Raw genomic sequence first — 98,558 nt, 5'->3', positions numbered from 1 at the left:
AGATTAATCTCCCCCTTGCGGGGGAGATTAATCTCGTCACCGCTTTCGCCAACCATCAGCGTCGCAAGGTGAAGCGCCGTCGCTGAACCTGCTAATCTCCCCCTTGCGGGGGAGATGTCCGGCAGGACAGAGGGGGTAAGGATCGCGGCGCTTGAGAATATTCTCTTTCTCGTCACCCCCGTCGCCCCTCGCAACTGTCACCATCTGTCACCAATTATGCGTGTACGTCGATTTCGCGTTGACTCCTCGCTTCTTTCGTTTTACGACTGACGAAAATTGAAATTCGTCAATTATCAAACGAAAGCGCCATGTCCGAAGCCAACATCGTGGCAGACCCCGCCAGACAGGAGAATGTGACCCGCATTCTCGACTGCGCCGAGCGGCTGTTCCGTCACTACGGCTACGGCAAGACCAATGTCGCCGACATCGCCCGCGAGCTCGGCATGTCGCCGGCCAACATCTACCGCTTCTTTGCCTCCAAGGTCGAGATACATCAGGCCGTGTGCGGCCGCATGCTCGGCGCCAGCTACAAGATGGCCTACGAGATCATGCACCTGCCCGTCAGCGCCGAGGAGCGGCTGCGCAGATACATCCATGCCCAGTACAAGATGACGCTCGAGGTCATGCTCGACCAGGAGAAGGTGCATGAGATGGTCATCGTCGCGCTGGAGCGCGACTGGTCCGTCATCGACAAGCATGTCAACAGCATCCACGACCTCTACGCCGAGGTGATCCGCGAGGGCATCGAGGCCGGCGAGTTCAGGCAGCAGGATCCCGAAACGGCCTCGCGCTGCTTCGGCGCTTCGACCGTTATTCTGTGCCACCCGCAGATGGTGGCGCAGTGCCTCGCCAAGACCAACCGGGCGATGCCCGACGAACTTATCAACTACGCCATCAGAGCCTTGAAATAGCCGCCGCCCGCCGGGTGCGGTTTCGACAGATCATCTCCAGTTCGGGAGTGCTAAGGTGTCTTTGTCCAGTTCCATCCTCCGCAGGCTGCCGGCCGCCGGCCTCCCAACCGCCGCCGTCATCGCAGCAGTGCTCGGCCTTGCCGGCTGCAGCCAGGAGAAGGTCGAGGTCGTCCAGGAAGTCGCCCGGCCGGTCAAGGTGGTCGAGATCGGCGAGGCGCAGACCACCCGTCAGCTCGACTATTCCGGTTCGGTGCGCGCCCGCACCGAGATGAATCTCGGCTTCCGCATCGCCGGTAAGGTCACCGAGCGCCTGGTCGATATCGGCCAGCACGTGAATGAGGGCGACGTGCTCGCCCGCGTCGATCCTTCCGATTACGAATTGTCGGTGAAGAGCGCTGCGGCCAGCCTCGATGCCGCCGAGCGCCAGGTCGAGACCGTCGACCTCGCCAGGAAGCGCGCCGAGCAGCTCTATGCCAAGAACTTCGCGCCGAAGTCTCAGCTCGACCAGGCGCGGCTGACCTACGACCAGGCGGTGGCGACGCGCGATGCCGCCCGTTCGACGCTGGCCCAGGCGCAGAATCAGGTTCAATACGCCGATCTGAAAGCCAGCAAGAACGGTATCGTCACCGCCATCTCCGCCGATGTCGGCCAGGTGGTCGCCGCCGGCACGCCGGTCATGACCGTCGCGGTCGATGGCGAGAAGGAAGTGTCGATCGCGGTGCCGGAGATGGACATCGCCGGCTTCAAGCCCGGCAAGGAGGTCAAGGCCAGCTTCTGGTCGGACGAAGGGCTCGCCCTCGACGGCAAGGTCCGCGAGGTCGCCGGCAGCGCCGATCCGCAGTCGCGCACCTTCGCTGTCCGGGTCTCGCTGCCCAACGATCCGCGCGTGCTGCTCGGCATGACCGCCAATGTCCAGGCGATCGTCGGCAGCAAGGCGCAACTCGTGTCGATCCCGCTGACCGCGATGACTGAGAAGGACGGCAAGCAGATCGTCTGGACGGTCGATCGCGCCTCCGACACGGTGCATCCGCGCCAGATCAAGGTCGCCAACTTTACTGCTGACGGCGTCGCCGTGGCAGACGGCCTGAAGCAGGGCGATGTCGTGGTCGCGGCCGGCACGCAGTTCATGACCGAAAACCTGAAGGTCAAGCTTTCAGGCGACGCCCAGCAATCCGCCTCGGCGGATGACGTCGCGACCAGCAGCCTGCACTAACCAGGCGAGATAGACGCCGTTCCCGCTCTCGCTGCGTTGAGCCGCGAGCCGGGGAGGGCATGGGTTCCGGGCGGCGGACGCCCGATCGTGAGATGCCGGCATGTTGGCTTCCCCCGCAGCAGTGCCGCGTCCAGCGCGATTTGCGAGTCTCTCTCCGCTTGAGGGGGCGCGCCGCCCGGAAACCCGATCGAGAAAATTCGTGGGCAGCACGCCTGGCGTGCCTGCCGATCAATTGGACTGGACTTGCGCCATGACCACCACGACCGACAGCAGCGCTGAAAAGCGGCCCTTCAACCTCTCGCGCTGGGCGATCGGACATCCGAGCATCGCCCGCTTCCTGTTCGGGCTGATCATCCTGGCCGGCGCGCTCGGCCTGATGCGCATGGGCCAGAAGGAAGATCCCGACTTCACCTTCCGCGTCATGGTGGTGCAGGCGATCTGGCCGGGCGCCTCGATCCAGGACATGGAAGACCAGGTCGTCAACAAGATCGAGCGCAAGCTGCAGGAAACGCCGCATCTCGATTTCGTGCGCTCCTACACCCGCGCCGGCAGCGCCATCATCACGCTCCAGGTCAAAGGCGACACCAATGCCGAGGAGGTGAAGGACGCCTTCTATCAGGTGCGCAAGAAGGTCGGCGACATTTCAAGCGACTTGCCGCAGGGCCTGCTCGGTCCATATTTCAATGACGAGTTCGGCGACACTTTCATCACGCTGCATTCGATCAGCGGCGACGGCTTCACCTATCCGGAGCTGAAGAAATTCGCCATCCAGGCGCGCGACATGCTGTTGACGACGCCCGGCGTCGAAAAGGCCGTCATCATCGGCGACCAGCCGGAGAAGATCTATATCGACGTCTCGTCCAAGGCGCTGGCCGAGCGCGGCCTGACCATCGTCGACCTGCAGAACGCCGTGAAAGGGCAGAACGCTGTCGACCCGGCGGGCTCGGTCGACACCGGCCTGCGCTCAGTGCGCATCTCGGTCGAGGGCGACGTCACCAAGGCCGCGGATATCCGCGAGCTGAGGCTGCGCTCCGGCAACCAGGTGACGCGCCTCGGCGACATAGCCACCGTCACCTCCGGCCTTCAGGATCCTTATGACAACAAATACCTTTTCAACGGCCATGAGAGCGTCCAGCTCGGCGTCGTCATGGCCAAGGGCTTCAACGTCAGGGACGTCGGCAAGGATGTCGAGGCGACCTACCAGCGCTTCGAGGCGGGGCTGCCCTACGGCGTTTCGGTCGACCAGATCTCCGACCAGCCCCAGGTCGTCAAGGATGCCGTGAACGAGTTCATGGAGGCGCTCGGCGAAGCGCTGCTCATCGTGCTTATCGTGTCGTTCCTGTCGATCGGCTGGCGCTCGGGCCTGGTGATAGCCATCGCCATCCCGCTGGTCTTGGCCGCGACCTTCGCCATCATGTACGAGATCGGCATCGACCTGCAGCGCATCTCGCTCGGCGCGTTGATTATCGCGCTCGGCCTGCTGGTCGATGACGCCATGATCGTCGTCGAGATGATGGAGCGAAAGCTGGAGGAGGGGTTGGTCAAGATCGAGGCGGCGAGCTTTGCCTATACCTCGACAGCTTTCCCGATGCTCACCGGCACGCTGATCACCACGGCGGGCTTCATCCCGGTCGGCTTTGCCGCCTCCACCGCCGGCGAATATGTGCGCACGCTGTTCTACGTCGTCGGCATCGCGCTGATCGTGTCGTGGTTCGTCGCGGTCTATTTCACGCCGTGGCTGGGCTACATGATCCTCAAGCAGCGCAAGCATGCCGGCACCCACCACGATGTCTTCGACACCGGCTTCTACCGCCGCCTGCGCGCCACCGTCACCTGGGCCGTGCGCCACCGCATCATCGTGCTGGTGATGACGCTGGTCACCTTCGCCACCAGCCTGTGGGCCTTCCAGTTCATCCCGCAGAATTTCTTCCCGCAATCCTCGCGTCCGGAAATCCTGGTCGATCTCTGGCTGCCGGAAGGCACCTCGATCAAGGAGGTCGAGAAGCAGGCCAAGGCGTTCGAAGTCAGGATGGCGGACGATCCCGACAAGCACTTCATCGCCACCTATATCGGCGAGGGCGCGCCGCGCTTCTTCCTGCCGCTCGACCAGCAGCTCCGCAATCCCAACTTCGCCCAACTCCTGGTGATGGCCAAGGACGAGCCGGCGCGCGAGCGGCTGATCGTCAAGATGCGCAAGATCCTGGCGCAGGACTTCCCCTCGATCCGCGGCAAGGTCGACCGGCTCTTCCTCGGTCCGCCGACCGGCTGGCCGGTGCAGATGCGCATCATGGGTCCGGACCGCAAGGAGGTGCGCCGCATCGCCGACGAGGTGAAGGCGAAGTTCCAGGCCAACCCGCTGCTCGGCGCCATCCATGACGACTGGCTGGAGCCGGTGCCGGCGATGAAGCTGGTGATCGACCAGGATCGCGCTCGTGCCCTTGGCGTCACCTCGCAGCGCATCCGCCAGATGCTGCAGGCCACCATGTCCGGCGCGCCGCTCGACGACTTCCGCGACGGCGAGGAGACGGTCTCCATCGTCGCCCGCGAACCGGACGCGACCCGCCATCTCTTGTCCTCGGTCGACTCGGTCTACATCCCGACCGACTTCGGCGGCTCGGTGCCGCTGTCGCAGGTGGCCAAGGTCGTACCTGTCATGGAGCAGGGCATCGAATGGCGGCGCGACCGCCTGCCGACGATCAGCGTGCGCGCCACGCTGCCGGATGGCGTGCAGTCGAACGACGTCGTCACCAAGATGTACAACGACATGAAGGACCTGCGCGCCGGCCTTGCGCCCGGCTACAAGGTCGAGATCCAGGGCGGCGCCGAGGATTCGGCCGAAAGCCAGGCCTCGATCGCCGCCAAGGCGCCGATCATGCTCGCCATCATCGTCGTGCTCCTGATGGTCCAGCTGCAGCATTTCGGCAAATCGATGCTGGTCCTGGCCACCGGTCCGCTGGGCATCATCGGCGCCGCCGCGGCACTTCTGATCAGCGGTGCGCCGTTCGGCTTCGTCGCCATCCTCGGTGTCATCGCGCTGCTCGGCATCATCATGCGCAACTCGATCATCCTGGTCGACCAGATCGACCAGGATATTGCGGCCGGCATGGAGCGATCGGAAGCGATCGTGGGTGCAGCCGTGCGCCGCTTCAGGCCGATCATGCTGACAGCGCTGACCGCGGTCCTGGCGCTGATCCCGATCTCGCGCGCCGTGTTCTGGGGTCCGCTCGCCTACGCCATGATGGGCGGCATTCTCGTCGCCACCGTGCTCACCATCCTGGTGCTGCCTGCCGGCTACGCCCTGTTCTTCGGCCGCGCGCCCAAGAAGGCCAGGACCGACGAGCAATCGCCCGAGCCGGAGAAGGTCGAAGGCATCGAAAGACCGCAGCTGGCCTTGGCTGCGGAATAGAAATAGACGTGGCAACCTGGATCATCCGCCGTCGGTGAAAGCCGGTGGCGGATGATCCGCATCCAGGGGTCTCGCCGGGCGAAAAATGCTCCGCGGCGAGGCTTTCGCAAAACAGAATTCCTTTTCTCTGGCTCGACGCGGGCCGATCCTGCGCGGAATATCGGAGCGACAACGCTCGTCATCGCTGGATCATCCCCATGTCAGAAAAACGGCAATTGCGACTCGGCGCCTTCATGCGTCCCGTCAGTCTTCACACCGGCGCCTGGCGCTATCCGGGCGCTTATCCCGACGCCAATTTCAACTTCGCGCATCTGAAGCGTTTTGCCCAAACGCTCGAGGCCGCGAAATTCGACGCCTTCTTCATGGCTGACCACCTGGCCGTGCTCAACATGCCGATCGAGGCGCTGCGGCGCAGCCACACGGTCACCTCCTTCGAGCCGTTCACGCTGCTGTCGGCGCTCGCCGCCGTCACCGATCATATCGGCCTTGTCGCAACCGCATCGACCACCTTCGACGCGCCCTATCATATTGCGCGGCGCTTCGCGTCGCTCGACCATATCAGCGGCGGCCGCGCCGGCTGGAACATCGTCACCACCTCCAATCCCGACGCCGCGCTCAACTTCGGCCTCGACGAGCATGTCGAGCACGACGAGCGCTACCACCGGGCGCGCGAGTTCTACGATGTCGTGACCGGGCTGTGGGACAGCTTTGCCGACGACGCCTTCATCCGTGACGCGGAGAGCGGGCTCTATTTCGATACATCGAAACTGCATGTGCTCGACCACAAGGGCGAGCATCTGTCGGTGCGCGGCCCGCTCAACATCGCGCGGCCGGTGCAGGGCTGGCCGGTCATCGTCCAGGCCGGCGCGTCCGACGCCGGACGCCAACTGGCCGCTGAAACCGCCGAGGTGATCTTCGCGGCACCGTCCGACCTCTTGGCCGGGCAGCGTTTCTTTGCCGACGTCAAAGGCCGCACGGAAAAGCTCGGCCGTTCGCGCGACGATATCAAGATCCTGCCTGGAGCCTTCGTCGTCGTCGGCGATAGCGTCGAGGAGGCGCGAGCCAAACGCGCCAAGCTCGACAGCCTCGTCTACTACGAGAGCGGCATCGCCTCGCTGTCGATCGCTCTCGGCCACGATGCCTCCAGCTTCGATCCCGACGGTCCGCTGCCGGACGTGCCGGACACCAATGCCTCGAAAAGCAGCCGCGAGCGCGTCATCGAGTTGGCGAGAAAAGAGAGCCTCACTGTTCGCCAGCTCGCCCAGCGACTCGGCGGCTATTCGGGCCTGGCCTTCGTCGGCACACCCATGACCATCGCCGACGAGATGGAGGAATGGCTGCTCACCGGTGGTTCCGATGGCTTCAATGTCATGTTTCCCTACCTGCCCGCCGGCCTGGATGATTTCGCCGAAAAGGTCGTGCCCGAGCTGCAGCGGCGCGGGATATTCAGGCGTGAGTATGAAGGATCGACGCTGCGCGAGAATCTCGGCCTGACGCGGCCGCCGAACCGGTTTTTCGAAGAGCCGGCGGTCCGCAAGGTGGGCTGATCCAAATGAAACGGGCGCGCCGGAGCGCGCCCGTTTCCTTTCAGGTTGCCGTGTCAGATGACGAACACCCAGTTGGCGATCAGCATCACCACCACGCCGGCGATCAGTGTCAGGTAAGGCAGCATGCCGGCCTTCTTGACCGAGAGGTCGGCTCCCGCCATGCCGAGGTCGGCCAGCATGTGCTCGGGGAACTTGCCCTTGTCCTGGAAGTAGTGGCGGAAGCAGAACACCGGGATGATCAAGGCCGCCGTGATCAGGCCGGCCCACAGCGCCATCGGGTTCCACACCTTGGCGCCGGCGCCCATGAAGATCGCGTTGACATAGGCGAAGATGGCGCCGATGCCGAGCAGCCAGGTCGGCGCCTTCCAGGGACGGTTGATGTGGCCGTTGTCGATGCGGTGGATCCAGCCGGCATTGAGGTTGAGGAAGTTGAAGATGATGTAGCCGCAGTTCGACACGGCGAGGATGAAGAAGAAGCTCGTCGCGTCGGCCGAGGCGATGGCCAGCACGACCAGGTTGAAGCAGAGGTCGGTCCACATGGCCCGCGTCGGCGCGCCATGCTCGTTGACGTGGCTGAGATAGCGCGGCAGCCAGCCGTCGACCGAGCCCTGGTAGAGCGTGCGCGAGGAGCCGGCCATCGCCGTCATGATGCAGAGCACCAGCGCCAGGATCATCAGCATGACCAGCAGGCTGTGGATCAGCCTGCCGCCGCCGACCATGCCGGCCAGCGCGTCTGCGACGCCCGAGCCGTCGACGATCGGCGTCGCCAGCATGCCGTTCAGGCCCAGCACGCCCTGGAAGGTGAAGGGCACCAGGATGAACAAGAGCATGCAAAGCAGGCCGGAGTAGAAGATCGCCTTGAAGGTGTCGGTGCCGGGGTTCTTGAATTCCGACGTGTAGCAGACCGCGGTTTCGAAGCCGTAGGTCGACCATGCGGCGATGAACATGCCGCCGAGCGCCAGCGTCCAGCCGGCAATGTTCCACGAGCCGGGATCGGGCGCATAAGCGGCGGCCAGCGGCACCAGCGGCGAGAAATTCGCCCAGTCGATCTGGCCGGTGAAGATCGGCACGACACCGACGATCAGCATCGGGATGATGACGAGCAGGCCGATATATTTCTGCACACTGGCCGTGCCGAGGATGCCGCGATGCTGGATCGAGAAGATGATCAGCATCAGCACCGCGCCGATGAAGAAGGTGGCGTTGAAGGTGAACGACACCGGGCCAAGCGTGTGGCCCCACAGCGACCATGTGCGGATCGCCGGCGTCGCTGCGGTCGTGACGGCGGCGATCGCATCGGCGGGAGCGGTTCCGGCATGCGCGGCGATGTAGGCGGCCACCTCCGGCGAGGTGTCGGTGAAGATTGGCACCGGCGCCAGCGCGTTGAGGATATAGGCGGCGGCGATGGAGCAGCCGAGCGACAGCACCGGCGTCCAAGCGAACCAGTTGCACCACACCGACAGCGGCGCGATGAATTTCGAGTAGCGCAGCCATGCCGTGGCGCCGTAGATCGAGGCACCACCCGACTTGTTCGGGAACAGGCCGGCGATCTCGGCATAGGTGAAGGACTGCAGGAAACCCATGATCATGGACACCGTCCAGATCAGGAAGGCGAGCTTTCCTGTCGTGCCGGCAATGCCGCCGATCGAGAACAGGACCAGTGCCGGAACACCGCTTGCCACCCAGAAGGCGCCACGCCAGTCGATGTGCCTGAGCAGCTTGCTCTCGGCAGGCTGCTCCAGGGCCGTGCTTATCGTGCTCATATCTTGTGTCTACCCCTTTTTCTGTTCCCCGCCGGCGACGCTTCGGCCTTCGCGAAGCTTGCTCCCCGGCAATCACCGTCGACCCGTCGTGTTTCCACTCAGTCGTATTTTTTTCTTAAGAGTGAAGATTGATCCGACGCGCTTTCGCGTCAAGCGTTTTGTGAATGTCATGCACATCACGCTTGCGAAACATCGATCCGATCGCCGCCGGTGGCGGCCGGCGACGGTCGGACATCGCCTTGGGAGGCGTATCGGGGACGGGACTTTTCAGGAGCGCGGCTTGGTCTTTTGCGGATCGTAATGGGCGAAGGCCACGACGCGCGCGGGCAGTCGCTTGGCCTGACCGTCGAGTTTGCCGATCTCGACCTCCGTGCCAATCTCGGCATGGGTGACGTCGAGTCTTGCCAGCGCGATGGTCTTGCAGAGCACCGGCGAGCGCATGCCTGAGGTGACGACGCCGATCTGGGCGCGGCCGACATGCACGCAGTCGCCGTGGCCGACGGCCACGTTGGCATCGATGTCGAGCCCGACGAGCTTGTACTGCGGGTGCTCCTTGCGCCGGATCAGCGCGTCGCGGCCGACAAAATCGTCGGCCTTGGTCTTCAGCGGCACGGTGAAGCCGATGCCGGCCTCGAACGGATCGGTCTGGTCGGAGAATTCGTAGCCGGCGAAGATCAGTCCGGCCTCGATACGCACCATGTCGAGCGCCTGCAGGCCCATCGGCTTCAGCCCGTGCGGCTGTCCGGCTTCCCAAATCGCGTCGAACACCTTTTCGGCGTCGCGCGGATGGCACCAGATCTCGTAGCCGAGCTCGCCCGTATAGCCGGTGCGCGAGACCACGACCGGAACCCCGTTGCCGCCGCCGATACGCGCCACCGCGAAGCGGAACCATTCGAGCTCGCCGATCGAGGGCTGCACCGGCGAGGTCCAGACGACTTCATTCAAAATGTCGCGGCTCTTGGGGCCTTGCACGGCGATGTTGTGCATCTGGTCGGTGGAGGAGCGCACCAGCACGTTGAGGCCGAGTTTCTTGGCGGTCTCGCGCAGCCACTCGCCGGAAAGATCGTCGCCGCCGACCCAGCGGAAATTGTCCTTGCCGAGCCTGAGCAGCGTGCCGTCGTCGATCATGCCGCCATGCTCGTAGCACATCGCCGTATAGACGACCTGGCCGACGCCGAGCTTCTTGACGTCGCGGGTCAGCGTGTATTGCAGCAGCGCTTCGGCATCCGGCCCGGTGACCTCGAACTTGCGCAGCGGCGACAGGTCCATGATCACGGCGTCCTGCCGGCAGGCCCAGTATTCGGCGATAGGCCCTTCCTTGGCGAAGGAATTGGCGAGCCAATAGCCCCTGTATTCGACGAAGTCGCGCGTGTGCTTGGCAAAGCTCGAATGAAAGGCTGTCTCGCGGGTCATTTTCGGTTCCGAGTCGGGCTTCATGCGTCTGGCGATCGCTCGCGAAAATTTGTGCTGGCCGGAATAGCTGCGCACATGGATGTCGGTGAGGTCCCAGCCATTGGCGGGCGTGGTGTCGTCGGGGCAGGCCGAGGACACGCAGACGATGTCGGTCAGCGCGCGCAAGAGCACATAATCGCCCGGCCGCGACCACGGCTCGTCCGACACCATCACGCCATGCGCGTCGATCGCTGTGTTGAAGAAGAAGTTGATCGCCATCCAGCCGGCGCGGGGCGTCACGCCCTTGTCCGAGAGCGCCTTGTTGAAATTCTCCGAGCAGTTGGTGTGACCGGGATAGCCGATGTCGTCGTAATATTTGGCGGCGCAGGCGAGCGCGAAAGCGTCGTGCCGGCCGCATGTGTCCTGCACCACCTCGACCAGCGGCTCCATGTCCTGGTCATAATATTTCGAATGCAGCCCGGGCATCGGATAGGCCGAGCCCATCAGCGTGCGCGTCGTCGTCACGTCGAGCGGCAGGTCGCGGCCCTTGTCCAGCTTGCGCGCCGAAAAGCACTGGAAGTCGGTGCATTGCCGGCCGTCGACGTCGATGATCTGCAGGTAGTCGCCGGCCTTGACGAAATAGGATTCGGCGGTCGCGGACCTCACGCGAAGATCGAGCACGGGATCGGCGAGCGGATCGGCGAGTTGCCCTCTCGTCTTCAGCCGGATCGTGACGCGGCGCACCATAACGGTCAGGGGCGTCGCGGTGTTGTGACCGTCGACCAGCATCGGCCCGCCGGGCGCCGCGATCAGCAATGCGCCCTCGCGCTGGGCCGCAAAACTCTGCTCGGTGCCGGCGGGCGTCGCGCCGCCGAACACGCGCACGGCCTTCGGCTGGTCGAGCTGTACCTTGCGGCGCTCAAGGCTGAGCCGCAGCGCTGCGAGGCTGTCGTCGCCTTCGGCAAGCAGCGCCTTTATGCCGGCGGCATTGCTGTTCGAGCGCTCGCCGAAAATGCCGGGATCGCTGACCCCGGACTTGTCCCAGGCCAGCAATTCACAAGGCTGGCCGCCCTCGACATTCGTCACGCTGACGCTGTCGCCGGCCTCGACGTCGATCAGCACGGCGCCATTGCCTTGCACGGTATAGCGCTCCATGCCCGGCGGCAGGCTGATCTCGCCCGGCCTCAGGATCAGGCTCGGACGCGGCGGTCCAGACAGGACGGCAGGGTAGGGCGACTGGCTCATCTCAAACCCTCCTCCGAGCGAGAAACAAGTTTGCCTAAGGGTAAAATTATTTTCGCTGAGAGAATAGCAGGGCAATAGCATTTGGCAAGGCGGGAGGCGCTGACTTCCCCTTCTCCCCTTGTGGGAGAAGGTGGATCGGCGCGTTAGCGCCGAGACGAATGAGGGGTGTTCCAGCGGAGTGAGAGGTTGGCGTTTCCTGGAGCACCCCTCATCCGTCGCCTACGGCGACACCTTCTCCCGCAAGGGGAGAAGGGAAAGGCGCACTGCTACGCCAACTCCTCGGAATGGCCGATCGTCGCGCCATACTCCGCGGCCGAGTCCAGAATCGTGTGCCACAGGCTCTCGGCGAAAGTCGCGAACACCAGCAGGTTGAACACTGACTGTCTATCCGCCCGATCCTTGCCGCGCCACAGCGTGACGCTGGTGTGATCCATCGAGGTCGCCGCCGCCGCGCCGACTGCGAACACATCAGGATGCAGGTCGATTGACGACAGCTTGGCGAGCATCGCGCACGCCTTCTCGCCGGAGACGCTGATCAGCGCCCGCGCATGCGATTGGTCGGACAGCGAAGCCGAACCGGCAAAGGCGGGAGCCAGGCTTTCCATCGTGTGCTTGCCGCCCTTGGACAGCACCAGGAACTGGTCCGGCCCCGACCAGATCAGCGTCGCGTCGGCCGTGTCGACCGCCTTGGGCGTTTCCGGCGCGGCGACGCCGAACTGTGCCTTCGCTGCCTTGGCCATCTCCCCGGCCTTGCCACGCCGCGCCATCACCTGCACGAGGCCGAAATCGCGGATTTCGGTGAGCGACACGCCGGCTTCGCCTTGCGCGCCATAAGGTCCACTGGTCAGCGCGCGGTCGAGCGGGCTGCGGATATCCCAGGAAAAATCAGCCACGCTGACGCCCTCCATCCGGATCGTAGAAGACGGAATTGCAGAGCTCGACATCATAGTCCTCGCCGCGCAGCGGATCATGCGCGCGCACGACCTCGCCGATGCGCTCGCGGCCGCGCTCGACAAGGCCGAGCCCGATCCACTGGTCGAGCACCGGCGAGAAGCATACCGAGGTGACATAGCCCTGGTCGTTGCCGGGGCCGGGTGTTTCCTCCTTCGGGATGATATGCGCGCCGGAGCGCAAGCGGCGTGCCTTGTCGGTCGGCTTGATGCCGACGACCACCTGCCGGTTCGGCGCGACCAGCGCCTCGCGGCCGGCCATGACGCGGCCGATGAAATCCTTCTTGGTCGACATCATCTTGCCGAGGCCGAGATCGCCCGCCGTGGTCGTGCCGTTGAGTTCCGGTCCGGCGACATGGCCCTTTTCGATGCGCATCACGCCGAGCGCCTCGGTGCCGTAGGGCGTCACGCCGAACGGCTTGCCGGCAATCATCAGGTTGCGCGCCATGGCTTCGCCGTAGCGCGCCGGCACCGAAATCTCGAACGCCATCTCGCCGGAGAAGGAGATGCGGAACAGCCTGGCCTTCAGGCCGCCGCGCAGTTTGACCTCGCGCGCGCCCATGAACGGGAAGCCTTCGTTCGACAGGTCCTCGGCCGGGTCGACGATCTCCTTGAGCAGATCGCGGGTCTTCGGCCCGGCGATCGAGAACTGCGCCCACTGGTCTGAGACCGAGGTGAGCTGCACGTCGAGTTCGGGGAACAGCACCTGGCGGCAGAATTCCAGATGCTGCATCACCAGCCCGGCCTTGGCCGTCGTGGTGGTCAGGAAATAATGGTCCTCGGCCAGTCGCGAGGTCGTGCCGTCGTCATAAACGATGCCGTCCTCGCGCAGCATCAGCCCGTAGCGCGCCTTGCCGACGGCGAGGCTGGAGAAGGCGTTGATGTAGACGCGATCGAGGAAGGCACCGGCATCGGGCCCGTGCACGTCGATCTTGCCGAGCGTCGAGACATCGCAGAAGCCGACGCCTGAGCGCACCGTTTTGACCTCGCGGGTGACCGATTCCAGCCAGTCCTTCTCGCCGGCGCGCGGATACCACTGCGCGCGCTTCCAGAGACCCGTGTCGACGAAGATGGCGCCCTGTTCGGCCGCCCAGTGATGCGATGGCGTCAGCCGCGTCGCGTGGAAATTCTCGTCGCGGTGATGGCCGGCGAAGGCGCCGATGGCGACCGGCACATAGGGCGGCCGATAGATCGTCGTGCCCGTCTCCGGGATCGATTTGCCGCTGACGGCGGCCATGATGGCGAGACCGGCGACATTCGATGTCTTGCCTTGGTCGGTCGCCATGCCGAGCGTCGTGTAACGCTTCAGATGCTCGACCGATTGAAAACCTTCGCGCTGCGCCAGCTCGACGTCGGAAGCGGTGACGTCGTGCTGCTGGTCGACGAAGGCCTTGCCCTTGCCGGCGACATGCCAGAGGGGGGTGATCGAAAAGGCTTCGTCGTCGGCGACAGGCATCGATCCGATATTGCCGCTGCGTCCGGCATCGCGTGCCGCGGCGGCGCCGGCTTCGAACCCTTCGCGCAGGCCCGCGCCAAGCCCGAAGGCGCCGTTGGCCGCACCCGCGGCGACCATGCCGGGCGGTGCGCCGTCCGGCACGAAGGCTGCGATGTCGTCGCGCCATTTCGGCCGGCCGCGATGGTAGGAGGTGAGGCCGACCGCCGGGTTCCAGCCGCCTGAGACGGCAAGCCCGTCGGCCTCGACCTCGGCGCGCGCGCCGCCGGTCAGCGACACGGAAATCTTGCGCACCCCGCCCTTGCCGCCATCGACGCCGGCAACCGCGCCATGCAGCACCGGGAAGCCGCCCTTGCTGGCAAGCGAGCGATGCGCCGGCGAAACATCCGGCCGCGCGTCGATCACCGCCGCCACCTGCAGTCCGGCGGCAATCGCCGTCTCGGCCGTGCGCCAGCCATCCTCGTTGTTGGTGAAGAGCGCGATGCGCCTGGACGGTGTGGCGGCGTAGCGGTTGATATAGCTGCGCATGGCCGACGCCATCATCACGCCGGGCGTGTCGTTGCCGGCAAAGACGATGGGACGTTCGATCGAGCCGGCGGCGACCACGCAGCGCCTGGCCACAATGCGCCATAGACGCTGGCGCACCTGATGCTCGGGCGGTGTTGGCAGATGGTCGTTGACGCGCTCGATCGCGCCATAGGTGCCGCCATCATAGACGCCGAACAAAGTCGTGCGCGTCATGATGCGCACATCCGGCATCGCCGTCAGCTCGGCAACCGCGCGCGCAACCCATTCGGCGGCCGGCAATCCGTCGATCGTGTCGCCATCGGCCAGCAGCCGCCCGCCAAGAACGAAATCCTCCTCGCACAGGATGACGCGCGCGCCGCTGCGTGCGGCGGCAAGGGCAGCCGCCAGGCCCGCCGGGCCGGAGCCCGCGATCACCACGTCGCAATGCGCCCACGCCTTTTCGTAGTGGTCGGGGTCGGGGACCTGCGCGGCGCGGCCGAGGCCGGCGGCGCGGCGGATCGCCGGCTCGTAGATCGCTTCCCAGAACTTCGCCGGCCACATGAAGGTCTTGTAGTAGAACCCGGCGACGAAGATCGGCGCGAACAGCTGGTTGACAGACATCACGTCGAAATTGAGCGACGGCCAGCGGTTCTGGCTGGCGGCTTCCAGGCCCTCATAAAGCTCGGCCGTCGTCGCCTTTGTGTTCGCCTCGCGCCTTGCGCCGCTGCGCAATTCGACCAGCGCGTTCGGCTCTTCCGACCCGGCGGTCAGGATGCCACGCGGCCGATGATATTTGAAAGAGCGGCCGACGAGCTTGACTCCGTTGGCAACCAGCGCGGAGGCCAGCGTGTCGCCCTTGAAGCCCGAAAAAGTCTTGCCGTCGAAACGGAAATTGAGCGCGGTCGAGCGGTCGATGAGACCGCCATTATTCAGTCGGTTTGTCTGATCGCCGGCCATCACGCGCCAACCTTGGCGGCGCCGGCGCCCGCCGCCGGCTCGACGGCCGAAATCTCATGCGTCAGCGTGTTGCGGGTGACCTTCAGCCAGGCTCGGCAGCCGCCGCCATGGTACCAATGCTCGCTCATTACGCCGGCGACGTTGTCGCGCAGATAGACGTAGTCGTAGACAGCCTCCTCGCCGGCATCGGCCGCTGGGCGTTGCGGCTTGGCGTCGCCGAGATAGGTGAACTCGCCGAGTTCGCGTTCGCCGCAGAAGGGACAGACTATGCGCATGACAGGGCCTTCAGTGCAGGTTCGGTTGGGCGCCCTGGCCCTTCTCGTCGATCATGGCGCCGCGCTGGAAGCGGTCGAGGCGGAACAGCGCGGCTTCCTTGTGCGATTGATCGCGGGCGATGAGATGGGCAAAGACCAAGCCTGAGCCCGGCGTCGCCTTGAAGCCGCCATAGCACCAGCCGGCATTGATGTAGAGGCCGTCGATCGGGCTCTTGTCGATGATCGGCGTGCCGTCCATCGACATGTCCATGATGCCGCCCCACTGGCGCAGCAGCCGTACACGGCCGATCATCGGGATCAGCGCCATGCCGCCCTCGCAGACATCTTCCATGACCGGCAGATTGCCGCGCTGGGCATAGGAATTGTAGCCGTCTATGTCGCCGCCGAAGACAAGGCCGCCCTTGTCCGACTGACTGACATAGAAATGCCCGGCGCCGAAGGTCATCACGCCGGGGATCAGCGGCTTGATCGCTTCGGAGACGAAGGCCTGAAGCACATGGCTTTCGATTGGCAGTCGAAGACCCGCCATCGCCGCGACGCGCGAGGAAGAACCCGCCACCGCCATGCCGACCTTGCCGGCGCCGATCTTGCCGCGCGAGGTCTCGACGCCGGTGACCTTGCCGCTGGCGTCGCGCGTGAAGCCGGTGACCTCGCAATTCTGGATGATATCGACGCCGAGTTCGCTCGCCGCATGCGCGTAGCCCCAGACCACGGCATCATGCCGCGCTGTGCCGCCCCGTCGCTGCAGCAGCCCGCCCTGCACGGGGAAGCGCGCATTGTCGAAATTCAGGAACGGCAGCATCTTTCGCAGCGCTGCCTGATCGAGCAGCTCGGCGTCGATGCCGTTGATGCGCATCGTGTTGCCGCGCCGCGCGAAAGCGTCGCGCTGCGCGTCGGAGTGGTAGAGGTTGAGCACGCCGCGCTGGCTGACCATCGCGTTGTAGTTGAGGTCCTGCTCCATCTTCTCCCACAGCTTCATCGACAATTCGTAGAAGCCGGTGTTGCCGGGCAGGCCGTAATTGGAGCGGATGATGGTGGTGTTGCGGCCGGCATTGCCGGAACCGATCCAGCCCTTTTCCAGCACCGCGACGTTGCGGATACCGAACTCGCTGGCGAGGAACCAGGCGGTGGCGAGACCATGGCCGCCGCCGCCGATGATCACCACATCGTAGCGATCCTTGGGCGCCGCGTCGCGCCAGGTCGGCTGCCAGTTCTTGTGGCCGGAAAGGGCGGCGCGGGCGAGCGAGAAGATCGAATATTTCATGAAATCATTCCAAGGCCGCTCGCCCCGCTAGAGCATGATGCCGAAAAGTGTGACGCGGTTTTCGGACGACATCATGCTCCACTACAGGACCGTCAGATATCCAGCGTGTGGTCGCGCTCCCACTGCGTGAAGTGCGAAGCATAGGAATTCCATTCCTGGTGCTTCAGCTTTAGATATGCCGACGAGAATTCCTCACCCAGCGCCGCCTTGAGCGATTTGTCCTTGTCGAACTCGCGCAGCGCATCGAGCAGGTTGAGCGGCAGTTTCGGCGCGCCCTTCACGGTATGGCCGTACTGGTACATGTCGATATCGTAGCGCTTGCCGGGATCCGCCTTGGAGCGGATGCCGTCGAGGCCGGCGGCGATGATCACGGCTTGCAACAGATAAGGGTTGGCGGCGCCGTCCGGCAGGCGCAGCTCGAAGCGGCCGGGGCCGGGCACGCGCACCATGTGGGTGCGGTTGTTGCCGGTCCAGGTCACCGTGTTCGGCGCCCAGGTCGCGCCCGAGATGGTGCGCGGCGCGTTGATGCGCTTGTAGGAATTGACCGTCGGGTTGGTGATCGCGGCCAAGGCCGAGGCGTGCTTCATGATGCCGCCGAGGAAGTTCTTGCCCTTGGCGGAGAGGCCGAGCTCCATCGAATTGTCGGCGAAGACGTTGGTCTTGCCGGCCTTGTCCCAAACCGAGATATGGGCATGGCAGCCATTGCCGGTCAGGCCCTGGAAGGGCTTCGGCATGAAGGTCGCGCGCAGGCCATGCTTTTCTGCGATCGACTTGACCATGAATTTGAAGAAGGAGTGCTTGTCGGCGGTCGGCAGCGCGTCGTCGAACCTCCAGTTCATCTCGAACTGGCCGTTGGCATCCTCATGGTCGTTCTGATACGGGCCCCAGCCAAGCGCCAGCATATGGTCGCAGATCTCGGCGATCACGTCATAGCGGCGCATCACCGCCTGCTGGTCGTAGCAGGGTTTCGAGGCCGTGTCGTACTGGTCGGAGATCACGCTGCCGTCGGGCGAGATCAGGAAGAACTCGGCCTCGACGCCGGTCTTGACGTGCATGCCCTCGGCCGCAGCCTCCGCGATCACCCGCTTCAGCGTGTTGCGCGGCGCCTGGTCGACCTCCTTGTCGTCCATGATGCAGTTGGCCGCCACCCAGGCGACGTCCTTCTTCCACGGCAACTGGATCACCGAATCCGGATCCGGCACCGCCAGCATGTCCGGATGCGCCGGCGTCAGGTCGAGCCATGTCGCGAAACCGGCAAAGCCGGCACCTTCCTTCTGCATGTCGGCGATCGCCTGCGCCGGCACCAGCTTGGCGCGCTGGCCGCTGAACAGGTCGGTGTAGGAGATCATGAAATATTTGACGCCGTTCTCCTTGGCGAATGCGGCGAGATCGTTCCCCATTTATGTAGTTCCCTCGCTTATGTATTTCGGATGCTGCCTGGAGCGGAGGACCCGCTCCAGCTATTTGCCTTGACGCAACTCCGGGCAGAGTTGTCCTAGAAGCCGTTCCTCCCCGGTATCCAGTTGGTGCCGGCCAAAGGCACGCCGGCCATGGCGGCCGCCTCGATCGAGAGCGCGACGAGATCCTCGGGCTCGAGATTGTGCAGGCTGTTCTTGCCGCAGGCGCGGGCAATCGTCTGCGCTTCGAGCGTCATCACCTTGAGGTAGTTCGCCAGCCGCCGTCCGGCCGCGATCGGGTCGACCCGCTTCATCAGCTCGGGGTCCTGCGTGGTGATGCCGGCCGGGTCGCGGCCCTCATGCCAGTCGTCATAGGCGCCGGCGGTGCTGCCGAGCGCGTTGTACTCCGCCTCCCACCGGGGGTCGTTGTCGCCCAGCGCGACGAGTGCCGCCGTGCCGATCGAGACCGCGTCGACGCCGAGCGCCAGCGCCTTGGCGACATCGGCGCCGTTGCGGATGCCGCCGGAGACGATCAACTGCACCTTGCGGTGCATGCCGAGGTCCTGCAGCGCCTGCACCGCCGGCCTGATGCAGGCAAGCGTCGGCTGGCCGACATTCTCGATGAACACTTCCTGGGTCGCGGCGGTGCCGCCCTGCATGCCGTCGACCACCACGACGTCGGCGCCGGCCTTCACCGCCAGTGCCGTATCATAGTAGGGGCGGGCGCCGCCGACCTTGACGTAGATCGGCTTCTCCCAGTCGGTGATCTCGCGCAGTTCGAGGATCTTGATCTCGAGATCGTCCGGCCCGGTCCAGTCGGGATGGCGCGAGGCCGAGCGCTGGTCGATGCCCTTGGGCAGCGTGCGCATCTCGGCGACGCGGTCGGATATCTTCTGGCCGAGCAGCATGCCGCCGCCGCCCGGCTTGGCGCCCTGGCCGACGACCACTTCGATGGCATCGGCGCGGCGCAGGTCGCGCGGGTTCATGCCGTAGCGCGATGGCAGATACTGATAGACCAGCTGCTTGGAATGGCCGCGCTCTTCCTCGGTCATGCCGCCGTCGCCGGTGGTGGTCGAGGTGCCGGACAGCGTGGCGCCACGCCCCAGGGCCTCCTTGGCCGGGCCGGAGAGAGAACCGAAACTCATGCCGGCGATGGTGATCGGGATCTTCAGCTCGATCGGCTTCCTGGCATGGCGCGAGCCGAGCACCACCGAGGTGTCGCAGCGCTCGCGATAGCCTTCGAGCGGATAGCGCGAGATCGACGCGCCGAGGAACAGAAGGTCGTCGAAATGCGGCAGCTTGCGCTTGGCGCCGGCGCCGCGGATGTCATAGATGCCGGTCGCGGCCGCGCGGCGGATTTCGGAAAGCGTGTAGTCGTCGAAGGTCGCGGATTTGCGCGGCGTCGTCGGCGGGTTGCGGTAGGTCATCTTGCCTCAATACGCGTCGGCGTTATCGATGTTGAAATTGTAGAGCTTGCGGGCCGAGCCGTAGCGCTTGAACTCCGACGCCTTGACGCCGGTGACGCCGGCCTTGTCGAGCAGGCCCTGCACCAATTCGATATGCTCCGGCCGCATCTCCTTGGCGATGCAGTCGGCGCCCAGGCTTTCCACCTTGCCGCGCACGAAGAGCCGCGCCTCGTAGACGGAATCGCCCAGCGCATCGCCGGCATCGCCCAGCACCACCAGGTTGCCGGATTGCGCCATGAAGGCCGACATGTGACCGATATTGCCATGCACGACGATGTCGATGCCCTTCATCGAGATGCCGCAGCGCGACGAAGCGTTGCCCTCGATGACCAGCAGGCCGCCGCGGCCGGTGGCACCGGCATACTGGCTGGCGTCGCCCTTGATGACGATCGAGCCCGACATCATGTTCTCGCCGACGCCGGGGCCGGCCGAGCCGTGCACGGTGATCGCGGCGCCGTCATTCATGCCGGCGCAGTAATAGCCGACGCTGCCGCGCACATCGATCGAGACCGGTTGGTCGACGCCGACGGCGACCGAGTGGCTGCCCTTCGGGTTGAGCACTTCCCAAGCGGTCTCGTTCGAGCCAGGCGCGAGCTTGTGCAGCGCCTGGTTCAATTCGCGCAGCGAATGTTCGGACAGGTCGAAGACCCTCGCATGCCCTTGCTCGCGCTGGGTCTTCGACATCGTGGTTGCCGGCATGAGCTCAATGCTCCCAGAAATAAACGGTTGCGGGTTCGGGCTCCCAGACCCTTGCATTGTCGATGCCGGGCAGCTTGGTCAGCGCGCGATATTCGGAGCCGAAGGCGACATACTGGTCGGTCTCGGCCATCACGGCCGGCTTGCAGGCGATCGGATCGCGCACCACGCCAAAACCGTTCTTGGTGCCGACGACGAAGGTGAAGAAGCCGTCGAGGTCGGAGAGCGTGCCTTCCAGCGCCTCGCCGAGGTTCTTGCCATGCGCCATCCGGTTGGAGAGGTAGGCGGCCGCCACTTCGGTATCGTTCTCGGTCTCGAAGGTCATGCCGTCACGGATCAGCTCGCGGCGCACATTGTTGTGGTTGGAGAGCGAGCCATTGTGCACCAGGCACTGGTCGGCGCCGGTCGAGAACGGATGCGCGCCCATCGTGGTCACCGCCGATTCCGTCGCCATGCGGGTGTGGCCGATGCCATGCGTGCCGGTCATGGAGCGCACGTCGAAGCGGTCGACGACGGCTTCCGGCAGGCCGACTTCCTTGTAGATCTCCACCGCCTCGCCGGCGCCCATAATGCGGATGTCGGGCCGCAGCGTCTGCAGCGCCTCGCGCGCCGCGTCGACCTTGTCGGGCGCGGTTCGGATGACGGCGTGGGTGGATTTCGTGGCAAGACTGACGGGAGCGCCGATCGCCTTGGCGAGTTCCGCATCGAGGCCGCGGAAATCGCGCTCCGGCTTGGCCGACTGGATGGTGATCTTGGCTTCATTCTTGGAAGGGGCGCCGTAGATCGCGATGCCGGCGCTGTCGGGGCCGCGGTCGCTGAGCGACACCAGCATCTCCGACAGCATCGCGCCGAGCTTCGGCTCGAGCGCCTTGTCCTTCAAGAAGAGTCCCACGATTCCGCACATGCCAGCCTCCAGCGTTTTTTGGCTCTCAGATGATGTACCCAATGAGTTTGCCAAATTCAATTGGTATGAAAGAAATTTTCCTGTGATTACATATTCGACGGTGCATTGCCCCGGGCACTATCGCCGTCCGGGCGCGCCTTGTGAACCCAGATCGCATGGCGGATGCGCGCAATCCGGTAGGCGTCGAGGATCGAGAAGGCATAGATAAGGAAGCCGCCGGCATGGCGGCCGATGAAGCCGGCGTCGGCCGGCGCCAGCTTCATCGTTATCCAGCCAAGGATCACCATGAAGAACAGGAACTGCAGCCCGCGCGCCGGAACGCCGAGCAGGACGTGGCCGCTTGCCGGCAAAACGATCGCCGCGCCGAGCACGAGATAGGGGTTCGCGGGAGCAGGGGTGGCGGTTCCGTCGCTCATGCGGCCTGCCTTTCGCGCCGGTTGATGGCTTGGCGAAGACCTGACATTACCTCGAGCAAGCGTTCGATCAGCGCGGGATCGATCCCGGCATCGCCGAAGGCGGCCTGCCGGAACACGCCGTAGCGTGCGCGCTCGGCCTCGGCCAGCAGCCAGACGATACGCACGCCGTTCGGCGTGATCAGCAGTTCCTTGGCGCGCCCTTCGGCAAAGATGCCGGTGTGCGCGGCAATCAGATCCTGGGGGAAGGCGACGCCCTTGCGGTCCGTCTTGAGCACCGCGTCGGCGGGAAGGCCGAGCACCTTCGGCAGCGTGTGCGCAAGATGGTCGAAATTGGAGAATGTCGTTGCCGAATTCGGCCGCATCATCATGTCGAAGGTACCCGGCACTGCGACCGGCTCGGTGACCGAAACGGCGAGCCAGCGCGTCGGCAACTTTCGTGTCGCCAGCGTGTCGACGATGGTGCGCACCTGAACGCGCTGACCGTTCCAGGAGCCGGCCCAGGTGACGACGCCGGCCGTGCCGTCGGAAATGTCGGCGGCATCCGCAACGACGCTCCGAACGCTGGCCATATCGGCGGCCAAGGCTGCCTTCGCCCTGTTGCGGCCGGCACGCGCGAGCCAGACGATATGGGCGACGACGCCCAATGCGGCTGCCCCGGCAAGCAATACTGACGTCAGATCGGACGTTTCGACACGCCACGGCCCGCCGTCGACAGGCGGGCCTTCACTCCACTCAATAACCCTGCGGTTTCGGCCACGGCATGGAGAACTGGTCGCCGCGCCGCACGAATTTGTAGCGATAGAAGTGGAACCATAGCGAAATCAGGAAATAGAACACCGTCATCGCGATCAGCTGCGAGCCGAAGCCGAGGAAGATGGCGAAGAACGTCACCATGCACAGGCAGAACAGGACGATCGCCGGCAGCGGATGGAAGGGGTGCGTGTAGCCGCGGCGGATCGTGCCGAGCGGCCACTTCTTGCGGAACATCATGATGTTGATGCTCATGAAGGTGTATTGGAGCACGCCCGACAGGATCGAGAAGGTGATCGCCTGGTTGAGGTCGGCGATGAAAGCGAAGGCCAGCGCGATCGGCAGCAGGAACAGGATCGAGCGATAAGGTGTGCGGTATTTCGGATGCACCGCCGAGAACCAGCTCGGCAGATAGCGGTCGCGGCCGAGCGAGAACCAGGCGCGCGCGGCGTCGTTGATGCAGCCATTGGCCGAGGCAAGCGCTGCCAGCAGCGTCGCGATGAACAAGAGGTTTTCCAGCAGCGGGCTGCCGGTCAATTTACCCGCGTCCCACAGCGGATAGTAGGTGATGCCGAGATATTCCCATGGCATCAGCGAGGCGCAGACATACCAGGTCATCGCGGCGGCGATCAAAAGCGTGATCATGCCGGCCATGGTGCCGTAGGGCAGGGAGCGCGCCGGCGAGCGCACTTCCTCGGCGGCCTGGGTCGTGCCCTCGATGCCGAGATAATACCAGATGCCGAACTGGAAGGCGGCGATGACGCCGATCCAGCCATAGGGCAGCGCGTTGCCGGGCGTGACCAACTCATTGAGCTTCAGCACCGCGCCTTGCGTCCACGGGCTGACGGAAAAGAACAGGATGACGATCGAGACATAGGCGATGGCGGTGATGACGAAGTTGACGTTGAGCGTCATCAGCACGCCACGATAGTTGAGCCAGGCGAGCACCACGATCGTGGCCGCGATGAAGGAATTGTGCGTCAGCCCTTCCACGCCTGCCTTGGCGACGATGGTGTCGCCGAGCAGGATCGCGTCCGACACTTCGAGCATGGTGTAGGCGAACACCAGGAACAGCGCGACGTTGAAGGCCATCAGCGGCCCGACGATATGTTTGGCCTGCGCGTACTGGCCGCCGGCGGCGGCGACGGTCGACGTCACCTCCGAGTCGATCATGGCGACCGAGGTGTAGAGCAGCCCGACGATCCAGCAGACAATCAGCGCCGCGAGCGCGCCGCCCTTGTCGGCGGAGAAATTCCAGCCGGTGAACTCGCCGACCAGCACGATGCCGACGCCCAGCGCCCACACATGCGCCGGGCCGAGCACCCGAAGCAGCGAGACTCTGTCGCCATGAATTACCGTTTGTCCCGTCTCAACCGCGGCCGTCATGTCAGTCTCCACTCAGATCCGGTGTTTTTCGGAAACGGCCTCAAGCTCGCCTTCGCGCGAGGAGGTCAGCACGGCTTCGGAATAGGTCGTGTCGACCTTGAACCAGTCGTAGAGCATCCACGCCGCAAGCACGACGGAGATGCCCCAGCAAACATAAGACAGTCCCATCCACATGATGTTTTCCCCGGACTCGTTGTCCTCGAAGTCTCTTTGTCGTCGAAGTCTATTTGTCGTCGAACTTCTCGTTGATGACCTCCCGATATTCCTTATCGGAGGCGCGGAACAGGAAGACGAAATAGGCGATCAGCACGATCGCCATGATGATCAGCGTCGGCCAGTCGATGATGTAGTGGAAGCGGTTCTGGATGATGTCGTGCGCCGTCTCCGGCGTGTAGCCGAGCTTCTCCCAGATCGAGGCCATGGTGGCGTTCTGGCCGAGCGCGTCCCAGGTCTTGGCGTCGAGCGCGTCGATCGACTTTGCCGCACCGGCGAAGCCGAGCTTCAGCGGCAGCCAAAGCGCCACGAAGATCGCGACCACCACGACCGCGATGTCGAGGACCTGTCCGGCCTTGTTCTGCTCCGGCGGGATATAGCGGGCCATGGTTTTTCCCCTCAGGATTGACGGTTGCGGGCCGCGTCGGCGTTCTTGATGTCGAGCCCGTAGATGAAGTCCTTGTCTTCCTTGTAGTGGTTGACCATGGCGAGGATGGCGGCGGTGTTGAAGATCAGCACCGCGGCGGCTGCGATCGCCACCACGACCTTGATCCCGCCGTCGGGGATGTATGGCCATGTCATCAGGAGGACGAAGAGGATCGTCGCCCACAGGCACACGATCAGGAGCACGGATCCACGCACGTCGGAACGGTACAGCGCTTCGATGCGCTGTTGCAGGTCGGACATCGGTTTTCCCCTTCTGGCGACGTCCGGTCCCGAAATCGACCGGGCGTCCACTCTTTCAACAGAGTGAAATTTTTTTCATAAATTCCGCTCGATTCCCGAAATTGTCAAGCCGGATTTACGCACCGTAAACCGTTTGTTCCCGGTCAAGAAATTTGCCTGACAATGAAATTATTTGCTTCAAGGGGATTGCAGGGCTCCGCCGTTTGCGGTCAATATTCGACCAAGCTCCGCCGCCAAGCAGGAGCAGGGAACAGCAACGACTTAATCGCACGGAGGACGATCGGATGACGGCATCCTGGAGATTCTCGACCCTGGCGGACCGCCATCGCGCGCTCGGCTCGAAACTCGAGGACTGGAGCGGCATGGGCACCGCCTGGACCTACGACAAGGACGCCGACGCGGAATATGTGGCGATCCGCACCAAGGCCGGGCTGATGGACGTCTCCGGCCTGAAGAAGGTCCACATCACTGGGCCGCATGCCTCGCATCTCATCGACCTCGCCACGACGCGCGACGTGGAGAAGATCTATCCCGGCAAGTCGGCCTATGCCTGCATGCTGAACGAGGCCGGAAAATTCACCGACGATTGCATTCTCTACCGCATCAGCCCGAATTCATGGATGGTCGTGCACGGCTCCGGCACAGGCCACGAGGAACTGCAGCGGGCCGCGATGGGCCGTGATGTGTCGCTGCGCTTCGACGACAATCTGCACGATCTTTCGCTCCAAGGCCCGACCGCGGTCGACTATCTCGCCAAGCACGTGCCCGGCATCCGCGATCTCAACTATTTTCATCACATGCACACGCAGCTCTTCGGCTTCCCGGTGATGATCTCGCGCACCGGCTACACCGGCGAGCGCGGCTACGAGATCTTCTGCCGCGGGCAGGATGCCGGCGCGATCTGGGACAGGATCCTCGAGGAGGGCAAGAGCGCCGGCATCATCCCGTGCCGCTTCACCACGCTCGACATGCTGCGCGTCGAGAGCTACCTGCTCTTCTACCCCTACGACAATTCGCAAAAGTATCCGTTCGAGAACGAAGGCCCCGGCGACACGCTGTGGGAGCTCGGCCTCGACTTCACCGTCAGCCCCGGCAAGACCGGCTTCCGCGGCGCCGAGGAGCACTATCGGCTGAAGGGCAAGGAACGCTTCAAGATCTATGGCGTGCTGCTCGACGGCAAGGAGCCGGCCGACGAGGGCGCGCCCGTCTACCGCGACGGCAAGAAAGTCGGCGTGGTGACCTGCGCGATGTATTCGCCGCTGGTCAAGAAATCGATGGGCATCGCCCGCCTCGACGTCGATTGCGCGGTCAAGGACACCAAACTCGAGATCCGCAACAAGAGCGGCTCCATCAAGGCGACGGCGCAGCCGCTGCCGTTCGATGACCCGAAGAAGGCCAAGCGCACCGCCAAAGGTTGAGGCATCATCAACGGGGAGGGGTTTTTTAAGGTACGACGGACGAATGGCAGCCAAGACGATCATCAGCCGGCCCATTTACGGAACGCTCTCTCCGCAGCCCGGCAAGCATCACCTCTTCATCGCCGACGCCGAAGGCGCGCTCGCGATCACCGACATGGCCGGCAAGGCGCCGGCCGGCTTCTTCGATGGGGCCGAGATCGTCTTGATCCCGGGGCCCGAAGGCAACCACATCGCCGCCCTTGAGAAGCTGAATCCGGCTCAGCTCCATATAGCGCCGTCCTTTGCCAGCCTCTTACCGCGGCTGCGGCAAACGCTGACCAACGCCCATATGGGCCTGCGCCTCTATCTTGCCGGCACGGAAGGCCTGATCGGCCAGGCCATGCAGACCGCGCTCGAGGCCGGCATCGACCACACCTCCATGCAGACCGAGCATCGCGGCTCGCTGGCGCGGCGTATGCAATGCGTGCACTGCAAGGGCATCACCGAGAATGTCACGACGCAGCCCGCCACCTGTTCGCATTGCGGCCTGCTGCTTCTGGTGCGCGATCACTATTCGCGCCGGCTGGCCGCCTTCCAGGGGGTGTGCATCAACGCCGAGGATCGCTCCGATATCCCTCCGATGGAGGAGGCCTTCCCATGAGCACCGGCACCACCAAGCTCGATGTCGTCGTCAGCGACGTCGTTCCGGTCAACGATCTCGTCACCCGCTTCCATTTCCGCCGCCGCGACGGCGAGCTGCTGCCGACCTTTTCCGGCGGCGCTCATGTCGTGGTCGAGATGCGCGACGGCGACCGCACCAGGCTCAATCCCTATTCGCTGATGGGCTCGCCGCTCGACACGCGCGAATACACGATTTCCATACGCCGAGACGATGTCGGTCGTGGCGGCTCGCTCTTCATGCACCGCCAGGTCAAGCCCGGCCTGGAGATGGTGATCAGCTATCCGGTCAACCTGTTCTCGCTCGATCTGAGAGCCAAAAAACACCTGATGCTGGCCGGCGGCATCGGCATCACGCCCTTCATGGCGCAGACCTCGCAGCTCGCGGGGGCCGGCGGCAATTTCGAACTGCACTACACCTGCCGCACGGCCTCGCTCGGGACCTATGCCGATGTGCTGCGAGAGCGCTACGCCAACCGGGTCCGGCTCTATCACGACGACCGCGAGGAGCGCATCGACATCGAGCGGCTGTTGTCCTCGCAGCCGCTCGGCACGCATCTCTATGTCTGCGGTCCGGCCGGCATGATCAACTGGGTGCGTGACCGCGCAGCCAGCCTCGGCTGGCCATCCGAAACCGTGCATTTCGAGCATTTCGCGGCGCCCCAGCCCGGCGCGCCTTTCGATGTAACCTTGGCCGTCAGTGGCAAGACGATCCATGTCGGCGAGCAGCAGAGCCTGCTCGAGGCGATCGAGGCCGCCGGCGTCGACCCGCCTTATCTGTGCCGCGGCGGCGTCTGCGGCCAGTGCGAGACCAATGTGATCTCCTCCGACGGCAAGTTCATCCACAACGATCACTGGCTGAGCGAGGAAGACCACCGTTCCGGCTGCAAGATCATGCCTTGCGTCTCGCGCTTCGAGGGCAAGTCCCTGGTCCTGGAAAGATAGGAGGCGTCAATGGGCATCACCTTTCGCAAGGAAACGTTTCGCGACGATTTCACCTTCAAGAACAGCCCGGAGCACATCCGGCGCTTTCCGTTCCCGTTCAACGAAGATACCTACATGTATGCGGTCAATATCGAGCCGCATGTCGTCGGGCCGAAGGGCAGTGTGCTGGAAAACCTAATCGACGTCGACGAGCACTATGTCGCCGAGATGCAGGACCGCGCGCTGGTTCTGGCCGAGGATCCGCTGCGCTGCCAGTCGCTGCCGCATATGACTTTGGCCGGCTGGGATCTGCTGGAGCTTCTCATGGAGCAGCAGGCGCTCGGCTATCCCGAGCATTTCACGCTGGAGCGAAACGGCGACCGTTGGCGCTGGATCAACCGGCCGCTCGGCATCGACGATACCTTCACCTTCGGCGACACCTCGACGCTGCCCTATGGCCCGATGGAATACATCACCCGCCAGAGCCAGGGCGACTTCTGCATCCTCGATCAGCGCGACGGCAATCTGTGGATGGATGCCGGCATGGTCACCACTCAGGCCGACTGGTCGCTCGACTTCGACATCGGCATGAACTTCTTCGAATGGCACGCACCGGTGCCGCTGGCGCATGAGAAGGGCATCTTCACGCGGGCGTTGAAGTTCCTGACGAACATCCAGCAGGGCAAGCCGGCACGGCGCCTCAACTGGACTATGACCATCAATCCGCGCCTCGACACCAGCCCCGAGAATTATCACAAATGGGGTCCGGACCGCGCCACCGTCACGCCCGAGAATGTCGGCGACAAGGTGCATCTGCGCGTCGAGCTGCAAAGCTTCTGGCGGCTGCCGCGCTCCAACGGCATCGTCTTCCCGATCCGCTGCTACCTGATCAAGATGGACGAGCTGGTCACGCAGCCGAAATGGGCGCGCCGCCTGCACCGCGTCATCCGCGACCTGCCGGAAGAACTCGCCACCTACAAGGGCCTGACCCGGTATCGGCCGACGCTGGTGGAATGGCTGTCGAAGCTGGACGACGGCAGCCCGACGAGTGCGGGATTCGGGCCGGATTGACCTCTAAAGGCTTGGGTTCCTCGCCCCCGCTGGAGGCGGGGGAGAGGTGTCGCGAAGCGGACGGAGAGGGGGCCTTCGTAGGGCGCTCCCCTCTCCGTCTCGGCTTCGCCGAGCCACCTCTCCCCACTAATCGTGGGGCGAGGAACCAGAGCGTCTCACCCGGCGCTGTTCTGCGGATAGCAGATGATCGACAGATACCGCATCGGCAGCTGGGTCAGCTCTTCCGGTCCGTGCGGCGCGTCGGCGTCGAAGAACAGGCTGTCGCCCGGCTTCATCGGATAGAGGTTGTTGCCGTGCCGGTAAACGACCTCGCCCTCGAGCATGTAGAGGAACTCCATGCCCGCGTGCTGGAAGGTCGGGAACACGTCCGAATTCTCGGTCAGCGTGATGAGATAGGGTTCGACGACCACGCCGCTGGTGTTGGCGCCGATATGGCCCAGCAGATTGTACTGGTGGCCGGCGCGCGTGCCGCGCCGCTCGACATCGACGCCCTGGCCGGCCTTGACGAAGACAGCGCTGTGCTCTTCCTCGAAACGGCGGAAGAAGGCGGTCACCGGAACGCCCAACGCCCGCGACAGCGCCTGCAATGTCGTGAGCGACGGCGAGGTGATGCCGTTCTCGATCTTCGACAGCATGCCGAGCGAAATGTCGGTTGCCGCGGCGAGATCGGCGACGGTAATGCCGAGCTTCTTGCGGAAGGCGCGAACCTCATGGCCGATCGCCACTTCAAGCACCTTTTCGCGCGTGTCGCGGATGGCGTGCGGGTTCTGCATCAGCGGCGTGCGGATCGTGCGTCCGTCGGCCGAAACGCGCTTCGGCGGCACCTTGCCCTTCACTGCCGCATCGGTGGACCTGGTGCTGGAATTCTTGTTCGCCATGTCGCCCCCGACTCTCGCGGATTTATTTCACTCAAGGTGAACATAGTCGGTGGCGATGCAAGAGCGCAACCGCGACGGCAAGCCACTGTATGTCGCAGGGCGCACCTGCTTCAACGCGACCCCCTCCGCCTTTGCGCCGAAAACCGTTTCACGCAAACGCCGTTGCCGCAGATGTTTGTTGACAGTACCGAAGACCCAATTACTGTCACTGTCAGTGAAATTTGTTTCGCTGGGGAAATCAAAAAAGAGGAGGCCCGCAATGAAATCTCGTGTTGCCGTCATCGGCGCCGGACCGTCCGGTCTGGCGCAGCTGAGGGCCTTCAAATCGGCAGCCGACAAGGGCGCCGAGATCCCGGAAATCGTCTGCTTCGAAAAGCAGAGCGACTGGGGCGGCCTGTGGAACTACACATGGCGCACCGGTCTCGACGAGCATGGCGATCCGGTGCATGGCTCGATGTATCGCTATCTGTGGTCGAACGGTCCGAAGGAATGCCTCGAATTCGCCGACTACACATTCGAGGAGCATTTCGGCCGGCCGATCGCGTCCTATCCGCCGCGCGCCGTGCTGTGGGACTACATCAAAGGCCGCGTCGAGAAATCGGGCCTGCGCGACTGGGTGCGCTTCAACAGCCCGGTGCGCATGGTGACCTACTCCGACGAGACGAAGAAATTTACCGTCACCGCGCATGACCGCACCAAGGACGTGACCTACTCGGAAGAGTTCGACAACGTGGTCGTCGCTTCCGGCCATTTCTCGGTGCCCAACGTGCCCTTGTTCGAAGGCTTCCTGACCTTCAACGGCCGCATCCTGCACAGCCATGATTTCCGCGACGCCATGGAATTCAAGGGCAAGGACATATTGATCATCGGGCGTTCCTACTCGGCCGAGGATATCGGCTCGCAATGCTACAAATACGGCGCCAAATCGATCACCTCCAGCTACCGGTCAAAGCCGATGGGCTTCAAATGGCCGGAGAACTGGAAGGAAGTGCCGCTGCTGCAGAAGGTCGTCGGCAAGACGGCGCATTTCAAGGACGGCACCACCAAGGACGTCGACGCCATCATCCTGTGCACCGGCTATCTGCATTCTTTCCCTTTCCTCACCGATGACCTCAAGCTCAAGACCGCCAACCGCATGTGGCCGCTCGATCTCTATGAAGGCGTCGTCTGGGAGAAGAACCCGAAGCTTTTCTACATCGGCATGCAGGACCAGTTCTACACCTTCAACATGTTCGATGCGCAGGCTTGGTACGCGCGCGACGTCATCATGGGCCGCATCAAGCTGCCGTCCGCCGAGGCGATGGCCGAGCACGGCGCCAAGTGGCGCGCCCGCGAGGAGACGCTGGAGGACGCCGAGCAGATGATCTGGTTCCAGGGCGACTACACCAAGGAATTGATGGACCAGACCGACTATCCGGGCTTCGACGTCGAGGCGGTCAACCACACCTTCATGGAGTGGGAGCACCACAAGATGGAAAACATCATGACCTTCCGAGACAACGCCTACCGCTCGCTGATGACGGGAACCATGGCGCCGGTCCATCATACGCCCTGGCTGCAGGCGCTGGACGATTCCATGGAAAGCTATCTGGCGGTGAAGGGCGTGGCGGCCGAGTAGGACGGCACGCCTCGGCCCGCATTCGTTGAATCAGCAATGTGGGGTGTCTCTCGGGACACCCCACATTGGTTTACCAGACCACGTAGCCGCCATCGACGATCAGGTCGAGGCCGGTCACGAAGCTCGACGCGCGGCTGGCCAGGAACACGGTCGGCCCAATCATCTCCTCCGGCGCCGCCATGCGCCCCATCGGCGTGTCGCGCTTGAAGATTTTTATCTCCTCCGCCACTTCGGGACGCTTGTTCATTGGCGTCAGCGTGTAGCCCGGGCTGACGACATTGACGCGCAGGCCGCGGTCGGCCCACTCCATGGCCAGGCTCTTCGACATGTGGATGACGGCGGCTTTGGAGGAATTGTAATGCGCCTGTGTCAGCCCCCGGTTGACGATGGTGCCCGACATCGAGGCGATGTTGATGATCGAACCCCCGCGTCGAGGAAGCATGACGCGCGCTTCGGCCTGGCATGACAGGAACACGCCGGCGACATTGACGTCGTGCACCTTGCGCCATTTTTCCAGCGACATGGTCTCAGCCGCTTCCGAGCCGGCGATGCCGGCGTTGTTGACGGCGACGGTCAGTGCCCCGAGTTCAGCCTCGACGCGATCGACCGCCGCTGCGAGGTCGCTCTCTGAGGTCACCGTACCGGTCAGCGCCAACGCCTTGCGGCCAAGGGCCGTGATCCTGTGAGCGGTCTCTTCAAGCCCGCCCTTGGACGCATGGCCGAAACAGGCGACATCGGCGCCCGCTTCAGCCAGTCCGATCGCGATTGCCTGGCCGATGCCGCTGCCGGCACCGGTGACCAGCGCGACGTCTCCATCCAGCTTGAAAAGATCCATTGTTAGCCCTCCCTGACTTCCGGGAAGGTATGCGCTGAATTGTGCCTCGATCAAGCCGTCCTGATCTAGCTGGCAGGGCGCGCTTCGAGGTTCAGAAATACCCGTCCGACGCCGCCGTCGCTTCCTTCGGGATCTCCACCCCGTCGACCAGGATCTTGTCGACCAGCTCGTGATGGAAGCACACCAGCCCCTTGATCCGCTCGGCCTCATGCACCGGCTCGGGATAGTACCAGACGAGGTTCTCGTGCCGCTTCTTCGGCGTCGTCACGTGGTAGTAGTTGGACATGCCCTTGTAAGGGCAGCGCGAGATGTAGCGGCTCGGCGAAAACATATCGAGCCGCGTGTCCGAAATCGGTAGATAGTGGCGCACCGGATGCCCCGTCTCGAACAGGAACACGCCGCGCCGTGAATCGGCCACCTGCTCGCCGTCGAGGATCACCTGCACGCGCCGCGACGAGGGCAGGCAATCGACGCGGCGGAACGGGTCGCGGGCATGGACGAAGATCTCTTCGTCCTCTTCAAACCAGTGTGTCATCTTCGGCCAGTAGAAGGAGATGTAGTCGCCGATCGGCGGGCAGCCCTTGACCGGATCGAGGTAGCGCCAGGCGCCGTCCTCGACCAGCGTGATGCCGGTGTTGAGCGAGTAATGCGTGGCGACGCCCTTGAACGGGTCTTCCGTCGTCGTCCTGCTCGGCAGCAGGAACTCCTCGCGCACGTCGCTCATCGGGAAATAGTAGACGGGCAGATGGTCGCTCTCCTGGAACACCAGCGCCTTGGTGGTGTCGGCGACGATCATCGGCCCGACCTGCACGCGCAGCCGCTTGGGCGAGGGCATGGTGAAGGCGACATAGCCCGGCTCGAATTCATACTGCACGATCGTGTCGAGCACCGGGAAATGCGGCCCGCGGCCGCGCAGATGGGGCTTGCGAATGGTACTAGTCCTCTTCTCGTCGTTTGCCGCCGAGTTCTTCCGCGCAGCCGTGGTCATGACGCCACCGACACGCGATCGAGCAGCAGGCCGGCGGCGATCGGCGGCAGGCCGCTGACGTTCTTGCGCACCGGCACCAGGAGGTCCGGGAAATAGCTGAAGATCACCGGCGTCTCGTCGAGCAGCAGCTTCTGGATGTCGGAAGCGGCCTTGCGTTGGGCGTCGAGGTCGAGCGCCTTGAGATAGCTGTTGACCATCCCGTCATAGGTCGCATTCTTGAAATGCGCCGCGTTCCATGGACCGTCGCTGACCAGCGGGCTCTTGAGGAAGACGTTCGGCACGCTGCGGTGCGCGTAATCGGTGATGCCGAGTGGGCTGTCCAGCCAGTCCGATTGGCCGAACACCGCCTTGCCGTAATACTTGTCCTGGTCCTCGATGTTGAGCGAGATGCGGGCGCCGATCTCCTTGGCGAAGTTCTGGAACAGCTGTGCATAGCCGGGGATGTCGGAATAGCGCAGCGTCGTCAGCGTCATGTCGAAGCCGTTGGCCAGCCCCGCCGCCTCCATCAGCTGCTTGGCTTTGGCGATGTCCTGCGCGCGCTGCGGCACCGACTTGTCGGTGACCGGGAAAGCTGGCGCGAACGGGCTGTCATTGCCGGTCGCGGCCATGCCGCGGCAGAGACCGTCGACCAGTTGGGAACGGTCGATGCACAAGGCCAGCGCCTGGCGCACGCGCTTGTCGGTGAAGGGCGCCATGTCGCAGCGCATATGGAGCTGGCGATGCGCGGTGGACGCCACGCGCAGCACGGTGATGTCCGGATTGCCCAGCACCACCTGGCTGACGTCGAGCGGGACCGCGTCGAGCACATCGACTTCGCCCGCCTGCAGCGCGAGAATCCGAGGTTGCACGTCGGCATAGAATTTGAACTCGAGACGGCCGGGCAGCGCCTTCTCGCCCCAATAGTCGGGGTTGCGCACGAAGCTCGCGCCGACCTTCGGCGTGTAGCTTTCGAGCCGGAATGGCCCGGTGCCTTCGAAGGTCTTCTCGTAGTCGCCCTTGTAGCTCGCCGGCAGGATGACGGCGTTGTAATTGTCGATCGACACCGAATAGGGGAAGCTGCCGTTCGGCGCGTCGAGATGGAATTCGACGGTGTGGTCGTCGACCTTGCGCGTGCCGCCTTTCGACAGCAGGCCCTTGAACACCGACAGCGCGTTGGACGGGCCGCTCGGATCGGCAAGGCGATCGAAGGTCGCCACGACGTCGTCGGCTTTAAAATCCTCGCCATTGTGGAATTTCACGCCCTTGCGCAGCTTGAAGGTCCAGACACTGCCATCGGCATTGGGCGCCCAGCTTTCGGCCAGCACCGGCCTCAGCGTCAGGTCGGGCTGCGTCACGCATAGGAACTCGGACGTCTGGAAGGCGAGCTGGTAGCTGCCGCTGTCATAGAAGGTGACCGGGTCGATGGCGCCGCCGGGCACGGCGATGCCGGCGCGCACCGTGCCGCCGGGCTTGCCTTCGGCGCGCGCTTGCGGAGCGCCGAGGCCGATTGCCGAAGCGATGCCGCCCAGGAACGGCAGCGACAGGCCGAGCACGCTGCCATGGCGCAGGAATTCGCGCCGGCCGATCTTGCCGGCGAGCAATTCGTCGATAGCGGAATTTTCGATTGCGTTGAGGCTCTTGCGGGCGGCATCAATGGTCGTGAAATGCTTCAGCATGGCGGCATTCCTTGGCTGTCGTGGGGCTTTGACATTTAGGCCACTGTTGACCGCACCCGCAAAGCGATATTTTTTGATTGCAGCCATCGAAAATTTCGATGGCGGCAGGTTAGAGGGCAGGGATCATGGATACCGAAAATCTGCGCAGTTTCCTGGAAGTCGCGACGCATGGCAGCTTCACCGTTGCCGCCAATCGGCTGAACCTCGCCCAGTCCACCGTCAGCGCGCGCATTCGCGGCCTGGAGGAACAATTGGGGCGCAAGCTGTTCGTCCGCGACAGCGATGGCGTCACGCTGACGCCGGCCGGCCGGCAGTTCCTGCCGCATGCCTCGACGATCACCCGCACCTGGGAGCAGTCGCGGCAGGACATCGCCGTTCCCGATGGCTATGAAACGCTGCTGAGGCTTACCGCGCCCGCCTATCTCTGGGACAGCATCACCTCGCCCTGGATCGGCTGGATGCGGCAGAGGCGGCCGAATGTGGCGCTGCGGCTCGAAGGCAGTTTCCCGGACCTGGCGGTCGACCAGATCGCCGAGGGCCTGCTCGACATCTGCATCCTCTATCTGCCCAAGCCGCATCCCGGCATCGTCTATGAGACCTTGGCCGTCGATCAGGTGGTTCTCGTCCGGCACGCCGAACAGCCGGGGTCGTGGACCGATAACTATATCCTGATGGATTGGGGACTGGAGTTCCGCATCGAGCACGACCGCGCCTTTGCCGGCATCGTGACCCCCGCCATCTCGGCCGGGCTGGTGTTCATTGGGCTGCAGCATGTCCTGTCGCAGAAGGCGGCCGCCTACCTGCCGCTCAGCGCCGTAAGCGCGCATATCGAGCGCGGCGAGCTGAAACGCGTCGAGGGCACGCCCGTATTCCAGCGCCCGATCTACCTTGCCTATCCCGCGAATCCGGCGTCGTCCGATGCGCTCGACATTGCACTGAAAGGCCTGCGGATGCTGGTCAGGGATTGGTCGGATGCAAGCGGCTTTGCCGAGGGCGACCGCGCCCTCAGCATGGCGGATGCGCCCTTGTCTTGATTGCTGTTACGCCGGCTCCACGGTCTTCGGCCTCTGCAGGCTTGCCAGTTCGTCATAGGGAATATGGCAGCGGATGGTGTGGCCCGGCTCGGCTTCGGAAAGCTCGGGCTCCTTTGTCTCGCAGATGGCGCCGATCTTGCGTGGGCAGCGTGTGTGGAAGACGCAGCCCGTCGGTGGGTTGGCGGCACTTGGGATCTCGCCGTCGAGACGAATGCGCGAGCTCTCGGTGCGGTCGAGTTTGGGCACCGCCGACAGAAGCGCTTCGGTGTAGGGATGGTGCGGACCGGAGAAGACCGCTTCCGACGGCCCGAACTCCATGATACGGCCAAGATAGAGCACGGCGATCTTGTCGGAGAGATAGCGCACCACGCCGAGGTCGTGCGAGATGAAGATGTAGGAAACATCCTGCCTCGACTGCAGGTCGGCCAGAAGATTGAGGATCGCTGCCTGCACCGAGACGTCGAGCGCCGAGGTCGGCTCGTCGCACACCACGATGCGCGGATCGCCGGCAAAGGCACGCGCGATCGCCACGCGCTGCTTCAGCCCGCCCGACAGCTGCCGCGGCTTGACGGCCAGATGCCGGTCGGTGAGCCGCACCGAGCGGACCAGCTCTTCGAGGCGGCTGTCCAGCGTCTTGCCGCTGAGGCCTCCCAGCCGCTTCAGCGCACGGCTCAGGATGTGCCGGATCGAATGCGAACGGTTGAGCGCGGAGTCCGGATTCTGGAAGACGATCTGCACCGCCTTGACCTGGTCTTCCGAGCGGCTGGCAAGCCGCGGCGCGAGCTTCTTGCCCTCGAGCTCGATCGAGCCTCCGTCGTCCGGTGCGACGAGGCCAAGCAGCAGCCTGGCGAAGGTCGTCTTGCCGCTGCCGGATTCACCGACCAGCCCCAGTGTCTCGCCGGGTCTGAGGTTGACCGAGACGTCCTTGACGGCTCTGAGCGGACGGCCGTGACTGCCATAGGTCTTGTTCAGCCCTTCGACCTGCAGCACCGGCGGCGCCTGCTTGGGTGCTGCGGCAGCGATCTCGGCGGGCGTGGCGCGCGGCAGCGACTGCGCCTGATCGTGATAGTGGCAGCGCGACAGGCGGCCGTTGCCCAGCTCATAGAGCGGCGGCGGCTCGGCGCGGCAGCGTTCAGTGGCCAGCGCGCAGCGGTCGGCGAAGGCGCAGCCGGCGATATTGGCGCCGATGCCGGGCAGGAAGCCCGGGATGGTGTCGAGCCGGCCCTGGTCCTTGCGCTGGCCGCCGCGCGGCAGGCAGCGCAGCAGCGCCACCGTGTAGGGATGGCGCGGATCGTTGAAGACGTCCTTGGTCGAGCCTTCCTCGACCAGCATGCCGGCATAGAGCACACCGACGCGGTCGCACATGTTGGAGACCACCGCGAGGTTGTGGCTGATGAACAGGATCGAGGCCGACAGCTCGCGCCGCAACTGGCCGATCAGGTCGAGCACCTCGGCTTCAACCGTGGCGTCGAGGCCGGTGGTCGGCTCGTCGAGGATCAGCATCGAGGGATCGTTGGCCAAGGCCATGGCGATCGCCACCCGCTGCTGCATGCCGCCGGAGAGCTGATGCGGATAGCGCTGCATGACGCCGGCCGGATCGGAGATGCGCACCCGGTTCAGCATGGCGAGCGCCTTGTCCTCGGCCGCCTGCCCGGTGATGCCGGCGAGCTCGAAAATCTCGGTCAGCTGGCGGCCGATGCGCAGCGACGGGTTCAGCGCCTTGCCGGGGTCCTGATAGACCATCGACACGCTGTCGGCGCGCGCCCGTCTGAGCGCTTCGGCATCGAGCTTCATGACATTCTTGCCGTCGAGCGCGATCGAGCCGCCGGTGATGGAGCCGTTGCGCGGCAGATAGCGCACCACCGAGAGCGCGACGGTGGACTTGCCGCAGCCGGATTCGCCGACCAGCCCATAGGCTTCGCCGGCCTTGATGGTCAGGTTGACGTTGCGCAGCACCGCGCGGTTGCGGCGGCCGACGCGATAGGCGACCGAAAGGTCCTTCAGCTCAAGTGCGTTGGCGGCTTGGCCAGGCTCAGTCATTGAACGCTCCATGCACGCCGTCGGCCACCAGGTTGACGCCGATCACCAGCGAGGCGATGGCGAGCGCATCGAACAGCACCGTCCACCAGAAGCCGCCGCCGATCATGCCGTAATTGGAGGAGATCGACAGGCCCCAGTCGGGCGAGGGCGGCTGGATGCCGAAGCCCATGAAGGAGAGCGTGGCGACCGCGAAGATGGCGTAGCCCAGCCGCACCGTCGTCTCGACCAGGATCGGCGGGATGACATTGGGCAGGATCTCGACGAACATCGTGTGCAGCGCGCCTTCATGGCGCAGCTTTGCCGCCGCGACATAGTCGAGCTCGCGTTCGGCCAGCACGGCCGAGCGCACGGTGCGCGCGATGATCGGCGCGAAGGAGAGCCCGATGACGACGATGACGGTGATCTTGGAGGTGCCGAGCGCGACGATGGCGAGCAGCGCGATGATGACCACGGGGATCGCCATGAAGGCTTCCAGCACGCGGCTGACGATATCGTCGACGATGCCGCGGAAGTAGCCGATGACGAGGCCGAGCGCGGTGCCGGCAATGGTCGCAAGGATGGTGGCTAAAGGCGCCACGGTCAGGATATCGCGCGAGCCGACGATGACGCGCGAGAACACGTCGCGGCCGAGCTGGTCGGTGCCGAACCAGTGATCGGCCGCCGGCGGCGTCAGCGCGTTGATGATGTCGCTTGCCAGCGGATCGTAGGGAACGAAGTGCTGGCCAAACAGCGCGCAGACGACCCAGAACAACAGGATGAAAAGCCCGGTCAGGAAGGTGCCCGACCTAAGAAGCGAATGCAGCACCTCGCCCCAGGGGCTGCGCTGTTGGGTGTCGGGTGCGGCGGGCGCCGGCAGGCTGGCGGGGGTGTCTGTCGCGCTCATTGCTCTGCTCCCAGCCGGATGCGCGGATTGAGCACGGAATAGAGGAAGTCGGCGACCAAGGTCGCCACCGCATAGACGATGCCGATGGTCAGGATGCCGGCCTCGAGCATGGGAAAATCCTTGCCGCGCGCGGCGGTGAAGATCAGCGAGCCGATGCCCTGGTAGCGGAACAGCGTCTCGATGACGACCAGGCCGCCGATGAGATAGCCGGTCTGGGTGGCGATCACGGTGATGGTCGGCAGCAGCGCATTGCGCAGCACATGGCGCCAGATCACCGTGCGCCAGGGCAGGCCCTTGAGCACGGCGGTGCGCGTATAGTCGGAATCCAGCGCCTCGATCATGCCGGAGCGCGCCATGCGCGCGATATAGCCGAACAGCACCAAAAACAGCGGCAGCGAGGGCAGGATGAGGTAGTAGAGCTGGGTGAGGAAGCCGGCGCCTTTCGGCCAGGCGGCGGCGATCGGCAGCCAGCGCAGCCACACCCCGAAGATCAGGATCAGGATGATGCCGGTGACGAACTCGGGCAGCACCGTGACCGACAGGCCGCCGAGGCTGATGATGCGGTCGAGCGGCCGGTTGACATTGAGCGCGGCGATCACGCCGCCCAAGATGCCGATCGGCACCACCAGCACGAAGGCGACCAGCGCCAGCTTCATCGAGTTGCCCAAGGCATCCATGACGAAGGGCGCGACCGGCGCGCGGAAGACATAGGACGTGCCCATGTCGCCATGCAGGAAATTCCAGATCCAGCTTCCGTACTGCACAAGCAGCGGCCGGTCGACGCCGAGCGAATGGTTCAGCGCATCGACCGCGCGCTGGTCGGCGAACGGTCCCAGGATGGCCCGCCCGACATTGCCGGGCAACACCTGGCCGCCGAGGAACACCATCACGCTGAGCAGGAACAGCGTGATCAGCGACAGAGCCAGGCGCCGGGTGAGGAAAGCTAGAATGGCAGCGTCTCCTTACGAAAGATCTTTGCGTCCGGTCACGCCGGGCACATAGGACATGCTCATAGTGGCAGGCGGATCGAAGGCTGTCACCGGCGGAACGGGTCCCGTAAACCGCGACACCTGAACCAGCGTCGAATTGCAGGTCGGCGACTGGGCAAGCCGAGAGGTGCCGCGATCGGGTGTCAGCACATTCGGATTGCCGTGCTTCTCGATGCCCTCCGGTTCGCCGGGACGGCCCGGATCGAACCAGGCGCCGGTCGGCAGTTGCACGACGCCAGGGATCAGGCTGTCGGTGAGCACGGCGCCGGCGAGGCATGATCCGCGGTCGTTGAAAACCTTGACCACCGCGCCGTCCCCGATGCCGCGTGCCGCCGCGTCCTCGCGATTGATCAGCAGCGGCGCGCGGCCCGAAATCTTGCTCGCCCGGCTGACCGACCCATGGTCGTACTGGCTGTGCAGCTTGTCGGCCGGCTGCGGCGACAACAGATGCAGCGGAAACCGCTCGGCGAGGCGGTCATTGCCCAGCCACTCGCGCGGCTCGCGCCACACGGCGTGGCCGGGGCAGTCGTCATAGCCGAAGGACCCGATCGTTGCCGAGAACAGCTCGATGCGTCCGGACGGCGTCGCCAGTGGATGCCGCTCCGGATCGGCGCGGAACGCGCCAAGGAAGGTCTGCGAGGTCACCGAGCGGGCAAGCTCGGCATGGCCGTCTTGCCAGAAGCGGTCGAAGGGCGGCATCTCGACGCCGGCTGCACCGGCGCTTGCCATCGCCTGGCCATAGAGATGCCGGATCCATTCGTCGGCGCCACGCCCTTCGGTGAAGGCATCGCTCGTGCCGAGCTGCGCCGCCAGATCGGCGAAGATGGCAAAATCGTCGCGCGCCTCCTGGAAAGGCTCGATCGCCTGCTTCATCGCGACGATGAGGTTTTCCCGGTTCGAGAAGGCGAGATCATTGCGCTCCAACGCTGTCGTCACCGGCAGCACGATATCGGCATGGCGCGCCGTCGCCGTCCAGAATTGCTCGTTGACGATCACCGTTTCGGGCCGCTGCCAGGCTTCGACCAACCGGTTGAGGTCCTGGTGGTGATGGAACGGATTGCCGCCGGCCCAGTAGACGAGCCTGATGTCGGGATAGGTCAGCTTGGCGCCGTTGAAGTCGAACGATCCGCCTGGATTGAGGAGCATGTCGGCCATGCGCGCGACCGGGATGAAATGGGCCACGGCATTCCTGCCTTGCGGCACCGAGGGCCAGCGGAATCCCATCTCCGGCCTGCCGGCGCCGTTGGTCGAGGAATAGCCGAAGCCGATGCCGCCACCCGGCAGGCCGATCTGCCCGAGCAGCGCGGCCAGCGTGATCGCCGCCCAATAGGGCTGCTCGCCATGGTCGGCGCGCTGCAGCGACCAGCTGACCATCAGCATGGTCCGGTTGGCGGCCATGTCGCGGGCGAGCGCATCGATCGTTGCCGCGTCGACGCCGCTGAGTTTCGCCGCCCAGGCCGGATCCTTCGGCTGGCCGTCGCTTTCGCCCATGACATAGGCGCGCACCGTCTCGAAGCCGGTGCAGTAGCGCGCGAGGAACGCCTCGTCATGCAGTCCCTTGCTGATCAGCGCATGGCATAGCGCCAGCATGATTGCGGTGTCGCTGTTCGGCCGCAGCGGCAGCCATTCGGTGTCGGCTCCGAGCGGCGCGTCGTCGCGCACCGGCGAGACGTTGATCAGCCGCGCGCCGTTGGCGACGGCGTTGCGCAAAGCCGCCGAGGCCTCGTGGCGCGCCGAGCCGCCGCCCTGCACCTGCGTGTTGCGCCACGGCAGCCCGCCGATGGCGACGATCAGTTTGCTGTGTTGCTCGATTCCATCCCAGGTGGTGTGGTTGCCGGTCAGCGCATCGGTGCTGCCCAGCACATGCGGCAGGATGATCTCGGCCGCGCCATAGGAATAGCTCAGCACCGAGCCGGTATAGCCACCGATCGTGTTGAGGAAGCGGTGGACCTGGCCCTGCGCATGGTGGAAGCGCCCGGCGCTCGCCCATCCATATGAGCCCGCATAGATCGCACTGTTGCCATGCGTCGAGCGGACGCGCTCCAGTTCCGCCGCGACGATATCCAGCGCGGTCTCCCAGGGCTCCTCGACGAAGGGCTCGTCGCTTCGCCGGCTTGCCGGGCTGGACCTGTCCCCCTCCAGCCAGCCGCGTCTGACGGCCGGGCGGGCGACGCGCAGCTCGCCCTGCACCGTGCCGAGCATCGATCGGCCGATCGGCGACGGGTCGGGATCGCCGCTCCACGGCTCGACGCCGACGAGCCGGCCGTTCTCGGCGCGGATCTCGTACGTCCCCCAATGCATGGTGGTGAGCAGGGTTGCGGTTCCCATGCGACGCATCATCCCGCGGCGGCGATAACGGGCAGGGCGCATAACGTCCTGTCCCGGTCTCGCCGACAAGCGCCAGCCCCTTTCGAGGCTGGCGATGCGGGATCTATGCCTGCCTCATGCTCAGCCTTTCGACGCTTTATCGAGGAACAGCTGCGACATAGCGGTCGGCTGCACGCCTGCCACGCCCTTCGCGGTTGCCGTCAGATAGTCGTAGAAATAGCCGAAGACGACCGGCGTTTCCTCGAGCAGCAGCTTCTGGATCTTGCCGGCGGTGGCCTTCTGCGCCTCGAGGTCGAGGGCGCCGATATAGCTCGCCGCCATCTGGTCGTAGTCCTTGTTCTTGAAGTGGGCGGCATTCCAGGTGCCGTCGCTCTTCAACGGTGCCGCGAGATAGACGTTGGGCACGCCGCGGTGGCCGTAGTCGGTGATGCCCATCGCCGAGTCCAGCCAGTTCGACTTGCCGAACACGGCATCGCCGTAATACGCGCTCTGGTCGAGGATGTTGAGCTCGAGCTCGATGCCGATCTCCTTGACCCAGTTCTGGATGAGCTGGGCGTATTCCGGAATTTCCAGATAGCGCTCGGTGGTCAGCGTCATCTTGAAGCCCTGGGCGAGGCCGGCCGCTTCCATCAGCTGCTTGGCCTGGGCGATATCCTGCTTGCGCTGCGGCACGCTGGTGTCGGTCGAGGGGTAGACGGCGGCGAACGGGCTGTCGTTGCCGAGCGCCGAGCGTCCCTTCATCAGGCCGGCGGCGAGCTTCTCGCGGTCAAGGCAGAGCGCGATGGCGCGGCGCACGCGGGCGTCCTTCGTCGGGCCTTCGTCGCAATGCATATGCAGCTGCTGATGTGCCGACGACTTCAGGCTGATGATGTCGACATTCGGGTCGTTGAGCACGGCGACGCCCGCCAGCACCGGCATCTGGTTGATGATGTCGATCTGGCCGCCCTGCAGCGCCAGGATCTGCGGCTGGATGTCGGTGAAGAAGGTGAATTCGGTGCGGTCGGGCAGGGCCTTCTCACCCCAGTAATCGTCGTTGCGCACGAAGGAGGCGCCGACCTTTGGCGTGTATTTCTCCAGCTTGAACGGTCCGGTGCCGTCGAAGCTCTGTTCGTAGCCGCCCTTGTAGCTCGCCGGGATGATGACGGCATTGTAGTTGTCGGACGAGACCATGTAGGGGAAGTTGCCGTTCGGCGCGTCGAGATGAAATTCGACCGTGTAGTCGTCGACCTTCTTGGTGTTGCCCTTCTGCAGGATGCCGGTGAACACCGACAGCGCGTTGGACGAGTTGGCCGGATCGGCGAGCCGGTCGATGCTGGCCACCACGTCTTCGGCCTTCATCTCGCCGCCCGAGTGGAATTTGACGCCCTTGCGCAGCGCGAAGGTCCACACCGTGCCGTCGGCATTCGGCTTCCAGCTTTCCGCCAGCGCCGGCTTCAGCACGAGGTCCGGACCGTCGACGCAGAGGAATTCGGCCACCTGCTGCATGACGAGCAGGCCGCCGGCGTCGGCGATGGTGACGGGGTCGATCGCCGCTGCCGGCACGCTGCTGCCGACGCGGATGGTGGCACCGGGCGCACCGGCGCGAGCGAGCGAGGGCGCCGCGCCGAAGCCGGCGGCCATGCCGATACGGCCGAGCAGCGGCAGCGACAGGCCGAGCAGGCTGCCATGGCGGACGAATTCGCGGCGGCTGAGGCGGCCGTCGACCAGGCCGTCGATGAGGTGGTTTTCGAGTGGCGTGCGGCCACGCCGCAGGAGATCGAGAATGCGATAGTTCTTGCTCATGGGTCTAAGCCCTTTCCCCAGTTGTTGTGGTTGGCGAGTGCATTCAATTTGCGAGTTCCGTGGAGTTCTCCGGTCCAGGCACTCGGTATCGGTCGATGTACAGTAGCATGCGGTTCCGACCGGTCCATCCGCTCGTTGGGACGGAAAAGTCAGATTTTCTTGATGAATTGTCTGTCGGCAAGGCGACCCGTGGCCGCCTTTTTCCCGATAAATCCTGCTTGCTTTTCGACATCCCTCCTAATTCAGCGGCAGTCTGCGGAAAGTCCCGGGTTTTTCCGGGTCGTGATATTTGTTGCAGGGACCGTTCTCGACGAAATCGCGATGGCAGGCGGCAAGCTTTTCCTGCGACAGCGTCACCCCGAGGCCATGGCCTTCCGGCACGGGCACAACATTGTTCCTCGGCGCGAACGGACCTTCCTCGATGATGTCCATCGGCTGCATGCGAAACAGCGACTGGTTGGGCTCCCTGATCCAGCCGAGCGCGGCGCACAGATGCAGGTAGCAGGCGCTGCCGATGCCGGTGTCGCCGCTGTAGCACCAATAGTCGATGCCGGCATGCTCGCAGGCGCCGACGAAGCGCAGCATGCGGTTGATGCCGCCATGCGCCGTCGGGTTGCCGACGAAGGCGTCGGGTACCTTGAGCTCCATGGCGCGGGCGATGTCGATGTTGTGGGTCGAGAACGGGATCGAGGTGTGGCGGCGCAACTCGCGCATCTCCTCGATGGTCGCCACCGGATCCTCCCAGTTGCGCACGCCAAGCTCTTCCAGCGGCCGCGCCAGCCGCCTGGCGGTCGCCAGCGAATAGGCCTGGTTGGAATCGATGCGGATCATCGCCGCGTCACCGAGCTTTTTGCGGATCAGCTCGACCATCGTCAGCGACACTTTCGGGTCCTGCGTCGAGAACTTGCCCTCGAAGAAGGTCGTGCCGTGGCGCTCGTGGAGTTCGACGCAGTAGTCGGCGACTTCTTCCGGTGTCTTCTCGCCCTTCACCTTGGCGCCGTCGCCGCGCAGCGAGAAATAGTCGGTGAAGGGGATTTCCTTGCGCACCGCGCCGCCGAGCAATTGGTAGATCGGCTGCTTCCAGGCTTTGCCGCGCAGGTCCCACAGCGCCATCTCGATGGCACCGAAAGCCATGATGCGGGTGCGGTCGTTGATCGACTGCACGCCGCTCCAGAACGGCAGGCAGACTTCTTCCGCGCCGGCGATGTCGAAGGCGTCGCGGCCGGTGAGTCGGGTTGCCAGCACGTCGTTGATGACGGCTGCCGCGCCCGGCGTCGGCGCCTCGCCGATGCCGACGAGCCCGTCCTCGGTTTCGACCTCGACGATGGTGGGCGAGAAGCCGTCGAGCTCGCCGAAGACCCAGACATAGGGGGCCTCCAACCGGTAGTTGATCGGTGTCGCCTTGACGCGCCTGATTTTCATGTCAGCCGACCTCGAAGAAGGGTTCGCCGAGCAGGCTGGGGTCCACGTCGATGCCGAGCCCGGGGCCGTCGGGAATTCCCATATGGCTGCCGGTCACCGGCGGCGCGTTCATGGCCGTGCGCACCGTCACCCATTCGTGGAAGGCGATCGCATGCAGCCGGCGCTCCGCCGGCGTCGAGAGCGACAGATGCGCCATCGCGGCGGTATCGATCTCGGCGCCGCCGGTGTCTTCCACCGTGATCATGAAGCCGAGATCGACGGCGACGTCGCGGATCAGCCGTGTCTGCGTCACGCCGCCCAGCCGCGAGATCTTCAGCGTCAGCCCGTCGGCGGCGCCTCGGCGGTGGATTTCCAGCATCTCGCCCAGCGAGGTGACGGATTCGTCCAGCACCATCGGCTTGTCGAGCATGCGGCGCACCGACATGTTCTCATCGAGCGTCGTGCAGGGCTGCTCGAACGTGTAGTCGATCGACCGCGTGGCATCGGCGAACTGGCGCGCCTGATAGGGCGTCCAGGCGGCATTGGCGTCGCAGAAGATCACCGTGCCCTTTGGCACCGCGGAGGCCACCGTCGTCACGCGCTCGATGTCGTCGTGCACATTGCCGCCTACCTTGACCTGCAAGCGGCGGCAGCCTTCGGCAATGATCCGCTTGGCCAAAGCCGCCATCTGATCGAGCGTGCCGTGGGTGACGACCCGGTAGGTCTCCGCCATGTCGCTCTCGCGGCCGCCAAGCATGGTCACCAGCGGCACGTCGGCCGCTCGCGCCGCCAGGTCCCAGCACGCCATGTCGAGCGCCGACTTGATATAAGGGTGGCCCTTGAACACCGTGTCCATCAGCCGGCCGATGCCGGCAAACCCACGCGGATCCTGGCCGATGAGATGCGGCGCGATTTCCGGCACGCCCGCGCGTGTCCCCGCCGGGAACGCGGCCGAGTAGAAATTGCCGAGCGGCGCCATCTCGCCCCAGCCGGTCACGCCGCTGTCCGACGTGATGGCGACGATCACCGCGTCGAAGCAGTCGGCGACGCGCCCCTTCGACATGCGGTAGGGCCCGTCCACGAAGGGCTGCACGACATTATAGGCTTTGATGCTCTTGATCTTCACTGTGCTGTCCGCTGTCCGGGTCTGTCAGTTCTTCGATGCGCGCTTTTCGAGGCCGCGCGCGTAGGCGAGAAGCTCTTCGAAGTCGAGGTCGATATGCTCGCGCGCATGGCGCTGGGCGGCGCGCATGTCGGCGCCTTTCAGCAGCGCCACATAGGTTTCGTGCACGTCTACGGCTGGAACCGGCTCGTTGCGCGCCCGCTGGTGCAGGGCGAAATACATCTGCAGCCGGCTGGTCAGGCGCTGCCAGGTCTCCAGCAGCACCGAATTGTCGGCCCATTCGTAGATCAGCCCGTGCAACTGCAGCGCCGTCTCGATCTGGCGCGTGGTATCGACGGCACGCGTCGCCTGCTTCACCGCCTCATGGCGGCGGTCGAGCTCATCGAAGAAGCGCTGGTCGCGCAGCGGCCAGGTTCGCTCGATGGCGAACTCGTCCAGCACCTGGTTGAGCGAATAGGCATCGACGATATCCTTGGCGGTGACCTCGATGACAAAGGTGCCGGCATAGGGGATGCTGGTCAGGATGCCTTCCTGTACCAGCTCACGCATGGCTTCGCGCAGCGGCGCGCGGCTCACCCGCATCTGTTCAGAGATCCTGAGCTCGTTGAGCTTCTGCCCCGGTTCCAGCTGTCCGGTCAGGATGGCGCGCCGCAGCAGGGCGACGATCTCCGCCCTGCGCGTTGTATCCGCGATCGGACTGAAATCCAGCTTTGCCATAGGTCGACTCCCAAGAGGAATTTCTGCAAGACAAGCAGATTGTCGACAATCTAACAAGAGCCTATTTTTAGATCGAGGTTGGCAGGTACAGAGGCTGTTTCGAAATTCGTTCTGGCGAGTCATATGCTGGCGGTTTCGAGAACCGGAGCGCAGCGGACGTTTAGGTCCGTGAGCACCGGAAGCGCAGAAAACGCCGGCAGATGGCCGCCAGAGTAGAATTTCCAAACTGTCTCAAGCCGCCCGTCCGTAGAAGCCGACCCGCTCCTCGTCGGTGAACATGACGCCGGGACGTTCATAATAGGAGAACACCGCGATCATGCGCTCGCGATTGCCTTCGACGGTGGTGACGCGGTGTGCGGTGTTCTTGCCGCGGAAGACGTTGAGCGTGCCGGCCTTGATGCGCAGGATCTTTGCCTCGGGATCGCGCCCCTCGAGCAGCTTCGCCACGCCGTCATAGTTCGGGTCGCTGTCCGAGCGCAGGTCGGTGCGGTATTCGAAGTCGCCGCCGATTTCCGGGGCCTGCAGCAACAGCGTCGTGGTGAATTCCGAACGGTCGAAATGCCAGTTGAGCGCTTCGCCGGCGCGGTAGCCCATGACATTGGCGCGGGCCAGCGGATCCTGCATAACGTGCAGTTGCGGCTTGTCCATCGTCGCCGCCAGGAACCGCACCAGCGGCGCGTATTCGTAGATCGACAAAACGGTGCTGCCCGGCATCTGGTCGGCACAGACCGTGTGGCTGATCGTCTCGACCTTGCGCAACGCCGGATGATCCGGCGCCAATTCCGGGATCGACGGCTTGAAGTAGATGTTGTGCCTGCGCTTGTGGACATGCGAGCGCGTGTCCATCACCGGCCGAATCTCGGCGACCGCCTTTTCGGCAATGCCGGGGCGCAGGAACCCTTCGAGATTGAACATGCCGTTTGCCGCGAGCGCGGCCTTGGACTCGTCCACCAGCCGCTGCCATTCGGCACTGCCTTCCCGGTCGAGCGGGTAGCGGTCCAGGTCGAGAATGTTTTCGAGCATAGCGTCCTCCGAAATCCTGTGATCACTACACGCCAAGGAAATCTTTGCCGCAACGTGGAAAATTGTTAGGGTTGGGCAAGAAAATCTTTTGAGGGCAAGCGTGGACAAGCTTCCTCCTTTAAATGCGATGCGGACCTTCGAGGTCGCGGCCCGCGCCGGCAGCTTCACGCTCGCCGCCACCGAGCTCGGTGTCTCGTCGGCCGCGGTCAGCCAGCAGATCCGCAACCTGGAAGACTGGTTCGGCAAGCAGCTCTTCATGCGCAACGGCAATCGCATCGCGCTGACCGATGCCGGCCACGCCATCTATCCGCAGACGGCGCATGCGCTGGGCGAGATCGCGGCGGTCGGCCGGCGCATGCTGGAAGGCGGTTTGCGCACGCGCCTCGTGGTCAGCGTGCCGTTCTCGCTGGCCGAGCTTTGGCTGGCGCCGCGGCTGGCCGTGCTGCTCGACGGCTTTCCGAATATGGCGATCGACGTCCGCGTCGAGGACGATCCAGTCGACGTGGTGCGCCAGAACATCGACCTGCGCATCTCCTACGGCGATTACCACTATCCGGCGCTCAAGATGGTGCGGCTCGTTCATGACGAGGTGCTGCCGGTCGCCGCGCCCGACTTCTGGCAGCGACATGGCAACGGGGCCGCCGGCCTGGCGGACGTGCATGAAAGCCACTTCATCCACACCAACTGGGGGCCGAACTATGCCTCGCATCCGAGCTGGGCGGACTGGTTCGCAGCCGCCGGCGGCAGCCGCGCGCCGGACCCTTCGCATGGCCGCCGCGTCGGCCTCTCCAGCCTGGCGATCGGCGCCGCGCGATTGGGGCTGGGGATTGCGCTGGGGCAACGGATCATGGCGAGCGCCGATCTCGGAGCAGGCCGGCTCATCGCGCTGTCTTCCGTCTCCGTTCGCCTCGGCCAACCCTATTGCGCCTTCATGCTGCCGGCGAAATCGGAACGTGCCGACATCGCCGGGCTGGTGGAGCTTCTTGGAACGAATGAGCGCTCATAGCAAAACGGCGCCCTCGACGTGGGTGTCGAGGGCGCCGTCGGACCGGAAACTGATGGGGGTTATCAGCTGGCCGGTTTCGGTTGCGGCAAGGGAGAAACCGGCATTCCGGGTCCGATCTTCTGCAGATTGCCCGTGATCACCTGGTCGGTCTCGGAGATGCCGGAGGTCACGGAAATGAGGTCGCCGTCGGTGGGCCCAAGCGACACCAGCTTCTGGTCGACGGTGTTGCCCTTGCCGATGACGTAGAGGTACTTGCCGAGCTGGCTGGAACCCAGCGCCACCTGCGGCACCATCAGCGTGTTGGGCTGTTCCTTCACATGCAGCCGCACCCGCACATATTGCCCCGGCAGCAGCGTGAACTTGGCGTTGCCGATCGTGGCGCGCGCCGTGATCGTGCCGGTCGAATGGTCGATCGTGTTGTCGATGAAGGTCAGCTCGCCCTTCTGGCTGGCCTGGGTCTCGCCGGGCAGGAGCACGTCGACGGCGATCGGACCATTGGCCTTCGCCTGCTCGATCTGGATGAGATCGGTCTCGCTCGGATTGAAGGTCACATAGATCGGGTCGAGCTGCACCAGCGTGTTGAGCACCGTGCCGGCGACGCTGACCAGCGTGCCGACCGAGGCCTGGTTGCGGCCGATACGCCCAGGGAAGGGCGCCTTGATCTCGGCATAGCCGAGGTTGAGCTCGGCCGTCCGCACCGTCGCCTGGTCGACGGCGAGGGCGGCTTGCGCCGTGCGCAGATTGCTGGTGCGCTGGTCGAAGCTGTCCTTGTCGAGGTAGCCGGCCTTGGCAAGATCGGTGCCGCGGCCAAGATTGGACTTGGCATATTCGAGCGTCGCGCTATCGCGCTGCACCTGGGCCTTCGCCTGGTCCAGCGCGGCCTGATAATCATCCGGCGCGATGCGGTAGAGCATGTCGCCCTGCCTGACGTCGCTGCCGTCGGCCGCCGTCTGCTCCTGCAGATAGCCCGGCACGCGCGCCTGCAGCGTGATGCTGCGGATCGACTCCACCCGCGCGGCGTAGTCGAGATAGATCGGCAGCGTCTTCTTGACGACATTCACCACCGGCACCGGCATCACGAAGGCCGCCGGCGCGGGCGCCGCGCCCGCCGAGCCGCCGCTGAGATTGCCCATATCGAGCAAATGCACGCTGGCCACCGAGATTGCGCCGAGCGCAACGGCCGTCCCTAAAGCGATTTTCCATTTACGCATTTTGGTCTCCAATCCTATTCGGCCGCCTGGGCGAGCTGAAGCGCCGGCTCGGCGGTCGGTTCAATTTCTTGCTGCTGGGGGGCGTCGTGGTGTCCCCTGGCTGGTTCCTTTTCGCCACGGCGTTCGCGCAACTGCTCGATCACCGCGTAGAAGACAGGCACGAACACCAGCGACAGGATGGTCGCCGCCACCATGCCGCCGAAGACGGTGGTGCCGATCGATTGCCGGCTGGCAGCACCCGCGCCTGTCGCGAACATCAGCGGCAGCACGCCGAGGATGAAGGCAAAGGCCGTCATCAGGATCGGCCGCAGCCTGAGCCTTGCCGCTTCCATCGACGCCTCGACGATGGTCAGGCCTTCCTCGCGCCGCCGTCTTGCGAACTCGACGATCAGGATCGCGTTCTTCGCCGCCAGGCCGATCAGCATGACGAAGCCGATCTGCGAGTAGACGTCGATCTGCATGCCGCGCAGCAAAAGCACGACGAAGGCGCCGAACAGAGCCAGCGGCACGGCGAGCAGCACCATGAAGGGCATCGCCCAGCTTTCATACTGCGCCGCCAGGATCAGGAAGACAAAGACGATCGCCAGCCCGAAGACCACCGAGGCGATCGATCCAGCCTTGAGCTCCTGATAAGTGATGCCGGTCCATTCGTAGCCGAAGTCGCGCGGCAGCACGTTGGCCGCCGCCCGCTCCATGGCCGCCACCGCCTGCCCGGACGAGAAGCCTGGGGCAGCGCCGCCATTGATCAGGGCCGAGGCATTGTTGTTGTAATGCGGCACGGTCTCCGGACCGACGATCGGCACCAGCTTGCCCAGCGTGCTCAGCGGCACCATGCCGCCCGAGGCGTTGCGCACATAGAGCCTGGAGATGTCGGTGGCGTCGGCGCGCGCGTCCTTGTCGGCCTGGATAGTCACACGGAAGGTGCGGCCGAACAGGTTGAAGTCGTTGACGTAGAGCGAGCCGAGATAGATCTGCAGCGTGTTGAAGACGTCCGGCAGGTTGAGGCCGAGCAGCTTCGCCTTGCTGCGGTCGAGGTCGTAGTTGAACTGCGGCGTCGAGGTCGAGAAGGACGAGAACAGCTGCTGCGGATTGAGTTCCGGCTGCTTGCGCGCCTCGGCCAGCAGCGCCTGGGTGACGTCGTTCAGCGCAGCGCTGCCGCGACCCGACAGGTCCTCCACCTGGAACTCGAAGCCACCGGTGGTTCCGATGCCCGGGATCGAGGGTGGATCGAAGGAGAGCGCGAACGCATCCGGCATCTGCAAGAGCTTGCCGCGCACCTGTTCGACCAGTTTCGAGGCGCTCTGGTCGGGGCCGCGTTCGTCCCACGGCTTCAGGATGGCGAATTCCACGGCCGAGTTCGACTGCGCGGCGCTGGTCAGGAAGTTGAGGCCGCTGATCGAGCCGACGATGTCGACGCCTGGCGTGTTCTGCAGGATGTCGCGCGCCTTCTGCGCCACCGCGTCGGTGCGCTCCAGGGAAGCGCCGTCCGGCAACTGGATGACGACGAAGAAATAGCCCTGGTCCTCCACGGGAAGGAAGGTCGAAGGCAATTTCTGCCAGACGAAATAGGTGGCGACGAGACCGGCCGCGAACAGGCCGAGCATGATCCAGCGCAGCTTGATCAGGATGCGCACGCCATGGGCATAGGCATGCGACAGCCAGTCGAAGCCGGCGTTGAACCAGCGGAACAGCACGAACTGCGTTTCGCCGCGATGGCGCAGGAAGGCGGCGCTCAGCGCAGGCGACAGCGTCAGTGAGTTGAAGGCCGAAATGCCGACCGAGATCGCCACGGTAAGCGCGAACTGGTTGTAGAGCCGGCCGGAAACGCCGGGGATGAAGGCGACGGGGATAAACACCGCCATCAGCACCGCGGTGGTGGCGATGATCGGTCCGGTCACCTCGGCCATCGCCGCGCGCGTCGCGGCAAGCGGCTTGAGCCCGGCCTCCAGCTGTCGCTCGACATTTTCGACCACCACGATGGCGTCGTCGACGACGAGGCCGATCGCCAGCACCATGCCGAGCAGGGACAGCATGTTGAGCGAGAAGCCCAGCATGTACATGATCGCCAGCGTCGCGATCAGCGAGACGGGAATGGCGATGGTCGGGATGATGGTGGTGCGCCAGCTCTGCAGGAAGATGAACACCACCGCCACGACCAGCACCAGCGCTTCGCCGAGCGTGATCAGCACGTCATGCATCGAGGCCGACACGAAGCGCGTCGTGTCGTAGTGCATGGCGTAGTGGACGCCCTTCGGGAAGCGCTGCGACAGCTCCTGCATCTTGTCCTTGACCCGCTGCTGCAGGTCGAGCGCGTTGGAGCCGGGCATCTGGTAGACGGCCAAAACCACGGTCGGGTCCTTGCCGAAGAAGGCGGAGGAAGAATATTGCAGCGCGCCGAGCTCGATGCGGGCGACGTCGCGCAGCCTGACCAGCGAGCCGTTCTCGGAGTTGGCGCGCACGACGATGTCGCCGAATTCCTTGGGATCGCTCAAGCGGCCGACGGCATTGACCTGCATTTCAAAGGCGGTGCCGGCGGGCGCGGGCGACTGGCCGATCTTGCCGGCCGCAACCTGCACGTTCTGCTCCGCAATCGCGTTCTGCACGTCGACAGCGGTGATGCCGAGATTGGCCAGCTTGTCCGGGTCGAGCCAGACACGCATCGAATAGCGGCGCTCGCCGAAGATCTGCACGTCGCCGACGCCGGGCAGGCGCTTCAGCGGATCGACCACCTGCAGATAGGCGAGGTTGCTCAGCGCCACCGGATCGACGGAGCCGTCCGGCGATGTGAGGTCGACGATCAGCACGAAATTGGGGTTCTGCTTCTTGATCGTCACGCCGCCTTGGTTGACGATGGCGGGCAGGGAGGATGCCGCTTGGCTGACGCGATTCTGCACGTCGACCGCCGCCGTGCTGAGCGGATAGCCGACATCGAAGGTAATGGTGATGGTGGACGAGCCGTCATTCGAGCTCGTCGACGACATGTAGGTCATGCCTTGCACGCCGTTGATCTGCTGCTCGAGCGGCGTGGTGACCGTATCGGCCACGACCTGCGCGCTGGCGCCGGGATAATGGGCGCTGACCACGACTTGCGGGGGCGTGATGTCGGGGAACTGCGAGACCGGCAAAAGGAAATAGGCGATCGCACCGGCGAGCACCATGATGATGGCGATCGCCGACGCGAAGATCGGACGGTGGATGAAGAAGTTCACCATGATGCGGACGCCTCGCCGAACGGTTTTGCGAAATGGCGCAGGCGCCGGGTCCGGCCGGAGCCGGAATCCTCCAGGAAGGATGGCGCGATGTTGTCCGGCGCCTGGTCAGCCGCGCGCGAGCGCAGCATCCGTTCGAAGGCTTTGGGGTCGACCCCGTCAGCCTTCATCACCAGCCGGATCATCGGATCCCGGATGGCTTCGTCGATCGTCAGGTCTTTGCGCTTTTGCATAGGAGTGGCTCCTTGCCCGGCCCGCATCGATTGATCACGGACCGCTTTTTCTCGTTCTTCACCGGCCGAAGCCGCATGACAGGCAGGTTTTGTGTCCTATCTCACTCTGGCAGGGCTATCGGAGGGCCTTGTCGTTTGACGGCGAGTGATATAGGTGTTACCAGTAAGTAACATGCTGGAAGTTACAGACCGGTAACACCCTAGTCAAGAGGTGGCGACGGTTTTTTTGGAAACGACGAAAGGAGATCATGATGACTGACGGCGTCGCGGAGCGTTCCCGCCCCCGGGATCGAATCCTGGAGACGGCGCAGGATATGTTCCACAAGCACGGCATCAAGGGTGTGGGCGTCGACGCCATCACCGAGGCTGCCGGCACCAACAAGATGACGCTTTACCGTCACTTCGAGTCGAAGGACGAACTGGTCATCGAATGCCTGCGCGCCACGGCGGCGAAGGCATCGAGGATCTGGGACGAGTTCGAGGCCCAGCATCCCGGCGACAAGCTCGCCCAGCTGCATGCATGGGTTCAAAAAGCTTCGGAACTGCTCAGCGCCGACAGCCGCGGCTGCGACATGGCCAATGCCGCCGTCGAGCTTACCGAGACCGATCACCCGGCAAGGCGCGTCATCAAGGAGCTGAAGGAAGCCCAGCGCGAGAAGCTGGTTGCGCTTTGCCGCGACGCCGGCATCGGCCAGGCCGAGCTTCTCGCCGACACGCTATCGCTGCTGCTCGAAGGCGCGCGCGTCTCGATGCAGAGTGTCGGCGCCGAAGGCCCGAGCGCGCAGTTCGTGCGCATGGCCGAGAGCCTGATCGTCTCGTTCCGGGTGCGCTGATCGCGCTGCTCACGGAGTTCCCCTTATCCGGCCGCTTCGCGGCCACCTTCTCCCCGAGGGGAGAAGAGGTCTCCTCTCCCCTCGGGGAGAGGTCGGATTGCCCGAATTGCTTTGCAATTCGGTTGGGCAATCCGGGTGAGGGGCTGGTGCGCCTCCAGGTCACGCTGTTCGGGCAAAGAAAAAGCCCGCTGCCGGGAGGAGGTGGCAGCGGGCTTCGATTTCGAATACGGCACGGGAGGAGGTGTACCGTATCCACCGTCGGCATCACATCTGGGAGGAGGAGACGGCCGACACCCAAATAGATACGGGGTGCCTAACGATTCGGCAATTGCGAAACGTGCATAGCTGCTGTGCAGAATTGCCGGATCAATCGTCAGACAAATCCACAACCAGCCGTTGGCGGCGGGCGCCTGCTACTGCACAGGCACGTTTTCCTTGAAGATCAGCCGCGGCTCGATGAACTTTTTCGTCAGATAGGGTGCCGAGGAGGCGATCGAGCCCAGCAGGCGGATCACGGACTGCTCGGCGATCAGCCGCGCATTCTGGTCGATGACGACATCGGCGAGATCGTCGACGAGATAGCGCCGCGTCTCCTTGGTCAGATCGTGGCAGATGAAGACCGGCTTCCTGCGCGGCTTGACCTCGAGCAGGGCCTTGGCCACGCCGGAGCGTCCGGCGCCGACGCAATAGATGCCGAGCAGCTCCGGTTCGTTGTGCAGCGCTTTGATGGTTGCGCTGTAGCTGGCGTCCGGGTCGTCATTACTCTCGGCGGCACTTGAGACGGTGAGGTTGGGAAACTCCTCGCTCAGCACCGAACGAAAGCCCATCTCGCGCTCCTCGTGGCCGCGATAGGAGCGTGAGCCGACCACCATCGCCAGATGCCCGGTGCGGCCGCTCAAGAATCTGCCCATCAGCAACGCCGCCGTGCGACCCGCCACTCGGTTGTCGATGCCGACATAGGCCGAGCGGGGTGCTGCCGGCACGTCCGAGATCAGCGTCACCAGCCTGATCCCGGCATCGACCAGCTCGCGCAGGATGTTGCGCGTGCGCGGGTGGTCGACGGCGATGACGCCGACGCCATTGGCCTTCAGCGACAGATTCTCCGCAGCACTCTGCAGCGCGCCAGGTGAGATACCGGCAAGGTTATGGATGCGGCAGGAAGCGACCAGGGGCAGGCGCGCGGCGTAGTCCTCGATGTGATGGGCGAGATCGGCCATGAAGGCGTTGGACCCGATCGGCAGGAAGAATTCGAGATGCGCCGGTTTCGACGGCAGCACGACCTGGTCGAGCGTCGGCAGATAGCCGAGCTGCTTGGCAGCCTCCATCACGCGCTGCCGGTTGGCCGCGCTCGCGCCTGGGCGGTTGTTCAGCACCCGGTCGACCGTCGCGGTCGACAGGCCGCAGCTCCGGGCGATGTCGGTTACGGTGGCTTTCATGGGTCCAGTCATAGGATGGAATGCGAGCCCCTATCAGGCCAAATCAATACCGGTCGATCAACGCCAGGCCAAATCAGCCATGCTGCTGCGGGCCGTCGGAAATCGCGTCCTTGATCTCCTTGTCCGACATGCCGGTGATGACGCGCTCGACCTCCGCGACGGTCGTCTTTTTCGGATCGATGTCGTCGGCCACCACCTTGCCCCGGCGCATCACCACGATGCGGTCGACCACCTGGAAGACGTGATGGATGTTGTGCGCGATGAAGATGCAGGAATGGCCGGAATCGCGGGCGCTGCGCACGAAGCTAAGCACGCCTTGCGTCTCGGCGACGCCGAGATTGTTGGTCGGCTCGTCGAGGATGATGAGATCGCTGTCGAAATGCATGGCGCGCGCGATCGCCACGGCCTGCCGCTCGCCACCCGACAGCGAGCCGATCGGCGTCGTCGGCGGGATGTTTTTGGTGATGCCGACTTGCCTGAGCAGGTCGCGCGCCACCGCGTTCATCGCCTCCTGGTCCATGCGGTTCAGGAAGCGCGGCGCTTTGATCGGCTCGCGCCCCAGGAACAGGTTGCGCGCGATCGACAGCTGCGTGACCAGCGCCGAGTCCTGGTAGATCGTCTCGATGCCATGCGCGATCGCGTCGCTGGTCGAGCGCAAGGTCACTTTCTTGCCGCGGATGAAGATGTCGCCGCTGGTCAATGGCACCGCGCCCGACAGCACCTTGATCAGCGTCGACTTGCCGGCGCCGTTGTCGCCGAGCAGGCCGACGATCTCCTTTTCGTTGACGTGGAAATTGGCGTCCACCAGCGCCTGCACGCGCCCGTAGGACTTGCGGATATTTTCCATGCGAATCAGGGGCTCGGCCATCGTCTTAAGTCCCTGCCTGATGCCGGCGTTCGAGCCATGAATGCAGCGCCATCATGCCGAGGATGATCGCGCCGATGAAGATGTTGTAGGCAAGGCCTGGCACGCCGATCAGCACGATGCCGTTGCGCATGACGCGCAGGATCAGGATGCCGAGCACCGTGCCGATGATGGTGCCGCGCCCGCCGGTCAGCGCCGTGCCGCCGATCACCACCATGGCGATGACCTCGAGCTCGTAGCCGGTGCCGCTGTTGGGGTTGGCGGCGGACGTGCGCAGCGACGAGATGACGCCGGCAAGCGAGGCCATCACCGCCGACAGGATGAACAGGCCGACCTTGACGCGGTTGACGTTGACGCCGCGCGCGCGGGCCGCGTTCGGATTGCCGCCGGCGGCCTGGATCCAGTTGCCGGTCCGGCTCTGCGTCAGCACGTAGCCGAGCACGATCGCGGCACCGATGAACCAGAACAGCGAGGCGTAGACGCGGAACGGGCCGACATAGAAGTCGCCGACCAGGATGTTCGCAAGCCAGCTGCCTTCGGCGCTCCAGGTGCGCTGCGGAAAGCCGTCGGTGATGAACAATGCCGTGCCGCGCACGACCAGCAGCATACCGAGCGTCACCAGGAAGGACGGGATCTTGAGCTGCGTGACGAACCAGCCATTCACCAGTCCGATAACGGCCGCGACCAGCAATGCGATCAGCAGGCCCACTTCCAGCGAGGTGACGCCGCTGTTGTAGAGCGTCCACATCAGCACCGGCGAGAAGCCGAACAGCGAGCCGACCGAAAGGTCGAATTCGCCCGATGTCATCAACAGCGTCATCGCCAGCGCGATCAGGCCGAGCTCGACGGTGAAGGCCAGGATGTTGGAGATGTTCTGCGGCGACAGGAAGTCGGGATTGATGCCCCAGAAGACGACGAGCTCGACGATGAGCAGCACCAGCGGTCCGAATTCCGCTCGCGCGATCAGGCGTTGGATGAAGGAACGGTTTTCCATTGAACCCGCGACAAAAGCGCGGCCGTCCGATTGGGACGGCGCGGGGAGAAGAAAAACGGCCGCGACAGGGCGTCGCGACCGTTCGCTTGAGGGTTATTTGCCGGACAGGATCTTGTCGTAGACGCCGGCGGTGTCCTTCTCATAGAGCGCGCCGGTGATGACGTTGAAGCCCGGAGGGATGCCGCTGGCAGCCATGTTGGCCATCGACAGCGCGATATAGCTGGTCGCTTGCGGATCCTGCCACTGTCCGGCGTTGACGTAGCCGTTCAGTACTTCCTGCGTGGTGTCGAGCGAGTTGCCCCAGCCGACGACCGGGATTTCGCCCGGCTTCACGCCGGCCTGGTCGAACACGCGCTTGATCGAGCCGGTGACGAGGTCGCCCAGGCCGATGATCGCCTTCACCTTGCCCTTGTGCGCGGTGAGGTAGTCGACCATGCGGTTGATCGCTTCGGCTTGGTCGAGCGTCGCCTCGGTCACCTCATAGGTGATGCCGGCCGGCTCGAACACGCTCTTGATGCCTTCCTCTTCCTGCACGCCATAGGTGGCGCCGGGGATCTCGACCGGCATCCAGACGAAGTCGCCCTTCTTCACCAGGCCCTTGTCGACCAGATACTGTGCCCAGTGCTTGCCGAAGGTGACGTTGTCGCCGCCGACATAGGCATTGAAGTTCGCTTTCGGATCGGGCGTGTTGAAGTTGATGATCGGGATGTTGGCCGCGCGGGCCTCCTTGACGATCTCGACGAGGCTGCCCGGATCGGGGCTCGTTGTGGCGATGCCGTCGGCCTTGGCCGCGATCGCGGCGCGCACGGCCTCCTGCTGGGACGCGACGTCGCCATTGTGGAACGAGGTGTTGACGGTGTTGCCCGTGTCCTTGGCCCATTGCTTGGCCCCGGCCAGGAAGTAGGTCCAGACCGGATCGGCCGGGCCGCCATGCGAAATCCAATAGAACGTCTTGGCCTGAGCCATCGCCGGAATGGCGATGGCCATGATCAAGCCAAGCGCGAGCAGTCTTAGCCGCGAAAGCATTCGATTTTCTCCCATGTTGAAACTCTCCTCCTGGATCAGCGCAATGCGGGCCTGGGACCGCATCTCCTGCCAGCGCCGACCGGAACGTCTAGAGCATTCTCTTTTTCGGGCGGTGGCAAGCCTCCATCGCCAGTGGATGTTGGCACAGGCGCGCACGCCATCAGCAATCCCATCAGATTGCATCAGCTGCGGCGATTTTTCTGTGAGGGCGCCGGGCCTCAGCCGCGCTTGGCCGCCTGCCTGCGATCAGCGCGATGGCTGCGCCAGATCCTGCCCAGCCGGTCGACCGCAAGTGCTGCGACCAGCAGCACGCCGACCGCGAAACTGGTCCATGCGCTGGCGATGCCAAGCAACGCCATGCCGCTCAAAACGACCTGGATCACCAGCGCGCCGATCGCCGCCCCGACGACGCTGCCGTGGCCGCCCGACAATCGCGTGCCGCCGATCAGCGCCGCCGTTATGGCGAACAGGGCGAAGTCATTGCCGTCGGCGGGCGCGATCGCGCCTTGCGCGCCAAGATGAATGACGCCGGCGAGCCCCGCGACCGCGCCCATCAGCGCCAGCGCCATCAGCCGTACGGTGGTCGTTGCGATGCCGGCATCGGCGGCCGCTTCCGGATTGCTGCCGGTCGCCTGCACGCGGTAGCCGAAGCGCGTGCGGTGCAGGACGATGTGCAGCGTGAGCGCCAGCAGGACGAAGATGACGACGCTTGCCGGCACCACGCCGAAAGCCTTGCCGGAAAGCGTCGAGAAGAAACCGCCGTCGTCTGCCGGCGGGGTGATCGCTTGTCCTTTGCCAACGACCGACGACAGGCCGTAGGCTATCCACCAGGTGCCGAGCGTCACCGCGATAACCGGCACCCGCAATGCCTGCGCAAGCAGGCCGTTGACGAGGCCGATGCAGGTGCCGAGCGCGACGCCGGCGAGCGCCGAAAGCCAGGGATCTATTCCGGCTGCGATCAGGACTGCCGCGACGACCGCCGCAAGGTGGAACACGGCGCCGACCGACAGGTCGATCTCGCGCAGCGAAAGCACGAACACCATGCCGATGGCGGCGATGCCGGGAAGGGCGGCCTGCTCGATCAACGCAAACAGATTGGCGGGTTCGAGGAACGACCGCTGCAGCCAGCCAAGCAGCCCGACCAGCACAACCAGCGCGACGACCACGCCGGCCTCGGCCGGCAACCGGAAGCTCGGCTTCGTCTTCGGCGTCGCCGATCCGGCCAGGCGCGGGCTGGTGTCGGCAGTGGTCATGCGGCGTTCCTTTGGCTGGTCGTTGCCGGCTCGGGTGCAGGTGCCGCCGTGTCGCCGGTGATCAGCTTGCGAAGAGCCGCGGCGTCCATCTCGGCGCCGGCGACTTCACCGGCGATCCGGCCGTCGCGAAAGGCGAGGACGCGGTCGCAAAGTCCGGCCAACTCGGACATTTCGGTTGAATGCAGCAGCATGATGCAGCCGCTGGCGGCCATTTGCCGGATCAGCCCGTAGATCTCCTGCTTGCTGCCGGTGTCGATGCCGCGCGCCGGCTCATCCAGCAGCACGACCTGCGGACCGATCTCCAGCCATCTGCCGATAGCCACCTTCTGCCGGCCGCCCGTGGACAGGGACCCGGCGAGCTCGTCGCTTCCGCTTCGAATGCGCAGCGCCTCGACCTGCCGTGCCGCGCGCTCGGCCGCTGCCTTCGGCGAATACCAGCGACGGCCCCAGTCGCGCGCGCCGACCACCACGCTGGAGAGGTTGAAGGCGATGGACCTGTCGGCCATCACGCCGGCGTGGCTGGAGGTCAGGCAGATGCCGCGCCGCGCGGCCTCGGTGCGGGTCCTCGGCAGGCTATCGCCGTCGGGGAAACGCACCTTGCCCTTGCGCGCCCTGCGGTGGCCGAACAGCATGGCAAGGACGTCCGACGCACCGGAGCCGGGAAGGCCGGCGAGGCCGGTGATTTCGCCCCCGCGGGCGCTGAACTCGACGCCCGCGAGCCGGCCGCCGCTCAGGCCGGAAACGGTAAGTTGCGGCCGCAGCGTGCCGGCGAGGTTCGACAGCGATCGCAAGGGCAGCGGGAAGAGCGTCAGGCCCAACTGGCCGATCATCGCTTCCTCGGTCGCCGTCAGGTCGGAGCGCGGCTTGGAGAGCACGTCGCGGCCGTTGCGCATGACTGTGACCTGGTCGGCGAGCGCGAGCGCTTCCTCAAGCCGGTTGGTGAGATGGAGAATGGTCATGCCACGCGCTTTCAGCTCGCGCAGCACCGCGAACAGCCTGTCGCGCTGGTTTCGGTCGAGCGCCTCGCACGGCTCGTCCAGCACAAGCAGCCTCGGATGTTCGAGCAGTGCGGCGGCGATGCCGACGAGTTGCCTTTCGCCGGGATCGAGTTCGCCGAGCGGCGCGCCGACATCGACCGCGAGACCGAGCTGGCGCAGCAGCGCAAAACTGCGCGCCCTCATCTCGCGGCGCGAGACCAGGCCGCTCTGCAACGGCTCGCGATTGACGAACAGATTGGCGAGCACCGGCCGGTCAGGAAACAGAGCGGATTGCTGCAGCACCACCGCTAAGCCGTGCTTGCGCGCCGTGTTCGGGCTGTCGATGGCGACCTTATGGCCGTCGATTTCGATCGCGCCGCCATCCGCGCGCTCAATGCCGGCCAATATCCTAGCCAGAACCGACTTGCCGGCGCCGCTTTCGCCGACGACGGCATGGATCGTGCCCCGCTCCGCGGCAAGGCTCATGTCTTCGAGCGCGACAAAGCCGCCAAGGCGCTTGGCGAGGTTGCGCACCGAGATCACTGGCGAATCTGACATTCAGGCGGCCCCCCGACCGCGATGCGATCTTGGAGCGGATCGCGCCCGTAGTCACCTGTATTTCATAAAAAATTACGCTGATGGCAGCCGGCCTCGCCGACGTCGTCAGAGAAGGCCCGCCCTGGACAGGTCGCGCATCAGGTGGCTGGCGCCGTAGGTCCAGTGCGGGCAATCCGGCGACAGGCGCACGCGGTTGGTGAGCGCGCCGAGCTTTTCCGACGAGATGGTGACGATGTCGCCGACCTTGTGAGTAAAGCCCTTGCCCTTTTCGCCGCGATCCTTCGAGGGCACGAACATGGTGCCGAGATAGAGCGCCAGCCCGTCGGGATACTGATGGTGGGGTCCCATCGCCGCCTTGGCCAGCTCTTCCGGCGAACGGCTGATTTCCGCCATCGAGCTTGCGCCCTCCAGCGAGAAGCTATCCTCGCCTTCGACGCTGAGCCGCACCGTCGCGCGCTTCACATCGGCGATGGAAAACGTCTCGTCGAACAGGCGGATGAACGGCCCGAGCGAGGCGGAAGCATTGTTGTCCTTGGCCTTGCCGAGCAGCAGCGCCGAGCGTCCCTCGACGTCGCGCAGATTGACGTCGTTGCCGAGCGTGGCGCCGACGATGCGGCCGGAACCGTCGGCGATCATGGCGATCTCCGGCTCCGGATTGTTCCAGGTGGAGACGGGATGCAGGCCGACATCGGCGCCGAAGCCGACGGAGGCCATCGGCTGGCATTTGGTGAAGATCTCGGCATCCGGGCCGATGCCCACCTCCAGATATTGCGACCAGGCGCCGCGCTGGATCAGCTTGGCCTTGATCTCCATGGCTTCGGGCGAACCGGGCTTCAGCTTCGACAGGTCATGGCCGATCAGCCCTGCGATGTCGGCGCGGATGGCGTCCGCCTTTTCGGCCGAGCCGCGTGCCTGCTCCTCGATGACGCGCTCGAGCAGGCTGACGACGAAGGTGACGCCGGAAGCCTTCACCGCCTGCAGGTCGACGGGCGAAAGCAGGATTGGCTTCTTCGCATCGCGTTTGTCTTCGAAACTGTTCGCCGCGATGTCGGCGAGCGAGCCGATCGCCTTGCCCTTGGCCGAGCGCACATAACCGGCCGGATCCTTCAGTTCGCAAAGGTCGCGCACCGTGGGCGCCGCGTTCGAGGTGATATCGATGACCTGGCTCTCGCGTACCGTGACCACCAGCGGATGGGAACTTTCGCTTGTCCTGGCGCGGCCAACGAACATTCCGTCGGCGGGCAGGCGGGTCGGATCGGTCATGGTGATGCTTCCTCTCGGTTTTTTCGCGCGCGGCACTTTTCCCCGATTTCGTGGAAACGTCTATCCCGCCCGCCGCAACATTTATGGCCATCGGTATGCTGTCACACAGCCATGGCCGGACTGGCCCATCGAAGCGACCTTTCAAATTTGTGAAATCGACAATAGGATTTTCACGAAGCTCTAGCGCCGAGGTGACCTCTTGCCCGTAGCCTTTTCCGATCCGATCTGGCGAAAGCCCAAGGCAGTCCCGGCATTTCAGTCCGGATTGTCGAGCGGCGGCACGCTGGACGCGGTCATCGTCGGCGGCGGCATCATGGGCCTTTCGACGGCGCTGCATGCGGCACGCGCCGGCCTTTCGGTGCAAGTGCTGGATGCCGGCGCGATCGGGCAGGGAGCTTCGGGCCTCAATGGCGGCCAGGTCATTCCCGGCCTCAAATACGACCCTGAATGGCTGCTCAGGCATTTCGGCAAGGAGCGCGGCGAAGCCCTGGTGGAATTCACCGCCGCGACGGCCGACGCGGTGTTCGATTTGATCCGCAACGAGAAGCTGGCCGTGCCGTTCACGCGCAATGGCTGGATCCAGGCGGCGCACACCGAGACCGCCTTGAAGGCGGCGGCCAACCGCGATCGCCAATGGCGCTCGCGCGGCGCCGACGTCGAACTGCTCGACAGGGCCGGGATCGCGGCGATGACCGGCGCCAGGGGCTATCTCGGCGGCTGGCTCGACCGCCGTGCCGGCGTCATCGATCCGCTGTCCTATACACTCGAACTCGCCCGCGTCGCCTCGGCCGCCGGCGCCAGCATCGCCGAGCAGCAGCGAGTGGTGAAGCTCTCCAAGGAAGCCGGCGTCTGGCGGGTTTCGACCCAAAGCGGCACCGAATTGCGCGCCAAGGCGGTCGTGCTTGCCACCAACGCCTATACGGATGGGCTGCTGCCCGGCCTCGCGCAGACGATCGTGCCGCTGCATTCCTTCCAGATTGCCACCGCGCCGTTGCCAGCCGACCTTGCCGCAACCATCCTGCCGGGCGGCCAGGCGGTTTCGGATTCCCGCCGCATCCTGATCTATTACCGCCGGAGTCCCGACGGTAGGATGGTGCTGGGCGGCCGCGGCCGCATGGCGCTGCCTTCACGCGCGGCGGATTGGGCGCATTGCGAACGCGCGCTCATCCGCCTCTATCCGGCGCTCGCCGGCGTCGCCGTCGAAAAGCGCTGGTTCGGCCGCGTGGCGCTGACGCCGGATCACTTGCCGCATCTGCATGAGCCGGAGAAAGGCTTGCTCGCCGTCGTCGGCTGCCAGGGCAGGGGCGTCGGCCTGATGAGCGCGCTGGGCAGGCGCATGGCAAACTACCTTGCGAGCGGTGACGCCAGGCAATTGCCATTTCCCTTGTCGCCGATCCGGCCGATCCCGTTCCACGCTTTCCGGCAGGTCGGCGTCGCTGCCGCAATCACCTGGTATCGCATGCTCGACGCGTTCGAACGCTGACGCCGATCGCGTGCGGCGCACAAGCGATTCAGCTTGCGATTCAGCTTGACAGTTTCATGAATATGAAAAAGCATTAGTCGATTTCAAAAATCCGATGGACAGTTCAATGTCGTCGACCATCGTTGCAGCTCGGCCATCGCCGGAAACCCGCATCTCGCCGGCGTTCCGCTTCGCCATGCTGCTGCCGGGCGGGCTGGTCACCTTCTTCCTGATCCTGTTCGCGCTCGGCCTCGTGGTCTTCCTCGCCTTCAGGGGCAATGACGGCTCGCTGCTCGGCATCGGCCTGACGGCGGAGAATTTCGTCACCGTCGCCACCGACCCACTCTATTGGACGGTGACGCTGCGCTCGCTCGTCATCGCCGGCCTGGTGACGCTCGCTACCGTCGCCACCGCCTATCCGGTCGCCTATTACCTCGCCTTCCATGCCGGCCGCCGCCGCAACCTGCTTCTTTTCCTGGTCACGCTGCCTTTCTGGACCAGCTATCTCTTGCGCGTCTTCGCCTGGAAGATCGTGCTTGCCTATAATGGGGTGCTGAATTCGGCCTTCATCGAGACCGGCCTCTGGTCCGAGCCGACGCTTGCCTTCCTCAACACGCCGGCGGCGGTGGTCGTCACGCTCGCCCACGCTTACGCGCCTTTCGCCATCCTGCCGATCTATGTGGCGCTGGACACGATCCCGAAATCGCTGCTCGAAGCCGCCTCCGACCTCGGCGCGCGGCCTTTCACCAGCTTCCGCCGCGTCGTGCTGCCGAACTCCATGCCGGGCGTGCTGGCGGCCGCCCTCGTCGTCTTCGTGCCGACGGTCGGCGACTATGTCACGCCGGCCATGGTCGGCGGTCCGGCCAGCACCATGATCGGAACGTTGATCCAATCGCAATTCGGCAAGGCCAATGACTGGCCGTTCGGCGCGGCCTTGTCGGTCTGCGTCATGCTGGTCATCCTGTGCGTGGTGCTCGTCGCGCGGGGCGCCGACCGCCGGTTCGGCAGCCGTACATGAGCGCGCGCACCGACACCAATTCAGGCGGCGGCTGGCTCGGCCTCTATGTGCTTGGCTATCTCGTCTTCCTCTATCTGCCGGTGCTTTTGATCCCGCTGTTTTCCCTCAACAACTCCATCCAGGCGGCATTCCCGCTGCAGGGTTTCACGCTTGACTGGTACCGCACGCTCTACGGCAATCCGGCGCTCTCCGGCGCCTTGGCCAACAGCTTGGTCATCGGCATCATCGCGGCCTCCGGCGCGACGCTCTGCGGCATCACCGTCTCCTATATGGACCTTTACGGCCGTTCGCCGCTCGCCGCCACCATCAGCGCCATCGCCCGCCTGCCGATCCTGATCCCCGGCGTCATCGTCGGCATTTCGCTTCTGATCCTGGTCAACCTCATCGGCCTCGGCCCGTCGCGCATTTCGATCGTGCTCGGCCATATCCTCGTCGCGCTGCCGACGACGGTGGTGGTGATGCGCAGCCGCTTCGCCGCCATTCCGAAGACGATCCGCGAGGCGGCGCTCGATCTCGGCGCTTCCGACTGGACGACGTTCCGGCGCGTCATGCTGCCGCTGAGCGCGCCCGCCGTGCTGTCGGCCTTCATGCTCTCTTTCCTGATCTCCTTCGACGAGTTCATCGTCGTCTTCTTCCTCGCCGGCACCGAGTCGACGCTGCCGCTCTACATCTGGAGCCAATTGCGCTTCCCGCGTTCGTTGCCGACCGTGATGGCGCTGGGAACCGTGATCCTCACCGTGTCCTTCATCATCGCCGGCACCGCCGAAATCCTTCGTCATCGCGGCCTCGGCGCCGCGCGCCGCAGTCCAGCCTGAACCACAACAAAGAAGAGGAGAACGAAAATGACATTCCACCTGAAATCGATCACTGGCCGCAAAGCCTTGGCGGGCCTTACGGCGCTCGCCATGGCGCTGTCGTCGACGGTCGCCTTCGCCGCCGACAAGCTGCAATATTTCACCTGGTCGGGTTACGAGCTGCCTGACTTCAACAAGAGCTTCCTTACCGCGCATCCGGACGGCGTCGAGGCGACGATCTTCGGCGATGACGACGATGCCTTCACAAAGGTCAAGGCCGGCTTCCGGCCCGACATCGCGCATCCCTGCTACGACAAGGTGGCGCGCTGGAACAAGGAAGGCCTGCTGCAGCCGATCGACACCAAGCGCATCAAGAACTGGGATTCGATCTTCCCGGTGTTCAAGAACCTGCCCGACCTGCAGGCCGGTGACGGCAAGGTGTGGATGGTGCCGTGGGACTGGGGCAACACCTCGATCCTCTACCGCACCGATCTGGTGAAGAACCCGGAGGCGAGCTGGAACCTTCTGTGGGACAAGCAATATGCCGGCCGCGTGGCGACCATCGACGCCGTGCATGACACGCCGATCGTCGCAGCACTTCTGGCCGGCGTGAACCCCTTCGACATGACGCCGGACCAGATGGACAAGGTGGCCGAAAAGCTGCGCGAGCAGCGGCCGCTGCTGTCGAGCTACACCACCGACATGACCTCGGTCGAGCAGGCGCTGGCCAGCGGCCAGCTGGTCGCCGCCATGACCTGGAACGCGTCGGCCACCTCGCTGAAGAAGCAGGGCGTGCCGGTCGAGTTCATGAAGCCGAAGGAAGGCATGCTCACCTGGGCCTGCGGCTTCGTCATGCTCAAGGACGCCAAGAACGTCGATCTCGCCTATGACTTTATCAACAGCCGGCTCGACGCCGACTCCGGCAAGTTCCTGATCCAGTCCTATGGCTATGGCAGCTCGCTCGCGACCGCTTTCGCCGGCGTATCGAAGGACGAGCTCGACAAGCTGCAACTGCCCGCGGATCCGGACGTCATGCTGAAGACGACGATTTTCACCGGCCCGATGAAGCAGAACGACGATGTGGCGAAGATGTTCGAGAAGGTGAAGGCCGGGGGTTGAGCGCTCTCACCTTCTCCCCTTGTGGGAGAAGGTGGCCGCGCAGCGGCCGGATGAGGGGTGTTCCAGGGAACGCTAGCGTCTCACTCCGCTGGAACACCCCTCATCCGTCTCGGCGCTATCGCGCCGATCCACCTTCTCCCACAAGGGGAGAAGGAGAAAGCAACGAGGACCATTGCATGGATGTTCTTGACGAAGCGGCGGCAAAGCCGAAAGACGAAGCCGACGTCCGGGTCGGCCGGCGTGTGCGGGCGCTCAGGCTCGAGCGCAAGCTGTCGTTGGCCGATCTCGCGGCGAAAGCCGGCATCTCCATCGGCGCGCTCAGCCAGATCGAGCGCGGCATGTCCTCGCTGCGCGTCAAGGTGATCTGGCCGCTGGCGGCGGCGCTGGACATCGAGCCGTCGGCGCTGATCACCGACGGCAACGAAGCGGTCAACGACCTCTATTGCGTGCGCGCCGACAAGCGTCGCGCGATCCCGGTCAAATCCGAAGGCATCGCCAAGGCGCTGCTGTCGCCGCCCGCCGCGACGCTCACCGGCATGCTGGTGACGGTCGAGGCCGGCGGTGGCACAGCGGAGGCCTACGCCCATGCCGGCCACGAATTCGGCTTCGTCATGACCGGCGAGGTCGAGCTGGTGGTGGACGCCACCACCTATGTGCTGAAAGCCGGTGACAGCTTCGCCTTCAAGAGCACGCTGCTGCATGCCTTCCGCAATCCCGGCGCCGAGCGTTGCCAGATCCTCTGGGTCAACACGACAAAACCGTCCGAGGTGCGCGATGGCGCTTGATGCCCTCGTTCGACTGCAGAAGGTTTCGAAAGTATTCCCCGGTGGCATTGTCGGACTTGATAGCGTCGACCTCGACATCGCTCCTGGCGAATTCCTGACTTTGCTCGGTCCCTCAGGCTGCGGCAAGACGACGAGCCTGCGTGTCATCGCCGGCTTCGAAAGCCCGACCGGCGGCAATGTCCTGCTCGATGGCCGTGACATCACTGGCCTGCGGCCCTTCGACCGTCCCGTCAACACAGTCTTCCAGGACTATGCGCTGTTCCCGCATATGGATGTCGCGGCCAATGTCGGCTTCGGCCTGTCGCTGCGCAAGCTCACCGGCGCCGAGCAGGCCAAACGTGTGCGCGAGGCGCTCGACATGGTTGGGCTCGCCGACAAGCTGCGCGCCCATATCTCCGAGCTTTCCGGCGGCCAGCGCCAACGCGTCGCGCTTGCCCGCGCCATCGTCTGCGAGCCGCGCGTGCTTCTGCTCGACGAGCCGCTGTCGGCGCTCGACGCGCATCTGCGCGAGCAGATGCAGATCGAGCTGAAGCGGCTGCAGTCGCGGCTCGGCACCACCTTCGTCATGGTCACGCATGACCAGACCGAGGCGCTGTCGATCTCCGACCGCATCGTCGTCATGAACAAGGGCCGCATCGAGCAGACCGCCGCGCCGGCGACACTCTATGACCGCCCGGCGACGCGCTTCGTCGCCTCTTTCATCGGCACCATGAACCTGCTGCAGTCGCGCTTTGTCGGCCGCGACGGCGAGCGCCTGCGCTTTGCCGCCGGCGATCTGCCCTTGGAGGCCACCTCCGACAGCGGCGAGACGCCGGCCGCCGGCGACACGCGCACCATCGGCGTGCGCCCGGAGGATCTTCTTGCCGCCGGCGAGGCCGCCGAGGGAACCGCGCCGGCACGGGTGAGCGGTGTCGTCTTCCACGGCCGCACGCTGCGCCTTCATGCCGAGCTGGGTGAGGGGACCCCGATCGTCATCGATGCTCCGCGCCGCGCAGACGGTTCTCAATTCAGCGTCGGCGACATGGCGCATGTCAGCCTGCGGCGCGGCGCCAACTGCCCCATGCTTTCCAGTTGATACGATCGTGTGGGTTCAGGACGCCTTGGCGAAGAATCCCTGATAGTCGGACTTGGCCTGCAGCAGGCGCAGGATGTTCTCGCGCGAGCCGCGCACATGCGCGCGGGCGCGGTCGCCGGCCAGCGTGACATCGCCGGCGCAGATCGCGTCGACGATGCCGACATGCTCCTCGCGCGTGAGCTTCCATTCGTCCAGCCACAGAAGCTCCGTCCAGACATATTGCTGGCACTTGTCGAGGATGCCGCAGAGCATGCCGTAGAGCATGTCGTTGCCGCCGATTTCGGCGATCACCCGATGCAGGTCGATGCCGACCTGGAGCTCCTCGAACTTCTCCCGCGTGCTGCGATCGGGGATCGCCGCAAGCCGCTCGCATTCGGCCAGCATCTCGCGCAGTTTCGCCTTGTCGGCTGCGGTCGCATTGGCGGCCGCAAGCTCGGTCGCGCGCCCGTCGAGCAGCTCGCGGATGTCGAAGGCCTCGCGGAACATGGTGAGGTTGAACTCGGCCACCACATAGCCCTGGCGCGGGCGCCCGACCACCAGCCCGTCGCGTTCGAGCCGATTGAAAGCCTCGCGCACCGGTGTGCGGCTGACCTTCAGGCGCTCGGCGATCTCGTTCTCGGTCACGCGACCGCCCGGCGGGACCTGGCCGGTGATGATCAACGCCTTCAGCTTCTCGAACACCGAGTCGCGCAGCGTGTTCTTTCTCTCCTTGCTCAAGCGTCCCGCCTCCAACGGTCAGTCATGGAATCGCAGTCTAGTGCCTTTTAGCGCCTGCTTGAACCCGCGCCTTTTCGGCAGGAGCAAACGCGCCGAGCCGGGCCTCGATACATCCCCGGCAAAAACCCGCATGTCCCATGTTGACATCGGCCTCCGGAGAATTACACTCAAAATTGTATACAAATTCGCATACCAAATCAATGATAACGGGAACACCGGTTGGAGAAGCGAACATGACGAAGAGACTTTGTATTCACGGCATGGCCGTCGCCGGCCTGCTGGCCTCGGTCGCCGTTCCGGCATCGGCCGCCGACACCATCACCGTCGCCTCATGGGGCGGCACCTATCAGGAGGCGCAGACCAAGGCCTTCTTCGACCCGACGGCCAAGGAACTCGGCATCACCATCAAGCAGGACACCACCAACGGCCTCGACGACGTGCGCTTGCAGGTCACCGGCAATGCCGTCAAATGGGACATTACCGAGCTTGGCGCCGACGAATGCGCGCGGGGCTCGAAGGAAGGCCTGTTCGAGAAGCTCGACTACAACGTCATCGACAAGAGCGGCATCAACCCGAAGCTCGTCCATGATGACTGGGTCGGCATCTCCTACACCTCCGTCGTGCTGATCTACCGCACGGACGTCTTCGGCGACAAAGGCCCGAAGACCTGGGCCGATTTCTGGAACGTCGAGAAATTCCCCGGCCGTCGCGCGCTTTCCGGCAGCCAGTCGACCGAGACGTTGAGCGTCGCCGCTTTGGCCAAGGGCATTCCGATCGACAAGGTCTATCCTGTCGACATCGACGGCGCGCTGCAGTCGGTGGATAAGATCCGCGGTCACGTCGATGCCTGGTGGACCTCCGGCGCGCAGGCCATGCAGCTCGTCAAGGACGGCGAGGTCGATATGGCGAGCATCTGGAACGGCCGCGCCGGCACCTTGAAGAAGGAAGGCGCGCCGGTGAGCTTCTCCTTCGACCAGGGCGTGCTCACCGCCGACTGCATGGTCATCCCCAAGGGCTCGAAGAACAAGGACTTCGCCATGAAGGCGCTGGCCAAGTTCGTCAGCCCCGATCTCCAGGCCAATCTGCCGCTTTATGTCGACAACGGCCCAGCCAACGAGAAGGCCTTCGAGACCGGCAAGATCCCGCAGGACCGCATCAAGGACATCAATTCCGCGCCCGAGAACGTCAAGAAACAGGTGCTGCAGGACCCCGCCTTCTGGCGCGACACCCTCGTCGAGGCGACCGAGAAGTTCAACAACCTGATCCAGCAATAACGATCCTATCGGAGCGGCGCAAAATGCGCCGCTCCGCATCGTTTCGCGAAAATGATCCGGAGTTGAAGGAGATGCTCTTGTCTCTCGCGCAGTCCGCGCTTCCCATCGGCATCAGTGGCATCGAGAAGCGCTTCGGCGGCTTGTCCGTGCTGCACGATCTCGGCCTCGATGTCGCGGCAGGCGAATTCCTGACGCTGCTTGGCCCGTCCGGCTCGGGAAAGACGACGCTCTTGATGATCCTGGCCGGTTTCGTGCGGGCCAATGCCGGCTCGATCAAGGTCGGCGGCGAGGAGATCATCACCATGCCGCCGCACAAGCGCAACATCGGCATGGTGTTCCAGAACTATGCGCTGTTTCCGCATATGAACGTCTTCCACAACATCGCCTTCCCGCTGAAGCAGCGGCGCGTATCGGCCGCTGAAACGGCCGAACGCGTGGAAAGGGCGCTGGACCTTGTGCAGTTGAAAGGCCTCGGCGAGCGCCGCGTCGACCAGCTCTCCGGCGGCCAGCGCCAACGCGTGGCCCTGGCCCGCGCCATCGTCTTCGAGCCGCGCATCGTCTTGATGGACGAGCCGCTGTCGGCGCTCGACAAGAGCCTGCGCGAGCATATGCAGATCGAGCTGCGCAACCTGCATCGAAGGCTCGGCATGACGACGGTCTACGTCACGCATGACCAGCGCGAGGCGATCACCATGTCGGACCGCATCGCCGTCATGAATGCCGGGCGCATCGAGCAGATCGACCAGCCCGAAGTTCTTTACGCCAGGCCGCAGACGAAGTTCGTCGCAGGCTTCATCGGCGAATCCAGCTTCATTCCGGTCGAATGCCGCAATGGCGGCGTCTGGCTTGAAGGCAGCAAGCTGCGCATGAAGGATCCGATGCCGTCCCCAGGCCGGCATTTGATGGTGGTGCGGCCGGAGAAGCTGCGCCTGATCAACGGCGAACAAACCGGCGACGTCAATGCGCTGCCCGCTACCGTCGGCGACGTTATCTATCAGGGCGACAGCTTCGTCTGCTACGCGACGCTCAAGGACGGCCGACAGGTGACTCTGCGCGACTATTGCCGCTCCGACGTGCTGGCAAAACTGCCGGCGCCGGGCGAGCCGATAACGCTCGGCATCGATGCGCAGGATGTCGTGCTGGTGGCGGACCAATGAGCATCGCATCCGCCAGTCTCGATCGTGCCCGCCGGCCCGATGGGGCGATCAACGCCGATGCGTTGGCCGCCGACGCGCGGCGGGAAGCGCGTGGCCTGTTCGCGCTTCTGTCGCCCGGGCTCTCCCTGGTCTTCGCCGTCATCATCGTGCCGATCGGCTGGCTGTTCTGGCTCTCGCTGTTCGACGAAGCCGGTCAGCTCAGCGCCGCCAACTACGCGCGCTTCTTCGAGCAGGCGTCCTACATCAAGACCTTCGTCACCACCTTCAAGGTGGCCTTCTTCGTCACCGGCGCCAGCGTGCTGTTCGGCTATCCGCTGGCCTATATGCTGTCGCAGCTGCCGCGCCGCGCCGCCTCGATCTGCCTGATCTTCGTCATCCTGCCGTTCTGGACCTCGGTGCTGGTGCGCACCTATGCCTGGCTGGTCATCCTGCAGCGCAAGGGGTTGGTGAACACGTGGCTGATGGATCTCGGCGTGATCGGCCAACCGCTGCCGCTCGCCAACAATTTCGCCGGCGTGGCCATCGGCATGACCCACATCATGCTGCCCTTCCTGGTGCTGCCGCTCTACGCCTCGATGAAGAGCATCGACACCGATTGCCTGCGCGCCGGCATGAATCTCGGCGCGAGCCCTAGCGCCACCTTCTGGCAGATTTTCCTGCCGCTGTCGCTGCCCGGTCTCGCCTCGGGCGTTGTGATCGTCTTCGTGCTCTGCCTCGGCTTCTTCGTCACCCCGGCGCTGATGGGCGGCGGCAAGGTCATCATGTGGGCCATGCGCATGGAGCAGACCACCAGCCTTTATTCCAACTGGGGAGCGGGCGCCGCGCTCGGCGTCGTGCTGCTCGGCGTCACGCTGGCGCTGCTCGGCCTCTTCCAGTGGTTGCTCGGCGCCCGCGTCACCGGGGTCTGGAGTCAGCGATGAGCATGGAAAATGCCTTGCCCATCTCGCATACACAACGCCTCTGGCTCTATGCGCTGGGCGGCCTCGTCATGCTGTTCCTGATCGCGCCGTCGGTGATCATCGTCATCATGTCCTTTTCCGGCTCGTCGCTCTTGCAGTTCCCGCCGCAGGAATGGTCGCTGCGCTGGTATGAGAGCTATTTCGGCTCCGTCGAATGGCGCGACGCGACAATCGTGTCCGTCAAGGTGGCTGTGATGACGGCGATCGTCGCAACCCTGCTCGGCACCGCCGCTGCCTACGCCATCAACGCCCGCACGCTGCGGCTGACCGGCTTGATCAACGCGCTGCTCACGGTATCGCTGATCATCCCGGTCATCCTGATCGGCATCGGCACCTTTTTCCTCTATGCCCGCATCGGCCTCAACAACACGCTGACCGGCCTCGTCATCGCGCATACCGTGCAGGCGCTGCCGCTGGTCGTGCTCACCGTCCTTTCGGGGCTGCGCTCCTATGACATGAACCAGGAGATGGTCGCGCGCAGCCTCGGCGCCGGCCGCTTCTCCGCTTTCTTCCAGGTGACGATGCCGCAGATACGCTTCTCGATCGTCTCGGGCGCGCTGTTTGCCTTCATCACCTCCTTCGACGAGGTGGTGGTCTCCCTGTTCATCTCCGGCGGCGAGACCACGACGCTCACGCGCCGCATGTTCAATGCGCTGCGCGACCAGATCGATCCGACGATCGCCGCCATTTCGACTTGCCTGATCGTGCTATCGATCGTCTTGTTGTCCGCCGCCCAGCTTTTCGGCCGCGGACGTTGATTTGAGGGATACCGACAACAGCATGCGTGACTTCCAGTTTCCCGGCCGCTCGCCGGTCCGCGCCACCGAGGCCATGGCCGCGACCTCGCATCCGCTCGCCACCCTTGCGGCGATCGACATGCTGCGATCCGGCGGCAACGCCATGGACGCCGCGGTCTGTGCGGCCGCGGTGCAGGCCGTGGTCGAGCCGCAGTCGACCGGCATCGGCGGCGACTGTTTTGTCCTCTATTGTCCGAAGGGGCAGGGCGAGGTGATCGCCTTCAACGGCTCGGGCCGCGCACCCGCCGCCGCGACCGTCGACTGGTACCGGGACAAGGGATTCAGCGAACTGCCGAAACAGGGGCCGCACGCGGTCACGGTTCCCGGCGCCATCGATGCCTGGTGCCGCTTGCTGGAGGATCACGGCCGCAAGGGTCTGGCTGACGCGCTTGCTCCGGCCATTCGTTACGCGGAAGAAGGCTATGTCGTGCACGACCGCGTCGCCTTCGACTGGCAGGATCCGGAAACCGACCTGTCGGCCGACGAGGTGGCGACGCGCATCTTCCTGCCCGGCGGCAAGTCGCCCAAGGCGGGTGACGTCCATCGCCAACCGGAACTGGCGGAGACGCTGCGCATCATCGCCAGGAAAGGCCGCGCCGGTTTTTATGAAGGCGAGGTCGCGGACGATCTGGTCGGCCGGCTGCGCGCGCTTGGCGGCCTGCATACGCTCGACGATTTCGCCGCCACCAAGGGTGATTACCGGACCCCGGTCAGCACCTCCTACCGCGGCTACGACATCCATCAGATGCCGCCCAACAACCAGGGCCTGACCGCGCTTTTGATGCTGAACCTGCTCTCGGGCTTTGAACTGGGCAAGCTCGATCCCGATGGCGCCGCGCGCCTGCACCTCGAGATCGAGGCGGGCAGGCTCGCCTATCAGGACCGCGACGCGTTCTTCGCCGACCAGGATCATGTCGACGTGCCGGTCAAGGCGCTGCTTTCCGGCGCCTATGCCGACCGGCTGCGTGCCGCGATCGATCCCGGGCGCGCCATGACCGATCTGCCGCGCCTCGACCTTCCCGGCAGCGACACGGTCTATATCAGCGTCGTCGACCGCGACCGCAACGCGGTGAGCTTCATCAACTCGACCTATTATTCCTTCGGCAGCGGCGTCGTCGGCCCGAAGACCGGGGTCGTGCTGCAGAACCGTGGTTCCAGCTTCAGCCTCGACCCGAAGCACCCGAACGCGATCGCGCCCGGCAAGCGGCCGATGCACACGATCATGCCGGGCATGATGACGAAGGGCGGTCGCGCCATGATGCCCTTCGGCGTTATGGGCGGCGGCTACCAGCCCTTCGGCCATGTGCATCTTTTGACCAACATGATCGACTTCGGCATGAACCCGCAGCAGGCGATCGATGCGGCGCGCGTGTTCTACAACCACGACGTCGTCGAGGCCGAGCGAAGCGTGCGCGCCGAGACGACCGAAGGCCTGCGCCGGCTTGGCCACAAGGTGGTCGAGCCCGATCATCCGCTGGGCGGCGGGCAGGCGGTGCTGATCGATTGGGAAAAGGGCACGCTGACCGGCGCGTCCGATCCGCGCAAGGACGGGCTGGCCCTCGGATATTGAGCCGCCATTTGCTGGACATAAGCCGATCGTTCGAAACATAGTCTGGAACCATGACAAACAGCGAAAACGCCACCGATCTCGCCCATCGCCTTGCGCCCGGCGCCGACAACGCGCCGGCCATCGTCGCGCCCGAACGGACGGCCCTGTCGCATGGCGGCTTGCGCCGCCTGATCCGCGATACCGCGGCGCGGCTCAATGCGCTCGGCATCGGCCGCGGCGACCGCGTCGCCATCGTGCTGCCGAACGGCCCGGAAATGGCCACGGCCTTCATCGCCGTGGCGGCGGCCGCGTCCACCGCGCCGCTCAATCCGGCTTACCGGGCCGACGAGTTCGACTTCTATCTGAGCGATATCGGCGTCAAGGCGATCCTTGTCGGCAAGGACGAGGCAGGTCCATCGGTCGAGGTTGCCGAACGCCTCGCCATCCCGGTGCTGCGGCTGGTGGTGGCGGAAGGCGCGCCGTCTGGCGTGTTCACGATCGAGGGTAACCCTGTGGGATTGCCGGTCGCATCCGGGCTGGCCGCAGATGGCGATGTCGCGCTCCTTCTGCACACCTCCGGCACCACGTCGCGTCCGAAACTGGTTCCGCTCAGCCACGCCAACCTTGCAGCGTCGGCAGCCCATATCGGCGCGACGCTCGGCCTGACGCCGGCCGACCGCTGCCTCAACATCATGCCGTTGTTCCATATCCATGGCCTGATCGCCGCGGTGCTGTCCTCGCTCGCCGCCGGCGGCAGCGTTTTCTGCACACCGGGCTTCAACGCGCTGCGCTTCTTCCAGTGGCTCTCCGAAGCCAAGCCAAGCTGGTACACGGCGGTGCCCACCATGCATCAGGCGATCCTCCCGCGCGCCGCCCGCAATCCCGAGCAACTCGCCGGGGCGAAATTGCGCTTCATCCGCTCGTCATCGGCATCGCTGCCGGCGCAGGTTATGGCCGAGCTCGAATCCACCTTCGGCTGCCCGGTGGTCGAGGCTTACGGCATGACCGAGGCCGCGCACCAGATGGCGTCCAACCGTTTGCCGCCCGGACTGCGCAAGCCCGGCAGCGTCGGCGCATCGGCCGGGCCGGAGGTCGCCGTCATGGCGCAGGACGGGCGGCTGCTCGAACCCGGCGAGATCGGCGAGATCGTCATTCGCGGTCCCAACGTCACCGCCGGCTACGAGAAGAACCCGGACGCCAATGCGAGCGCCTTCGCCCATGGCTGGTTCCACACCGGCGACCAGGGTGTGCTCGACGAGGACAGCTATTTGCGCGTCACCGGCCGGCTGAAGGAGATCATCAACCGCGGCGGCGAAAAGATCTCGCCGCTCGAAGTCGACGGCGTTTTGATGGACCATCCGGCGGTGGCGCAGGTCGTCACCTTCGCCATGCCGCATGACAAGCTGGGCGAGGAGGTCGCGGCGGCCGTGGTGCTGCGCGAAGGCCAGAGCGCCAGCGAGGCCGACATCCGCGGTTTTGCCGCCACCCGGCTCGCCGACTTCAAGGTGCCGCGCAAGGTGGTGATCCTCGACGAGATCCCGAAGGGCGCGACGGGCAAGCTGCAGCGCATCGGCCTTGCCGCCAAGCTCGGGCTCGGCTGATGCGCATTACAGTTTTCGGCGCTGGCGCCATCGGCGGCTATCTCGCCGCCAAGCTCGCGATCGCCGGCTCCGTCGATCTGTCGATCGTGGCGCGCGGCGCGCATCTGGATGCGATCAAGGCCGATGGTCTGCGCCTGATCGAGGACAGCAAGGAAACGGTCGCTCGCGTGAGGGCTGCCTCCCGTGCGGAAGAACTCGGCGTGCAGGATTATGTCGTGCTGGCGCTGAAGGCGCATTCGCTGGCGCCCGCACTTGATCAGATCGCGCCGCTGCTGGGCGAGGGGACAGCCGTCGTCACCATGCAGAACGGCGTGCCCTGGTGGTATTTCCACAAAGCGGGCGGCGCGCTCGAAGGCACGCGGCTGAATGCCGTCGATCCCGGTGGCGCGATCTGGCAGCGCATCGGGCCGCAGCGTGTCATCGGCTCCGTCGTCTATCCCGCCGTCGAGGTCGATGCTCCAGGCCTGATCCGTCATGTCGAGGGCACGCGCTTTTCGCTGGGCGAGCCTTCAGGAGAGAAGAGCGAGCGAGCTACCGCGCTGGCGCGCGAAATGGTCAGGGCTGGGCTGCAGGCGCCGGTGCGCGAGGACATCCGCTCGGAGATCTGGGTGAAGCTTTGGGGCAATCTCTCCTTCAACCCGATCTCGGCGCTGACCGGCAGCACGCTTGCAGCGATCGTCGCCGACGAAGGCACACGCGCCACCGCCCGCGCCATGATGGTGGAAGCGCAGGCGATTGGCGAACGTCTCGGCGTGCGCTTCCTCATCCCCGTCGACCGACGCATCAAGGGCGCCGGTGATGTCGGCGAGCACAAGACCTCGATGCTGCAGGACCTCGAGCGCGGCCGCCCGATGGAGATCGACGCGCTGGTCACGGCGGTGCAGGAGCTCGGCCGTCTGACCGGTCAGCCGACGCCGACCATCGACACCGTTCTGGCGCTGGTGCGGCGGCTGGCGATCGAGCGCGGGTGTTATTGACCTCACAGACGCGAAAATCGTTCGCCTTTGATTCTTGTCAATGTTCCTGTTTTGTTCTAGAAGGGGAGTTTAACAGGAGCGTTCCCGGCCGAACGAGTACGGATGTCTCGGCAGCAAGAGTTTGATTTCGGCGTTCCGATTCCTCCACTGCAGCCGAAACGGCCGGACCGGGTGTTCTTCGCGCTGTTTTTGCAGGCCAAGGACCGCGCCGGGTTTTGGTCGGTGCAGAGACATCTCTGCGATCTCAATGGGATAACCGGGTCGCGGCTGCTGAAGGAGCGATTCCACGTCAGTCAACAGCATGTCGGTGACTACAAAAGGCTTCGATCGAAAATCGAATTCGCGGCAAAGCTAGCCGGCCGGTTGGTTGAAATGCCGGCGTTTGAAGTCACGTTTCGCCATGCCGTAAGTTTCCCCGGTCGCCCAGCGGCAAAAGGCAGGCCGCCATGGCGTCCGTTCGTGCTTTTGGCCGATGACGGGCCGGTCTGCGAACTCAGCCGGCTGATCGGAAGCGCGATGAAGGCGAATGGTCTCAAATCGGCCGATCATTTTGTTCCGCATATGACCCTTGCCTATGACGAGAGGTTCGTCCCAAAGCAGCCAATCGATCCGATCAGTTTTTTGGCGACGGAATTCCATCTCATTCATAGCCTGCGCGGTCGCACGATATACATCGATCTGGGTTGTTGGCCGCTGATGACAACATAGCACCAAGCCCTTCATCCTGACACGAATTGTCACCTGCGAAGCGGCCCCGCGGTGGCAGGCGCACGATCGGTCCCTACTTGATGTCTGGTCCAAACCGGGAGGATCCCATGACCACTGCGGAAATTGCCAAAGATTTCACCGAACTCCTCAAGCGGGGCGACAGCCACAGCGCCGCCGCGAAATACAATGCCGACGACGTCGTCAGCTACGAGGCGATGGAAGGGCCGATGGCCGTCTGCAACGGCAAGGAAGCCGTCAAGCAGAAGGGCGAGTGGTGGGAAGCGAACCATGAGGTTCATGGCGGCTCGGTCGAAGGGCCCTATGTCAATGGCGACCAGTTCGCCTTGCGCTTCAGTTTCGATATTACGCCGAAATCGACTGGCGAGCGCGTCAAAATGGATGAGGTTGGCCTCTATACGGTCAAGAACGGCAAGATCAGCGAAGAGCGTTTTTACTACTAGTTCCTCGACAGATCTCGTTTCGGTGAACGATCGTAAACGACGGGAGTTGGCCGAAGCCTTCCAACCTCGTCATCCCAGGGCGAAGCAGGAGCGAAGCTCCGTCGCGGAGACCCAGGGATCCATTCCGTGACCTCGGACATAGGGCGCAGCGCAGCAGAATTCTGCACCGTCGCGACGCTTAGAAGTCACGGAATGGATCCTCGGGTCTGCGCTGCGTCGCTGCGCTCCTTGCTCCGCCCGTGGATGACGAATCGACGGGCGTTTCGGCCAATCTCCACCCCACCTATGCAGCGGCCGGGTCACACGCCTCGGCGGCCGCCATGCCGCCTCTCAAATCGTCTTCACATAGTCCGTCAACTGGTCGGCCACCGTGCCCCAGCCGTCGAAGAAACCCATCTCCTCGTGGTTGTTGCGGGTCGCCTCGTCGCGGTGGATGGCGGTGGCGGTGTAGCGCGTGCCTTTGCCCTCGCGCGTGAGCCCAATGACCGCGGTGATGAACGGCTCGCCGGCCGGCCGGTATCCCGGCAGCAGCGCGTCGGTCCACACCAGGCGTTCGTTCGGCACGATCTCGAGATAGCAGCAATGACGGTCGCTCACCTCCTTGCCGTCGGGCGACTGCATGCGCGTGCGGAACAGCCCGCCCGGTCTGAGGTCGATCTCGCAGTTTGTGATGATCCATGGCTTCGGCGTGAACCATTGCTTGACATGCTCCGGCGTCGTCCAGGCGCGCCACAGCAACTCGCGCGGCGCGTCGAGGAAGCGCTCCAGCGTCAGGTCCAGTTTCGGGTTCGGCTTGAACGGATAGCTCACTTTTCTGTCTCCTTGAGGCTCATCACATAGGCGTCGAACTGGTCGAGGCGGCGCTCCCACAGCGCGCGCTGTTCGGCGAGCCAGTTTTCCGCCAGCTTCAACGGCTCGGGCGAAAGGCTGTAGGTTCTGACGCGCCCGGCCTTTCGCGAACGCACCAGCCCGCAGCCTTCCAGAATTTTGAGGTGCTCGACGAAGGAGGGCAGCGCCATGCCGAAGGGCTCTGCCAACTCGCTGACCGAAGCCGGGCTTCTGTTCAGCCGCTCCACCACACGCCGGCGTGTCGGATCTGCCAGCGCGCGAAAAATGCCGTCGACGGGCGGCGGGTTCTGGCTGGCGGTTTGCAGGCCGATCATGGGCGTTGGTTCCTTAGGGTTCGATGATACTTAGGGAAAAACCTTAGTATTAGCAAGTGCCAAAATCCAGCTACCGCAAAGCGCTGGCAAAGCAGGCAGGGCGGGCCTAGGCTTCGGCCGGATACGCAACCCCATCCGACAGAGGCCTGAATTGACCATCACCATGTACGGCATCACCACCTGCGACACGATCAAGAAGGCTCGCGTCTGGCTGGAGAGCCATGACGTGCCGTATCGTTTTCACGATTACCGGGCCGAAGGGATCGAGGCGGGGAGGCTGAACGGCTGGGTCGGCAAGGTCGGCTGGGAAAAGCTGCTCAACAAGGGCAGCACCACGTTTCGCGAGCTGCCGGACAAGGACAAGGAAGCGCTCGACGAGAGGAAGGCGAAGAAGCTGATGCTGGCCAAGCCGACGATGATCAAGCGCCCGGTGCTGGAGGTGGGCGAACGGGTATTGGTCGGGTTCAAGCCGGAGGCTTATGAAGAGGCGGTTGGCGGGAAGTAGGCTCGACTACTTACGCCGCGTTCCTTCGCCCCCCTCCCTGTCCTGCCGGACAGGGAGGGGGGCGAGGGAACTCGACATCTCAACAATTATGCATGGGCTCGCAAATACCCCGCCAGCGCCACGGCATTGTTGTGCGCCTCGTCATGCGCGCCGTAGAGCAGCGTCACCTTGCCTTCGCGCAACAGGCCGCGCAGTTGCGCCACCGCTTCGCCATTTGCATCAAGCTCGGCGCGGTACCGTTTCTGGAATTCCGCCCAGCGCTCCGGCTCGTGCCCGAACCATTTGCGCAGCGCGTCGGTCGGCGCGATCTCCTTCAGCCACAGCGTCAGTTCGGCGTCCTTCTTGCTGACGCCGCGCGGCCAGAGGCGGTCGACGAGTACCCGCTGGCCGTCGGCTTTCGCCGGCGGCTCATAGACGCGCTTCACAGCTATGTCGAAGGCCATCGCAACCTCCTACGAGGGAGCTGCTACGCCCACTCGCCCTTGCGCATCACCGGCACGCGGCCGCCGTCCTTGGCGACGCCGTCGATGTCGATCTTGTTCGAGCCGATCATCCAGTCGATGTGGATGAAGCTCTTGTTGCCGCCGCGCTCGGCGATCTCGTCCTGGCTGAGCGAGGCGCCGTTGACGAAGCACTTCGAATAGCACTGCCCGAGCGCGATGTGGCAGGCGGCGTTCTCGTCGAACAGCGTGTTGAAGAACAGAAGCCCACTCTTCGAGATCGGCGAGGAATGCGGCACCAGCGCCACCTCGCCGAGACGCCGCGCGCCCTCATCGGTGTCGAGCACCTTCTTCAAGACGTCCTCGCCCTTCGAGGCCTTGGCCTCGACGATCCGCCCGCCCTCGAACCGCACGGAAATCTCGTCGATCAGCGTGCCTTGGTAGGAGAGCGGCTTGGTCGAGGAGACATGGCCTTCGACGCGCCTTGCATGCGGCGTGGTGAAGACTTCCTCGGTCGGAATATTCGGGTTGCAGGTGATGCCGTTCTTCGCCGTCGAGGCGCCGCCCATCCATTCATGGCCTTCCGCTAGCCCGACCGTCAGGTCGGTGCCCGGCCCGGTGAAATGCAGCGCGTGGAAATTGTGCCCGTGCAGCCATTTCGTGCGCTCGGCCAAGGCGGCGTTGTGCGCCTTCCAGTTGCCGATCGGATCCTCGACGTCGACGCGCGAGGCCGAGAAGATCGCGTCGGCGAGCTTCACCACCGCGACGTCGTCGGGCTCGCCCGGAAAAACCTGCTTGGCCCAGGCAAGATCGGGATAGGCGACGATGTTCCAATTGATGTCGAAGCCGGTGATCTTCTCCAGCGCCGGCTGGTAGGCCATCGAGTTGGCCTTGTTGGCGCGCGCTACCTTGGCCGGATCCTGCGCGGAAAGCAGCGAGGGATCTTCGCCGCGCACCGCAAGCCGCGCCGCATTGTTCGAGAAGGCCTTCGCCATGCCTTCATAGAGCCAGCCGGCGGCGCGGTCGAAACCGGCATCGGCCCCATAGCGGAAACGCGCCAGCGTGATCTCGTCGTCGTTGAAGATCGGCGTCACCAGCCCGGCGCCGGCCTTGTAGGCGTGCTCGACGATGCGGCGCGTCAGCGGCAGCGCCGCGATCGAGGAGGTCAGCACCAGATCCTGGCCGGGCTGCAGCTGCAGCCCGACCTTGATGGCGACTTCCGCCAGCCTGTCGAGCTTCACCGGGTCGATGCTTGCCGAAACGCCGCGCGAATGTGTGGTCATGGTCCTGCCTGCCGTTTGTTGGGGTTCTGGTTCTTACATAGACCGGCGAGCCTGGCCTTTCCACCGCGATCGACTGGGCCTGATTTCAAGCTCGATCCCGAAAACGGGCTTCAAGCCGCGCTGTCCAGCGCCCTAAACTGCGCCATGGTCGCTTCGATCTCCTCGCGGATCCAGGCCTTGAAGTCGCGCACCTTGCGGCTTTCGCTCTTGGTGGCCGAGGTCACCAGCCAGTAACCCAGCCCGCTTTCGGCCCGCACACCAAAGGGCGCGACGAGCCGGCCGTCGGCCAGCGCGTCGGCGGTGAGCAACTGCCAGGCGAGCATCACGCCGTGGCCGGCGATCGCCGATTCCAGGCAAAGCATCGGATCGGTGAAGCGCGCGCCCTTCTGGAAGGTGACCGGCTCGACGCCGGCCGCCTCGAACCAGCCGTCCCAACTGAACATCGCCCGTTCGTCGGTGATGGCGCAGGTCTGCGCCAGATCGCCGATCGACTTCAGCTTGGCCGCGATCGTGGGCGCGCAGACCGGGAACACCTCCTGGGCGAGCAGAAGCTCGGCGCGGTCGCCCGGCCATTTGCCGTCGCCAAGCCGGATGGCGATATCGATGTCGGACCGGTCGAGATCGGCGACCCTGGCCGAGGCGTCGATGCGCAAAAGCACGTTGGGATGGCGCGCGAAGTGCCGCGACAGCCTGGGCAGCAGCCATTTCGAGGCGAAGGCCGGCGCCACCGAGACGACCAGCGTGCACTCGTTGGCCTCGTCGGCCAGCGCCACCGCTTGCGTGAGCTCGCGGAAGCCGGCGCTGAGCCGCGTGGTGAAGGCGGCGCCGAATTCGGTCGGCACGAGTCCGCCCGGCGTGCGTTCGAACAGCGCCTGCCCCAGCTGATTTTCCGTGCGCTTGACCTGCTGGCTGACGGCGCTGACCGAGACGTTCAGCTCCGCCGCCGCTGCCGCCAGCGATCCCAGCCGGGCGACGGTTTCGACGGCGCGCAGGCCGTTGAGATGGACGCGATTGAGCATAGCCATTCAGTTTTTCTAAAGTGGATGGATCGAAATCTCAATTGAAATCCGGCGGGGAATGGGCAGACTTTAACAGGAATAGCCTTGAGCCATGAGGTGGTCCGATGAAGATTTTATCCTTGCTGAAAGGGCTTTCCCGCGCCGAGGCGAGGCCGCGCGATGACAACGAGATCGCTCGCTGGATTACCGATCCGCTGTCGCATCCGGTGCTCGACACCATGTCGGAGCGCGAGCTCGGCGACATGCCCTTCCGGCTGACGGCCCGCCGCACCGCATACGAAGCGGGCTGCCGCTCAACGAGGACCTAAAACCGAGCAAACCGGCCGCGCTGGCCCAACGCAAGCGCATTGTTTCGCGGACGCACATTCTTATTGTGCGCCGCAATGAACGCCACGCCATCTCCTTTGCGTCTTGCTCTCGCCGGCATGGTCGCGCTTGCCGTCGCCCAGGGCATCGGCCGCTTCGTCTACACGCCGATCCTGCCGGGGATGATGGAGGGGCTGCACCTGACGCCGGCCGATGCCGGCTGGATCGCTTCCGCCAACTATCTCGGCTACCTCATCGGCGCGCTTGCCGCGGCCGGCGACTGGGCGCATGGCCGCGAGCGCCTGCTGATGTTCGCCGGCCTCGCCGCCACCGCCGTGCTCGCGGGCCTCATGGGGCTCAACGAGACGATGGCCGCCTTCCTCGTCATCCGTTTCCTGGCCGGCCTCGCCAGCGCCTTCGTCATGGTGTTCATGGCCTCGATCGTCTTCAGCCATCTGGCCGTTGCTCGCCGCGGCGATTTGCAGGCGCTGCATTTCGGCGGCGTCGGCCTGGGCATTGCCGCGTCCTCCGCGCTGCTGGCGATCCTCGTCGCCGAACAGGCGGATTGGGCCGCTGGCTGGCTCTGGTCCGGAGCGCTTTCGGCGGTTGGCCTCATCGTCGTCGTGCTGCTTGCCGGCTCGACCACGCCGGCCAATGTCGCCGACGGCCGCGAGCCGGCGCTGCCGAAGGGCCGGTCCCTGGTGAAGATGATCGTCGCCTACGGGCTGTTCGGCTTCGGCTATGTGGTGACGGCCACCTTCCTGGTCGCCATCGTGCGCCAGGGCGGTGGCGGGCGCGTCTTCGAGGCCACCGTCTGGATGGTCGCCGGCCTTGCCGGTTTTCCCTCGACTTGGGCGTGGCAGAAGCTCGCCGGTCGGATCGGGCTCTATGCCGCTTATGCCGCCAGCTGCCTGATCGAGGTGGTCGGCGTCACCGCCAGCGTCGTCGTCAAAGGCGCCGCCGGGCCGCTGATCGCCGGTGTCCTGCTCGGCGGCACCTTCATCGCCCTGACGGCGCTTGGCATACAGATGGGCAGACAGCTCGCGCCGCGTGCGCCGCGCCGCATCTTCGCGGTGATGACGGCGGCCTTCGGCCTCGGCCAGATCGTCGGCCCGATCGCCGCCGGCCTGCTCGCCCAGGCCTCGGGCAATTATACCCTTGCCTCGATCATGGCGGCGGTTGCCCTGCTCGCCTCCGGCGTCATTGCCTGGTCGGCCGCGCCAAAATCGCCATGATTTGCGGCCTTGTTCGATGCCAGGCATCGGGCTGGGCATTTTCTTTCCCACTAATGTGTGACCTTATGCCCGCCAAACAGCAACGCCGCTGATTTGCGGTCAGACCGAGGAAACCCGCCACAGTGTTCGTATCTTTCTTCCCGCAGCCGAAGCTGTTTTTCACCTCGGCCGCCGTCTGGAGCCTTGCCGCAATCCTGTTCTGGTTTTTTGGTGGTGAACAGCTGGGCGCCATCTTCGGCCTGCCGGCCGCAGCGGCGGGCACGCCGCCGATCATCGGCATCGCCGTGTTATGGTCGAAACCCTTCCTGTGGTTCTACATCTATTTCGTGGCCTGCGTGGTGATCTTCTACGCGTTCTGGAGCTGGTACGCGCCGCACCCGTGGCAGAACTGGTCGATCCTGATGACCGCCGTCATCCTGTTCTTCATCTATTTCAACGTGCAGATCTCGGTCGCGGTCAACAACTGGTACGGTCCTTTCTTCGACTACGTTCAGGGCCTGATGTCGGGAACGACTCCCTCGACAAACACCGAATTCTATAAGGGATTGGCCGACTTCTCCTGGCTGGCGCTGGTCGGCATGAATGTCCAGGTGGTCAACGCCTTCATCGTCAGTCATTGGATCTTCCGCTGGCGCACCGCCATGAACAATTACTTCATGGCCAACTGGGGCCGGCTGCGCCACATCGAGGGCGCTTCGCAGCGTATCCAGGAAGACACGATGCGCTTCTCACAGATCATGGAAGATCTCGGCTCGACTTTCGTCCAGTCGATCATGACCCTGATCGCTTTTTTGCCGGTCTTGATTCAACTGCAGGCCCACATCACCGAATTGCCGATCATCGGTGCGGTCCCGCAGCCACTGGTCATTGCCGCATTGGGCTGGTGTCTGTTCGGAACGATTTCCGTCATGGTGGCGGGTCTCAAGCTTCCGGGTCTGCAGTTCCGCAACCAGCGTGTCGAGGCGGCCTATCGTAAGGAGCTCGTCTACGGCGAAGATCATGCCGACCGGGCTCAGCCGGCGACGACGACACAATTGTTCACCAATGTCCGCCGCAATTATTTCAAGCTCTATTTCCACTACATCTATTTCAACGTTGTTCGCTACACCTACCTGCAGGCCGACAACATCTTCTCGCTGCTGATCCTCGGGCCTTCGCTGGTCGCGCACAAGATCACCTTCGGCGCGCTGAACCAGATCTCGAACGCGTTCGGCAAGGTGACGAATTCACTGCAGTTCCTGTTGAATTCCTGGTCGACGATTGTCGAACTGCAATCTGTGCACAAACGTTTGCGCGCCTTCGAGGCGACGCTGCAAGGCGAACAACTGCCGGTTATCGATCAGCATTATCTAGAACGCGAGCGGGCTGGCATGCGCCCCGAAGATCAACCGGTAGGTTAGGGCGCGGCTGTGTCCAGTCAGCCGCCTACCGCCGCCTGTGCCTGGCCGGCGCGCCGCCGCGCCACATAGTCGCGGAAACTGATGCACTCGACGTCAGCCTTTACGCAGACTTCGCCGGCGAAGCGCTCCAGCGCGTTCCAGTAGACGCCGCCGTTCATCAGCGTGAAGTGGAAGCCGAGCTCCAGCGGCAGGCGCTTGCCTTCGTACTGGGCCTCGAAGGCGGCGCGGAAGGCCTCGTAGGCGCGCTCGGCGAATGCGTCCGCCATGGCCGGCTTCTCGGCGCCGTCCGAGTGGCGGACATAAAGATTGTAGTCCATGGCGACCACCGGCTTCGCCTTCGGCCCTTCCGGGATAAGCGGCAGGGCAAAGCGGGTTGTGCCATTCAGGATCGGCGGCACGGTCGGGCCGTTCGAAACGCCGCTGGCGTCATACTGGAAGCCGGCCTCGGGCAGGGCCTCGTAAAGCGCTTTGCCGGTCGAAAGATAGGGCGCGCGGAATCCGACCAGCGCATGATGCGCGAAATCGTGCCAGTCGGCCGGCTCCGGGATGCCGTTGATCGCGTAGGCGTTCTCGAAGATGCGCCGTACAGACGCGAATTCGGCCAGCCAGTCCGCCTTGCTCCAGGCCTTGCCGTCGAAGTGGCCGCAGGCATGGCTGCCGATGTCGTGGCCCTCAGCGGCGGCCAGCCGGACCTGCTCCAGCCGCTCGGCCACGTCCTGTTTCGAAGCGCCGAAGCCGACATTGGATTTGCCGGCGGCCTTGCCGGGGCCGGCATAATCCTGCCGCGTCTCGGGCGAGAGCAGGAACACGCAGGACAGGAAATAGGTGAAATGCGCGCCCGTGCGCTTTGCCAGCGCCCGGCTGCGTTCCCACTGCGAGATCTCGCGGGCGGCGTCGAACGAGATCAGCACCACCTGCTTGGGCTTGGCAGGCGAAGCGGCTGGCGATTTCGGCGGATCGGCGAAGGCGGTATTGACGCAGGAAAGCGAGGCGAGACTGAATGCAAGGACGCGGTACGAACGAAGCATTGGCAACCTTCTGGCGGGACCGTCTCCGGCTGATTGGAAGCCGGCTATCGCGCAAATGTGGCACGGATGCGTTCGGGCAAGCCCTGTGGTCGCTCGGCATTCCCAGCCGATTTTCCGGCCCGCCCCCTTCCATGCCGACAAAATTTCGCTAAAACGCGGGGCTCAAGAGGCGCCCCATCTCGGGGCAGCAATGGTTTTGATTGATGTCGGACGACAGTTTTATCCGCGAAGTCAACGAAGAGATTCGTCGCGAGCAGGCGCAGGCGCTGTGGGATCGTTTTGGTCCGGCCATTCTGGGCATTGCCATCCTGATCGTGCTGGGCACCGCCGCGGTCGTGGGCTACCGTTACTGGGACGAGACCCGCGCCAACCGCTCGGGCGATGCCTTCTCGGCTGCCCTCAAGCTCGCCAATGACGGCAAGAACGACGAGGCGATCGCCGCGCTCGACCAGCTGGAGAAGGACGGCTATGGCGCCTATCCGCTGCTCGCCCGCATGCGCGCCGCGACCGTCAAGGCCGACAAGGGCGACGTCGACGGCGCAGTCAAGGATTTCGACGAGGTCGCCGCCGATAACGCCATTCCCGGCGGCATTCGCGACATCGCGCGGCTGAGGGCAGCGCTGCTGCTCGTCGATCACGGTTCTTACGCCGATGTCTCCAGCCGCATCGAGGCGCTCACCGCCGACACCAACCCGCTGCGCCATTCGGCGCGCGAGGCGCTCGGCCTTGCCGCCTGGAAGGACGGCAAGTCGGCCGATGCGCTCAAACTGTTCGACCAGATCTCTTCGGATGACGCGGCCCCGCGCAATGTGCGCCAGCGGGCGCAGCTGATGTCCGAGCTGATCCGCGGGTCGGGCAACGCGTCGTGATCCTGGATGGGCTTCAAAGTCGCCATCATCGGTCGGCCTAACGTCGGTAAATCGACTCTTTTCAATCGGCTGGTCGGAAAGAAGCTGGCGCTTGTCGACGACACGCCGGGCGTGACGCGCGACCGGCGCGTGCATGCGGCAAAACTCTACGATCTCTATTTCGATGTCATCGACACCGCCGGCTTCGAGGATGCGGCCGCGTCGACGCTGCCCGGCCGCATGCGCCAACAGACCGAGATCGCGATCCGCGAGGCCGACCTGATCTTCTTCACCGTCGACGCCAAATCCGGTCTGATGCCGGACGACCGCACCTTCGCCGACGTCGTGCGCAAATCCGGCAAGCCGGTGGTGCTCGTCGCCAACAAAGCCGAGGCGCGTGGCGCGCAAGGCGGTCTGCTGGAGGCTTGGGAGCTCGGCCTCGGTGAACCGATCCCGGTTTCGGCCGAGCACGGCCAGGGCATGCCCGACCTGCGCGACGCGGTGGTCGAAGCCTTGGGCGAAGAGCGCGCGCTCGGTGAGGACGAGGAAGACGATGGCGACGAGATCGCCGCCAGCGAGGTGCTGATCGGTGAGGACATTGCCGACCCCGATGCCGAGTCGGCGTATGACGACACCAAGCCGCTGCGCATCGCCGTCGTCGGCCGCCCGAACGCCGGCAAGTCGACGCTGATCAATGCGCTGATCGATGAGGAGCGGCTGCTGACCGGTCCGGAAGCGGGCATCACCCGCGATTCCATCTCGGTCGACTGGGACTGGCGCGGCCGCCGCATAAAACTCCACGACACCGCCGGCATGCGGCGCAAGGCCAAGGTCCAGGAAAAGCTCGAAAAGCTCTCGGTGCAGGACGGCCTGCGCGCCATCCGCTTCGCCGAGATCGTCATCATCGTGCTCGACGCCACCATCCCGTTCGAGAAACAGGACCTGCAGATCGCCGATCTGATCATCCGCGAGGGCAGGGCGCCGGTCATCGCCTTCAACAAATGGGACCTGATCGACAATCCGCAGGAATTGCTGGCCGAACTGCGCGAAAAGACCGGGCGCTTGCTGCCGCAGGTGCGCGGCATCCAGGCGGTGACGGTCTCGGGCGAAACCGGGCGCGGCCTCGACAAGCTGATGGAAAGCGTCATCAAGACGCACAAGGTTTGGAACAGCCGCGTCTCGACCGGCAAGCTCAACCGCTGGCTGGAAGGCATCCTCGCCCATCATCCGCCGCCCGCCGTCGCCGGCCGCCGGCTGAAGATCAAATATGTCACCCAGGCCAAGACCCGCCCGCCGGGCTTCGTCGTCTCCTGCTCGCGGCCGGACGCGATGCCGCAATCCTATGTCCGCTATCTGACCAACAGCCTGCGCGAGGCCTTCGACATGCCCGGCGTGCCGATCCGCATGGCGCTCCGCACGTCGGACAATCCGTTTGCGGGTAGGGCGAAGAAGCGGTGACTTCTGGGGAGAAGCGCCGACGCTGATCCCCTCGTCATCCACGGCGAAGCAAGGAGCGAAGCGACGCGCGCAGACCCGAGGATCCATTCCGTGACTTCGAGGCGCCGCGGCGGTTCAGAATTCTGCACCGCTGCATTCCTCGCGCGAGGTAACGGAATGGATTCTAGGGTCTGCGCCGCGTCGCTTCGCTCCGTGCTCCGCCATAGAATGATGGGTGGACGGCCCCTTGCGGCATCGAATGTGCCAAGCTGGTCGTGTTGTTGAACCCCAGCGGAGGAGACCGTCCGTCATGCAAGCTATCAGGTTTGGGATCGATTTGGCCAAGAATGTGTTTCAGGTGCACGGCGTGGATGAGAGCGGGCGGGTGGTCGTACAGCGCCAGCTGCGCCGCGCGCAGGTGGAGAAGTTCTTCGCCGCGCAGCCGCCGGCGCTGATCGGCATGGAGGCCTGCGGCTCGGCTCATCATTGGGGCCGCACACTCAGCGCGCTCGGCCATGAGGTCAAGCTGATGCCGCCGGCCTATGTGAAGCCCTACGTTCCGCGCAACAAGAACGATGCCCGCGATGCGCAAGGCTGCTGCGAGGCGGTGAGCCGGCCCGACATGCGCTTCGTGCCGATCAAGACGGTCGAGCAGCAATGGGCTCGGGCGCTGCACCGCACGCGCGACCTTCTGGTGCGCCAGCGCACGCAACTGGCCAACGCCATGCGTGGCATGCTCTATGAGATGGGCCTGACAAGTGCCAAAGGGGCGGCGGGCATCGAGACCCTGCTGCAGCGCGTCGAGGCGGCCGATGAAGCCATCCCCGCGGCGCCATCCAGCGCCCGCCATTGCCCGGCCAGAGGCGAGATCGGCAAGCTGGACAAGCAGATCCTGGCTCAGGTCAGGCGGCAGCAAGCGGCCTTGCGGCTGACGACGATCCCGAGCGTCGGCCCGATCATCGCGCATGCGACCATCGCAGCCATCGGCGATGGCCGCCAGTTCGCCTCGGCCAGGGACTTCGCAGCCTGGCTGGGCCTGACCCGCAAGAGCCATGACACCGGCGGCAAGCACAGGCCCACAGGCCATATCAGCCGCGCCGGCGACAGGGACCTGCGCAGGCTGCTCATTCTCGGCGCCAGTTCCTGGCTGCGTCAGGTCAGGGCCAAACCCGACAAGGGCTCGCCCTGGATACGCGGCCTGCTGGCCAGGCGGCCGGTCAAGGTCGCCGTCGTGGCGCAGGCGGCCAAGACCGCTCGCATCATCTGGGCAATGCTCACCTCAGGTCAACAATACAGGGCACCAGCTGCGGCTTAACCGCAAGCGAGCCCTCAACAGCGTAAGGAGCAAAAAGGCAGCACGGCAAAATGGTCAGGACCTGGGTCGGCACACTCCGTCGTCGTCATCGCGATCAAGAAGCGCGCTAGAATGATTGGAACCGATCCGCGTAACCCTTGTTGGTCAGCGGTCAGCCAAGTCGACCGCACTAAAGGCCGAATACATGACCGCTCCAGACTTACGCCGCCGCCGCTATTTTGCCTCTTGCCCAAGAGGGGCCGTCCATACATGACGAAGCCGAAAGGCGCCGGCCAAGACCTCACGCGACCTCACGCGACCTCTCGCAACCCCTCACCGGTCCGCGCCCCTTCCGGGAGTGCCCCCAGCGCCGCCTGCAGCAATATCTCCGCCAGCCGCGTCGCTACCGGGTCGAGCTCGGCGTCCTTCTGATGCAGATGCAGCGCCATCATCGGCAGCGCCGGGAGCCCGAGCACGCCCGGCGCGATCGCCCTGACATTGGCCGGCAGGCCGATATCGGTGCGGATCGTGAGACCCAGTCCCGCCGCCACCGCCGCCCAGATGCCGCCGAGGCTGGGGCTCGAGAACGCCATGCGCCAGGGCATGCCGGCGCGGTCGAGCGTTTCCGTCGCGACGGTACGCAACAGGCACGGCGCCTCGAACACCACCAGCGGCAGCGGCTCGCCATTGCGCGGAGCGGCCTCGATCGGCTTGGCCGGGCCGATCCAGCGCGCCTGCACATCGGCGACATGCCGGCTGTAGGGCAGGGTCGTGCCGTCATGCCAGCCGAGCGCGATGTCGAGATTGCCTGACAGGACGCGCTCGGCGAGATCGTGGCTGCGTCCGATCCGCGCCTCGATCCGGACCTTGGGATGGGCGCGGGCGAAGCGGCCGAGCACGTCGGGCAGCACGGCCTCGCCGAAATCCTCCTGCAAGCCGAGCCGCACCCAGCCTTCCAGCTCGACGTCGCGGATGGCGGAGGCCGCCTCGTCGTTGAGCTCGATCAGCCGTCGCGCATAGCCGAGCATGGTTTCGCCGGCTTCGGTGAGCGCGAGGCCACGTCCTGCCTTGCGGAAGATCGGCGTATCCGCCTGCTCTTCCAGCTTCTTCAATTGCGCGCTGACGGCCGACGTCGAGCGCCCCAGCCGTTCGGCGGCCTTGGCGAAGCTGCCCAGCTCCATGCCGGTGACGAAGGTTCTGAGGACATCAAGGTCGAACGTGACGCGGCGCATAAGATTGTCCTGATTTTCAGGAGTGTTGGTCAAAAACTTCCTGATTTTATGGATGAAGCTATGGCGCTACACCCGGTCCGTCAAGCCGTCAGCCGGCCGTCACGGGAATGGAACCATGTCCGCCATCGCCACACGAAACGACTGCCAGCCGCCCGCCGCGGATATTGCGGCCACCTCCGCCAGCCGCGCCTTCGGCCCCAATCATCGCTGGAAGGTGCTGGGCATCGGCGTCGCCGCCAATGCCGGCTTCTCCGCCACCTTCTCCGGCATTCCGGCAACCGCGGTGATCATGCGCCAGGGCTACCATCTCCAAAATGCCTCGCTGGGCCTTGCGCTCGGGCTGCTCGGTCTCGGCGTGGCGCTGAGCGAACTGCCCTGGGGTGTGCTCACCGATCGCTGGGGCGACCGCCGCGTGCTCCTGACCGGTCTCGGCGCGACGGCGGCATGGCTGCTCATCATGGCTATGCTCGTCGTGCCGACGAAAACAGCCATTCCCGGCGTCACGCTGCTCTCGGCGAGCCTGCTCGTCGCCGGCCTGCTCGGCGGCAGCGTCAACGGCTCCAGCGGCCGCGCCATCATGGGCTGGTTTGGCGAGGGCGAGCGCGGCTTCGCCATGAGCATCCGGCAGACGGCGGTGCCGCTTGGCGGAGGGCTGGGCGCTCTCGTCCTGCCTTCCCTGGCGCTGACCTTGGGCTTCACCGCGGTCTTCGGCCTGCTTGCGGCCGTCTCCGCGTTGTCGGCCTGGTTCGCCTGGCGCTGGCTGCACGAGCCGCCGGCCGAAGGCAGCGGTCGCGCCGCCGCGACGAGCGGCCCGGCGCCCTTGCGCAACATCGAGGTGTGGCGCATCTCGACCGCCATCGGCTTGCTCTGCTTCCCGCAGGTCGCCGTGCTGACCTTCGCCTCGGTCTTCCTGCATGATTCCGCCGGCATGGGCACATGGGTGACCAGCGCCAGCCTCGCCGCCGTGCAGACCGGCGCCATGGTGATGCGCGTCTGGAGCGGACGCTTCACCGACCGGCATGGCAACCGCCGGCCGTTCCTGAAAGTCTGCAGCGCGCTGAGCGCATTTGCCTTCCTGGCGCTTTGGCTGCTGGTGATCGCCGCCGCCGGAACACCGTTGCTGCTGCCGCTGCTTCCGCTGATGGTCGTCGTCGCCGGCATCTCCGTTTCCGCCTGGCACGGCGTCGCCTACACCGAGCTCGCCACGCTTGCCGGCGCCGGCCATGTCGGCACCGCACTCAGCCTTGCCAACAGCTTCGTCTTCATCGGCTTCTGCCTGGTGCCGATCGCCATTCCATGGCTGCTGGTGGTCTTCGCCTGGCCGGGCGTGTGGCTCGCGGCGGCGATCTGCGCGGCGATCGCCTGGCCGATTTTCCTGCGCCAGGCTTGATTCATACGAACCTGATTCAACCCCCATCCAGGCCTGATTCTGCGTCGGTCCGCTGGGGAAACAGCAAGCCGGCTTTCCTCAAACATGAAAAGAACACGATCGATGCCGTTAACCCCGCATCAAGGTTAATGCTTCATTTTGGCTCTCCGGGGTCAGTAGCGTTCTGGAGAGTTCAGTGCATCGACGCGTTTCAATGCGGCTTGCCGCCGCCGCCGTTGCGAAAAAACGTTCCTTTCTTCCTCCTTTGGTGCTCGGGCTCGGCATTTGGATCGGCTTTCCGTCGGCCGTCGCCTATCAGGATATGGCAAGCCTGATCTCCGGCCTGGAATCGTCCAACGTCCGCTGGAATGCCTATATCGAGAAATCCGCCGCCGGCTCGGTGCATGCCGCCGAAATGCCGTTCGTCGATTCCGTCACCACCGGCTCGCTCTCCGGTTCCGGCGTGGATTTGCCTGGCGTCGGCACGGTGGCTTTTCGCGGCAAGGGCAATGTCGCCGGTGCCACGCCCGATGAAGACCGTGTCATGCGCGCCGACAAGAAGGGCCGTCTGGTCAAGGTGGCGCCGGTCGCGCCGCCGAAGAACTTCAGCGCCGGCTCGATTTTCGAGCGCACCTCCTCGCTGCTGCGTCCCTCGATGGACAGCGGACTGAAGCTCACCTTCGCCAAGCCCGGCATCAAGGGCAAGGAAGTCCAGATCGCCCAGGCCTTCCACCTGCGCGAGGACAAGAAGCCGGATCCGGACCTGCCGGCGGCGCTTGTCGCCCTCGTCAACAACGACAAGCCGGATATCCTCGCCACCGCCTATGCGCAGTCCGCGCCCGACTACGCCAAGGCTTCGCCCTTCGAGGCGCTGCTGCAGGACGATCCGAACGACGGCCGCTTCATTCCGCCGATGGGCAAGGGCGACCACGCCTGGATGCAGAACCCGCTGCCGGGGAGCGTCTTTTCCAAGCCTGAGCAGGCCTGCCTCGCCAAGGGCATCTATTTCGAGGCGCGCAGCGAGCCCGTCCGCGGCCAGGCGGCGGTGGCGCAGGTGATCCTCAACCGCGTCCGCAACCCGGCCTATCCGAAGACCATCTGCGGTGTCGTCTACCAGAACGACGACTGGTTCAACCGCTGCCAGTTCTCCTTCGCCTGCGACGGCAGGAAGAAGACCATCACCGACCAGGCTTCCTACAAGACCGCCCAGGAGGTCGCCATGGCCGTGACCGCCGGCAAGATCTTCATTCCCGAGGTCGGCTCGTCGACGCACTACTACGCCAACTACGTCCACCCGGGCTGGGCGCGCGCCATGCAGCGCATGACCAGGATCGGCCTGCATATCTTCTACCGCACCTATGGCGGCGGCTGGAGCTGAGCTCTTGGGCGGCTCGAGCCGAGCCGCCTAAATGACCGCCCCGGCCATCCTTCCTTCGGCAGCCGGCATGCCCCGGCGGGCGCGCCTTGTTGCGCGGATTCGCCCCGTCACCTCACGCGGGCGTGAAGGGCACGATGTCGCACCTCTCTAAGTAGTTGATTTAATTGTCGAAAATACATCGCTTGGAAGTTCGGTCCGTGGCTTGACGGGGGCGGACCCTCTAACTATGTTGCCGGCGACTTTAGAAGCGGACGGACGGCAATCGTCTGCCCGGGCAGGGGGGTTGCGATGGCCGATAAAACCGGGCCAGACGGAACCGGAGAAACCGGCCGCGGCAGGCAGCCAGAAGCCACCATCCGCGACGACGAACTTGAGCGCCGCCGGCGCGATCTTGAAGCATCGCTTGCGACAAGACGCACGGACCGGCTCGAGGGGAAAGACGAAGCGAGAGCTGCGCCCGGTTACGGTCAGGCGCTGAAACTGTCCAGCGAGTTCATCGCCGGGGTGGTCGTCGGTGTCGGCTTGGGCTGGATCATCGACCGTCTGGCGGGAACGGCGCCCTGGGGTCTGATCGTCGGCCTGTTGCTGGGCTTTGGCGCTGGTATACTCAATGTCCTGCGCTCGGCGGGACTTGCATCCGAATTCGGCCAGGGCGGCAAGCCGCGCGAGCCGAAAGAATGAAGTGGGGCGCCGCAAGGCGCCGAAGTGAACTTAAGAAGCCGGTTGTGGCTTTGACGGGGATTTAAAGTGGCTGCTGCTGACAAGGTCGACCCGATCCACCAGTTCCAGATCCATCCGATCATCCCGCTGCATATCGGCGGCTACGACGTCTCTTTCACCAACTCCTCCCTGTTCATGGTCGCGACGATCGTGCTGGCCTCGGCCTTCCTTTACATGAGCACGGCCAGCCGCGCGCTCATTCCGGGCCGGCTGCAGTCGGTGTCCGAGATGGCCTACGAATTCGTCGGCAACATGCTGCGCGACGCCGCCGGCAAGCAGGGCATGCAGTTCTTCCCGCTGGTGTTCTCGCTGTTCATGTTCGTGCTGGTCGCCAACCTGATCGGCCTGTTCCCCTATTTCTTCACCGTCACCAGCCACATCATCGTCACCTTCACGCTGGCGATCCTGGTCATCGGCACCGTCGTCGTCTACGGCTTCGCCAAGCACGGCTTCGGCTTCCTCAAGCTGTTCGTGCCGCATGGCGTGCCGGGTTATCTTCTGCCGCTGGTGGTGGCGATCGAAATCATCTCCTTCGTCTCTCGCCCCGTCAGCCTCTCGGTTCGTCTTTTCGCCAACATGCTGGCCGGCCACATCACGCTGAAAGTGTTCTCGGGCTTCGTCGTCAGCCTCAGCGCGTTTGGCGCCGTCGGCATAGCCGGCTCGGTCCTGCCGCTTGCAATGGCGGTTGCGCTCTCCGCGCTCGAACTGCTGGTCGCTTTCCTGCAGGCCTATGTCTTCGCGGTGCTGACCTGCATGTATCTGAACGACGCCCTGCACCCGAGCCACTGATTTTCACCGGCGCCCCGGCGCCAGCATACCCAACGTACCAACTGCAACGAACAAGCAAACCACAGGAGTTTTGAAATGGACGCAACTGCAGCAGCTGCTATCGGCGCTGGTATCGCCTGCATCGGCATGGGCGGCGCGGGCATCGGCCTCGGCAACATCTTCGGCAGCTACCTCTCGGGCGCGCTCCGCAACCCGTCGGCTGCCGACGGCCAGTTCGGCCGCCTGATCTTCGGCTTCGCCGTGACCGAAGCTCTGGGCATCTTCTCGCTCCTGATCGCTCTGCTCCTGGTCTTCAAGTAAGAACCGGCGCTGACGAAAGGGGCCGCATGGTGCGGCCCCGTTCCATGGACAGGGGAATGAGATGTTCGTGACATCTGCCTATGCGCAAGAAGCAGCGCCGGCCGCGGCCGAGGGCGATACGCATGCGGGCACTGCCGTGCCTGCCGCGGAGCATGAAGCGTTCCCGCCATTCGATGCCAAGACCTTCCCGTCGCAGATCCTGTGGCTGGTCATCACCTTCGGGCTCTTCTACCTGTTCCTGAAACGGGTTGTGATGCCGCGTCTTGGCGGCATCATCGATGTCCGCAACGACCGCATCACCCAGGACCTCGACCATGCCGCAAGGCTGAAGGGCGAGGCGGATGCTGCCGTTGCCGCCTATGAGCAGGAACTGGCGGAAGCCAAGGTCAACGCCAACAAGATCGGCCAGCAGGCGAACGACGCCGCCAAGGCGCAAGCCGAGGGCACGCGCAAGAAGCTCGAGGCCGAGCTTGAGAAGAAGCTTGGCGAGGCCGAGGCGAGCATCGCCTCGATCAAGGCCAAGGCGATGAAGGAAGTCGGCACGATCGCCGAGGACACCACGTCGGCCATCGTCGAGGCGCTTGTCGGTGGCAAGACCGACAAGTCCGAGATCGCGGCCGCGGTCAAATCCGCGAGCCGGTGAGGAGCGGGATCATGGACGCCACATCACTCGCCACGCTCTGGGCCACCATCGCCCTGATCATCTTCCTCGGCGCCATCATCTATCTGAAGGTGCCGGGCATGCTCGCCAAGTCGCTGGACGCCCGCGCGGCCAAGATCAGCGGCGAGCTCGAGGAAGCGCGCAAGCTTCGTGAAGAGGCCCAGCAACTGCTCGGCCAGTATCAGCAGAAGCGCAAGGAAGCCGAGAAGGAGGCCGCCGACATCGTCGCCGCCGCCAAGCGTGAGGCTGAATTGCTTGCCTCCGAGGCCGCCAAGAAGACCGAGGACTATGTCGCCAGGCGCACCGCCCTTGCCGAGCAGAAGATCAGCCAGGCCGAGCGCGAGGCTGTCAGCGAAGTGCGCGCCAGCGCCGTCGACATTGCCGTCGAGGCCGCCCGCGCGCTGCTCGCCGCCAAGGTCGACGTCAAGGCCGGCGCGGACCTGTTCAAGTCGGCGCTGGATGACGTCAAGGCCAAGCTGAACTGAGCTGACGTCGAAGCTTCGAAATCAAAGCCGCCTGGGCAACCCGGCGGCTTTTTTGTTTGAAAAGAGAGCGCGGCGCCGGAACTGCCAATCTCCCACCTTGTGGGGGAGATGCCCGGCAGGGCAGAGGGGGGCGCGAAGGAATGAGGCGCCGCAGGATCAAGGTTCCTCGCCCCACGAATGTGGGGAG

88 protein-coding genes are annotated in these 98,558 nt (G+C 64.7%); 41 read left to right on the top strand and 47 right to left on the bottom strand.

Annotated elements, in window-relative coordinates; translation table 11 throughout:
* Positions 1 to 308: 308 nt before the first annotated feature.
* The 4 genes from LB572_RS26690 to LB572_RS26675 all read left to right on the top strand — a co-directional run bounded on the left by LB572_RS26690 (position 309) and on the right by LB572_RS26675 (position 7,077).
* A complete protein-coding gene (locus tag LB572_RS26690; protein ID WP_224669840.1) occupies positions 309 to 911 on the top strand; it encodes a TetR family transcriptional regulator in 603 nt (200 codons plus the stop codon).
* Positions 912 to 996: 85 nt separating this feature from the next.
* Positions 997 to 2,124, top strand: a complete 1,128-nt coding sequence (locus LB572_RS26685; RefSeq protein ID WP_412033592.1) for an efflux RND transporter periplasmic adaptor subunit — start codon at positions 997 to 999, stop codon at positions 2,122 to 2,124.
* A 250-nt stretch (positions 2,125 to 2,374) separates the two neighbouring features.
* Positions 2,375 to 5,530, top strand: a complete 3,156-nt coding sequence (locus LB572_RS26680; protein ID WP_224669839.1) for an efflux RND transporter permease subunit — start codon at positions 2,375 to 2,377, stop codon at positions 5,528 to 5,530.
* A 197-nt stretch (positions 5,531 to 5,727) separates the two neighbouring features.
* Positions 5,728 to 7,077 carry an LLM class flavin-dependent oxidoreductase gene (locus LB572_RS26675; protein ID WP_224669838.1) on the top strand — a complete coding sequence of 450 codons (1,350 nt, stop codon included), beginning with the start codon at positions 5,728 to 5,730 and terminating at the stop codon, positions 7,075 to 7,077.
* 53 nt (positions 7,078 to 7,130) lie between these two features.
* Here the strand turns inward: LB572_RS26675 and LB572_RS26670 are convergent, their stop codons facing one another.
* The 16 genes from LB572_RS26670 to LB572_RS26595 form a co-directional block, all read right to left on the bottom strand.
* The gene (locus LB572_RS26670) at positions 7,131 to 8,840 is read right to left on the bottom strand and encodes an APC family permease (protein WP_224669837.1); all 1,710 of its coding nucleotides are present in this window, start codon (positions 8,838 to 8,840) and stop codon (positions 7,131 to 7,133) included.
* Between the two features lie 267 nt (positions 8,841 to 9,107).
* Complete coding sequence (locus LB572_RS26665) at positions 9,108 to 11,477, bottom strand: DUF1989 domain-containing protein (protein ID WP_224669836.1); 2,370 nt, start codon at positions 11,475 to 11,477, stop codon at positions 9,108 to 9,110.
* 266 nt (positions 11,478 to 11,743) lie between these two features.
* Positions 11,744 to 12,370: a sarcosine oxidase subunit gamma gene (locus LB572_RS26660; protein WP_224669835.1), complete on the bottom strand. Its 627-nt coding sequence runs from the start codon at positions 12,368 to 12,370 to the stop codon at positions 11,744 to 11,746.
* Positions 12,363 to 15,344 (bottom strand): sarcosine oxidase subunit alpha, encoded by a 2,982-nt coding sequence (locus LB572_RS26655; protein WP_224669834.1) that lies wholly within the window; start codon positions 15,342 to 15,344, stop codon positions 12,363 to 12,365. The genes LB572_RS26660 and LB572_RS26655 overlap by 8 nt, the downstream gene beginning before the upstream one ends.
* Complete coding sequence (locus tag LB572_RS26650) at positions 15,344 to 15,619, bottom strand: sarcosine oxidase subunit delta family protein (protein WP_140807629.1); 276 nt, start codon at positions 15,617 to 15,619, stop codon at positions 15,344 to 15,346. Before LB572_RS26650 ends, LB572_RS26655 begins: the two co-directional genes overlap by 1 nt.
* Before the next feature lie 10 nt (positions 15,620 to 15,629).
* Complete coding sequence (locus LB572_RS26645; RefSeq protein WP_224669833.1) at positions 15,630 to 16,883, bottom strand: sarcosine oxidase subunit beta family protein; 1,254 nt, start codon at positions 16,881 to 16,883, stop codon at positions 15,630 to 15,632.
* Positions 16,884 to 16,975: 92 nt separating this feature from the next.
* Complete coding sequence (gene glnT, locus LB572_RS26640) at positions 16,976 to 18,283, bottom strand: type III glutamate--ammonia ligase (RefSeq protein WP_140807627.1); 1,308 nt, start codon at positions 18,281 to 18,283, stop codon at positions 16,976 to 16,978.
* Positions 18,284 to 18,378: 95 nt separating this feature from the next.
* Positions 18,379 to 19,707 (bottom strand): FMN-binding glutamate synthase family protein, encoded by a 1,329-nt coding sequence (locus tag LB572_RS26635; RefSeq protein WP_140807626.1) that lies wholly within the window; start codon positions 19,705 to 19,707, stop codon positions 18,379 to 18,381.
* 6 nt (positions 19,708 to 19,713) lie between these two features.
* Positions 19,714 to 20,445: a GXGXG domain-containing protein gene (locus LB572_RS26630; protein ID WP_224669832.1), complete on the bottom strand. Its 732-nt coding sequence runs from the start codon at positions 20,443 to 20,445 to the stop codon at positions 19,714 to 19,716.
* Between the two features lie 4 nt (positions 20,446 to 20,449).
* Positions 20,450 to 21,346 (bottom strand): class II glutamine amidotransferase, encoded by an 897-nt coding sequence (locus tag LB572_RS26625; RefSeq protein WP_224669831.1) that lies wholly within the window; start codon positions 21,344 to 21,346, stop codon positions 20,450 to 20,452.
* 86 nt (positions 21,347 to 21,432) lie between these two features.
* The gene (locus LB572_RS26620) at positions 21,433 to 21,762 is read right to left on the bottom strand and encodes a hypothetical protein (RefSeq protein ID WP_140807623.1); all 330 of its coding nucleotides are present in this window, start codon (positions 21,760 to 21,762) and stop codon (positions 21,433 to 21,435) included.
* Complete coding sequence (locus LB572_RS26615; protein ID WP_224669830.1) at positions 21,759 to 22,406, bottom strand: hypothetical protein; 648 nt, start codon at positions 22,404 to 22,406, stop codon at positions 21,759 to 21,761. The genes LB572_RS26620 and LB572_RS26615 overlap by 4 nt, the downstream gene beginning before the upstream one ends.
* A gap of 88 nt (positions 22,407 to 22,494) precedes the next feature.
* Entirely contained in the window at positions 22,495 to 23,898 is a 1,404-nt protein-coding gene (locus LB572_RS26610) for an APC family permease (protein ID WP_140807622.1), read from the bottom strand.
* A 12-nt stretch (positions 23,899 to 23,910) separates the two neighbouring features.
* On the bottom strand, positions 23,911 to 24,072 hold the full coding sequence (locus LB572_RS26605) for a hypothetical protein (protein ID WP_040990881.1): 162 nt from the start codon (positions 24,070 to 24,072) through the stop codon (positions 23,911 to 23,913).
* A 49-nt stretch (positions 24,073 to 24,121) separates the two neighbouring features.
* The gene (locus LB572_RS26600) at positions 24,122 to 24,499 is read right to left on the bottom strand and encodes a hypothetical protein (protein ID WP_224669829.1); all 378 of its coding nucleotides are present in this window, start codon (positions 24,497 to 24,499) and stop codon (positions 24,122 to 24,124) included.
* Between the two features lie 11 nt (positions 24,500 to 24,510).
* Positions 24,511 to 24,798 (bottom strand): hypothetical protein, encoded by a 288-nt coding sequence (locus LB572_RS26595; RefSeq protein WP_224669828.1) that lies wholly within the window; start codon positions 24,796 to 24,798, stop codon positions 24,511 to 24,513.
* A gap of 284 nt (positions 24,799 to 25,082) precedes the next feature.
* Here LB572_RS26595 and LB572_RS26590 point away from each other — a divergent pair, with 284 nt between their 5' ends.
* Genes LB572_RS26590 through LB572_RS26575 form a run of 4 tightly spaced genes read left to right on the top strand, consistent with a single transcriptional unit; the run spans position 25,083 to position 28,868 of the window.
* Entirely contained in the window at positions 25,083 to 26,216 is a 1,134-nt protein-coding gene (locus LB572_RS26590; protein WP_140807619.1) for an aminomethyltransferase family protein, read from the top strand.
* A gap of 43 nt (positions 26,217 to 26,259) precedes the next feature.
* Positions 26,260 to 26,856: a dimethylamine monooxygenase subunit DmmA family protein gene (locus LB572_RS26585; RefSeq protein ID WP_224669827.1), complete on the top strand. Its 597-nt coding sequence runs from the start codon at positions 26,260 to 26,262 to the stop codon at positions 26,854 to 26,856.
* The gene (locus tag LB572_RS26580; protein ID WP_224669826.1) at positions 26,853 to 27,818 is read left to right on the top strand and encodes a PDR/VanB family oxidoreductase; all 966 of its coding nucleotides are present in this window, start codon (positions 26,853 to 26,855) and stop codon (positions 27,816 to 27,818) included. Before LB572_RS26585 ends, LB572_RS26580 begins: the two co-directional genes overlap by 4 nt.
* A gap of 9 nt (positions 27,819 to 27,827) precedes the next feature.
* On the top strand, positions 27,828 to 28,868 hold the full coding sequence (locus LB572_RS26575; RefSeq protein WP_224669825.1) for a heme-dependent oxidative N-demethylase family protein: 1,041 nt from the start codon (positions 27,828 to 27,830) through the stop codon (positions 28,866 to 28,868).
* Positions 28,869 to 29,023: 155 nt separating this feature from the next.
* Here LB572_RS26575 and LB572_RS26570 read toward each other — a convergent pair whose 3' ends face one another.
* Complete coding sequence (locus LB572_RS26570; protein ID WP_140801772.1) at positions 29,024 to 29,746, bottom strand: helix-turn-helix domain-containing protein; 723 nt, start codon at positions 29,744 to 29,746, stop codon at positions 29,024 to 29,026.
* A 259-nt stretch (positions 29,747 to 30,005) separates the two neighbouring features.
* On the opposite strand from LB572_RS26570, the gene LB572_RS26565 reads away from it, so the two are divergent.
* Positions 30,006 to 31,364, top strand: a complete 1,359-nt coding sequence (locus LB572_RS26565) for an NAD(P)-binding domain-containing protein (RefSeq protein ID WP_224669824.1) — start codon at positions 30,006 to 30,008, stop codon at positions 31,362 to 31,364.
* A gap of 70 nt (positions 31,365 to 31,434) precedes the next feature.
* Here the strand turns inward: LB572_RS26565 and LB572_RS26560 are convergent, their stop codons facing one another.
* The 3 genes from LB572_RS26560 to LB572_RS26550 all read right to left on the bottom strand — a co-directional run bounded on the left by LB572_RS26560 (position 31,435) and on the right by LB572_RS26550 (position 34,842).
* Complete coding sequence (locus LB572_RS26560) at positions 31,435 to 32,199, bottom strand: SDR family oxidoreductase (protein WP_224669823.1); 765 nt, start codon at positions 32,197 to 32,199, stop codon at positions 31,435 to 31,437.
* A 91-nt stretch (positions 32,200 to 32,290) separates the two neighbouring features.
* Positions 32,291 to 33,187: a DUF427 domain-containing protein gene (locus LB572_RS26555; protein ID WP_224669822.1), complete on the bottom strand. Its 897-nt coding sequence runs from the start codon at positions 33,185 to 33,187 to the stop codon at positions 32,291 to 32,293.
* Positions 33,184 to 34,842, bottom strand: coding sequence for an ABC transporter substrate-binding protein (locus tag LB572_RS26550; protein WP_224669821.1), 1,659 nt, complete (start codon positions 34,840 to 34,842; stop codon positions 33,184 to 33,186). Before LB572_RS26550 ends, LB572_RS26555 begins: the two co-directional genes overlap by 4 nt.
* 125 nt (positions 34,843 to 34,967) lie before the next feature.
* Between LB572_RS26550 and LB572_RS26545 the strand changes: the two genes are divergently transcribed.
* On the top strand, positions 34,968 to 35,876 hold the full coding sequence (locus tag LB572_RS26545; protein WP_224669820.1) for a LysR family transcriptional regulator: 909 nt from the start codon (positions 34,968 to 34,970) through the stop codon (positions 35,874 to 35,876).
* 6 nt (positions 35,877 to 35,882) lie between these two features.
* Here the strand turns inward: LB572_RS26545 and LB572_RS26540 are convergent, their stop codons facing one another.
* The 9 genes from LB572_RS26540 to LB572_RS26500 form a co-directional block, all read right to left on the bottom strand.
* The gene (locus LB572_RS26540) at positions 35,883 to 37,916 is read right to left on the bottom strand and encodes an ABC transporter ATP-binding protein (RefSeq protein ID WP_224669819.1); all 2,034 of its coding nucleotides are present in this window, start codon (positions 37,914 to 37,916) and stop codon (positions 35,883 to 35,885) included.
* Positions 37,909 to 38,799 carry an ABC transporter permease gene (locus LB572_RS26535; protein WP_140801765.1) on the bottom strand — a complete coding sequence of 297 codons (891 nt, stop codon included), beginning with the start codon at positions 38,797 to 38,799 and terminating at the stop codon, positions 37,909 to 37,911. The genes LB572_RS26540 and LB572_RS26535 overlap by 8 nt, the downstream gene beginning before the upstream one ends.
* Positions 38,796 to 39,749 (bottom strand): ABC transporter permease, encoded by a 954-nt coding sequence (locus tag LB572_RS26530; protein WP_224669843.1) that lies wholly within the window; start codon positions 39,747 to 39,749, stop codon positions 38,796 to 38,798. The genes LB572_RS26535 and LB572_RS26530 overlap by 4 nt, the downstream gene beginning before the upstream one ends.
* A gap of 12 nt (positions 39,750 to 39,761) precedes the next feature.
* A complete protein-coding gene (locus tag LB572_RS26525; RefSeq protein ID WP_224669818.1) occupies positions 39,762 to 42,116 on the bottom strand; it encodes a molybdopterin guanine dinucleotide-containing S/N-oxide reductase in 2,355 nt (784 codons plus the stop codon).
* Between the two features lie 120 nt (positions 42,117 to 42,236).
* Complete coding sequence (locus LB572_RS26520) at positions 42,237 to 43,898, bottom strand: ABC transporter substrate-binding protein (RefSeq protein WP_224669817.1); 1,662 nt, start codon at positions 43,896 to 43,898, stop codon at positions 42,237 to 42,239.
* Between the two features lie 237 nt (positions 43,899 to 44,135).
* Positions 44,136 to 45,320 carry a mandelate racemase/muconate lactonizing enzyme family protein gene (locus LB572_RS26515; RefSeq protein ID WP_224669816.1) on the bottom strand — a complete coding sequence of 395 codons (1,185 nt, stop codon included), beginning with the start codon at positions 45,318 to 45,320 and terminating at the stop codon, positions 44,136 to 44,138.
* Position 45,321: 1 nt separating this feature from the next.
* Positions 45,322 to 46,425: a mandelate racemase/muconate lactonizing enzyme family protein gene (locus LB572_RS26510; RefSeq protein ID WP_224669815.1), complete on the bottom strand. Its 1,104-nt coding sequence runs from the start codon at positions 46,423 to 46,425 to the stop codon at positions 45,322 to 45,324.
* A gap of 24 nt (positions 46,426 to 46,449) precedes the next feature.
* Entirely contained in the window at positions 46,450 to 47,139 is a 690-nt protein-coding gene (locus LB572_RS26505) for a GntR family transcriptional regulator (protein WP_224669814.1), read from the bottom strand.
* A 231-nt stretch (positions 47,140 to 47,370) separates the two neighbouring features.
* Positions 47,371 to 48,162, bottom strand: a complete 792-nt coding sequence (locus LB572_RS26500; protein WP_224669813.1) for a 2OG-Fe(II) oxygenase — start codon at positions 48,160 to 48,162, stop codon at positions 47,371 to 47,373.
* Positions 48,163 to 48,262: 100 nt separating this feature from the next.
* On the opposite strand from LB572_RS26500, the gene LB572_RS26495 reads away from it, so the two are divergent.
* The gene (locus LB572_RS26495; protein WP_140801757.1) at positions 48,263 to 49,168 is read left to right on the top strand and encodes a LysR substrate-binding domain-containing protein; all 906 of its coding nucleotides are present in this window, start codon (positions 48,263 to 48,265) and stop codon (positions 49,166 to 49,168) included.
* A 62-nt stretch (positions 49,169 to 49,230) separates the two neighbouring features.
* Here LB572_RS26495 and LB572_RS26490 read toward each other — a convergent pair whose 3' ends face one another.
* Genes LB572_RS26490 through LB572_RS26480 form a run of 3 tightly spaced genes read right to left on the bottom strand, consistent with a single transcriptional unit; the run spans position 49,231 to position 53,821 of the window.
* On the bottom strand, positions 49,231 to 50,379 hold the full coding sequence (locus LB572_RS26490; RefSeq protein WP_224669812.1) for an efflux RND transporter periplasmic adaptor subunit: 1,149 nt from the start codon (positions 50,377 to 50,379) through the stop codon (positions 49,231 to 49,233).
* 14 nt (positions 50,380 to 50,393) lie between these two features.
* Positions 50,394 to 53,591 carry an efflux RND transporter permease subunit gene (locus LB572_RS26485; RefSeq protein WP_140801755.1) on the bottom strand — a complete coding sequence of 1,066 codons (3,198 nt, stop codon included), beginning with the start codon at positions 53,589 to 53,591 and terminating at the stop codon, positions 50,394 to 50,396.
* Positions 53,585 to 53,821: a hypothetical protein gene (locus tag LB572_RS26480; protein ID WP_224669811.1), complete on the bottom strand. Its 237-nt coding sequence runs from the start codon at positions 53,819 to 53,821 to the stop codon at positions 53,585 to 53,587. The genes LB572_RS26485 and LB572_RS26480 overlap by 7 nt, the downstream gene beginning before the upstream one ends.
* A 251-nt stretch (positions 53,822 to 54,072) precedes the next feature.
* Between LB572_RS26480 and LB572_RS26475 the strand changes: the two genes are divergently transcribed.
* The gene (locus tag LB572_RS26475; protein ID WP_140801753.1) at positions 54,073 to 54,654 is read left to right on the top strand and encodes a TetR/AcrR family transcriptional regulator; all 582 of its coding nucleotides are present in this window, start codon (positions 54,073 to 54,075) and stop codon (positions 54,652 to 54,654) included.
* 413 nt (positions 54,655 to 55,067) lie between these two features.
* On the opposite strand, the gene LB572_RS26470 is transcribed toward LB572_RS26475, so the two are convergent.
* The 7 genes from LB572_RS26470 to LB572_RS26440 form a co-directional block, all read right to left on the bottom strand.
* Entirely contained in the window at positions 55,068 to 56,090 is a 1,023-nt protein-coding gene (locus LB572_RS26470) for a LacI family DNA-binding transcriptional regulator (RefSeq protein WP_140801752.1), read from the bottom strand.
* Positions 56,091 to 56,163: 73 nt separating this feature from the next.
* Positions 56,164 to 56,958 carry an ATP-binding cassette domain-containing protein gene (locus LB572_RS26465; protein WP_224669810.1) on the bottom strand — a complete coding sequence of 265 codons (795 nt, stop codon included), beginning with the start codon at positions 56,956 to 56,958 and terminating at the stop codon, positions 56,164 to 56,166.
* A 4-nt stretch (positions 56,959 to 56,962) separates the two neighbouring features.
* Positions 56,963 to 57,949, bottom strand: coding sequence for an ABC transporter permease (locus LB572_RS26460; protein ID WP_140801750.1), 987 nt, complete (start codon positions 57,947 to 57,949; stop codon positions 56,963 to 56,965).
* Between the two features lie 93 nt (positions 57,950 to 58,042).
* Entirely contained in the window at positions 58,043 to 58,975 is a 933-nt protein-coding gene (locus LB572_RS26455; protein WP_140801749.1) for a substrate-binding domain-containing protein, read from the bottom strand.
* A gap of 218 nt (positions 58,976 to 59,193) precedes the next feature.
* The gene (locus LB572_RS26450; protein ID WP_224669809.1) at positions 59,194 to 60,228 is read right to left on the bottom strand and encodes an ABC transporter permease; all 1,035 of its coding nucleotides are present in this window, start codon (positions 60,226 to 60,228) and stop codon (positions 59,194 to 59,196) included.
* Complete coding sequence (locus LB572_RS26445; RefSeq protein WP_224669808.1) at positions 60,225 to 61,763, bottom strand: sugar ABC transporter ATP-binding protein; 1,539 nt, start codon at positions 61,761 to 61,763, stop codon at positions 60,225 to 60,227. The genes LB572_RS26450 and LB572_RS26445 overlap by 4 nt, the downstream gene beginning before the upstream one ends.
* Positions 61,764 to 61,868: 105 nt before the next feature.
* Complete coding sequence (locus LB572_RS26440; protein ID WP_224669807.1) at positions 61,869 to 63,026, bottom strand: fumarylacetoacetate hydrolase family protein; 1,158 nt, start codon at positions 63,024 to 63,026, stop codon at positions 61,869 to 61,871.
* Between the two features lie 199 nt (positions 63,027 to 63,225).
* On the opposite strand from LB572_RS26440, the gene LB572_RS26435 reads away from it, so the two are divergent.
* The 6 genes from LB572_RS26435 to LB572_RS26410 all read left to right on the top strand — a co-directional run bounded on the left by LB572_RS26435 (position 63,226) and on the right by LB572_RS26410 (position 69,279).
* Positions 63,226 to 64,509, top strand: coding sequence for an NAD(P)/FAD-dependent oxidoreductase (locus tag LB572_RS26435; protein ID WP_224669806.1), 1,284 nt, complete (start codon positions 63,226 to 63,228; stop codon positions 64,507 to 64,509).
* A gap of 106 nt (positions 64,510 to 64,615) precedes the next feature.
* Positions 64,616 to 65,506, top strand: coding sequence for an ABC transporter permease (locus LB572_RS26430; RefSeq protein ID WP_224669805.1), 891 nt, complete (start codon positions 64,616 to 64,618; stop codon positions 65,504 to 65,506).
* Complete coding sequence (locus LB572_RS26425) at positions 65,503 to 66,321, top strand: ABC transporter permease (RefSeq protein ID WP_224669804.1); 819 nt, start codon at positions 65,503 to 65,505, stop codon at positions 66,319 to 66,321. The genes LB572_RS26430 and LB572_RS26425 overlap by 4 nt, the downstream gene beginning before the upstream one ends.
* Positions 66,322 to 66,348: 27 nt before the next feature.
* Positions 66,349 to 67,419: an ABC transporter substrate-binding protein gene (locus LB572_RS26420; protein WP_224669803.1), complete on the top strand. Its 1,071-nt coding sequence runs from the start codon at positions 66,349 to 66,351 to the stop codon at positions 67,417 to 67,419.
* 176 nt (positions 67,420 to 67,595) lie between these two features.
* Positions 67,596 to 68,204, top strand: coding sequence for a cupin domain-containing protein (locus LB572_RS26415; protein WP_140807810.1), 609 nt, complete (start codon positions 67,596 to 67,598; stop codon positions 68,202 to 68,204).
* Positions 68,194 to 69,279 carry an ABC transporter ATP-binding protein gene (locus tag LB572_RS26410; RefSeq protein WP_224669802.1) on the top strand — a complete coding sequence of 362 codons (1,086 nt, stop codon included), beginning with the start codon at positions 68,194 to 68,196 and terminating at the stop codon, positions 69,277 to 69,279. The genes LB572_RS26415 and LB572_RS26410 overlap by 11 nt, the downstream gene beginning before the upstream one ends.
* Before the next feature lie 15 nt (positions 69,280 to 69,294).
* Here LB572_RS26410 and LB572_RS26405 read toward each other — a convergent pair whose 3' ends face one another.
* A complete protein-coding gene (locus tag LB572_RS26405) occupies positions 69,295 to 69,996 on the bottom strand; it encodes a GntR family transcriptional regulator (RefSeq protein ID WP_224669801.1) in 702 nt (233 codons plus the stop codon).
* Between the two features lie 233 nt (positions 69,997 to 70,229).
* Between LB572_RS26405 and LB572_RS26400 the strand changes: the two genes are divergently transcribed.
* The 9 genes from LB572_RS26400 to LB572_RS26360 all read left to right on the top strand — a co-directional run bounded on the left by LB572_RS26400 (position 70,230) and on the right by LB572_RS26360 (position 79,479).
* Complete coding sequence (locus tag LB572_RS26400) at positions 70,230 to 71,270, top strand: ABC transporter substrate-binding protein (protein WP_224669800.1); 1,041 nt, start codon at positions 70,230 to 70,232, stop codon at positions 71,268 to 71,270.
* A gap of 77 nt (positions 71,271 to 71,347) precedes the next feature.
* On the top strand, positions 71,348 to 72,427 hold the full coding sequence (locus tag LB572_RS26395) for an ABC transporter ATP-binding protein (protein ID WP_224669842.1): 1,080 nt from the start codon (positions 71,348 to 71,350) through the stop codon (positions 72,425 to 72,427).
* Positions 72,424 to 73,347: an ABC transporter permease gene (locus LB572_RS26390; RefSeq protein ID WP_224669799.1), complete on the top strand. Its 924-nt coding sequence runs from the start codon at positions 72,424 to 72,426 to the stop codon at positions 73,345 to 73,347. The genes LB572_RS26395 and LB572_RS26390 overlap by 4 nt, the downstream gene beginning before the upstream one ends.
* A complete protein-coding gene (locus LB572_RS26385; protein WP_224669798.1) occupies positions 73,344 to 74,144 on the top strand; it encodes an ABC transporter permease in 801 nt (266 codons plus the stop codon). The genes LB572_RS26390 and LB572_RS26385 overlap by 4 nt, the downstream gene beginning before the upstream one ends.
* A gap of 22 nt (positions 74,145 to 74,166) precedes the next feature.
* The gene (gene ggt / locus LB572_RS26380; RefSeq protein ID WP_224669797.1) at positions 74,167 to 75,753 is read left to right on the top strand and encodes a gamma-glutamyltransferase; all 1,587 of its coding nucleotides are present in this window, start codon (positions 74,167 to 74,169) and stop codon (positions 75,751 to 75,753) included.
* 50 nt (positions 75,754 to 75,803) lie between these two features.
* The gene (locus tag LB572_RS26375; protein WP_224669796.1) at positions 75,804 to 77,333 is read left to right on the top strand and encodes an acyl--CoA ligase; all 1,530 of its coding nucleotides are present in this window, start codon (positions 75,804 to 75,806) and stop codon (positions 77,331 to 77,333) included.
* Positions 77,333 to 78,310 carry a 2-dehydropantoate 2-reductase gene (locus tag LB572_RS26370; protein WP_140807802.1) on the top strand — a complete coding sequence of 326 codons (978 nt, stop codon included), beginning with the start codon at positions 77,333 to 77,335 and terminating at the stop codon, positions 78,308 to 78,310. The genes LB572_RS26375 and LB572_RS26370 overlap by 1 nt, the downstream gene beginning before the upstream one ends.
* A gap of 102 nt (positions 78,311 to 78,412) precedes the next feature.
* The gene (locus LB572_RS26365) at positions 78,413 to 79,018 is read left to right on the top strand and encodes a 2'-5' RNA ligase family protein (RefSeq protein WP_224669795.1); all 606 of its coding nucleotides are present in this window, start codon (positions 78,413 to 78,415) and stop codon (positions 79,016 to 79,018) included.
* 107 nt (positions 79,019 to 79,125) lie between these two features.
* A complete protein-coding gene (locus tag LB572_RS26360; protein WP_140807795.1) occupies positions 79,126 to 79,479 on the top strand; it encodes a SnoaL-like domain-containing protein in 354 nt (117 codons plus the stop codon).
* 330 nt (positions 79,480 to 79,809) lie between these two features.
* On the opposite strand, the gene LB572_RS26355 is transcribed toward LB572_RS26360, so the two are convergent.
* Both LB572_RS26355 and LB572_RS26350 read right to left on the bottom strand, forming a co-directional pair.
* Entirely contained in the window at positions 79,810 to 80,289 is a 480-nt protein-coding gene (locus LB572_RS26355) for an SRPBCC family protein (RefSeq protein WP_224669794.1), read from the bottom strand.
* Positions 80,286 to 80,642 (bottom strand): ArsR/SmtB family transcription factor, encoded by a 357-nt coding sequence (locus tag LB572_RS26350; RefSeq protein ID WP_140807793.1) that lies wholly within the window; start codon positions 80,640 to 80,642, stop codon positions 80,286 to 80,288. The genes LB572_RS26355 and LB572_RS26350 overlap by 4 nt, the downstream gene beginning before the upstream one ends.
* Positions 80,643 to 80,793: 151 nt before the next feature.
* Here LB572_RS26350 and LB572_RS26345 point away from each other — a divergent pair, with 151 nt between their 5' ends.
* The gene (locus LB572_RS26345) at positions 80,794 to 81,147 is read left to right on the top strand and encodes an ArsC family reductase (protein WP_140807792.1); all 354 of its coding nucleotides are present in this window, start codon (positions 80,794 to 80,796) and stop codon (positions 81,145 to 81,147) included.
* 86 nt (positions 81,148 to 81,233) lie between these two features.
* On the opposite strand, the gene LB572_RS26340 is transcribed toward LB572_RS26345, so the two are convergent.
* The 3 genes from LB572_RS26340 to LB572_RS26330 all read right to left on the bottom strand — a co-directional run bounded on the left by LB572_RS26340 (position 81,234) and on the right by LB572_RS26330 (position 83,895).
* Positions 81,234 to 81,590 (bottom strand): DUF488 domain-containing protein, encoded by a 357-nt coding sequence (locus LB572_RS26340; RefSeq protein WP_140807791.1) that lies wholly within the window; start codon positions 81,588 to 81,590, stop codon positions 81,234 to 81,236.
* Positions 81,591 to 81,613: 23 nt separating this feature from the next.
* On the bottom strand, positions 81,614 to 82,870 hold the full coding sequence (locus LB572_RS26335; RefSeq protein ID WP_224669793.1) for an aminopeptidase: 1,257 nt from the start codon (positions 82,868 to 82,870) through the stop codon (positions 81,614 to 81,616).
* 110 nt (positions 82,871 to 82,980) lie between these two features.
* A complete protein-coding gene (locus LB572_RS26330) occupies positions 82,981 to 83,895 on the bottom strand; it encodes a LysR substrate-binding domain-containing protein (protein ID WP_224669792.1) in 915 nt (304 codons plus the stop codon).
* A gap of 98 nt (positions 83,896 to 83,993) precedes the next feature.
* Between LB572_RS26330 and LB572_RS26325 the strand changes: the two genes are divergently transcribed.
* The 3 genes from LB572_RS26325 to sbmA all read left to right on the top strand — a co-directional run bounded on the left by LB572_RS26325 (position 83,994) and on the right by sbmA (position 86,830).
* Positions 83,994 to 84,197, top strand: a complete 204-nt coding sequence (locus LB572_RS26325) for a hypothetical protein (protein ID WP_224669791.1) — start codon at positions 83,994 to 83,996, stop codon at positions 84,195 to 84,197.
* 117 nt (positions 84,198 to 84,314) lie between these two features.
* Entirely contained in the window at positions 84,315 to 85,430 is a 1,116-nt protein-coding gene (locus tag LB572_RS26320; RefSeq protein ID WP_224669841.1) for a YbfB/YjiJ family MFS transporter, read from the top strand.
* Positions 85,431 to 85,552: 122 nt separating this feature from the next.
* A complete protein-coding gene (gene sbmA, locus LB572_RS26315) occupies positions 85,553 to 86,830 on the top strand; it encodes a peptide antibiotic transporter SbmA (protein WP_224669790.1) in 1,278 nt (425 codons plus the stop codon).
* Between the two features lie 17 nt (positions 86,831 to 86,847).
* Here sbmA and LB572_RS26310 read toward each other — a convergent pair whose 3' ends face one another.
* Entirely contained in the window at positions 86,848 to 87,858 is a 1,011-nt protein-coding gene (locus tag LB572_RS26310; RefSeq protein WP_224669789.1) for a polysaccharide deacetylase family protein, read from the bottom strand.
* Positions 87,859 to 88,061: 203 nt separating this feature from the next.
* On the opposite strand from LB572_RS26310, the gene LB572_RS26305 reads away from it, so the two are divergent.
* The 3 genes from LB572_RS26305 to LB572_RS26295 all read left to right on the top strand — a co-directional run bounded on the left by LB572_RS26305 (position 88,062) and on the right by LB572_RS26295 (position 91,458).
* Complete coding sequence (locus tag LB572_RS26305) at positions 88,062 to 88,727, top strand: tetratricopeptide repeat protein (protein ID WP_224669788.1); 666 nt, start codon at positions 88,062 to 88,064, stop codon at positions 88,725 to 88,727.
* 6 nt (positions 88,728 to 88,733) lie between these two features.
* Positions 88,734 to 90,164 (top strand): ribosome biogenesis GTPase Der, encoded by a 1,431-nt coding sequence (gene der, locus LB572_RS26300; RefSeq protein ID WP_224669787.1) that lies wholly within the window; start codon positions 88,734 to 88,736, stop codon positions 90,162 to 90,164.
* 289 nt (positions 90,165 to 90,453) lie between these two features.
* Positions 90,454 to 91,458 (top strand): IS110 family transposase, encoded by a 1,005-nt coding sequence (locus LB572_RS26295; protein WP_224669786.1) that lies wholly within the window; start codon positions 90,454 to 90,456, stop codon positions 91,456 to 91,458.
* A 290-nt stretch (positions 91,459 to 91,748) separates the two neighbouring features.
* Here LB572_RS26295 and LB572_RS26290 read toward each other — a convergent pair whose 3' ends face one another.
* Positions 91,749 to 92,669 carry a LysR substrate-binding domain-containing protein gene (locus LB572_RS26290; RefSeq protein ID WP_224669785.1) on the bottom strand — a complete coding sequence of 307 codons (921 nt, stop codon included), beginning with the start codon at positions 92,667 to 92,669 and terminating at the stop codon, positions 91,749 to 91,751.
* A gap of 115 nt (positions 92,670 to 92,784) precedes the next feature.
* On the opposite strand from LB572_RS26290, the gene LB572_RS26285 reads away from it, so the two are divergent.
* From LB572_RS26285 to LB572_RS26255, 7 genes are all read left to right on the top strand, one after another.
* Positions 92,785 to 94,059, top strand: a complete 1,275-nt coding sequence (locus LB572_RS26285) for an MFS transporter (RefSeq protein ID WP_224669784.1) — start codon at positions 92,785 to 92,787, stop codon at positions 94,057 to 94,059.
* 175 nt (positions 94,060 to 94,234) lie between these two features.
* Positions 94,235 to 95,416: a cell wall hydrolase gene (locus LB572_RS26280; RefSeq protein ID WP_224669783.1), complete on the top strand. Its 1,182-nt coding sequence runs from the start codon at positions 94,235 to 94,237 to the stop codon at positions 95,414 to 95,416.
* 288 nt (positions 95,417 to 95,704) lie between these two features.
* Positions 95,705 to 96,097: an AtpZ/AtpI family protein gene (locus LB572_RS26275; RefSeq protein WP_140810745.1), complete on the top strand. Its 393-nt coding sequence runs from the start codon at positions 95,705 to 95,707 to the stop codon at positions 96,095 to 96,097.
* A 66-nt stretch (positions 96,098 to 96,163) separates the two neighbouring features.
* Entirely contained in the window at positions 96,164 to 96,925 is a 762-nt protein-coding gene (locus LB572_RS26270; RefSeq protein ID WP_140810753.1) for a F0F1 ATP synthase subunit A, read from the top strand.
* Between the two features lie 75 nt (positions 96,926 to 97,000).
* Complete coding sequence (locus tag LB572_RS26265) at positions 97,001 to 97,225, top strand: F0F1 ATP synthase subunit C (RefSeq protein ID WP_027164582.1); 225 nt, start codon at positions 97,001 to 97,003, stop codon at positions 97,223 to 97,225.
* A gap of 61 nt (positions 97,226 to 97,286) precedes the next feature.
* Positions 97,287 to 97,868: a F0F1 ATP synthase subunit B gene (locus LB572_RS26260; protein ID WP_140810760.1), complete on the top strand. Its 582-nt coding sequence runs from the start codon at positions 97,287 to 97,289 to the stop codon at positions 97,866 to 97,868.
* Between the two features lie 11 nt (positions 97,869 to 97,879).
* A complete protein-coding gene (locus tag LB572_RS26255; protein WP_140810767.1) occupies positions 97,880 to 98,371 on the top strand; it encodes a F0F1 ATP synthase subunit B in 492 nt (163 codons plus the stop codon).
* The last annotated feature ends 187 nt before the right edge of the window (positions 98,372 to 98,558 follow it).

Source organism: Mesorhizobium sp. BH1-1-5 (genome assembly GCF_020165615.1).
Classification (GTDB): domain Bacteria; phylum Pseudomonadota; class Alphaproteobacteria; order Rhizobiales; family Rhizobiaceae; genus Mesorhizobium.
The sequence above is the reverse complement of the archived record's forward strand: the minus strand, read 5'-3'. Positions and strand labels throughout refer to the sequence as shown.

Coding starts and splice junctions, on each gene's coding strand:
- LB572_RS26690 (WP_224669840.1), top strand. CDS start 309: ATGTCCGAAGCCAACATCGTGGCAGACCCCGCCAGACAGGAGAATGTG.
- LB572_RS26680 (WP_224669839.1), top strand. CDS start 2,375: ATGACCACCACGACCGACAGCAGCGCTGAAAAGCGGCCCTTCAACCTC.
- LB572_RS26675 (WP_224669838.1), top strand. CDS start 5,728: ATGTCAGAAAAACGGCAATTGCGACTCGGCGCCTTCATGCGTCCCGTC.
- LB572_RS26670 (WP_224669837.1), bottom strand. CDS start 8,840: ATGAGCACGATAAGCACGGCCCTGGAGCAGCCTGCCGAGAGCAAGCTG.
- LB572_RS26665 (WP_224669836.1), bottom strand. CDS start 11,477: ATGAGCCAGTCGCCCTACCCTGCCGTCCTGTCTGGACCGCCGCGTCCG.
- LB572_RS26655 (WP_224669834.1), bottom strand. CDS start 15,344: ATGGCCGGCGATCAGACAAACCGACTGAATAATGGCGGTCTCATCGAC.
- LB572_RS26650 (WP_140807629.1), bottom strand. CDS start 15,619: ATGCGCATAGTCTGTCCCTTCTGCGGCGAACGCGAACTCGGCGAGTTC.
- LB572_RS26645 (WP_224669833.1), bottom strand. CDS start 16,883: ATGAAATATTCGATCTTCTCGCTCGCCCGCGCCGCCCTTTCCGGCCAC.
- glnT (WP_140807627.1), bottom strand. CDS start 18,283: ATGGGGAACGATCTCGCCGCATTCGCCAAGGAGAACGGCGTCAAATAT.
- LB572_RS26635 (WP_140807626.1), bottom strand. CDS start 19,707: ATGACCTACCGCAACCCGCCGACGACGCCGCGCAAATCCGCGACCTTC.
- LB572_RS26630 (WP_224669832.1), bottom strand. CDS start 20,445: ATGCCGGCAACCACGATGTCGAAGACCCAGCGCGAGCAAGGGCATGCG.
- LB572_RS26625 (WP_224669831.1), bottom strand. CDS start 21,346: ATGTGCGGAATCGTGGGACTCTTCTTGAAGGACAAGGCGCTCGAGCCG.
- LB572_RS26620 (WP_140807623.1), bottom strand. CDS start 21,762: ATGAGCGACGGAACCGCCACCCCTGCTCCCGCGAACCCCTATCTCGTG.
- LB572_RS26610 (WP_140807622.1), bottom strand. CDS start 23,898: ATGACGGCCGCGGTTGAGACGGGACAAACGGTAATTCATGGCGACAGA.
- LB572_RS26605 (WP_040990881.1), bottom strand. CDS start 24,072: ATGTGGATGGGACTGTCTTATGTTTGCTGGGGCATCTCCGTCGTGCTT.
- LB572_RS26600 (WP_224669829.1), bottom strand. CDS start 24,499: ATGGCCCGCTATATCCCGCCGGAGCAGAACAAGGCCGGACAGGTCCTC.
- LB572_RS26595 (WP_224669828.1), bottom strand. CDS start 24,798: ATGTCCGACCTGCAACAGCGCATCGAAGCGCTGTACCGTTCCGACGTG.
- LB572_RS26590 (WP_140807619.1), top strand. CDS start 25,083: ATGACGGCATCCTGGAGATTCTCGACCCTGGCGGACCGCCATCGCGCG.
- LB572_RS26585 (WP_224669827.1), top strand. CDS start 26,260: ATGGCAGCCAAGACGATCATCAGCCGGCCCATTTACGGAACGCTCTCT.
- LB572_RS26580 (WP_224669826.1), top strand. CDS start 26,853: ATGAGCACCGGCACCACCAAGCTCGATGTCGTCGTCAGCGACGTCGTT.
- LB572_RS26575 (WP_224669825.1), top strand. CDS start 27,828: ATGGGCATCACCTTTCGCAAGGAAACGTTTCGCGACGATTTCACCTTC.
- LB572_RS26570 (WP_140801772.1), bottom strand. CDS start 29,746: ATGGCGAACAAGAATTCCAGCACCAGGTCCACCGATGCGGCAGTGAAG.
- LB572_RS26565 (WP_224669824.1), top strand. CDS start 30,006: ATGAAATCTCGTGTTGCCGTCATCGGCGCCGGACCGTCCGGTCTGGCG.
- LB572_RS26560 (WP_224669823.1), bottom strand. CDS start 32,199: ATGGATCTTTTCAAGCTGGATGGAGACGTCGCGCTGGTCACCGGTGCC.
- LB572_RS26555 (WP_224669822.1), bottom strand. CDS start 33,187: ATGACCACGGCTGCGCGGAAGAACTCGGCGGCAAACGACGAGAAGAGG.
- LB572_RS26550 (WP_224669821.1), bottom strand. CDS start 34,842: ATGCTGAAGCATTTCACGACCATTGATGCCGCCCGCAAGAGCCTCAAC.
- LB572_RS26545 (WP_224669820.1), top strand. CDS start 34,968: ATGGATACCGAAAATCTGCGCAGTTTCCTGGAAGTCGCGACGCATGGC.
- LB572_RS26540 (WP_224669819.1), bottom strand. CDS start 37,916: ATGACTGAGCCTGGCCAAGCCGCCAACGCACTTGAGCTGAAGGACCTT.
- LB572_RS26535 (WP_140801765.1), bottom strand. CDS start 38,799: ATGAGCGCGACAGACACCCCCGCCAGCCTGCCGGCGCCCGCCGCACCC.
- LB572_RS26525 (WP_224669818.1), bottom strand. CDS start 42,116: ATGGGAACCGCAACCCTGCTCACCACCATGCATTGGGGGACGTACGAG.
- LB572_RS26520 (WP_224669817.1), bottom strand. CDS start 43,898: ATGAGCAAGAACTATCGCATTCTCGATCTCCTGCGGCGTGGCCGCACG.
- LB572_RS26515 (WP_224669816.1), bottom strand. CDS start 45,320: ATGAAAATCAGGCGCGTCAAGGCGACACCGATCAACTACCGGTTGGAG.
- LB572_RS26505 (WP_224669814.1), bottom strand. CDS start 47,139: ATGGCAAAGCTGGATTTCAGTCCGATCGCGGATACAACGCGCAGGGCG.
- LB572_RS26500 (WP_224669813.1), bottom strand. CDS start 48,162: ATGCTCGAAAACATTCTCGACCTGGACCGCTACCCGCTCGACCGGGAA.
- LB572_RS26490 (WP_224669812.1), bottom strand. CDS start 50,379: ATGCGTAAATGGAAAATCGCTTTAGGGACGGCCGTTGCGCTCGGCGCA.
- LB572_RS26485 (WP_140801755.1), bottom strand. CDS start 53,591: ATGGTGAACTTCTTCATCCACCGTCCGATCTTCGCGTCGGCGATCGCC.
- LB572_RS26480 (WP_224669811.1), bottom strand. CDS start 53,821: ATGCAAAAGCGCAAAGACCTGACGATCGACGAAGCCATCCGGGATCCG.
- LB572_RS26475 (WP_140801753.1), top strand. CDS start 54,073: ATGACTGACGGCGTCGCGGAGCGTTCCCGCCCCCGGGATCGAATCCTG.
- LB572_RS26470 (WP_140801752.1), bottom strand. CDS start 56,090: ATGAAAGCCACCGTAACCGACATCGCCCGGAGCTGCGGCCTGTCGACC.
- LB572_RS26465 (WP_224669810.1), bottom strand. CDS start 56,958: ATGGCCGAGCCCCTGATTCGCATGGAAAATATCCGCAAGTCCTACGGG.
- LB572_RS26460 (WP_140801750.1), bottom strand. CDS start 57,949: ATGGAAAACCGTTCCTTCATCCAACGCCTGATCGCGCGAGCGGAATTC.
- LB572_RS26455 (WP_140801749.1), bottom strand. CDS start 58,975: ATGCTTTCGCGGCTAAGACTGCTCGCGCTTGGCTTGATCATGGCCATC.
- LB572_RS26450 (WP_224669809.1), bottom strand. CDS start 60,228: ATGACCACTGCCGACACCAGCCCGCGCCTGGCCGGATCGGCGACGCCG.
- LB572_RS26445 (WP_224669808.1), bottom strand. CDS start 61,763: ATGTCAGATTCGCCAGTGATCTCGGTGCGCAACCTCGCCAAGCGCCTT.
- LB572_RS26440 (WP_224669807.1), bottom strand. CDS start 63,026: ATGACCGATCCGACCCGCCTGCCCGCCGACGGAATGTTCGTTGGCCGC.
- LB572_RS26430 (WP_224669805.1), top strand. CDS start 64,616: ATGTCGTCGACCATCGTTGCAGCTCGGCCATCGCCGGAAACCCGCATC.
- LB572_RS26425 (WP_224669804.1), top strand. CDS start 65,503: ATGAGCGCGCGCACCGACACCAATTCAGGCGGCGGCTGGCTCGGCCTC.
- LB572_RS26420 (WP_224669803.1), top strand. CDS start 66,349: ATGACATTCCACCTGAAATCGATCACTGGCCGCAAAGCCTTGGCGGGC.
- LB572_RS26415 (WP_140807810.1), top strand. CDS start 67,596: ATGGATGTTCTTGACGAAGCGGCGGCAAAGCCGAAAGACGAAGCCGAC.
- LB572_RS26410 (WP_224669802.1), top strand. CDS start 68,194: ATGGCGCTTGATGCCCTCGTTCGACTGCAGAAGGTTTCGAAAGTATTC.
- LB572_RS26400 (WP_224669800.1), top strand. CDS start 70,230: ATGACGAAGAGACTTTGTATTCACGGCATGGCCGTCGCCGGCCTGCTG.
- LB572_RS26390 (WP_224669799.1), top strand. CDS start 72,424: ATGAGCATCGCATCCGCCAGTCTCGATCGTGCCCGCCGGCCCGATGGG.
- LB572_RS26385 (WP_224669798.1), top strand. CDS start 73,344: ATGAGCATGGAAAATGCCTTGCCCATCTCGCATACACAACGCCTCTGG.
- ggt (WP_224669797.1), top strand. CDS start 74,167: ATGCGTGACTTCCAGTTTCCCGGCCGCTCGCCGGTCCGCGCCACCGAG.
- LB572_RS26375 (WP_224669796.1), top strand. CDS start 75,804: ATGACAAACAGCGAAAACGCCACCGATCTCGCCCATCGCCTTGCGCCC.
- LB572_RS26370 (WP_140807802.1), top strand. CDS start 77,333: ATGCGCATTACAGTTTTCGGCGCTGGCGCCATCGGCGGCTATCTCGCC.
- LB572_RS26365 (WP_224669795.1), top strand. CDS start 78,413: ATGTCTCGGCAGCAAGAGTTTGATTTCGGCGTTCCGATTCCTCCACTG.
- LB572_RS26360 (WP_140807795.1), top strand. CDS start 79,126: ATGACCACTGCGGAAATTGCCAAAGATTTCACCGAACTCCTCAAGCGG.
- LB572_RS26350 (WP_140807793.1), bottom strand. CDS start 80,642: ATGATCGGCCTGCAAACCGCCAGCCAGAACCCGCCGCCCGTCGACGGC.
- LB572_RS26340 (WP_140807791.1), bottom strand. CDS start 81,590: ATGGCCTTCGACATAGCTGTGAAGCGCGTCTATGAGCCGCCGGCGAAA.
- LB572_RS26335 (WP_224669793.1), bottom strand. CDS start 82,870: ATGACCACACATTCGCGCGGCGTTTCGGCAAGCATCGACCCGGTGAAG.
- LB572_RS26330 (WP_224669792.1), bottom strand. CDS start 83,895: ATGGCTATGCTCAATCGCGTCCATCTCAACGGCCTGCGCGCCGTCGAA.
- LB572_RS26325 (WP_224669791.1), top strand. CDS start 83,994: ATGAAGATTTTATCCTTGCTGAAAGGGCTTTCCCGCGCCGAGGCGAGG.
- LB572_RS26320 (WP_224669841.1), top strand. CDS start 84,315: ATGGTCGCGCTTGCCGTCGCCCAGGGCATCGGCCGCTTCGTCTACACG.
- LB572_RS26310 (WP_224669789.1), bottom strand. CDS start 87,858: ATGCTTCGTTCGTACCGCGTCCTTGCATTCAGTCTCGCCTCGCTTTCC.
- LB572_RS26305 (WP_224669788.1), top strand. CDS start 88,062: ATGTCGGACGACAGTTTTATCCGCGAAGTCAACGAAGAGATTCGTCGC.
- der (WP_224669787.1), top strand. CDS start 88,734: ATGGGCTTCAAAGTCGCCATCATCGGTCGGCCTAACGTCGGTAAATCG.
- LB572_RS26295 (WP_224669786.1), top strand. CDS start 90,454: ATGCAAGCTATCAGGTTTGGGATCGATTTGGCCAAGAATGTGTTTCAG.
- LB572_RS26290 (WP_224669785.1), bottom strand. CDS start 92,669: ATGCGCCGCGTCACGTTCGACCTTGATGTCCTCAGAACCTTCGTCACC.
- LB572_RS26285 (WP_224669784.1), top strand. CDS start 92,785: ATGTCCGCCATCGCCACACGAAACGACTGCCAGCCGCCCGCCGCGGAT.
- LB572_RS26275 (WP_140810745.1), top strand. CDS start 95,705: ATGGCCGATAAAACCGGGCCAGACGGAACCGGAGAAACCGGCCGCGGC.
- LB572_RS26265 (WP_027164582.1), top strand. CDS start 97,001: ATGGACGCAACTGCAGCAGCTGCTATCGGCGCTGGTATCGCCTGCATC.
- LB572_RS26260 (WP_140810760.1), top strand. CDS start 97,287: ATGTTCGTGACATCTGCCTATGCGCAAGAAGCAGCGCCGGCCGCGGCC.
- LB572_RS26255 (WP_140810767.1), top strand. CDS start 97,880: ATGGACGCCACATCACTCGCCACGCTCTGGGCCACCATCGCCCTGATC.